The sequence below is a fragment of the Streptomyces sp. ISL-10 genome (genome assembly GCF_018614575.1).
In the GTDB taxonomy this organism is placed as follows: domain Bacteria; phylum Actinomycetota; class Actinomycetes; order Streptomycetales; family Streptomycetaceae; genus Streptomyces.
The window spans coordinates 1-113674 of sequence record NZ_JAGGOJ010000026.1; the positions used below are offsets into that span (position 1 = coordinate 1).

The following is a 113674-nucleotide window of genomic DNA, read 5'->3' on the forward strand; positions in this document are numbered from 1 at the left end:
CGATCATTGAGATTCTCCTTGGGCTGATTGGGAACGTCGGCGCCACCGGTCAGGGCGAAGAACACGTCGTCGAGGTCGGGGGTGTGCACGGTCAGCTCGTCGGCCTCGATGCCGGCGGCGTCCAGCCAGTCGAGGATGGCGCGCAGCTCGCGCTGGCTGCCGCCGCTGGGGATCTGCAGCGCGAAGGACTCATCGTCGCGGGTGGCGTCACGGAGGGCGAAGGCGGCGCTCTGGTACGAGGCCGGGTCGGTGAAGCGGAGCCGGATGTGCCCGCCCGGGATGAGCCGCTTCAGCTCCTCGGCGGTGCCCTCGGCGGCGATCTTCCCGTCGTTGAGCACGGCGATACGGTCGGCGAGCTCGTCGGCCTCCTCCAGGTACTGCGTGGTGAGGAAGACGGTGACACCGTCGGAGACCAGCTCGCGGATGATCTGCCACATGTTGTGGCGGCTGCGGGGGTCGAGGCCGGTGGTCGGTTCGTCGAGGAAGATGATCCGCGGGTTGCCGACCAGGGTCATGGCGAGGTCGAGGCGGCGCTTCATGCCGCCGGAGTAGGTGGAGGCGGGCTTCTTCGCGGCGTCGCTGAGGTCGAAGCGCTCCAGCAGCTCGGCGGCGACACGGCGCCCCTCCCGCTTGGGCAGGTGGTGCAGGTCGCCCATGAGGAGCATGTTCTCCTCGCCGGTGATCAGGCCGTCGACGGCTGAGAACTGGCCGGTGACGCCGATCGCGGCGCGTACCGCCTGGGGGTCGGTGGCGAGATCGTGACCGCCGACCCGGATGCCGCCGGAGGCGGGGTCGGGGGAAATGAGGGTGGAGAGGATCTTTACGGCGGTGGTCTTGCCGGCGCCGTTCGGGCCGAGCAGGGAGAAGATCGCTCCTTCGGGGACGGCCAGGTCGACGCCGTCGAGCACGACCTTGTCGCCGTAGGACTTGCGCAGACCGACGGTGGAGACGGCGGCGGGCGACTGCGGACCGCCACTCCGCCTGGATGTGGGCATGACAGAAGAAGGCATGGAGCCCTCCCTTTCGAAGGCTGAAGAGACTGGGGAAGTGGGCGATTCGCGGGGCCGGTGCTCAGGCCCGGGCGCGGCGCACGTCGATGTTGCCGTAGCGGGTCCGGGCGCGGACCTCGACGGTGTCCTCGGTCTTCTCCGGGGCTTCGGAGGCGGTGAGCGTGTTGCGTACCTGCCCGAAGCCGGAGCTGACGTCGAGCCAGGCGGCGGTGCCCTCGCGGATGCCGACCTCGATGGCGCCGTAGGAGGTCTCCAACTGGACGGCGCCGCGGGCGACCTCGGCGACGCGCAGGGTGCCGTGGGCGGTGGTGGCCGCGACCGAGCCCTCGGCGCGCGCGATGTCGATGTCGCCGTTGGCGCCGCTCACCCGCAGGTCGCCGGTCGCGGCGCCGACGGTCGTGGTGCCGTGCGAGTTCTTCAGGACGGCGGGGCCGTCGACGGTGCCGACCCGCAGGCTGCCGGAGCTGGTGGTGATCTCGGCCATGCCCTCGATCCGGTCGACGGTGATCGAGCCGTGGGAGGCGGTCAGCTGAAGCGGCCCGGTCGCCTCGAGGCGGACGTCACCGGACGAGGTCTTCACGCGGACCTCGCCGAGCCGGCCCTCGCCGAGCACCTGGGCCCAGGCGCCGGTCATGTCGACGCGTGAGCCCGTGGGCAGTTCGACCGTGACGTCGACGGTGCCAGTGCGCCCGACGAGATAGCGCTGCTTGGGCGTCCTGACGGTCAGCACGCCGCTCGCGTACGTGACCTCGGTCTGGTCGGCCGACCGCACGTCCTGGTCCCGCTTCGGGTCGCGGGGTCGCACCTCGACGACCGTGTCGAGGCGGTCGCCCGCGGTGAACTGGATGGAACCGGCTTCCACGTGGGCGGTGGCCGAAATCGGTTCGGGAGTGTCGAAAGAAGGCATGGCTGTACCGTCCTCATGAGTCCTTGGGTCGTCCCCGCTGGTGGGACGTGGTGTGAGTGAAGTGGGGCGGGCGCGGGCGCGGCTAGCGAACCCAGCCCGTGAAGCTCTGTCCGATGGTGCGGGTCTTCTCCGTCGCACGCGGCCGCACGCCGCCCTCGACCGCGGCCGACACGGCCCGCACCAGCCACGCGTTGACCGACAGGCCCTCGCGGCTCGCGGCCTCCTCGGCGCGCGACTTGAGGTGGGCCGGCAGCCGCAGATTGACGCGGGCGGTGCCGCCCTCGTCGCCGTCCGCGAGGGCCGGCGCCTGGAGCGGTTCGACGGGCGCAGCGGCCGCTTCCATGGGGCCGCCGTCGGCGGGCGGCAGCGTCACCACGAAATCGGGGTCGAGCCCGCGCAGCCGTACGTCGACCGAGCCGGGGGCGAGCTCGCGGGTGATCTCGTCCATCGCGGCGGAGAGCACATTGAGCATGGTCAGACGGGTCGCCGACTCCAAAGGAGCGGTGAGCCGCTCGGCCAGCTCGCGGGCATCTTCCCCGCCGGCTTCGGCGGCCACCGCGAGTTCGCGGCGGAGGGTGTCGACATACGGGGTGAGGTCCATGACGTCATCATGGCACCACAGTGGCGTCATGTGCAAGTCCGAGTGGCGCCTCGCGTGGGGTCCGCTTGAGCGTGGCGGCCCTGAGCTGCGGAAACGGGGAAGGGTCGACCTGGGTCATTGTGGTGCCATGCATGGGTCATGTGCTTTTGAAGGCGTGGATTGGTGCCATGTGGCACTGGATGGCGCCAAGCGGTGCCACTCAGTGCCATGTGGTGCCATGTGACGTCGCAAGCGGGTGTGTGAGGTCGTGATCAATCGTGCCGCCCTGGGAACCCGCCGACGCCGCCGCGAGCGCTACGTGTCGACGACAACGTCTGGTACCAGGCGCTGATGGCCAACGCCCGGTCCAACGCCCAGCTCGTCGAGACCGCACGACAGGGCGTCGGCATCCTCGCCCCGACGCCCCGACGCCCCGACGCCCCGACGCCCCGACGCCCCGTTGCCCCGTTGCCCCGTTGCCCCGAGATCATCGCCCGCTTCCTCGATCCGCGCCCGGCTGGTGCGCACCCGGTTCGAACGGTTCGACCGCCTCAAGGACGCCGCCGACCGCCACCGGTGCCTCCTGACGCTGCCGCGCACCCCCACACGACCACCGAGTTGCCGCTGCCCGTACCGGCCGATGTCATGTCCCATGCCCTCCCAACGCAGTTCACCGTGATGTCCGTATCCAGGACCGCACAGGCATCCTTGCGGCCGAAGCAGCGGAACAACCACCGCCGCCTCGGCTTCACATGGACAGAGATCAAGAAGATCGATCGCGTCATCGGCCGCGGGCCGGTCTGCACGCGACGATGCTGCCCGCGGCTGCCGAACGCGGCGCGACGCGGCCGGTGATGGCGATGATCTGTGGGTGGGCCCGGGTCAGCGCATGTGCCGTGCCCTCCGGACGGGCGTTCACATCGCTGACGTTGTGCTGCACGGCCACCAAGTCGTGCGCTACGTCACCGGCCGATGCCATCAGCCGCCCGAAGCGCCCGAGCCATACAGCGCCCGAGCCATACGGCGACGGGCAGCAGCACCACGCCGAGCGCCGTCGCGGGGACGGCGAGACCGAGCCGCGAACAGGAACGTCTCCAGCAGACTGCCCAGCCGCCGACCCGAGTTGGGGACGGCGGAGTGGAATGCGAGCAGGAACGCCACGACTGCGGCGCATGCCGCGATGACGCGGCCGCGCCGCCATCGGAAGCGCACCGCGCGGTCCTCGCGGCAGCCTGCTGCGATTCCGGCTCGGAGACGCGGGAGAAGACCGGTCCCGCGGGCCACGGCGTCCCATGCGCAACACCCTGCGCGGGCGCTGCGCCCGCGGTTCGTCCCGACCGTTCACGCCGCCCGTCGGCGTACCGTTCCCCTCCCGGATACGGCCAGCCCGCTGTGACAGCGGTTCGGCCGGTGAGGGCCGGCGCACGCGCGCACCGTCGACTTGGACATCGGTGAAGCCGGCGGTCCGGCACGGGGGTTGCCGGTATCACTCCCGAACCACCGCTCGGGAGCGGGGAAAGCACGGTTAGGCTGTGGCGCCTATGCTCCGCTTCCACCGCACCGGGCTCCCGCGCGCCGACCGCGCCGCGGCCGTCGCTCTGGCCGCCGTCACGGCCGCGGCGGCGCTGGTGTCCTGCACATCGCACGCGGGAGTGCGGGACGGCGGCCCCGCGCCGACGCTGTCGCCGCCGGTGCGTGCTTCGCCGCTGTGGCCGCAGTACGAGCCGCCCGTGCTGCCGTCGGCGGGTGAGCCCAGTCCCACGTACCGGCAGTACGAGGCAGTGCCCTCGGTCGCCGTGTCCGCGGACAGTCTGCGCGCGGTGTCGGTGCCAGATCTGCTGGACAAGGACCCCAACGTTCCGAAACTGGTCAGGGCCGCGCTGACGGACTGCCCCGGAGCACAGTGCGGGCTGCGCAAGCCGGTGTTCCGCGAGCTGACCGGTGACGGGCAGGAGGAGCTGGTGGTCGCGTTCGACGAACCGAACGCCTCGTTGACACTCGTTCAGGTCTACCGGGCGTCGGGCGGCACGGTGCGCCCGATACTGATCACCTGGGGCCAACTCGGGATCACCGGCGAGACGTTCGGCCACGATCTGGTGATCACCTCCACCGGCCGGGACGGCCGGTTCACCACGCGCTACCGCTGGAACGGCACGGTGATGGCGGCCGTCGCACCGCACGACGATCCGGCCGGTCCCACGGCGGGGCCCGGTGCGGGTTCTGGGCACAGCGCAGCTCCACAGAAGAGGACGCCCCGATGACACACCACCGGCTCTCCGCGCCCGGCGCGCCGGCCGAGGCCCGGCTGCTGCTCGTCGAGGACGACGAGGTGATCCGCAACACCGTCCGCATGCTGCTCGAACGCTACGGATTCACCGTGGCGACCGCGGCCGACGGACTGACCGGGCTGGAGGTCTTCCGCGAGACCGATCCGGATCTGCTGCTCCTCGACGTGATGCTGCCCGATCTGGACGGCATCGGACTGTGCCGCCGCGTCCGGGAGTTCAGCCTCGCCCCGATCCTGATGATGTCCGCGCGCGGCGACACTCTCGACGTGGTGTCCGGCCTCGAGGCGGGCGCCGACGACTACGTGGTCAAACCGTGCGAGAGCGCTGTCCTCGTCGCCCGGATCCGTTCACTGCTGCGTCGTGCCTCCTTCTCCCCGGACACGGTCGCCGGGCGGGACGGCACGGCCGGCGACACCGACGGCACCACGGTGACCTTCGGCGATCTGACGATCGACACCCGGGGCATGGAGGTACGGCGCGACGGGCGGACGCTGGCGCTGACGCCGACCGAGCTGCGGATGCTGCTCGAGTTCGCCGCCAGTCCCGGTGTCGTGCTGGAGCGCCGTACGCTGCTCAGCCGGGTGTGGGACCACGCCTGGCACGGCGACACCCGCGTCGTCGACCTCCATGTGCAGCGGCTGCGGGCCAAGATAGGCGCCGAACGGATCGAGACGGTCCGCGGCTTCGGCTACAAGCTCCGGCGCTGATATGGCTCTGCGCTGGCGGATCGCCGCCCTGGTCGCCGTGGCGATCTGCGCCGTGGCGACCGCCGTCGGTGTGCTGGTGCACCATGCGTCGCGCGACCGGGAGTTGTCGCAGGCGCGGGACGCTGCTCGCACCACGCTCGACCGGGCCGCCGTCATCTACGCCCGCACCGGTTCGGTGCAGGGTTCGGGCGCGGAACTGGACGCGCGAGGGCTGCCCCGCTCCCTGGGCGCGCTGGTCGCACGGGGACACCAGGGCACCGAGTTCACCACGGGCGAGCGCGGCCCGGCGATGTGGGCGGCCCGCCCTGCGGGCGGTCAGGTCCTTTCCGTACGCGTCGACCTGAGCGTGACGATGCGGGATCTCGCCGCGCTGGACACAAACATCGTCGTGGCGGGCGTGCTCACCACCGCGGTCGTTCTGCCGCTGGGCGTGCTCAGCGCGGGGCGGATGAGTCGCCGGCTCCGTACGGCGGCCGGTACGGCGCGCCGCATCGCCGACGGCGACCTCGACGCCAGGATCTCCGCGCCGGCGCGCCCGCAGGACGAGATCGCCGAGATCTCAGCGGCCGTGGACACGATGGCCGCGGCGCTCCAGCAGCGGCTGCGGGGGGAGCAGCGTTTCACCGCCGACGTGGCGCATGAACTGCGCACGCCGCTCATGGGGTTGGTGACCGCGGCCGAGCTGCTGCCCGAAGGGGAGGCTGCCGGGTATGTGCGCGACCGGGTGCGCGTGCTGGGCTCGCTGGTGGAGGACCTGCTGGAGATATCCCGGCTGGACGCGGGCGCCGAGCGGGCGGATCCGTCCCGCTGCCCGGTCGGCCCGGCGGTGGCGCAGGCGGTGGCCCGGACGGGGCTGGCAGCGGCGACGACCGTCGTCGAGGAGGCGGGGTCCGGTGACGGACCGGAGAGCCGTGAGGAGTCCGCGGGCGGGGCGGACGACGACGCTGCTGTCGTGTGGACGGATCCGCGCCGGCTGGAGCGCATCGTCGCCAATCTCGTCGTCAATGCGCACCGCCACGGGCGGGCCCCGGTCACCGTCACCGTGGCACGGCATCCGCGGGACGCCTCGGTGACCGTCTGCGTACGCGACCGGGGCGACGGCTTCCCGCAGTCCCTGCTCACGGACGGCCCGCAGCGGTTCCGGACAGGGGCGCGGGAGCGGGGTACCGGGCACGGCCTCGGTCTCACGATCTCCCAGGGCCAGGCCCAGGTGATCGGCGCCGTACTGTCGTTCGCCAACTGCCCCGGCGGCGGGGCGGTCGCCACACTGCGGCTGCCCGACCGCCCGGCGCCGATACACGACTGATACGGACGGGATGCACGCCCGACGCACAGCCGAGGCCCGACCGATGCAGGCCTTCCGCCCGACGAAGATCTTGGGCACAGAGGATGGCGTCCATGCGTATCAGGCGGAACCCGTGCCGAACCGTGGAGCAGCAATTCGTTGGCCTCGGCAACGACGTCGCGGAGACCGGCGCGCCGCCGGACGGCCCGAGAACGGCTCCGGCGGCCCGGCGGGGCACCTTCCGCCGCGGTACACGCCCCCGGTCGCGGGCGGGGGCGCGTACGGGGATGCGCCGGCTGTTCACCTGGCGACGTCTGCTCGCGGGGGTGGTGACCGTGGGCGCTCTGCTCGTCGGCGGGTTCACGGTGCTGTACATCGCCATCGACATTCCGGGGGCCAATGATCTGGCGAAGGCCCAGAGCAACGTCTATCTCTACAGCGACGGCACACGGCTCACGCGTACCGGCGACATCAACCGTGAGTCCGTGCCGCTCGACCGGGTGCCGAAGGATGTGCAGCGTGCGTTCGTCGCCGCCGAGAACAGGGACTTCTACAGCGACTCCGGCGTCTCGCTCAGCGGCACCGCACGCGGCATCTTCAACACCGTGGCCGGTCGCGGCAAACAGGGCGGTTCGACGATCACCCAGCAGTATGTGAAGAACTACTACCTGAGCCAGGACCAGACCGTCACGCGCAAGGTGAAGGAGCTGGTCATCTCCCTGAAGGTGGACCGGCAGACCTCCAAGGACGACATCCTCGCCGGCTATCTCAACACCAGTTACTACGGGCGGCTGGCGTACGGGGTGCAGGCCGCGTCACGGGCCTACTACGGCAAGGAGGCCGACGACCTCACCGTCGAGCAGGGGGCGTATCTGGCAGCGCTGCTGCAGGCCCCGAGCCAGTACGACTGGGCCGTGGCCACGCCCGGCGGCAGGCGGCTGGCCGTGGAGCGCTGGAACTACGTCCTGGACAACATGGTGGAGGAAGGCTGGCTGGACCCGGCCCGCCGGCAGAGCATGCGCTTTCCCGTGCCCCTGGCCCCGAAGCCGGTACAGGGGCTCGCGGGCCAGAACGGCTATCTGGTCGACGCGGCGCGGCGGGAGCTGATGGCCACGGGCATCAGCGAGCAGGATCTGGCGGGCGGAGGCTGGCGGATCACCCTCAACATCGACCCGACCCGGCAGCGGGCTCTGGAGAACGCCGTCGCCGCCGGGCTGGACGGCGGCCCGGGTGTCGACGGCTCGGCGTCCGGAGCGGCAGACGGCTCGGACCGGCAGGCGGGGGCGGTGTCGGTGGACCCCAGGAGCGGGCGCATCGTGGCCCTCTACGGGGGCAGGGACTATCTGAAGCACTACCTCAACAATTCGCTCCGCTCCGACTACCAGGCCGGACCGACGTTCGCCCCGGTCGCCCTGGCGGCCTCCGCCGAGGCCAAGTGGGAGAACAGGGGTCTCGCGGACCCGGCGCTGATCCGCCGGACCGCGACGGACCTGGGCATGAGTCCGCAGGCGAGCGGTTTCACCGCGCCCGGCGCGACGACACTCGGGCTGATGGGCGTCAGCCCCCTGGAGATGGCGGGTGTCTACGCCACGCTCTCCAACGATGGGAAGAAGGTCACGCCCTCGATCGTGAAAGCGGCGGAGCGGGCGGGTGAAGCGACACAGCTGCCGCCCTCGGTCGGCGGGCAGGTGGTGCGCCCCGAGACCGCGGGCACAGTCACCGCGTCGTACGGAGCGGAGCCGTCGCTCGGCAACGGCCGGTTCTCCGTCGTGAGCCCCGCGCAGAGCGCCCGTCCGGCGCAGACCGTGACCGTCGGCGGTCCGTCGGACGACAGGAAGGCCGACTGGTTCGTGGGCGGCTCCGCCGAACTGGTCACCTCGCTCGCGCTGTTCGGTGAAGACGCGACGTCGCAGAAGCAGGTGACGCTGGACGGCGCCGGTGACGGTGGCGCGGCAAGGATCTGGTCGATGTACACGGCGGGCTCTGCCGACAGCCTGCCCCGTCCCCTGCCGGACACGCTCCCGTAGGGGCTGTCCGGTGACTTACTGATCGTTTCAGCAGGAAGTTTGTCCACAGCTTTCTGCGCGGCCAGCTCGTCGAGCGCCATCCAGGGGATCCCGATGCGTTCGGTCCCCCCGTCTCCCGGATAGCGCGGAGGACGTCCGCCTCACTGCTCGTAAGACCATCCGGCGTACGACGCCGATTTCCACAATGATCACGATGCGTAGGCGCCGCGTCCGGGCATCGGCGCCCACGCCTTGCGCGGGGAGGCCGGGATAGCGCGGGCCACACGCACACCGCCGCCGTCGATGTCGAAGTGTGGGGCAGCGAACCGCCGGGGGCTGTCGGTCAGTGGGAGCCGGCCGGAGCCGGGGAGATCCACTCACCGTCCGGGGTGCTGGACCTGTGGGGCGTTACCGGCGGCCCTGTGGGGGAGCGGATCGTGCTCGGTGCGCCGGGAGTGTGGCGGGCTCGGGTGTGGTGTGCCGGCCGGAGTGAGGTTGCCGAGCAGGCGGAGAACTAGGTTCAACCCGGCGCTCTGTACGGGCGGAACACGCTGTCGGCCGTAGGGGCGTCAGCGCTGCCGGGCGATGGCCTCGAGTTCCCGCTTCAGCCGGGCGATGGCCTCGTCGGTCGTATCGCGCTGGGCCATGGCATCGTGGACGACGGCCTGGATCACGAGGTTCACCTGGTCGTACCGCGGACTCTTGGGCCGCGGCTTCGCCGCCAACACGGCCTCCTGGAGCGTGGGCAGGTAGGGGAACTGCCGCACCAGCGAGGGGTCGTTGTAGAGATCTGCCCGAACTGGTGGCAGGCCGCCGTCGATGAGGACCTGCCGCTGCACCTTCTGGCTGGTCAGGTAGACCAGGAGGTCGGTTGCCGAGTCACGGTGACGGGAGTCCGCGTTGATCGCCAGATTGGAGCCGCCGAGGATGCCCGCTGCATTCCCGCCCAGTCCCGGCAGCGGCGTCACACCGAACTTGCCTGCGACTTCGGAGTCCTTGCCGCTGGCCAGGGCGTGCACGTAGGGCCAGTTGCGCATGAAGAGGAGATGGCCGTCCTGGAAGGCCTTGCGGGACTCCTCCTCCTTGTAGGTGAGCGCCTTCTTGGGGATCCAGCCGTCGCGGACACCCCGGGCGAGGAGTTCCAGGCCCTGGCGGGCGGCGGAAGAGTCGACAGTCACCCGCCTGCCGTCGTCGACGAGGATCGTGCCGCCCGTGGACTGCACGGCCTCCGCGGCGTTCACCGTGAGCCCCTCGTAGGGAAGGAACTGCCCGGCATATCCGTCCAGGCCGTACTTCGGTGCCACCGTCTTGGCCAGTCGCTCAAGCTCGGCCCATGTGCGCGGCGGTTTCTCTCCCTCTTTTTCCAGCACGTCCTTGCGGTAGTAGAGCAGGCCGGCATTGGTGACATAGGGCAGCGCATAGAGGCGGCCGTCGAACGTGGCGGTCTGCACCACGGGCGGGAGGAACTGCTTGATCGGGAAGCGGTCGGCGTTCAGCGGGGAGATCCAGCCGGCCGCGGCGAATTCCGAGGTCCAGGCCACGTCGATGTTGAGCACGTCGTAGCGGGCGCTGCCGGACCGCAGGCTGCTGGCCATCTGGGCCCGGACCTCGTCGGCTGCCTCCGGGAGCTCGACGAGGGTGACCTTCTCACCGGGGTGTGCTCGGTTCCAGTCCTTCAAGACCCCTTCCAGGTATCCGGTGAGGTCTTCACCGGTCACCAGGGTCAAGGGTCCTCTCCTGGCGGCGGACTCGTCGGTCCCACCGCTCCCGGCGGTGGAACCGACGTAGCCGGCGCAGATCAGCGCAGCGACGAGGACTCCCCGGCTGGCGGTTCGTGTCCACCGCATGGCTCCTCCTGGTGCAGCGATGCCAACTCGCCGGGCGCCGTTCCCTGGATGTCCGTTGCCTAGTGGAATGCTGACGGCGTGGCGGCGGGTGCAGCGATACAGCACGTCAGTCAGCCGTACGCTGGATACCCGTTATGTAAGCGGAATGCTCAACGGTGCGGAGCGGTCCGTAGCCTTCAGCCGCACGCCGGGCTGTGGGGCACCCGCGCCAAATCCTACGCCGGGAAGGGAGGCGGGCGAACGTGCGTCTCCACCTCCTGGCACTCCTGGCGAAGGGGCCCGCCCACGGCTACGAGCTCAAGCAGGCGCTGGAGGGCCTGCTGGGCGCCGCGTACCCTCAGCCGAATATCGGGCAGATCTACGTCACCCTCGGCAGACTGGAGAAGTCGGGACTGATCGAGGGCGAGGACGTCACCCAGGAGAACCGCCCGAACAAGCGCATCTACCGGCTGACCCCGGCAGGGCGTAAGGCGGTAGCGGAATGGTTCGAGAAGCCCACCGACGAGCCGCGGGTGCGGGACGAGTTTTTCATGAAGCTCGCCCTGGCGTCGGACTCGGAAGTGGCCGATCAGATCGCGCTGATCAACCAGCAGCGCCGCCACTACCTCAACACCATGCGTGATCTTTCGAAGCTGGCAGCGACCGAGGACCGGGACAACCGGCTCGCGCAGCTGCTCATCGAAGGGGCGATGCTGCACCTGCAGGCGGACCTCGACTGGTTGGAGCGCTGTCAGGAGGAGCTGGAATGAATCGCGAGGCGTCTTCTGGGGGCGGCGCCGACGAGATCGCCTCCCCGACGGACGGGAAGGAATCCACCGAGGCTGAGCCTCTCCTGCGGGCGGAGGGCCTGGTCAAAACGCATCAGGCCGAGGGAGCTGCCGTCAGGGCCGTGCGGCGGGTCGATCTGAGTGTGGGGCGCGGCGAGTTCCTCGCGGTGACCGGCCCCTCCGGAGCGGGCAAGTCCACGCTCCTCCACCTCCTCGGCGGACTCGACCGGCCCGACAGCGGGCGCATCTGGCTCGACGGCCGGCGGGTCGACGGCTACAGCGAGGCCCGCTGGGCCGTGCTGCGTCGACGCAGCATCGGCATCGTCTTCCAGTTCTTCAACCTGGTCTCCCACCTGACGGTGGCGGACAACGTCGATCTGCCCGCGCTGCTGGCCGGCAAGACCGCGCGGCGCGCACGGGAGGATCGCGCCGAGCTTCTCGCCGACCTCGGCCTGGAGGGCAAGGAGAACAGCACGCCCGGCGAGCTCTCCGGCGGTGAGCAGCAGCGCGTCGCTCTTGCCCGCGCCCTGGTCAACCACCCCGCCCTGCTGCTCGCCGACGAGCCTGCCGGCAGTCTGGACAGCAAGGGCACCCGCGAAGTGCTGAGGCTGCTCTCCCGCTTCCACCAACGCGGCCAGACCATCGTGCTCGTCACCCACGACGCCCGGATGGCAAGCGCCGCGGATCGGGTCATCAGCCTCTTCGACGGCCGGATCGTCGACGACGTCGTACTCGGCCGCGAAGGCCCGCGTCGTGGCGGGGTGTCCGGAACGCTGGAACTCGGGGGCTGAACGATGCGTGCCGTGGCGCTGTGGGTACGGGCCGACCTTCGGGTACGCCGCGGCGAGGCGCTGTTCCTGGTCCTGGCGACCGCCGGGATCATCGTCTCCCTGCTGCTCGCCGGGGCGTTCCTCACCTACGCGGCCAACCCGTGGCAGCGCGTGTTCACCCAGTCCTCCGGCGCGCACGTGTGGATCCAGACGAAAGCAGGCCTCGACCCCAAGGAGCTGGCCGGGCTCGAAGGGGTGCGGGCCACGTCGGGGCCGTTCCTCACCGGCCCTGCGACCGCCGACCTCGCCGGGAGCAGAGCGGCGGTGCAGCTGCGCGCCGCCACCTCGACCCCGCCAGAGGTGGCCAGGCCGCTGATCACCTCCGGGCGCTGGTTCGCCTCCGGGGCCGGCGACGAAGTGGTTCTGGAGGGCTCACTGGCCCGCGCCCTGTGGGCCGAGCCCGGCGACCGGCTGCACGTGCGCGGGGAAGGCGCAGCCGCAGGCACCCTGCGCATCATCGGCATCGCCGACACGGCGGAGCCCCCGTACGAGCCGGGAGAAGTCCCCGGCGTGGCATGGGTGCCCACCGCCACGTTCCTGCGGCTCGAACCCGGCGAGCGCCATGAACAGGTCATCGGCCTGCAGCTCGCTGATCCGGAGCACACCGACTTCGCCGTCCAGCGTGCGGTCACCGAACTCGGCGCCGACCAGATCTCCGGGATCTCCACCTGGCAGGAGGCCCGAGCCGCCGCCCAGGGAAGCGACCGCCTGCTCGGACTGCTGCTGGGCGTCTTCGGCCTGGGCGCTCTGCTGGCCGCAGGATTCGCCGTGGCGGGCGCCGTCAGCACCAGAATCCGCAGTTCGCTGCGCGACATCGCCGTCCTGAAAGCCATCGGCTTCACCCCCGCGCAGCTGATCCGAATGTTCCTGGCCGAGTACGTCACCCTCGCGCTGCTGGGCATCGCCGCCGGGACGCTCCTGACCGAGCTGCTCGGCGCCGAGCTGCCCGGCCGGGCCGGCGACGCGGTGCAGCTCTGGCAGGCACTGCCGGGCCACATCTGGGTTCCTGCGGGGATCGCGGTGGGCGCGGTACTCCTGATCACCGCCACGACCAGCTCGGCGGCCTGGCGGGCAGGCCGCGTGTCTCCCGTACCCGTCGCACGGGCCACCGTCCCCGCCACCCGGCGGATGTCCGGCACGACCCGGCGGGCTCTGGGCCTGCGCCTGCCGCCCGCCCTGGTCCTCGGCTGGCGCGGAGCCTTCCAATATCCCCTGCGGGCCTGCGCGGCGATCGCCCGGCTGGCCGTTCCCATCGTCCTGATCACGATCGCCCTGGGCACGTGGACCACCCTCGACCGGTTCGACAGCGACCCGCAGGACGTCGGGATCGTCGCCGCCCTCACCGCCCGCGGCGACGACCTCGACGACACATCCATGCGGAGGTTGGTGACTGCGGACCCCGCCGTCACCGCGGCCTATCCCGGCGCCGACGTCACGGCGCTGGTGCCCGGCCAGACCGGCACGATCACGCTCCGGGGCCTGGGCACCACGGCCCGCCCCTATCCCTTTGCCGTGGCCGAGGGCCGCCCGCCCGACGGCCCCGACGAGGCCGTCGCCGGACAAGGACTGCTGGACCTGCTCGACGTCGAAGTGGGCGACTGGGTCCGCATGACCGTCCGAGGCACTCCGCAGATCCTTCACATCGTCGGCCGCATCATCGAGCCCGAGGACAACGGACGGGTGATTTCCACTTCCCTGGACACTCTGCGCGAGCGCGACCCCGCACTCCGGCCGGACTTCTACTCCCTCGTCCTGAGGCCCGGAGCCGATCCCTCAGAGGTCGGTGAGCGACTCTCGGAACGAGCGTTGGGACGGTTGGACATCCGCGAGAGCGCCAACATCGCCGACGAACTCTCCTCCGTACGCCCGGTGGTTGCCGGACTGATCGGTGTGCTGGCGCTGATCGGCCTGGCGGAGCTGTCCACCACCATCGCCGCCGGCGTACGGGACCGACGGCGTGACCTGCTGGCCCTCAAAGCCATCGGGCTGACACCCCGCCAGATCATCGCGGTGATTGTGGCGGGCACCGGCTTCATCGCCCTGGCGGCCGCCCTCGTCGGTACAGGTCTGGGACTCCTGGCCTCCCAGTGGCTCATCGATGTCCAGGCCGCCTCCAGCGGCATCGGCGCGGGCATCGCCCAGCTCCCGCCACCCGGCGCTCTCATCCTCCTCGGCGTGGCGGCAGTCGCCGGAGCGGTCGCCGTCTCGCTTCTGCCCGCACTGCGGGCCGTCCGGCACCGTCTCGCGGACACCCTCAGCGACACGCTGTAACAGATGGTACGCGCAAGGCGTGACCGCCGGACCGACCCGCCCCGCTCGGATCTACGCGGCCCGCGATGCGTACGGGGCGACGGTCCGGGCGACACGCAGTCCGACGCCGCAGCGCCAGCTGTCGGGGTGAGTACGGATGTCGATCCACTCGGCCAGATACTCGACGATGCCCAGCCCGCGCCCGTGTTCGTCGTCGGCATCGGTTCCGCGGGGGCGGGGCAGGTCGGTGGAGGGCCCGGTGTCGACGACGTCGATGCACAGATCCTGAGCCGACAGGGACACACTCACCGTCATCTCGGAGCCGCCGTGCTGCGCGGCATTGCCGGCCAGTTCACTGACCACCAGGACAGCGCTGTCCCGGTCCGGACCGGTCACGCCCCAGCGGTTCAGGAGGCCGGCGACGAAAGCCCGGACGGTGCCTACCCGGCAGGCCTGCGCGGGGAGGGAGATCATCGCCCGCTGGAACGTGTCCTCGCCCGGCCCGGCCGGAGCGGAAGGCGCCGTGGGCGGGACGACGGGTGCGCGCCCTGGCAGAGGACGGAGCCTGCCTGGTGTGATCGTGGAACTTGCCTGGGTGGGAACCATGACGTGCCTCGCTGACCTCAGCCATCCGGGCGAACATCGGCACGCGTCCCCGCGTGACACGCCGCTCGGCAGTGTCGGGCACGAGCGCCAGGAGAGCTCCCGGCCGGCTGCGATCAGCCGCTCATCTCGTGCGGGTCAAGCTGTTGTACATACATGTTAAGTACGGCGCAGAAGGGAAGTCAACGTATTCCCGAAGAAAACCGCAGGAAACATACCTCCGCCTGGCAGCGGCATCCGTCTACGGACAAACACGGTTAAGTAAACCGATAGGCATCAGGGCCACGCCGGAAATCCTGCCCGTCCGGGCGACTGGGCCAAGACGGCTGAATGTGCGCAAGGCCCGCCAGGCCGACCTGCGGGCGGTCGGGAGGCCAACCGGGGGCTGACCCGCGCGCCAAACCTGGGGGGCATCCGCCCCTGGGGCGTCAGCCCCGCCTTCGAGTCGGCCGTCGTCGTGCCAGGTCGCCTCCGGGGCCGGCAGTCGCCGATCCCACCCGCCCGAACGCGGCGGTCCATTCCAGGCATGAGAGACGTCATGGCCCCCGACCCCACTTGCTGGACGGATCAGCAAGCGCCGGGGGTGAGCTCCTGCAGGACGGCCTGCCTTCGAGCAGCGCGAACGCCTCCCGGTGGCTGGCCAGTGCCTCCTCGTAGCGGCCCATCTGCCGCAGCGCGACGCCCAGGCAGGCACCACGCCTGATTGTTGAGGTGCCCGTCCTCGCGGGCCAGCGCCAGCGCCTGATGCAGGTGCTCCGCTGCCTCGTCGGGTTCCTCGCGGGGCGGAGGCCACGCCGAGCGTGATCCGGGCCGTCAGAGCGGGCGGCCAGGCCAGTAGGCGTAGGGCCGCGGCTCGACGGTCCTCCGCTACAGCATCAGTGTGCCGACGGGCACCCCGGCTGCCAGGAGGGCGGCCGTCCCGTCGCCGGTCGGCATCACGAACACCAAAGCGCCGCAGAGGAGGCCGCCTGCAGCCTTGCGGTCCTTCCCATGACCCGTCATCCCGCCTCCCTTTCAGTCCATACGGCCTTCTCACGCCAGCAGGATGACGGAGCGCCGGTTTCGCACCCGAGGGCGTATCCGAGGACGAGGTTCAGCGAGGTGTGGAATGTGCAGCCGGGGGACCGGGACGGCCGGTCAGGCCTTCTTGATCTCCCAGAAGCGAAAGACGGTCGACGCGTCCAGGGTCCACTCCAGGCCTGTGATGTTGCGGTAGGCCACCGCGTACTGCTTGCCCTGCCAGAGCGGCAGGAGGGGCAGTTCCGCCGCGACCAGGTCCTGGAGTTCCCCGAACTGCTGCTCGGTGGCGGCCCGGTCGGCGACGGCGGCGGTCCGGGGGAGGATCGAGCCGGTGATCCTCTTGTTCTGGTAGTGGTTGCCGAGGACGTTGTCCTGGCCGAAGAAAGGCTGTGTGAAGTTGTCGGGGTCGGGGTAGTCGGGGATCCAGCCCTTCGCGTAGACGCCGTACTTTCCGGCCGCGATGTCCTTCTCGTACTGCTCGAATCCGACCGACTTGACCGTCGCATCGAACAGGCCGCTGTCGTTCAGCTGCTGGGCGATCGCCTTGAACTCCTGGTCGGTGGTGGGGCCGTAGCGGCTCGGCGTGGACCAGAGGGTGAGCTTCACCTTGTCGTTGATGCCGGCGGAGCGCAGTGCCTGCTTCGCCCGCTGCGGCTGCGGCGTGCCGCCGTACAGGTCGAAGTAGGCGGTGTTGTGGCCGGTGATGCCGGCCGGGACGATCGAGTACAGCGGGGTTGCCGTGGACTGGTGGACGTCCCGGACCAGGGCGTCGCGGTCGATGAGATACGCGATGGCCTTGCGTACGCCGAGCTTGCCGACGACCGGGTCGTTGAGGTTGAAGACCAGGTGCTGCACCTCTGCGCTGGTGCCCTCGATGACCTCGATCCCCTGGGCGTCGGCCGACGCCGAGCCCTGGAGCTCGGATATGTCGTCCGCGGGCAGTCCTCGGTAGGCGATGTCGACCCGCCGCTCGCCGAGCGCCGATGCCAGCGCCTTCTGGTCGCTGTGGAAGAGCTTGAGGGTGATGCCCGAGTTCTGCGCCTTGGCGGTGCCCTGGTAGCCGGAGTTGAGCGAGAAGACCGCCTCGTCCTTGCCGTACGAGTCGAGCTTGTACGGCCCCGAGCCGACTGCCTTGCCGTCGGTGCGCAGCGCGTCGGCCTCGTACTCACGGTGGTCGACGATGGAGCCGGCGCCCGAGGCGATCTTGCTCGGGAAGGTGGCGTCGGGGACCTTGAGCTGGAAGACGACCGTCTTCTCGTCCGGCGTCTCGATCTTGTCGATGGTGGAGAGCAGAGGCATGGGTCCCGCGTCGCTGGCGATCTTCCGCACACGCTCGAAGGAGAACTTCACATCCTCCGACGTCAGACTGTTGCCGTTGCTGAATGTCAGACCGTCGCGCAGTGTGCAGCGGTAGACCGTGCTGCCGCCCTCGTCGAAGGCGCAGTGCTCGGCCGCCTCCGGCTGTGGGGTGGAGCTGCCCTTGGGGAAGCTGAGCAGCGACTGGAAGACGTTGTTGAACAACAGCCAGGAACCAGGGTCGTAGCCTGCCGCCGGATCGGTGGCGAGGACCTCGTCCGACATTCCTATGACCAGCGAGTCGCTGCCGTCGTAACCGGCACCGCCCGCCTGGTTGCCGCAGCCGCTCAACAGGCCGGCCGCCAGCCCTGCCGCGAGCGGGATGGTCAGCCACTTGTTACGTGCCTTCACAGAACCGTGCCTCTGATCTCTTGTGTCATTGGGGCGGCAATGCGCCCCGCCGAATGCTACAAGTCAGACGGCTCCCCGGCCCAACTCCCACAGTGGCAGGTCCGAGCTGGAGTTGAGCGCCCACTCGACGCCGGTGACGCCGTCGCGGGCGGCGACGTGCTGCTTGCCCTGGCACAGGGGAGGCACCGGGAGGTCGGTGGCGACGATCTCTCGTATCCGCGAGAAGGCCGCCGCAGTGTGGTCCGCCTCGCGCCGGGACAAGCGGGGCCACTCCGCTACCGCGCGGGTGATGCACCGGGTTGCCTCCTTGTCGGTCAGGCCGGTGAAGGTGAAGCGGGTCTCGGACAGGTGCGCGCGTAAGGCACCGGCGAGGATCTCGGACTCGCCGGCCGCCGTCGGTTCGGGGGCCATCGCCGATTCTCCGCCCGCGCAGTGACAACGGCCGGGCATAGCCGCCGAACAGCGGGAACGCGAACGGACGTTATCACTGCCGGAAGGGGTTTATCCGGCTTCGTCCGCTTCCAGCGGTATGTAGGTGATCAATGATGTGTGAAGTGGCGTTGGGTGATAGGAGGGTCACCCGGCCAACTTCTTTGTGTCATCTGCCAGTACGGCGGCCAGACAGGGCGGAGGAGACTTTCTGCCACGACCGCGACCCGGCCGCCCTCTGAATCCGGAGGGCCCGGCGTGGGCAGGTACAGGACGAATCACCGAGGGGGCAGCACGTGAGCGTGCAGCAGTACGACGAGATCGGCGAGGCATTCGAGGGGTTCAAGTCCCTGCCGCTGACGCGTTACGGGGAGGTGCCGAGTTTCCTGGGCATGGTCGGGGACGTGAGCGGCAAGTCGGTTCTCGACCTGGCGTGCGGCACCGGTTTCTACAGCAGGGAGTTCAAGCGGCGCGGCGCCACGGATGTCCTCGGTGTCGACATCTCCGTCGAGATGATCGCCGCCGCGCGGACGATCGAGCAGCGTGACCCGCTGGGTGTGCGCTACGAGGTCGGTGACGTGGCCGAGCTGCGGCCGCTCGACCGGCGCTTCGGCATCGCGGTGGGAGTGCAGTGCCTCAACTACGCCGAGGACGTCGCGGCGATGGAGCGGATGTGCCGCAACATCCACAGGAGCCTCGTGCCGGGTGGAGAGTTCTTCGTACTCGCCCAGAAGCCCGACTACCGGTTCGACTGTCCGTCCCTGGACAAATACGGGTTCCGCTGCGAGCCGACCGGCGAGGAAAACGAGACGGGTCCGCGGGCGCGGGTCACGGCGCTCCTTGACCCGCAGCCCATCAGCATCGTCACCGCGGCCCCGCGCCGCGAGGTCTACGAGGAGTGTCTGCGGGCGACCGGGTTCAGTGAGGTGGAGTGGGTTCCGCTGCAGGTGTCCGAAGCCGGCATCCGTGAGTTCGGCGGGGCCTTCTGGGCGGACCTCCTCGCGAACCCACCGCTGGAGATGCTGCGCTGTCGTGCCTGACCGGCCGACGGTCGTGCCGGCTTCGACCTACTGCGAAAAGGAGTCCTGCTCGCCTGATGACGAGCGTCCTGCTCCGGTCCGAGCCACCGAACGCTTGACCATGACACACGCCCGGACGCTTGAATGACCACGTGATCGATTGGGCGCGGGTGCTCGACCCCCGCGGGACCGCCGGGCGGGTGCCCGCGCTCCTGGAACAAGTGGAGCGAGATGGAGGCGCCGAGGCGTGGGAGGAGCTGTGGTACGAGCTCTGTCTTGAAGGTGAGACCGTGGTTCCGGCGAGCTTCGCCGCGCTTCCCCGCCTGGTGGCGCTGGCTCCGGACAATCCTGAGGCACTGAACCTAGCCGGATCGATCATGCGCGGGGCCATCCAGCACCACGGCGCCGACGACCTGCTGCTGAAATGCGCCGACGTGGTGGCCCAACTCCGGAAGCTTCTGGACCAACGTCTGAAGTCGCGGCCGGCCGGCTACCTGAATGCCTTTCGTCACCTGCTGGCAGCCGACGGGCAGTACCACTGGAGTGCCGTCCTGGGAGACTTCACGGACGACTTCTACCACCTGTGCTGCCCCCACTGCGAGGTGGAGGTGACCGTCGCCATCGGCGACTACGGGCGCTACTCGGCGATCCGGGACTGGAATGCCGGAGATATGGAAAGACGCGATCTGAAGCCCGCGTCGCCTGAAGACCTCGCTGGCACCGGACGGTGGATGCATGACACGGCCGTCCGTGACGGCCAGGACTGGCTCGTCAACGGTCTCACCTACCTTTTCGGACGAGCCGAGTGCCCTCGATGTGCCAGCACATTCGTCATCGCGGCGGAGTACGCAGCCGCTAACCTCCCGCCTCTCTGTTCGCGGGCCGCGATGGGGTAGGGGTCGAGACCGGCTTCCGCGTCGGCGTCGATGCGGGCGGCGAGCACACTGGATGGCAGCGGGAGTGGTCAAGGGGGAGCGCCCGGTGCTACGCGCGCGGCCGTGCTGCGGGCCGCACAAGGTCGCAGGTCAGGAAGGACGGGAGTCTTCGCAGACCGCCAGGAACAGCTGGAGCAAAGCCGCCCTACTGCCGCCTCGACGAGACCGCCCTCTACCCGCGCGTGCTGTCCCCCGCACAGGTGACACAGCACCATCGCATCGGCCGTCAGCCAAGAGGCGGAGTTGTGTCGGTCGAGCCCACTGCGGACGTACGCCTGGCGATCTCGTAGATCGCTCGGTTGATCACTCCCGTCTCGATCCGGACCACGACGGAACCTGCCGTCCCTCGGTTGTGTTCGCCGTGTGCCGTGTGCCGTGTGCCGTGTGCCGTGTGCCGTGTGCCGTGTGCCGTGTCGGCCGGGATGCCGGGATGCCGGGAGCCGGGTCCCGGTGCTTGATGTCTCCCGTTGCGTTCGCGTAGGCGTAGGTCACCACTCGTCGACGCCGCGCAATCCTCGTCGAGCGGCGCTCCGAGGGCGGTGCCGTCCACGAGCCGGAACCGAAACCAGTCGTACAGGCATACGACTCTTCGTGGGATCCACTGATCACCGGTCCCGAGCGGGGATGGTTGATCACCGTCAGTTGCGCCTGCTCTGCACGACCGCGACCGACCGAGGCCGAGACATGACTGGCACCCAACTGCAGGCCGTCCACCAGCCGAGACGTGACCTGCGACCCCTGGGCGCCTCATCCAGATCCCCTGCACCGAACGCAACGGCACGGCTTCCGTCGAAGCCGTCACAACGGCGCGGATGGCGCTGCGCGGCGACGGTCACCACCACGTCTCACTCGACCGGGCCGCCAAGACCATGAAGCAGACCGGCGACGACATGAAGGTCAAGTGCAAGGAGGCCTCGCGCGGAGGCATCGCAGTCAACGGTGTCGAATGCCGAAGATTGCGCTGACCACCGCCTGGCAACCGGCGGCGAGGCGGGATCCGGCGCATGCCCGCCCAGGCCTGTGCACACCTGGGACCAGCTCCACTGCTCGACTTCGCGAGCCAGTCTTTAGACCTGTCGGCCGACCGAAGAGGTCAGGTGTGCACCTCATTTGTAGCGTCGATTGCGCGGGTGCCGAACGGTGCCGCATCGGTGCCTGCACAAGTCGGTGAGGCGGGCGGACAGACGAAGGGCAACGAGCTGATGCTCAGTGAGACGACGTCTAAAGTGACCTGGGGAACGATTTCCGTCGCGGTCTCCTTTGCCTTTGCCGTGTCCGTCTCGGCGCCCTCTCGAGCCCCCTCCTCGAAGTCTGATTCGCATGCAGCTTCGGCTGCCCCTGCCGTTTCGGCCTCGGCCCCCGCCCACGCTCCCTCGACTTCCCGTTGGACCGGGAAATCGGAAAACGCTGTGCGGCGGCTCATGGGCGGGGTCATCGAATGCGCCTCCAAGAAACCTCGGCTCGCCCACGCCCTGGCCCGGGACATGGCCCGGGCCCTGGCCGGTCGGTCCAGCCGGGCGTCCATCGCGCTGTACGACCGGACCACGCGTACTTCCTGCGCGTACCGTGCCGACAAGCACTACGACTCGGCAAGCATCGTCAAGCCGATCGTCCTGGGCGCTCTGCTTCATGCCAGAGGCGGAGACTTGTCCGAAGAGGAGCAGGATCTCGCGAGGAAAATGATCGTGAACTCGGACAATGAATCGACGTACGTGTTGTGGGACATGGTCGGCCCCGACAGTATCCAGGATTTCCTGGACGAGGCCGGAATGACGGATACGACCATCGACGAAGCGGGCTTCATGGGTCTGACGCAGGTCACCGCGAGGGACCAGGCCACCCTGCTCGAACTGCTCACCGGCGAGGACGATGCGGTCCTGGACGAGGAAGAGCGCGCCTACATTCTCGAACTCATGCGGGATGTGCAGGAGGATCAGCGTTGGGGAGCGCCCGCCGGAGCTCCGTCGGATGCCGACGTCCAGGTGAAGAACGGGTGGCTTCAGCGCTCCGAAGAGAACCTCAGGAACCCCTGGGATCGCGGTGATTGGAAGGTCCACAGCATGAGCGCGATCACCGGCCGCGCGCATGACTACGGCCTCGTGGTCCTGACCGAGAACAACCGGGTCCCCGAGGACGAGCATCCGGAAGCGGGATGGGACTACGGCATGGACACGATTGAAAGCGTGGCGCAGGCCGTCCACCGGAACCTGTACCCAGGCCGGTGACGCGTGGACGAGCACCACGACTACCTGGTTCGGGAACTGTTCGACGTCGGTGTCCCGTGAGCGCGAAGTTCGAAGAAGTTAGGCGTTCCACCACTGGTCGGTGCCGCAACCGACCTCGAAGTGCCACCAGCCTTCCTCTTGCCCTTGAGTCAGCAGTGCCTTGATGCCGGCGAAGTCCGCGCCTGCCGGGGCGGTGAAGGCCACCATGGGGAAGTCCTCACTGAAGACCTCGCCTGCGAGACCGAATACTGAAAGGCGCTGGTGCACTGCCTGGGGGCTGCGTCCCAGGGGGCCGGTGGGGACGGGCACAACGCGAATCGTGCAGTTGCCGGAGGAACTGACTCGCCCGAGAGCCCAGTGGAGCCCGTCGGAGTCGGTCTGGTAGCGAACTACGTCGCCCTCGGCCACCCCATCCTGCAGGAAGGCGGCGTTCCGCACACGGGCCGTGTCAGCATCGAGCTTCGTCGCCCACAGGCCCTCGGTGTCTTGCGGCAACCATCCCTCGCGAGGAACGAACCGGAACCAGACCTTGATCGTCTCGACTGTGCTCTCCATGACGGTCATCATGCGCCGACAATCAACAGCACCTCACATCGGGTCTGAACTGAGCGACCATCATCATCCGCCGCCGCCACCGGACAGCCGGAGGTCTGCCCGCGTAGGCGAAAAGCGAGAGCAGATGTCCGTGGGTTTCGGCGTCACTCGACGTTGGGCCAGCTCTGCAATGTTGCTGAATCCTAGGAACACTCACTGGCCGGTGCCGCCTTCTTCGGTTCGGGAGGGGGCGACACCAGAACTCGCCGAGATGGGCGACCCCGACCGCCCGGCCGGGGGCGCCGCGCGGATCCGCCCGGGCGGCCCGAGGAGATCGTGCGGTTGGTGGCCTGGCTGCTGTCCCCGGGGCCTCGTACACCACCGGGGCGGTTCTCAGGGGTCGGTGGCGGCCGCTGAACCCGGCCTGAATAGGGTCACCGTTCGTGACGAAGATCAATCTCGCCCGGACGGCGACCACGACAGCAGCCGCCCTCGTCCTCCTCGGCGCCACTGCCCCGGTGCCCGCGCTCGCGGACGGCGGCACGTCCGCTCCGGCGGTGACGACCGGTGCCCTGTTCAACGACCCCACCAGCCCCGACCCCGCACGGAGGGACGCAATACCCAACCACCTCGCCCGGCTCATCGACGGCGCGGTGCCAGGGTCCGACATCAAGATCTCCACGTACGTATTCGGCTCCAGATGGGTGGTGGAGCGGCTCAACGCGGCGCACCTGCGCGGGGTGAACGTCCAAGTGATCCTGGACAGTGCGACCCGCCGGCACTGGGAGGGTGGACCGGTGTACGACCTGCTCGCCGCCGGGCTCGCGAACAAGCCGGCCGGCTCGGGAGACTCCTGGGTGAGGCTGTGCGCCGACAAGCAGGCGTGCCTGGCGAAGACCCGAACCCGGCGGACGGCTGGCCCAGCGTCAACCACAACAAGTTCTACCTGTTCTCCCGGACCACGGGCAGCGCCACCGCCACCGTGCCGGTGGACAACGTGGTCGTGCAGTCCTCCGCGAACATGACCAGCTGGGACCGGCTGAGGTCCTGGAACGACGCCTTGACGGTGGCCGACAACCCGGCCCTGTACGGTGCCTACGCCGCCTACTTCGCGCGTCAGGTCGAGGCGCAGGCGGACCCGTCCAAGCAGGTCTCCGACGTTCTGATGGACACCCAGGCAGGCCGGGCCAAGGCCTATTTCTTCCCCCGGGCGACCACGGACGTCATCGTCAATATCCTCAGCACGGTGGACAACCCGGTTGACGGGAAGCCGGCCTGCCACGGCAACGACCCCGGCTACGGCACCACCGACGGGCGCACGGTGATCCGCGTCGCGATGCACGGCATCACCCGTCCGGAGGTCGCGCAGAAGCTGTGGGAGCTGGACGACGCGGGCTGCTACGTGGACATCGTGTACCGCGACCTCGACGCGTCGGGGACTACGGTCGAGCAGATACTCAACACGCCAACCCGGTACGGCGGCGTCGCCCTGCACAAGCTGGACGACGCGGCGGGCGGCACGCACACCGCCACCCACACCAAGTACCTGCTCGTCGAGGGCACCTACAAGGGCTTGAAGAACCAGAAGATCGTGTTCACCGGCAGCCACCCCTACACCAAGTCGGCCCTGATCGGTAACGACGAGGCGCTCTTGAAGTGGGACGACTCCACGGACCTTGGACACCCCACCGCCTCGGTGTACGACGCCTACCGGGAGAACTTCCGCACCCAGCGCGCGGTCTCCGACGCGCAGAACACGCAGCCTCAGCCGTAGCCGAGACGGCGGGCGCACGAATTCATGGAAGGTGGTGGTCAAGCGAAGGCACGGGGACTCGGGGGATCCATCTCCTCCGGGTCTCGTGCTTCCGGGGGCCTGACCTCCCGCACTTCCGGCGGCGACTCGTGTGCTTCCGCCGGGCTTCTTGCGCCGGCACCCGGGCGGTCCCGAAGGGTGGAAGAGGATGCTGTCAGCGCTGAGCGACGGGTGCTCTCATCACAAACAAGGCCAGGGGCTTAGAGAACAAACCAAGTGCTCACCGCAGCCAGTGTGCTCGATCGGAAGCGGAGGCGGGACGCCAGCGCCCGGCCGCGTCAGGGCGCGTCGCGCCGGAGCGGCCTCAGCGCTTCCGTAGCCTGGCAACGGCCTCTCTGATCGCGGGCAGGCGCTCGTACAGCACCTCGCCGGGGCAGTCCGTGCGGAAGCTGTCGCGGTGTCCCGAGATGACGTGGAGTTCGGCTGCCTCGCCCTTCTTGTACTTGCTCTCGTCGTTCGTCGAGATGAGACGAACCGTGCCATGGGGGTCGGCCTCCACCCGGAGCTTCCAGGCGGCGACCTTCACGATCCCCGACTCGAGCGCCGGCGGGACCGTCGTGCCGGGTCCGAAGGTGCCGAGCGCCGCGATGCCGATGCTGTCGGCGTTGAAGCCCTTGGTGTGCGCCCCGAGCACGGGCCGTCCGGTGCCGCCGGCCCGGCCTTCGTAGATGGTGCCGCAGCGGTCCACCACGAAGTTGTAGCCGATGTCGTCCCAGCCTTCGCTCTCGATGTGGTCCTCCTGCATCGCCCGCAGCATGCGTGGGACGTCGGCGCAGTCGTAACCGTTCAGGTGACCGGTGTGGTGGACGAAGACCGCGCTCACCGCACCCGTGTAGGTCGCTCGCTCCCTGACCATGCCCTCGTTCGCCCGCCACGCCTTCCGGCTGACGATTGGGGGCCGCGGAGCCACGGGGCCGACGGCGATGCGCTCGGGCCGGGCGGGCCGTGGCGGGGCGTCCCGCATCACCAGCAGAGCCAGCACCACGAGGCCGGCACTCAGGACGATCCGACGGGACCACATGGGACCACCCTGCGACCTGGCCACACAGCTATCGCGGGTGGGTAAGCCATTCGGGTGAAGCGGGCGCGACGTGACCGGCCGTCGGCGATGCGCGGGCTCAGGGGGCTGGCACCGGGGCGCTTCCGCGCCAGAACGCGCCCGTATCAACGTCTTCTCACTCTTTGCATGGTCTGGTCTCCGCCGATCAGGTGCCGGTCGTCGATCTTCTCGGCGCAGTCAATTCCCGGCACCTCGTCGTACGGGCGACGGCATCCCTTGCAGGTTGGAGACACCGGATCGCACCGGATCGCGCGGCGGGCACCGCGGCGAGTGCGAGGGCCAGGCGGTCCGCCGGCTTGGTGACTGCCGCGACCGAGTTTTCGACGTACTCGGGCTCCAGGGGTTGGAGGATGCCGTATTTGTGCTGGCCGACGCCGGTTGCGGCTGGTTGGATTCTTGAAGATGGTGCCGCTCTTCTTCACCCGGCCGAACAGCGACCGCAGCACGATGCGCGTGTGCCGTCGCCGTCCGCGTGCCCTCTTGCCGTGGCGGACGTGGAGTTTGCCGAAGCGGCCCAGGTCCCACTTGATGTCGGCATGGTCGAGCTTGCATGCCTCGCTCACCGTAGTACGACCTGGGGCATCAGCTTCGAGGCGGTGTAGTTCCTGGCGGTAGGGGCGAACTTGCGGCAGGTTGCCAGTTGCTGCCCCAGCCGGTGAACAGTGCCCCGACGTCCGGCTCGCTCGGCGGGATCCGCAGCTGGGCGTCCTTGAACCCGCGCGGACGGTTCACCTCGTCGATCGGGCACCGGCGGCCCGGCCGGTCATTCGGTGGAGCTCGACCTTGTGCCGCAGCTCCAGGAACATGAAGTACGTCGTCAGCGCCTGCGACCGGGCCAGCCGGGTGCCGCTGGGCGAGTTCCGCAGAACCTTCCAGAAGTACGCGTCAGCGTCAGCGGCTCCATGTCCCACAGGGGTCGACCGAACCAGGACCTGATCTGGTCAAGGTGCCTGACGTACACGGATCGTGCCGTCCGCCAGGCCCGCCGAGGCCCGCGCGAGGACGAACCCGGACAGCACGTCGGTCTCGAACCGCTCCAGCTCCTCTGGCGACGCGGGTGCCCAGTGCTCACGCAGGTCCCGTACGACTGCCGGCGCCGCCAACCCGGGACTCCTCACCTTCGGCCCGACTGCGGATCAGTCGGACGAGGTGAGAACGCTTCAAGAATCCCGAAGTCACGTCACAGAGCCACGGAGCAACCGAAGGCGGAAGAATCCACTGGCCAGAGGTGGGGACTCAGCGGTGATCAGGAGAACTCGCAGGATGTCGCATATTAGGCTCTTGGGCCCCAACCAAAAACGGGACCCAGGAGGTTCGTTGTCCTCTGCGTCACCATCCCCCGACAACAACACGCCTACGCCACAACCATCAGGTGACACCGAACCGCTGCGGCCGACCCCGCCCCCTCCCTCGGCTCCACGCCGGGCGTGGAGCCGGTTCAGAGCGTTGAGTGAGGGAAGACAGATCGCGATCTTGACTGTGGTCGGGGGAAGCTTGCTGACTGGCATGTTCACCCTGGCTGCGGCATTCGTGCCAGTGATCTGGGGGGACGACAAGGATGGCGGAGACGACAGCGCCAAACCGTCCGCGCACGCATCTCCGTCTCCGTCGTCCAGCAGTACACCCTCAGTGGTGATGAAGAGGTTCCAGAACTACGGCTCTTCCTGGTGTCTGGGCTACAACGCAACCGACGGCGTGTACGTGACCGGCTGCAATACCAGCCCGAACCAGAAGTGGATCTGGAACAACGGCGCTGGGATCCCCACCCCCATGCGGCAGGTCGCGACCATGAAATGCCTGACGTCAGGACAAGGCAAGCTGACTCTCCAGCCGTGCGACGAGGACAACTTGGAGCAGCGGTGGTACGTGACGTTCCCTGCCGGTGGTGGCACCCCGCTCCTCAAGAGTGCCTACAACGATAGGTGCATCACGCAAGATGGCCGCTCGGTGGTCATGAGCGTGTGCGCCTTCGATAACGAAGCGCAGACATGGCACATCATCGAGCCTCGTTAGGCGTCTAGCCATGGCCATGTCATCCGCGCGCATCATCCTTGTGCGCGACAGCCTCCGAGCCCGCTACCGCGACCTCGGCCACGACGTCACCCTGCCCCCGGCAGGCGCCTGACACGCCACCGCCAGCAGCACGACCGGCAGCCCCGAAACCACCCAGCCCAGGGGCTACCTCCCCGAACCCCTCACCTTCACCCTGACCGTCGACCTGTCAGACACAGTGAGAACGCTTCAGAAATCCTGAAGTCATGTCAGACCGCGAAGAGGCACCCGGAGAGAGGAAGGATCCACTGGCCACAGGGTTGGGGACTCAGCTGGGCTCAGAAGAACTCGCGGGATGTCGCACCGTACTTCCAGCCCCTCTCCGCGACAAGATCAAGGACGACTGCCAGGCCTCCACCGAGGCACCAGGGACACGCTCGTCCGGCAGCGACCTCATCAGGTCCGTCGGCGTAGGGCCACCTCAGTCACGACAGATGGCCTCCGCACTGGGGTGCTTGACCCGCCAGCGGGACAGCGTCTTCGCCTCCCGGCCCGGCGGCCGGCCGGAGAGGCTGGGGGGCGGGCTCGGTGGCCGCGTCCCGCTGATGCGGAATGGTGATCGAGCCCTGTTGGAGCGCGACCGTCCGCGCGGGCGCCGGAATGCGGATGCCCTCCGCCAGGTACCGCTTGTGCAGACGCTTGATGAACTCGTGCTTGATCCGGTACTGGTCGCTGAACTCGCCGACCCCCAGGATGACGGTCATGCTGATGCGGGAGTCGCCGAAGGTGTGGAAGCGCACGGCGGGCTCGTGGTCGGGGACGGCACCGCTGATCTCGCTCATCACCTCGGCGACGACCTCGTTGGTCACCTGCTCGACGTGGTCCAGGTCGCTGTCGTAGCCGACGCCCACCTGGACGAGCAAAGTCATCTGCTGCTCGGGGCGGTTGTAGTTGGTCATGTTCGAGCCGGCGAGCCGGCCGTTGGGGATGATGACCAGGTTGTTGGAGAGCTCACGGATCGTCGTCTGGCGCCAGTTGATGTCGACGACGTATCCCTCCTCGCCGCTGCTCAGCTTGATGTAGTCGCCGGGCTGGACCGTCTTCGAGGCGAGGATGTGGATGCCCGCGAAGAGGTTGGCGAGAGTGTCCTGGAGGGCCAAGGCGACCGCGAGCCCGCCCACGCCCAGGGCGGTGAGGAGCGGGGCTATTGAGATGCCGAGGGTCTGCAGCACCACCAGGCAGCCGATCGCGACGATGACGACGCGCGTGATGTTGACGAAGATGGTGGCCGATCCGGCGACCCCAGGGCGGGACTGCGTGACCGTACGCAACAAGCCGGTGATCACCCGGGCCGCCGTGATCGTCGTGACGAGGATGAGCAGCACGGTCAGGGACTGGTTGACGTGCCGCTGGACCGTCCTGGTCAGCGGCAGCACCGCAGCCGCAGCCGCCGCGCCACCAGCGATCGCCGCCCAGGGCACAAGAGCGCGCATCGCGTGGACGATGACGTCGTCCCCGCTCCAGCGCGTCCTCGTCGCGTGCTTGCCCAACCACAGCAGCAGCATGCGGAGAAGGAGCGCAACCAACAGGCCTGCGGCCAAGGCGACCCCGGCCACGATGACGTCGCCGAGGGTGAGGTCCCGGTTCATCGGTCGCCTCCCGAAGGACGCGGGAATCGGCCCCCCGGCCAGATTTGATTGTGCGTCACTTATACCTGCTCGAATCCAGGATGCATTGATCGCGCCCGGACGTGCGTACGGGTGCGACCGCTCATCCTGCCGCATACGCCCGGCCGCTCGTCACCGGGTCGGGGCAGACCGTCTCCACCAGGGTCCGTCCTCAGAGATCACCGGATGGTGGATCATGGAACTGGCGCGGACTCAGCCCGATGAACGGGGCTGTCCAGGACGGCTCCGAGGCCGTGATCACAGCCACCACACTGGGATCAACACATCAGAGCGGCCCAACACCGGGACGATCGTTGCAGCTACGCTTCCACAGCGCAGTCGATACAGAGCGAGACCGGGGGAGATCGTGAGCCGACCACTGCTTTTCCTGGACGTGGACGGGCCCCTCAACCCCTATGCGGCCAAGCCGGAAAGGCGCCCCGTCGGCTACACGACACTCAGAGTGCCGCAAGCCGGCGGAACCGCAGAGGAACATGGAGGGCTGTCGCGCCGTCGGCGACCCCTGCGGGTCTGGGTCAACCCGGAGCACGGGCAAGTCCTGCTCCGGCTCGGCTACGAGCTTTGCTGGGCCACTACATGGATGGACGACGCCAACCGGTGGATCGCCCCAGTGCTCGGCCTTCCCGAACTCCCGTTCGTCGACTTCGGCGACGCCTTGTTCCGAGACCGCCCCGACGGGGTCCACTGGAAGACTCGTCCCCTGGTGGACTATGCCAACGACCGTCCCTTCGCCTGGGTGGACGATGAACAGAGCGATCTGGACCAGGCGTACGTGACCGCTCACCACCGCGCGCGTGCGCTTCTGCACCACGTCAACCCACGAATCGGTCTCCGCGAGGACGACTTCCGGACTCTCACCGACTTCGCCCGGTCCTTGGACACTTCACAAGCCACCAGCTGAGCTGGTCTCCAGCCCATCAGGTAGCTCCGTCCCAGTTGGTCGTTGCGGGACATCTCTTGAGCGCCCGGACGACGCGCTAGGCGCGGGGCTGCGCGGTCAGTCGTGCGGTGGTTTCCACCAGTGAGACGGTGAACGGGTGCTGTGGGGAGGCGAGGATCTGTCGCGCGGGGCCTTCCTCGACGAGGTCGCCGCCGTCGAGGACGGCGATGCGGTTGGCCAGGGCGGCGGTGTCCAGATCGTGTGTGATCAGGATCAGGGACAGGTCGCGTCGGTCGCGCAGGAGGCCGGCGAGTGTGTCGAGGATGCCGCGCCGGGTGACCGTGTCGAGGCCGGAGGTGATCTCGTCGCAGATGAGCACCCGGGGGCGGGCCAGCAGGGCGCGGGCGAGGGCGGCACGCTGGAGCTCGCCCCCGGACAGCTGTGGTGGCCGGCGGCGTACCAGCGCTTCGGTCAGGCCGAGACCGGCCAATGTGGTGAGCGCTTCGGACAGCGCCTCCCGCTCGGGCGCCCCGCGGAGCCGGACCGCTGTGCGGGCCACCTGGTTCAGGATGGGGCGGTGTTCGTCGAAGGCGGCCCTGGCGTCCTGGAAGATGTACTGGACGGCGGCCAGTTGCTGACGCGTACGGTCACGCAGACTGCGCGGAAGTGGGGTTCCGTCGAGGATGGTGTCGCCGTCGTGGTTGCGATGGAGGCCGACCAGGCAGCGCGCCAGGGTGGTCTTGCCGCTGCCTGATCGACCGACGACGGCCAGGCATTCGCCGGTGCGGAGGGTGAGTCCGGGGGTGCGGAGGACCGTCGTCCTGCCGTGCCGGGCGGTGAGGGGCAGGGTCCGCAGGACTGCTGCGCCGTCAGCGGGTGGCTCGACTGGGGCGATGGTGCTCCCCGCTGCGAGGAGTTCGGCCGTCCAGGGGTGCCGCGGCGCTGTCCACAGCCGGTCGGCCGGCCCCGACTCCACTACGTGTCCGTCGCGCATGACGAGCACCTCGTCAGCGAGAACGCGTACGACCTCCAGGTCGTGGCTGAGCAGCACGATGGCGATGCCCTCCCGGGACACGGCCGCGAGCTGCTCGACGATGCGTCGCTTCGTCAGGGCGTCCTGGCCGGTGGTCGGCTCGTCGGCGACCACCACCTTGGCGCCCAGCAGCAGCGTCTGCGCCAGGACGACGCGCTGCTGCTGGCCGCCCGACAGCTGATGCGGGTAGCGGCGCAGCATCGCCTCGGCGTCAAGGAGCTCGGCGTGCGACAGGGCCCGCAGGATGCGCTCGCGGGCCGCGGCGCGGCGCTCGGCCGGCGGCAGGTGCCGTACCTGCGTACGGGCGATGTCCCGCAGCAGCGCTCCGATCCGGCGGGCGGGGTTGAGCACGGCTCCCGGGTGCTGGGGGATGTAGCCCACCGGGCCGTCCGGTACGCGTACGTCACCGGTCACGCGGGCGTCCTCCGGGTACTCGCCGAGCAGCGCGAGACCCGTCGTCGTCTTGCCGCTACCGGACGCACCCACGAGGGCAGTGATCCTGCCAGGGAGGACTCGGAGGTTCACTCCGTCGACGATCGCCCGGCCGCCGACCTCCACGCGCAGGCCCCTGATTTCGGCGACCGAGTTCACGTGTGCTTCCTCTTCTCCAGTAGGGCGTCGACGAGCAGGTTGCCGCCCATGGTGAGGGCGACGATGAGCAGAGCGGGCACGACCACGGCCCAGGGCTGGACGAACAGCCCGGTGCGGTTGCGGTCCACCATCACCGCCCAGTCGGCGGCGTCCGGTTCGACGCCGACGCCGAGGAACGCGGCGGTGGCCACCAGGTAGAGCACCCCGGTGAGCCGTACGCCCGCGTCGGCGGCGAGCGTGCGCGTGACCGACCTGCCGACGTAGCCGACGGCCGTGCGCCACCAGGTCTCGCCCTGCATGCGCAGCGCTTCGACCGCAGGGCGCGAGGCAGCCTCCGCGGCGGCGGCGCGCACGATACGGGCGGCATCCGGGATGTTGACGAGCGCCACCAGCAGTGCGAGACCGACCGCCCCCGGCGAGAAGACCGAGGCGACGAGCAGGATCATCAGCAGCGACGGCACGGCGAGCAGCACATCAAGGGGCCGCATCAGCAGCTCTTCGAGCCAGGTGCGGTGGGTGAGCGCGCTGATGAGTCCCAGCGGCAGCGCCACCAGGTAGGCGAGAGTTGTCGCGGCGAGGGCGACGAGGACCACCGACCGACCGCCGAGCAGCACCTGCCGCCACACGTCCCGGCCGACGAAGTCGGTGCCGAGCCAGTGACCGCCGCCGCGGGTGAAGGACGCGGCGCGCGGCCCGGGTTCGCCCGCGAACAGCGGTCCGAGCAGGGCCAGGGCGAGTGGTACGCCCACGATGACCGCGCCGAGTGCGAAGCGGGGCTTCATGCCGCCACCTCCGCGCGGGGCGCGAAGTGGCGTGCGACCAGGTCGGCGCCGAGGTTGAGGACGACGGTCACGACACCGAAGGCGACGGCGAGGCCCTGCACGACGGGGACGTCGCGCTCGGCGACGGCGTTCATCAGGACGGTTCCGAGGCCGGGGATCACGTACAGCGCCTCCACGACGATGACGCCGCACAGCAACCAGTCGATGGTGCGGGCGAGTTGCTGGGCGGCGGGCGCGATGGCGTTGGGGAGGGCGTGTCCGTACCGGACACGGGCCGCCGGGATGCCGTAGCGGCGGGCCTGGGCGGCGTAGGGCGAGGCGAGCGCGTCGATCATGCCGGCGCGTACGAGACGGGTCAGGGAGCACACCGGGCGGGACAGCAGGATCAGGACGGGGAGCACCAGGGCCGCCGGATGGGCGAGCAGGTCGGTGCCGTATCCGACGGCGGTCGGCGGCAGCCAGCCCAGGCGTAGGGCGAAGACCGTGATCAGCAGTACTCCGAAGGCGAACTCGGGCACGGCGTAGACGCCCAGTGTCACGGAGCTGACGAGCCGGTCCACGGCCTTCCCTTCGTGGCGGGCGGCGAGCACGCCGAGACCGACCCCGGCCGGGACGAGCAGTGCCACGGTCAGGGTGGCGAGCAGCAGCGTCGGGCCGAAGCCGTCCGTGATGTACGTGCTGACGGGCCGTCCCGAGGCCAGCGACGTGCCGAAGTCGCCGTGCAGCAGACCGGCCGCCCAGTCCGCCAGGCGTTCGTGCGCGGGCCGGTCCAGCTGCATCGCCTCGCGGATGGCGGCGATGCGCTCCGGGTCGGGCTGATCCCCGGCGAGCGCGACGGCGGCGTCGCCCGGCAGCGCCTCGGTGAGGGCGAAGACGAGCAGCACGACGGCCGCCGTCTGCGCCATGCCGAGCAGCAGCCGCCGGGCGATCCAGGAGCGCAGTCCGCTCACGCGAGCCAGACCTTGTCGAAGCGGGCCCAGTCGAGGGAGTTGGCGGGAGCCTTGGGCTCGACGCCCCGGACGCCCAGGGCAGTGCCGAGGATCCAGTCGGCGAAGCCCCAGACCAGGAATCCGCCCTCCGCGTGCAGGCGGCGCTGCATGCGCTCGTAGACAGCGGCACGCTGCTGCTTGTCCCTGGTGGACTGCGCCTGCTGGTAGAGGGCGTCGAAGTCCTTGTGCTGCCACTTGGTGGCATTGGTGGTCGAACCGGTGAGCAGGCGCTGGGAGATGTGGGCCTCAATGGGCATGGCGCCTGAGCGGTAGGAGCAGAGGGTGCCGGAGTCGAGAATGTCCTTCCAGTAGCTGTCCTTGCTGCCGGTCCTTCTGGAGGGTGACGCCGGCCTTGGCGGCCTGGTCGCGGAAGATCGCGGCGGCCTCGGTGAATCCGGCCGCCACCGGTGAGGTGTCGAGGGTGACCTTGAGACCCTCGGCCCCGGCCTGCTTGAGCAGCGCCTTGGCCCGGTCGAGGTCCTGTTCGCGCTGGGGCAGGCCGGCGGCGTAGTACTCGTAGCCCTTGCCGAAGAGGTCGTTGCCTATCTCGCCGGCGCCGGACAGGGCGCCGTCGACCAGTTCCTTGCGGTCGGCGATCAGGAAGAACGCCTCGCGCACGCGCTTGTCGTCGAAGGGCTTGCGGTCGGTCTTCATCGCGAAGGACTGCATGGCGCTGCCCCGCAGGCGGACGATCGCGATCTGGCCCTTGCCCTCGTGTGCGCGGGCAGTGGTGGGGTTGAGCTCGTGGGCGTACTCGACCTGGCCACCGAGGAGAGCGTTGATCCGCGCTGACTCCTCGTTGGCGACGACGAACTCCAGCTCGTCGAGGTACGGGGCGCCGTCCCAGTAGTCCTCGTTGCGCTTGAAGACGGCGGACTTGCCGGGGGAGAAGGAGACGAAGCGGAACGGGCCGCTGCCGACCGGCTTCGTGTCGAAGTCGTCCTCGCCCTCGGGGACGATGTACGCGCCGAACGCTGCCAGCAGGTTGGGGAATTCGGCGGTCGGACGCTTCAGGATGAACTCGATCGTGCGCGCGTCCAGGGCGCGGCTCGCCTTGAGGTCGATGGGCTCCAGGGACGCCTTGGCGCGGAAGGCCTTCCTGGGGTCGGTGATGCGGCGGTAGCTGTACAGGATGTCGGCGGCGGTGACCGGCTTGCCGTTGTGGAAGGCGGCCTCGCGCAGGGTGATCGTCCAGCGGTCCAGGCCGGCGTTCGGCTCCCACTTCTCGGCGAGGCGCGGCCGGGCGGAGAGGTCGGGGCCGTAGTCGGCGAGTTTGTCGAAGAGGGCCTTGGCGCGGGCGACGTCGGCGAAGAGGTTGGCCAGGTGCGGGTCGAGGGTCTCGCTCGCGCCACCGCCGGCGAAGGCGGCACGCAGGCGTCCGCCGCGCTTGGGCTTGCCGTCGCCCTTGGCCGCGGTGCCGGAGGTGCCGGAGCCGGCGCAGCCGGTGAGGGCGAGGGCTCCGAGTCCGGCCGCGCCTCCGGCGACGGTGAGGAAGCCGCGGCGGCGCAGACCGGGGAGCTGGGGGTCGTTCATGGGAACGTCGTTCATGGCGGTGTCCTTGCTGTGATGCGAGCGGGTGAAGGCGCGGGGCGGGTCAGAAGGGGCAGGTCAGAAGGGGCAGGTCAGGCGGGGCAGGTCAGGCGGGCGACGAGGTGGAGGCGGTCGGCTTCGGCGGTCTCGCCCGGCGGGTCGCCCTCGCGCCACGGCGGCTCGGTGCGCGGACCCGGCCCGTCGTGCAGGGCGAGCACCTCGAAGGCGTGGGCGGTCACGACGTGGCGCAGCTCCTGCGGGAAGAGCAGGCGCCACGCGGAGCTCTGCTCGACCGGTGCGGAACCGTCGTCGGCGGTCCACGTCCGCGTGCGGCGCAGGAGTTGCGCGGTCCTGTCGACGTACAGGGTGGTGGTGGATCGGTAGGCGGTGCCCTGCCAGGTGAAGCCGTTGACGGTCGGGGTGTCGAGCAGTTCTGTACGGCCCACGAAGAAGGCGCCGTTGCGCATTTCCGCGATGAGCAGGCCGCCGGGAGCAAGGGAGCGGCGGCAGGAGGTCAGGAAGCCGTCGAGGTCCTCGTTGGTGTGGCAGTACAGCAGGGCGCTGTCCAGGCACACGACCGCGTCGAAGGACCGCTCACCGAGATCGAAGGCGCGCAGGTCGGCCCGTACGTAGGTGGGTCCGGGGTGCTGGACGCGGGCGTACGCCAGCATCGCCTCGGACAGGTCGGCGCCGGTCACCGCACGGCCGGCGCGGTGCAGATACGCGGCGTCACGGCCGGCGCCGCAGCCGATGTCCAGGACGCGCTCGCCGGCCCCGTACCGCCGTAGGCAGTCCTCGGCCCAGCGACCGGCGATCCGGTCGGTGTCGGGGAAACGGGCCTCGTAGAGCGCGGGGTTGTCGGTGAGCAGGTTGTCGGTCGTCATAGGTGTCTCCTCACGCCGTCGATGTCGCCGGTACGGCCCCGGTGCTCCCGGGAAGGGCCCGGCGGCGGTGCAGCCAGGCGACTCCCATGGCGGAGGTGAGCCCGAACAGCAGGCAGCACATCCAGGGCAGCCAGGGCGCGTCCGTGTGTTCACCGGCGTCCATGGCCCAGCCGACGACTGTGTTGCCCACTGCGGCGGCGATGCCCGAGACCACGTAGAACAGGCCGAAGTACGTGCCGGTGAGTTCGGGTCGGCCGAAGCCTGGGATCAGTTCCATCACGAACGGCTGGGCGATCATCACGCCCAGGTAGAGCAGCAGGGCGCCTGCCAGGACGGGCAGGGCGCGCAGCGCCGCGTCCGCGAGGCCGTCGGGAGCCGTCCCTGACCCCGACACGGCCATCGGCGGTAGGAAGGACAGGCCCATCAGTGCGAGTCCGGCGCCGATCCAGCGCGCCCTGCTGCCCCGCTCCTTCAGCGCCCGGGTGATGCGCAGCTGAAGCCAGAGGTTGGTGAGGGTGCCGACGAGGAAGACGAGGCCGGCAGCGCCGTCCCAGCCGGTGGCGCGGCGCGCGCCGTCGGGCACCAGCAGGTACAGCTGGTTCTCCATGGTGAACATCCCGACCATGGCCAGGGCGAACGCCAGGAAGCCGCGGTTGCCGATCACCTCGCGCCAGTCGGCGACAAGGCTGTTCCCGCTCGGCACGGCCTTGCGCGCGGGGAGCACCACGGCCTGGGCGACAGTGAGCACCGCGAAGATTGCGGCCGCGGTGAGCGCGGAGGCACGGAAGTCGACGAGGAGCAGGGCGCTGCCGAGCAGTGGCCCGATCAGGGCCCCGGTCGTGGCGAAGACGTTGAACAGGGCGAACGCCTCCGCCTTGCGCTCACCCGCCTCCAGGGCGAGATACGCCCGCACAGCCGGGTTGAAGAGCGCCCCGGCCAACCCGCTGAGCACGGACGCGGCGAGGAGTACGGGGAGTCCGTCGCCGAGCGCGAAGAGCCCGAAGCCGACGGTGCGCAGAGCACATCCGGCGATGATGACGCCGCGCGCTCCCAGCCGGTCGGACGCCGATCCGCCGATGAGGAAAAGCCCTTGCTGGCTGAGGTTCCGAACACCCAGGACGATGCCGACGACGGCCGCCGACATCCCCAGGTCCTCACCCAGGTGCAGGGCGAGGTAGGGCACGAGCAGATAGAAGCCGGTGTTGACGCCCAGCTGGTTGACCAGGAGGAGCCGGATGGCGAGCGGGAAGCCCCGTATCTCGTGCCACGTCGTCACGCCCGCGCCTCCTCGGCGTCCTGCGCAAGCACGCCGTTCGGACGCACCCCGAGGCCGGGGTTGCGGCCGGCCCGTACCGTGCCGTCGGCACCGCCGATGCCGGTCCACGGATCGTTGGCGAGCAGCAGATGTCCGTCGAGGTCGACCCAGCGGGCGCGGTCGGCGAGGTGGACGGCGGGGGCGATGCCGAGCGTGCTCGCGGTCAGGCAGCCGAGCATCAGCTCGGTGCCCGTGCCCGCGATGATTTCGGCGATCCGGAGTGCGGCGCTCACTCCGCCGCACTTGGCGAGCTTGACGTTGATGCCCTGGACGCGCCCGGCGAGACGGCGGGCGTCCTCGTGGTCGATCGCGTCCTCGTCGGCGATGAGCGGGAGCGGTGAGCGCTCCGCGAGCTTCGCCAGCGCTTCCGGGTCGCCGGGCGTCAAAGGCTGCTCGACGGCTTCGACGCCGAGCTCCGCGAACAGGGGCAGCAGCCGCTCGGCCGTGTCGGCGTTCCATGCTCCGTTGGGATCCAGCAGCAGCCGTGCGTGCGGAGCGACGGCTCGTACGGCCCGTACGCGGTCCAGGTCTTCGGCCGGATCAGGGGCGCCGGCCTTGATCTTGAGGACCGAGAATCCGTCGCGTACCAGACGGGTGGCCCGCGCTTCGGCTCGCCTGGGTGTCGTGATGCCGATGGTGCGGGCGGTCGGGACGCAGGGTGGGGCACCGCGTCCGCCGAGGAGCTGGTGGACCGGGACGCCTGCGCGCTTGCCCACGAGGTCCAGCAGCGCGGACTCCAGGGCGCTGGTCACAGCCGGCAAAGCCGTCTTGTCCCGGTCGCCGGCTGAGAAGGCCTCCAGCGCGGTCTCGGGATCGGTGAAGCGGGCCAGCCACTGGGATTCCGCATGCAGCAGCCGTCCCAACGTGTCCGCGTCGAGGCCGTAGTACACGCTGGTGACGGCTTCTCCGTGGCCGCGCTGCCCCTCGTGCTCCAGGGACAGCCACACGGCCTGACGGGCAGTCATCGTCGCACGGGATATGCGCAGCGGCTCGGTGAGTTGGAGGCGTACGGTGCGCTGGCCGGCCTTCACGGGTTCTCTTTCTGGGCGTTGTCGAGTGGATCGGTGACGGTGCGGCACCGGGCCCATCCGGTGGCCTCCACGGCTCGCGGGTGCGGGATTTCGACGGGGCGGGTGGCGGCGGTGTCCGGGTCGATGCCGTGGGCGGCGGCGAAGTCGTCGTCGTACACACTGCCGAGATAGCGGTGCGGCCCGTCGGGGAAGACGGTGGCGACGACGGCCCCTGGATGGACGCGGGCGGCCCAGGCCGCGACGAGCGCCGCGGCTCCGGTGCTCCAGCCCCCGCTGACGAAGTTGCCGACGGCCAGCCGACGGCAGGCGTCGGCGGCTTCGGCGGGACCCACCCAGTGGACCTCGTCGAAGGCCTCGTAGGCGACGTTGCGCGGATGGATGCTGCTGCCCAGGCCGCGCATCAGCCGGGGCCTCGCGGGCTGGCCGAAGATGGTCGAGCCGGTGGCGTCCACACCGATGAGCCGCAGTCCCGGCCAGTGGCGGCGCAGCGGGCCGATGATGCCCGCGCTGTGGCCACCGGTTCCGACGCTGCACACGAGCACGTCGAGGTGGTCGAGCCCGGTGGCCAGTTCGGCTGCCAGGGAAGCGTAACCGGCCGTGTTGTCGGGGTTGTTGTACTGGTCGGGCCAGTACGCGTCCGGGAGCCGCGCCACCAGTTCGCGCAGCTTGGCGAGCCGCGCGGCCTGCCAGCCGCCCTCGGCGGCCGGGCGGTCGACCAGCTCCAATCGGACGCCGTGGGCGCGTAGCAGCTGCCGCATCGAGGGTTCCAGCTCGATGTCGCCGACCAGCACGATCGGATGGCCGAGTGCCTGTCCGGCGAAGGCCAGTCCGATGCCGAGCGTTCCGGAGGTGGATTCCACCACCGGTGCGCCGGGGCGCAGTTCACCGCGTTCCTTGGCTCCGAGCAGCATGGAGACGGCGGCCCTGGCCTTCATGCCGCCGACGCCTTGTCCTTCGAGCTTGGCCCAGAACCCGGGCTGCGGGCACGGCAGGTCGGCGGTGACGCGCGCGAGGGGCGTCCGGCCGAGCAGGCCGAGCAGTTCGCGGTTGCCCGCGGTGCTTTCGGAGCTGAGGACGGCCGTGGTCACAGGGCGGCTCCGTAGCGGTGGACGGTCCCCGGACCGCCGTCCAGCCAGAAGAAGGGGTACGGCTCCGCGCACACCGCGCTCACCCCGGCACCGATCAGACGCGGCAGCACCGCGCTGCCGGTCTGCGCGAACATCACCAGCGGCTTTGCGTGGCGCTGTGCGTACTGCCGCAGAGGCTCGAAGCTGCCGTTGCCCAGGGTCATTCCGGAGGCGAGGACCGCGTCGCAGCGCTCCAGCTCCGCCAGGGCGTCGGTGCGTACCGGCTCGCCCCACTCGGTCGTGCCGCCCTTGAGGTCACAGGGGATGTACGCCAGGCCGCGCGCCCGCAGCGCCTCCAGCAGCGAGTTGACGACGCCCACCACGAGCACGCTCGCTCCGGGGGCGGCGTCGATCAGCTCCACGACGGCCCTGGCCCTGGCGCGGGACTTCTCCAGCGACGTGCCGGCGGTGAGCGGGAGGGGCCGCGCGCCGTTGGTGGGACCGTGCGGCAGGGCATGCATCAGGTACGCGTCGAGGGCTGCGACCCGCACCGGCAGCAGTTCGTGTTCCAGCAGGCGGGCGATGTCCGCGCCGACACAGTCCTCGACGGCGTCGTCGGGCAGTCGGCCCGGCTCGACCGCGCAGGAGCCCACGGCTTCGGCGAGGCGCAGGCTCAGCACCTCGTTGCGGTAACCGCGGCTGCGCCCGTCGTGCCGTGCCGCCTGGCGGGTGGTGAATGCCACGGCGATGCGCACGCTGCGCGGGTCGGGGCCCATGCGCCCGCATTGGACGCGCTCGACGAGGTCGTCGTACGAGGAGGCCGTTACGCGTGTGTCGTTGAGGGCGGTCATCGGGTCACCACCTGGGGACAGAGCTCGGCAAGCAGGGCTTCGACCCGGTCGCGGGCGCCCAGGCCGCCGGCGTCTGCGGCCATGACATGGCCGAGGTACTCGTTGTTGCTGCCCGCGGCCTTGACGGCCGTGCCGGGCTCGGCGAGCTGGAGTTCCAGCAGGCCGTCGGCCGCGCGCACCGTTTCGGCGCCTGCGACGGCTTCCAGCGCCCCCTCCTTGTCCGGCACCAGGAAGCCGATGGCGGCGCTGCTCAGTCCGGTGCCCCGGCGGCGCAGGTCCGGTTCCCGGCCGAGGGCGACATCGACGCAGGCGGCCGCGAGGTCGATGCCGGTCACATGGCGTATGAGCTCGGTGATGCGGTTGCCGGCGGGGCGCGGGTTGACCTCGACCACGCACGGCCCGTCGGCCGTCAGCTTGATCTCGGTGTGGGCCACGACCCCGTCGAGACCGAGGGCCGTGAGGGCCTGGCGCGCGGTCTCCACGGCGGCCTCGGTGTCCGCCGGCGTGAGCGCGGCGGGGAACATGTGACCGGTCTCGATGAAGGCGGGTGCCCCGCCGACGCTCTTGTCGGTGACGCCCACGACGTGCGACGTCCCGCCGTACGACACGGTCTCGACGCTGACCTCCGGCCCTTCGAGGAGTTCCTCGAGCAGCACGACCGGGTCGCGGCGCTGGCCGCGGGCGTTGACGGGGAAGTCGGCGAGTGCCCGGTAGGCGTGCGCAAGGGCGGGCTCGTCGTCGACGCGGCGTACGAACATTCCTGCGCACAGGTCCACGGGCTTGAGCACCAGCGGGTACCCGATTGCGCGGGCCGCGTCGGCGGCCTCGGCCCAGTCCGCGCAGACCGCGAAGCGTGGTCCTCGAAGTCCGGCCTCGGCCAGGGCCCGGCGGGTCGCGTCCTTGCGGCACGCGTTGTCCACGGCCTCGGGTGCGGGGCCGGGGAGCCCCAGACGACCGGCGATCCGGGCGGTCGTCCGCAGGTAGTAGTCGCAGGAGGTGATCACTCCGTCGAAGCGCAGCACCTCATGGGCCCGCTCGACGAAGGAGAGCAGCGCGTCGGTGTCGTTGGTCTCGGCGGTGAGCACATGCCGGGCGGCGAGCAGCGGATGCGCGGTGCCCTCGGGCGCGGAGCGCAGATAGTGGTGCAGGTCACGGGTCAGGAACGTGAACTCGTGACCTGCCTCGCGGACAGCTCGTGGCAGCAGTCTGCTCATTGATCCGACCCAGCTCTCGACCATCAGCAGATGAGCCACGACTTCCCCTTCTCACAGTGCGGTTGCGGGTTCTTGGCATGCGGCGGCTCCGGCGAGAGGAACCGCCCGCTTGACCGACGGCGACCTTATCGATAATCGTTTTCATTGTCACCTGATGCAACGTCGCTTCCCTGAATGTGAGACTCGTGCCTCCCTCCGTACGCCCCCGAAGTGCTCTGTGCGCCCTCGTCGCCGCGGTCGCCATCGCCGCCCCGCCGGCCTCGGCAGCGCCTGCTCAACCCGGCGACACCACCTCACTGCTTTTCGGCGCCTGCCCGGAATCCGTGCCCGCCCCGCGCGCCCCCGATCGCGTCGAATGCGGATCGCTCGACGTTCCGCTGGACTGGGCAGACCCGGACGGCAAGCGGATACGCATCGCCGTCTCGCGGGTCCCCGCCTCCGGCACACCGCAGCAGCGGCGCGGCGTGCTGCTGGTGAACCCGGGCGGCCCCGGCGGATCCGGACTGTCGTACGCCGTCACGAAGCGGGCGAAGCTCCCCGAGAGCGTGCGCCGCGCATACGACGTCATCGGCTTCGACCCGCGCGGCACCGGCCAGAGCGCCCCCGCCGCGCCTGATGGACAGCGGCGGCGACTACATGGGCTGGCAGGCGTTCATCGCCTGGTCGACGGAACGCATCCCCGAAGGGGAATGGTCCATGCACCTGGCTGACCGGCACGGCGAGACGTCCGACATCATCGCCATGTGGCCGAGCAGCGCGACACCGCCGACGCTGCTCGCCTGCTACGACGCTCTGGCATCCCTCGGGTTCGCCGTCGTCGACGGCGGGCAGTGGCGCGAGCACTCCACACCCGACGGTGAACCGCTCTGGGTCGGACACACCCCGATCAGGCCGCTACGTGCCGACGAGCTGCCGTCGAGCAAGCCTGTCGACGTCGCGCTGTAGGCCGGCGGAGAGATCGAACGCCCTGGCGAGCGATGGCGCCGGGGGCGTTCCTCACTAGGATGCGCTCACGTCGGTTGGGGGAGGGCACGATGTGGGCGCTCAGCTGTCCGCCAGGCTTCTCGTACTTGCCCTCGTCGCGATCGTTATCGTCCATTGGGTTGACGGCTGCTCACGGTCGTCAGCGCCCGAGCGGCACGGCAAGGACAGTCCACAGCGCTCTCATCAAATGCCCCCAGCGTTCAGAAATAAGGGCATCGAGGTAGCGGCTGGCACCCTGTTGCGTCTGCCGCTCGTACGGTTACGGTGCGCGCCACATCCACCGACCCGAAGGGGGACCACATGGCTCGGCGGTTGAGCAATGTCGGCACTAACAGCGGCAACAACGGCTGCCCACCCTGTACGAGACCGAGGGCGGCGCCTACGTCGTCCAGGGCGACCGCGTCACCGACCCGGCCGAGCTCGCCCAGCTCGACAACCTCACTGCCGATGAGGGTGCCGTCGCGTTGCCGCGCGAACTGCTCGCCAACTTCGGCCCGAAGGAGCCTGTACGCGTGCTGCAGTTCATCAGCTTCACCGAGTTCGACGGCATGTTCACCACGCTTAAGCACTCGGCGTGGAGGCTGGAAACCCGGCGGCGATACGCCTTCGACGAGGCGACCGACACCTACGCCCAGTTCCTCGCCGAGGGCCGCGTCGACTGGGACCTCGCCGACCCGTGGTGCGTCGAGCGGCGCGAGCAGGCCGCGCTCGGGAAGCGGTTCGAGCGGGTGCGCATCCTCGATGGGCCGGCCACCCCGGGGCAGCGGTACCTGCTCGACAACGCGCGCCGCAACGAGGCCGCGGGCGAGACGATCCGCGTACTGTCCCGCGCGCAGGCGGACGAACTGCGCCTGCCGCAAGAAGACTTCTGGATCTTCGACGCGCGTGTCGTCGCGCTGCTCCACTTCGATCAGGACGACGCGATGACCGGCGTCGAGCTCATCACGAACCCTGTGGACGTCCTGTGCTATCTCCAGGCCCGCGAGGCAGCTTGGCACCACGCACGGCCGTACCAGCAGGCCTAGCGGCTACCGTGCCCATGTGAGCACGGACTTTCAGCAAGCCCGGATGGCGCTCGGCGCACGGCTCCGCGAGCTGCGCGTCGGGCGTACCAGCCGCGGTCTCGCCGCCGTGCTGGGCTGGCCACAGTCCAAGGTGTCGAAGCTGGAGACCGGTCGGCAGACCGCTACCGCAGACGACCTGCGCGCCTGGGCCGTAGCGACCGGGCACCCCGAGGCCGCCGACGAGCTGGTCGCCCGCCTCGACGGTCTGGAGTCGCACGTACGGTCGTGGCGCCGGCAGCTCGCCGCCGGGCACCGCCCGGTGCAGGACGCCCTCACCGTCGAGTACGAGCGATCCGCCGTGTTGCGCGCCTGGGAGGACGCAATGGTCGTCGGCATGCTCCAGACCGCGGACTACGCCCGCCACGTGTTCCAGGCGTACGCCGACCTGCACCAGTCGGTACGCGACATCGACGACGCCGTGCGCGCCCGCCTGCGCCGCCAAGAGCTCATGTACCAGCCGGGCCGGATGTTCCACATTGTCATGTGGGAAGCGGTCCTGCACACCCGGATCTGCCCGCCGTCCGTCCTGGGGGCCCAGCTTGATCGGCTCGCCGGCGTGATCGGCCTAGACACGGTACGCCTCGGCATCGTGCCGTTCGGTGCCCGGCATACCGCCCGCCAACGGGTTCTGGCTGTACGATGAGCGGTTGGCGATCGTCGAGGACTGGCACGCCGAGCTCTGGCTTGACGACGCCGACAGCGTCGCCGTCTACCTGCGGGTGTGGGATCTGATGCACCAGGCCGCCGTCTACGGCCCCGCCGCGCACCGGCTGATCGCCCGCGCACGGGCTCAACTCGACCTCGTCTGAGCATCCACGCGAATCCTCCGAACCGCGCGGAGAATCATCGAGAATCACGCCGGGCCGTGATTCTCGCCCGTCCCTACGGTGCGGGGCATGGACTCGGACACCCGCCCCTCGGGGGCTGCCGAAGCGGGACAGTTCTGCCACTGGCACGGAGGCCCGTCTGAAACCGCCGTCGCGGTGAAGGTCGTCAAGCGCAACAGCGGCCCGCCCGCCCTCCTGTACGCCTGCGCCCCCTGTCGCGAGCAGCGACACCTCGCCCCGCTGGAGGGAGCATGATCTGCACGGCTGCCCACGTGATGCGCCCGGCCGGACTCAACCTCTGCTGGGACCGGAAGCCCGACGCCCCCAACAGATGTTGCACCCTCGCCCCGGGCCACGACGGCGACCACTTCCACGAGTACACCGGCGTTACGTGGAGGCAGCTACCGCCTGTGCCCCCGCGGCCGGTACGACGGCGGCTGCCGCTGTGACCGCGCCTGCCGAAGCCCAGTCGGGTAAGGCCGCGGTCCCGTGCCGCGCCTTCCCGATCCCGCCCGCGTCCGCGCTGTCCTACGAGGCATACGCCGGCTGCGCCTGCTACGCCTGTGCGAAGCCGCTCACGACCGGCGCCGTCCTCGTCGGCCGCGCCCACGGCATGCAAGGCGCGCACGACCTGGGCACGGACGTCTACGCCTGCCTCTGAAACCCCGCCAGGGTGGTACTCCTTGGGCGGCGCGGCGGCCGACGGCGAGCAGTACAGGCCGCCGCACGGCCCTGGCCCGGCGCACAGACCCCGTCGCGCTTGAGGGTGTTGCGGAGATGCCGGTGCGGGCGGCGAGGGCGGCGTATGTCAGCCCGGCCGCGGTGCGCACCGCGTTGAGCACGTCGGCGAGTTCGGCACGGCGGGCGTGCGGGGTGCGGGACACCGGTGCGCCCTCTACCGTCCGTCTGCGCCTTCGGCCCGTTATGTCCTCCGCGGTCCACTGGTGTTCCACCCGATCGCCGCTACGCCGCGTTGCCCGCGTACGACGCTTCGCGCTGCTGCCCGCGGCGGCCGGGCGCCGCCGCGGCACCCGGCCGCATCCCACGGTCCGCTGGTCTTCCAACCGGCCTTGCCCGCTCGGCGGCGGACCGGAAGCGACCCGGTAACCCTCGGCTCCCGGGTCGAGCACCGGCGGTTCTGCCGGGCCGAGGGCAGGGAGATCCCCTACGAGGAAGTGGGGCCTGCCGCTCCCGACGAAGCGCACCATCGAGCGACCGCCGGGTGTTCGCCGGCGCTCGCGCCGTGATGGGTCCCAGTCTGGGAACGCGGCACCTGCCGCCCGTGCGGGTGACGAGACCGTTCCTCCGGATAGCCGAAGGCCTGGAGCACGCTGTGTTGCCCCTCAGGGAGCTGTGGGGTGCCAGTCTGCTGGGAGGGTGAGCCCGGTGGGCAGAGGCGATCGGCTTTGCGGAACGAGGCCAGAGGGTGCGCGACCGGTGACTCCGCTGAAGTCGACCGCGCCTCCGGAGAACGTTGCCGCGCGGAAGTCGAACCTGGTTCCGGAGAATGTGGCACCGCGGAAGCTGATCCTGTCTCCGGAGAACGTCGCCCAGTCGAAGTCGACCCTGGCTTCGGAGAACGTCGCCCGGTGGAAGTCGACTCTGGCTCCGGAGAACGTCGCCCCTGCGAAGCTGATCCTGGTTCCGGAGAACGTCGCCCCGACGAAGTCGACTCCGCCTCCGGAGAACGTCGCCTCGCTGAAGTCGACCCCGTCTCCGGAGAACGTCGCCCCGACGAAGTCGACCAAGCCTCCGGAGAACGTCGCCCCGCGGAAGCTGACCAAGCCTTTGGAGAACGTCGCCTGGCCGAAGCCGACCGCGCCTCCGGAGAACGTCGCCATGCGGAAGCTGACCACGTCTGCGGAGAACGTCGCCTCGCTGAAGTCGACCTTGGCTCCGGAGAACGTCGCCTCGCTGAAGTCGACCTTGGCTCCGGAGAACGTCGCCTCGCTGAAGTCGACCTTGGCTCCGGAGAACGTCGCCTGGCCGAAGCTGACCACGTCTGCGGAGAATGTCGCCCCGTGGAAGTCGACCCTGGCTTCGGAGAACGTCGCCCCGCTGAAGCTGACCAGGCCTCCCGCGAACGTCGCCCTTGAGAAGTCTCCGCCGTCGAAGGTGACTCCTGTGAAGTCGAAGTCGTGGCCTTGCCACGAGTGCTGATGCTTGAGGGGCAGGCGGAGGTGGTCGCGGATGAGCCTGATGACGGTGTGCCGGACTTCCCGGAGGGCCAGGTAGCTGTGGCGGGCCTCCGCGTCATCCGCCGGGAGTTCGGCCTCGGCGGTGTAGGGCAGTCGGAGGTAGGCGCACAGGACGTCTATGCAGGTCTGGCGCAGTTCGCGGGTGGGGGCGTCGTCGGCGAGACCGGCCAGGGCGTGGACGCCACCGAGGCGGACGGCGGCGGATTCGTCGCCGAGCTGGGAGACGGCGGTGGTGAAGCGTTCGGTGTGCAGGCGGGTGGCGTCGCGCAGGGCGCCGTCCTCGTCGACGCGCTGGCGGCGGTAGGCAACGACCAGGGCGACCAGGGCGCCGGCTCCGGCGACTACGCCGAAGGAGAGTTTGACCAGATCGAACAGTGTCTTGGAGTCGATGAGGCGTTCAGGCTTCAGTTCTCGGGCACTGAGCAGGTCCCATCCGGTGTAGAACACCGCGGCGGCGACCACAATCGCGGCGGTGAAGGCCAGGAGCAGGACGAGACCGACCGGCCAGAGACGCAGGCCGCGCCGTTCAGCCTGGCGCCGGGACAGAGGAGGGCTCATGACCGTCAGGACTGACGAGGCGTACGGCTGGTTGCATAGTTGCAGGCCTACTCGTCCGTTGACCGTTGGTCTCACTCCGGACGTTCCCCCCTAAGACCGTGTCCTATGTGGTGAGGCGGTCTTTGGGGTTGTCATGGGGCGGGGCACGTGGAGTTGGATTGTTCCGGACGGGTTGGGAGATCGCGAAGCCGCTGATCCCGCCGTCGAAGGTGCGGCCACAGGCGGCGGCACGCAGGACACACGCCTGATGAGACGCTGTTCGCGGCGTTCATCTATGTGTTGGTCAGCGGCTGACCCACATCCCGGCGTGCACTTCGGCGACGTCGTCTTCACCGGCCCCGGACCCCAGGACCGACATCGTCCACGGGCTCACCGAGGTCCAGGCCCTGACTCTGGTTGACCTCTACCTGCTGCGCATCGATGCCCGCGTACCGGGCGCGCGGCTCGGCTGACGCCAGGTCACCCCCGGCCACGGACACGAATTCCGGGGCCCGGCAGCAGACCTGCACGCGAGTCACAGACGAACATCAACTTCTATGACCATGTGAGCACGGTGCATGAACTTGCCGAGCTCCTGCAGTCTGGCTACTCCAGCGCACTGGGCGCTTCAGGGAACTGCAGGAGGAATGCCTGCAGGAGATGAGGTACCTGTCGGACTATTAGGCCCGACTAGAGACTCACTCAGGTGGTTGCTCTGTGAGTGGGCCGACTCGGCCTGTCGCTGCGCACCGGCGGTTCCCTTCCCCCGGGCGCGCCTGGCGGAACGTTTGGGCAGCGCTCTCTGCACATTCGCCCTCAAAACTCCACCGAGTACGGTAAGTCACGCTCGAATTGCATTGAGTGCCGATGGGGTGGTTGTGGCTGCTGCTGCCTGCCGTGCAGCGACGCAAGCCACAGCAACGGCACGCCGCTCAGTACTGAGGTCTGGTCGCAGTACCTGACGAACGGTTACGCGCTCCGGTGGCTCCCGGTGGCCGACGGCCACACCTCTCTGTCCCCACGCCAGCACCTGCTGCATCCGCATCCTTGAAGGGATCCATTCATGGCTGCCAAGAAGAAGTCCGCTGCATCCAAGGCCCGCAGCCTCCGAGCAGGACAAACGTGTCGCCTCACTGAGGCAGTTCATCCGGACAAAGGGTCCGAGCTACCTCACTGATCCGAACGTCACCTCCATCGGTATCGGCTACCGCCAAAGGACGATGAGACGATCAGTGAGCTCACGCTGCAGTTCACGGTGGACGTGAAGACCTCCGAGCCCGAAGTTCTGGAGGCGCTGGGAACCACCGAGCTCCCGGAGACGATCGAGGTGGACGGCGTCGAAGTCCCCACCGACGTCATCCAGCGCAGCTACACGACGCAGTTTCGTGTCGTCGCCGAGGCGGAGAGCCCGATCCGCAAACGACGCCTCGACCCGATCCTGCTGTTGCGGGTCATGACGTTGTTGAAGGTGGGTTTGGGGCGGTCGGCGGGGCGGGATCGGTTGTGGACGGTCTGGCGCGGACGATGGCTTGGTCTCCTCGTGGACCGAACAGGTGCAGGATCTCCACGGCGCTCGTGTCCGCGGGGCCGAACCAGTGGGGCTCGGTGGTGTCGAACTCGGCCACTTCGCCGGGCCGCAGCGTGAAGTCCTGCGCCCCGAGGATGAGGCGCAGCCGACCGGCGAGGACGTAGAGCCATTCGTAGCCCTCGTGGGTGACCAGTTCCGGCTGGCGGGGTGCCAGCACCTGCTTGAAGACCTGCACTCGGCCCGGGTACTGCGTCAGGGGTACGAGGACGCTGCCGCGCCCCTTGTGCAGGGGCCGGAGGTGTATCCGAGGGTCACCGCTGGCCGGCGCCGCCACCAGTTGGTCGAGTGCGACGTGGTGCGCCCGTGCCAGCGGGATGAGCAGGTCCAGAGTCGGGCGCCGCCTGCCCGATTCCACCCGGGACAGTGTGCTGACCGATATCCCGGTCGTGGCCGCGAGTGCCTCGAGCGTGAGTCCCCGTTCCCGGCGCAGCCTGCGCAGCCGGGGCCCGATGCCATCGAGAATCTGCTCCAACTCCGCGTCCCCGGATTCTGTGTTCATGGACCCAGTTTTGCAGTGTTCGCAAAATTGATGGGCTGCGGCCGTCGCCCGGGCCGAGCCTTGCCGGGCATTGTTCCCGGACATCAGAGGTAGACCGTGACCGCGACGACACACCCTGTTCAACCCATGCTGAGTGCGCGCAGACGCTGGACGGTACTGGGCGTCTGCTGCCTGAGCATGTTCCTGGTGGGCCTGGACACCACCATCGTCAATGTGGGTCTGCCGGCCATCGGGCGCGGCCTGGGTGTCGACACGCGCGGTCTCGAATGGATCGTGGACGCCTACACCCTCGTCCTGGCCAGTCTCCTGATCTCCTCCGGCGCACTGGCGGATCGCTTCGGACGCCGTCGGGTGTTCCAGTGCGGGCTGGCCGTGTTCGGCGCGGCCTCACTGGTCTGCGCGCTCGCCCCGTCGGCCGACGTACTCATCGCGGCCCGCGCCCTGCAGGGCATCGGCGCCTCGATGCTCAGCCCCGTGGCGCTCGCGATCGTGGTGAACGCGATGCCTGACCCGAAGGAACGGGCGCAGGCGATCGGCATCTGGGCGTCAGTGTTCGGATTGAGCATGGCCGCCGGACCCGTCACGGGCGGCGCGCTGCTCGCCGGGCTCGACTGGCGGGCGCTGTTCTGGATCAACGCCCCCGTCATCGCGGCCGCTCTGCTGCTCAGTGCGGTGTTCGTGCCGGAGTCCCGGGCACCGCGGGCCCGGCGGCTCGACCTGCCCGGCCAGGTCCTGCTGACCATGGTCCTCGCCGTCGTGGTCGGCGTCCTGATCGAAGGGCCGCGCATCGGCTGGACGTCGCCTGCGGCGCTGGCGGGATACGCATGGGCTGCCGTGGCGACAGTCGGATTCGTGTGGGTCGAGTCCCGCCGACGTGAGCCGCTCATGGATCTGCGGCTCTTCGGGCGCCCGGCCTTCAGCGGTGCCGTCGTGGGCGCGGTGGCGGTCTTCGTCGCCCTGAACATGACGCTGCTGCTGAACACCCTCTACCTGCAGCACACCCGGGAATGGACGCCGCTGGCCGCCGGCATGGCGACCTTGCCCCTGGCCGTCGGAGCGACCGTCTGCGCCCCCTGGTCCGGCCGCATGGTCGGCCGCACGGGACCGCGGCTGCCGCTGCTCCTTGCCGGCGGTTTCATCACGGTCGGCGGGCTCTGCCTGGTCCGGCTCACCCCGCACACGAGCGTGCTCCTGCTTCTGGCCGCGTACTCGCTCATTGGCATCGGGTTTGGCTTCGCCAACGCCCCGATCACCAACACCGCGGTCAATGGACTGCCATCCGCCCGTGCTGGCGTGGCCGGGGCGATCACCTCCACCGCACGGCAACTCGGCTCCGCCCTCGGCATCGCTCTCGCCGGCGGCCTGGTCACGGCCACCAGCCCGACGGGGCTCGCACATGCGTCCCGCCCGGGCTGGATCGTGGTCGCCACCTGTGGCGTACTGCTCTGCCTCGTCGCCCAGGTATCACGGCCGAAGGGGGCCACCACGAGCCCCGCCGCCCCACAAGCGCGGTGAGCCGCGTGACTCACCGCAACGCACCGTTGTCAGTTGAAGGGCGTCGCCGCCTCGTCGAGCGCTGCCGAACTCGCCCCATTGCTCACGTCGCCGCTGAGATGGGAATCTCACGGGCCTGTGCCTCAAAGTGGGTGAACCGCTACCGCAGATTCGGCGAGATCGGGCTCTTGGACCGCTCCTCGGCGCCACGACACCAGCCGACGGTCACCCCAGACGAAGTAGTAGCCCAGGTCGATGTCCTCCGACGTGCCCACAAGTGGTCGGCAGCCCGCATCTCATTCGAGCTCACACAGGCCGGGACACCCATCAGCCGACGGACGGTGAGCCGACATCTGGCTCAGATGGGGCTGAACCGGCGCCGGTTCATCGACCCAAACGGGGCGTCGAACAGGGAACCCCAAAAGATCATTGCTCGTCGACCAGGTCACATGGTCCACGTCGATGTCAAGAAGGTCGGTCGCATCCCCGACGGTGGCGGATGGCGCGTTCACGGCCGCGGGAGCGAACAAGCCAAGTCCGTCAACAGACGCAAGAAGAAGACCGAACGCGGCGGCTACGTGTACCTGCACTCAGCCATCGACGGATTCAGCCGACTTGCCTACACCGAAGCCCTGCCGGACGAGAAGGCAGCGACAGCGGTGGCGTTCCTGCACCGGGCACGAGCGTGGTTCGCCACTCACGGGATCACCCGAATCGAACGGATAGTGACGGACAACGGCTCCTGTTACCACGCTGATGCCTTCGCCAGAGCCCTACTCGAGGCCCGGCACCAGCGGATCACTCCGTACACCCCATGGCACAACGGCAAGGTCGAGCGCTACAACCGGATCCTGGCCGAAGAATTTCTGTATGCCCGGCCATGGACCTCAGAACAGCAGCGCACAGAGGCCCTTGAAGTCTGGAACGTCCACTACAACTACCACCGAAACCCCATACGGCCGTTGAGAACAGGCCCCCGGCAGCTCAACTACGTCGGGGCGTCACCAACGTCATGGCCTCGTACATCAAGTTCGTCAAAGACCCACGCCTCGCGGACGACGTCCAGATCGGCAACGAGTTGTATGAGGCCAACCGGCTCGACCGCGGACACATCGCCCGCCGCGCCGACCTGCTCTGGGGCTCTCCCGTCGAGGCCAAGAAGGCCAACCTGGACTCGTTCTTCTACACCAACATCACTCCGCAGATGGACGACTTCAACCAGAGCAGCAAGGACGGACCGTGGGGTCAGCTCGAGGACCCCGTATTCGCCGACGTCGAAGTCGACGACAAGAGGACGACCGCTTCTTCCGCGACGTCCAGATTCCCCGCGAGTACTGGAAAGTCATCGCATTCTCCGAGAACGGTGAACTCAAGGCCAAAGCCTTCCTGCTCACGCAGAACCTCAACCAGCTCGAAGCCCTCGAACTCGACGAGTTCCGCGTCTTCCAGGTCAACCTGAGCGGGATCTAGGAACGCGGCCGCCTCCGCTTCCCCGCCGCCCTGCGCAAGGCAGACACCCTGGTCGTGCCCGAAGCACTGGAAGGGTCCTCCAGTACGTGGCGACCAGCAGGACCCGGTCCTCCAGCGGCAGGCTCCACGGCCGGCCCTTGCGCACCGGGTCCGCGCCCTCCCGGCGCAATGCCGTGATCAGCTTGCCGAACTGACGCGGGCTCAACCCGGTGAACGGGGCTGTCCAGGACGACTCTGACGCCGTGATCACACCGCCACGGCAAGATCATCTCACCTCTGACCAGCAGTTACGGGACAACCCTTAGCCACGGACCATCTGGTACGAGATCTCGTCCGCACCGTGCTCGTCGAGAAGCCGCTCGAAGATCCGCTTCACCGTGTGCCGCTGCTTGCGCGGCGCATCCAGGTCGGCCCGCAGCATCTCGTCGATCAACGGCTTGTACGGATCCAGCCGCGTCGGCCGCGGCGGAAGCTTCTTCCGCGGCTCCGGCCAGGCCGACGTCAAAGCCTTCTGCACGGTCAGGAACCCGACACCGTACTTCCGCTGAAGAGCACGGCTCGACAGGCCAGCCTTCGCATTACGGCGGATCGCCGCGTACAGATCGACCTTGGACTTCGGCGCACCCCGGCCCCCTCGCCGTGCAGAGCACAACCATGGTCCCGAAGCAAGCACCCAGGCTCTCTCAAAACTCGACGACATCACTCTCCCGTGGAATAGGGCGCTCTCAACGCTGAGCTACAGCCGCTCTCGTGACTCGCCAACAAGGCCATTGATCCGTGCGCCGGCCGCCCGCATACGGAGCGGGCGGGCGTATAGGTAACCGGGCGCAATCCGCCGCAGCCGCTCCGGGCGCGAGAGGTCCTGAGCGCGCGGCTGCCCGGGCCGGGGAGTTCCCGGCGCGGGCGCCCCGCTGCCCCCTTGATGGAGGGCTGTATTACCCGGCCGAAGGCCAGGAACTGGTGTGCGACACAGCCGAGTTGCGTAGGGTGTGTGGTCGTGACGTCGTATGAGCGCTGGTCCCTGGTCGCCTCGTTCGGTGCCCTCCTGGTCAGTGTCGTCGCCTTCGGCGCGGTGTTGTGGCAGCTCGTGATGCTGTCGCGCGCCACGACACTGGACCATGACCGACGGCGTAAGCAGGCCACGGTGGAATACCTCGCCGCCACCATGGACAGGCGCAAGGAACTGCGAGACGAGGGCATCCCCGACGAGCGGGATGCCGCGGCCGTCTCCGCGTTGATCGGCCGAATGGACGCGGGTGACCGGACGGCGACACGGCTCGTCTACGCCTACCTGACGATCTACAACCATCTCGGCGTGGGCGCGCGGTCGGACGCGTTCGACCTGCGAGTCATCGACCAGGCATGGGGCGGCTCGGTCATCGCCATCTGGGAGGGCTACCGACCGTGGATCGAGCGCCAGAGGCTCGCCCGCGGTGAGCCGCGGCTCTACGAGGACCTCGAGCATCTGGCCGCCCTGATGACTCCGCGGCGCGTCACGGCTCCGCCCGAGGGCAGGAGCGTCCCCCTGCAGAGGTGATCTTCAGGGCCCCTGGTGCCTCCCGAGCTCGAGGCCGGCGGCGTCCGGTCCGCGAAACCATGCTCCGCCGGGCGGGCCGCGCGCTGGGCGAGCCAGCCGGACACCCGCGGACCGCCGCTGACCGCGCTGCCTTCAAGGACCGTGCGGACGTGTTCGAAGCCCTGGCGGAGGTAATAGCGGTGCAGGGCCCGGTTCGTCGTCCAGGCGTCCAGCCTGACCCAGGCCGCCCGAGACCGGTACGCCCTGTGCCCGCCCCAGTTGAGCAGCCGCCCGCCGAGGTTCTGCCCGGCGTGTGTGCGGGCCACGGTGAGCTTGCTGATGTACAGCGCGGGGTCGGCCTCCTCCTCGGAGGTCCACAGCCCTTCCGGGGGGACCGTGGCCAAGGTGACGGTGGCGGCGGTCACCCCACCGTCGCGAACCACGAACGTCTGCCCCGCTTCGACGGCTGCCCGCAGACGGTCTGCCGGGTACGGGCGGCGCCACTGGTCGGTACCGAGCTCACCGAGCCATGCTGCCGCCTCGTCGCGGAAGGACAGCAGCATGGGCAGATCGTCCAGTTGCGCGCATGTGATAATCATGAAACCTCCCCAGGATTCCACGGGCGGCCGACGCCGCTCCCTTGCGCGGCCCCAGCATGTCACGGCGCTGTCGCTCGCCGCCCGGATTACCACCGACCTGCTGCGGCGCCCCGTAGTTGCCTCCCAGGTCAGCGCCGAGGACCGGGTCCGCGTCGTCCAGGAGTTCACGCGGACGAGGACGTCGCGACGAAGATCACTACGGATCTGCTGCGCCGGCCGGCGGTCGCGAAGCAAGCGATGCGGGACGACACTGCCCGCTTCCTGGTCAACCGGGCACAGGTTGATAACTCCGAGCAGGTCAGGGAGACAATCCGCGAACGCACGCCAGCCGTCCGCAAGATCGAGCGCACGATGGAGTACCTCGACATGGTCGGCTCCTGCCATCAACTCGTCGCCTCGCTTGGCCGGCTCGTTCCCCGTCTGCGTGGCCAGGAGTTCACTGAGGACGAGCGGGAGACCGTCCGCCGCGGCATTGCCAGGGTCCGCACCTCGGCCGACTGGCTTGAGGCGGCCATCGACACTGGCGAGTTCACCCTGGACGAGCAGCTCGCGCACCTGCTCAAAGGCGAATAGCCATGGGCCGCGGGGCTCGCCCGCCGGCGGAGCACTACGGCGACCTGGTCCGCGTCGCACTCATGGAAGCCGCCTCGGCCGGTCTGCACACCAAGCAGCTGGTCGCCGCGACGAGACTCACGACCTCGCAGGTCGCGCGGGGTGTCAGGCATCTGCGGCACGTCTCCGCCGCCGAACACCTCACCCCGATCGTCTGGACTCGCAGGGATGGCTACATGTTCTCCGACGACCCCGCGGACTGGATCGAGTATGAGAAGAGGCAGTTCCGGCAGATCCTCGGCCGCCTCACTCAGGTCATCACGGGCACCCTCGACCCGCACCTGGCCCGCTACCCGCACGACGACTGGGCCCAGCTGGCCGCTGCCCAACTCACCGGCGTCCGCGCCACCCTTTCCCAGCTCGCCAAATAGCCCAGTCCGACCTGCGAGAGACCGAGACCATGAGTCGCCGCCGATATCCCTCCGACACCACCGTCGCCGAGTGGGCTCTGCTCGAAGCTGCTGCCCGTCCCGGCCTCCCAGACCAAGACGGGCGGGCACCCCGAGAAGTGGCCGAGGCGTGAGATCGTCGATGCGATCCGCTACATCGTCGACAACGGCGCCAAATGGAGGGCCCTGCCTGCCGATTTCCCACCATGGGAGATGGTTTATGGGTTCTTCGCCAGATGGAACCGGGTGGGGGTTGTGGCCTGGATCCGCGACCAGTTACGGCGACGGATCCGTACGAACCTCGGCCGCTGCCCCTACCCCGTGACCCTGATCGTCGACTCGCAGTCGGTGAAAGCCGCCGAGACGGTGGGGAAGGCGACCCGCGGCTACGACGCCGGGAAGAAGATCAACGGCCGTAAGAGACACATTGCGGTCGATACCAAGGGCCTGCCCGTGATGGTCATGGTGACCCGCGCCGACATGACCGATCGCGACGCCGCCCGCGAGATGCTCATCCGCCTGCGACTTACCCATCCCCAGATCACCCAGGTCTGGGCGGACTCCGCTTACCCGGGCAGCTCGTCGACTGGGCCGAACACCGCCTTCACCTGACGCTGAGGACCGTCACCAGACCCAAGGAGGCCAAAGGGTTCGTGGTGCTTCCCCGCCGTTGGAAAGTGGAACGGACGTTGGGATGGATCATGCATGCCCGTCGCAACGTGAGGGACTACGAACGTCTCCCGCAACACTCCGAGGCCCACCTGACCTGGTCACTCATCACTCTGATGACCCGGCGCCTGACCCGCACCCCGGCAGCCCAGAGGGCTGCCGGGGTGCGGTGACCGGACGCAAAGCGTGTCAACTACTTGACACAGTCCAAACCCTTGGTAATTGTGTCAGATAGTTAATACACCTTGTGGGAGGGGAAGGGAATCGGCATGCCTGCTGCTGCAAGAACGGAAGGCACCTGGCGGGCGGGGCTGGACACCCCTGTGCGATGGGCCGGTGCGGCGATCGGTCTGGCTGTCAACGCGCTGGTCACCTTCAATCCTGAGCCTGATGTGGACCTGCTCTACGGATTTCACGTGTTCGGTCTGTGTGTCATGGCCGGCGTGTTTGCAGCAGACGTCATCGCACGACCGAGTCCTGGCTGGCTACGAGCAGCCGAAGTGACGCCACGCCTGATCCGGGACTACGTGCCCCGATCCCTGACCGCTGCATTGGCTGCTCAGGCCATCGCCTTGCTGGTCCTCCTGATCGTCGCCGCCATGACGGCCTCGGCGGACACCGACGGTCGTCCAGGGCGTGCTTTGTCCGTCACATGCCCGGCGGGAACCCACCTGTTCTCACCCTGGCCCGGCCCCTACTACGCCTGGCCGACCCTCGGCGGTCTCGCCCTCGGCACCGTCGCCTGCGCACTGCTCCTGCGCCGTGTCACGGCACGCTCCGGGGACGACGATCAACGCCGCATCAACGCCTGGGCGGCCGTCGGTGCATGGGGAGTGCTGGTGAGCGCCCCTCTCTTCGCCGTCTCCTTGACGATGGGCCTCGTGGTGCTGAGCGTGCCCTGCGGAGGTGCGATGACGGACGTGGCCCTCTCGGGGCTAGTCGTCGCGGCCGTCACCTCTGCATTGACCGCGGGTCACTGTCTGGGCGTCCTGTTGCTGCCGCAGGCCTACGTCAAGGCTCGGCCATGACGAACAACGGCATCAGTATCAGCGTCAACCATGCGTCTCCTGTCCCTCCGTATGAGCAACTCCGCGCACAGCTGGCTGATCTGATCTCGGTCGGTCGGCTCGGTCAGGGGACCAGACTGCCATCCGTGCGCCAGCTGGCCTCCGATCTCGGGCTGGCGAACAACACCGTGGTTCGGGCCTACCGCGAACTGGAGGCTGCGGGCCTTGTCAGGAGCCGCCGAGGCTCTGGTACTCAGGTCATTGCCCCATCGGCCACCACCGACATCAAGGCGAAGCTCGCGGAGCATGCAAGCAGCTACGCGGCTGCCGCCAGGCAGCTCAATGCCACCAACGAGGAAGCCCTCGCCGCAATCCGGCATGCTCTCGCAAGTCTCGACAAGCCGTGACTCAGAGAGACCGCCAGTCCGCGCCTCTGTTTGAGAAACAGGCACCACTGATCTTTTCGTAAGTTCAGTGGGTTTGGTGGGTAGATGGTCAGGCCGGTGTGGGCGAGGAAGGACCATGGCAGTTGGGGGGTTGTTGTTGATGCGGTGGATGCCTTGTTCGGTGGCATCGGCGACATCGGCGAGGTGGTCGCCGGCGAGGTTGGCGAGTTCACGCTTCTTGAGCGAGGACCACAGCAGTTCCACCGGGTTGAGCTCGGGTGCGTAGGCGGGTAATCGCTCCAGGGTGAGCCAGTCCTGTTCGGCGACCCAGGCACGCATCGCCCGGCTCCAGTGGGCAGACAGGCCGTCCCACACGAGGACCACTCGCTCGCCGCGGTAGAAGACCTTGATCTGTTCCAGGGCCTCGATGAGCCCGACGGTGTCGTAGCTGCCGGGTTTGAGGTGGAAACAGAGACGGGGACCTCGATCGGGGTCGGTGGAGTGGTAGCCCAGTGCCGCCGCCATCGAGGCGCGCTTCCAGTTCAACCGGTGCCGCAGGAGAGGTGTGCGGCCCCGGGGTGAGTAGGTGCGGCGGACCTGCGGAAGCAAGGAGACGCCTGATTCGTCGAGGAACACGATCCAGGCACGTGTGTTCACCGCCCCTTTTTGACGCGCGGCCACTCGTGGGTGATCCAGCGGGCGATCTCGGACTCCTTCCGCTCGACCGCTCGTCGTTCGGGCCGCTGCAGGCTCCATCCGAGTCGGCCGGTCAACAGTCGCCAAACCGAGGCCCTCGACAGCGACACGCCCTTGACGTGTTCGACGACCAAGCCGACTCGTTCCAGGGTCCACAGGTCGGCCTCGAACCCATGCGCTTGGGCGCCTCGCTCCAACTCGGCCCTCACCCTTTCGACCTGGGCATCGTCCAGCTTGGGCGGGCGACCGGTGGCCGTGCGTCGGCGCAACGCCTGGGCGCCGCCCTCCTCCCACACCCGTCTCCACCGCCGCACGCTCTCCGAGCACACCCCCACCGCCCGCGCGATCTCCGCGTTCGCGCGACCCTCCTCGAACAACTCGACCGCCCGCACCCGACGCGCCTCCGCCAACTGCGGCCGCGTCAAAGGGGGAACAGAAGAACCAGCCACAGAGGACGAAGGTCGATATGCCACCCCGACAGCGTCCCGCCTGCGAGACCACCACACCCACCGAACTAACGAAAGGATCAGTAAGCGGCTGGCGGCCGTTGAGGGCGGTTCGGGTGAGGTGGAGTGCCCGGAGTGCGGGGCTCGGTGGGTGGCCGGCGTCGACCGCCGCTCGGATGCGGTGCTCTGCTCGCCGCGATGCAAGGTGAGGGCGGGGTGGCGCGGGACGATACCGTTCGACGAGCGGTCCGCCAGAGGGCAAGGCCCGTTGGAGCACGGACGACGCGAGTCGGCGGGTGGGACAGCGGGTCGAGACGCTGATCACGCCGCAGGAGGAGGTCACCGCGATCCGTTCGCTGCCCGGGACGAGGAGGTCGCGGCGGAGGTCACCACCGATTTCCTGAAGCGTTCGCAGGTCGCGGCCAAAGTGTCGCCCGACGACAAGGTCCGGGTGGTGGAGGAGTTCAGGCGGGACGAGTCGGTCGCGGCGACCGCCGCGACCAGCCTGCTGTGCAGGCCGGACGGCGCGTTCAGGGCGATGAGCGACGACACTGCCCGGTTCCAGGTCAACCATGCCCACAACGAACGCCACTGGCAAGTCTGCGAGGACTTCGACCGCACCAGTTCCGTCGCCCGGCCGTGAGGGACATCGAGCGGGGCATGGAGTTCCTGGACCTGGTCACCGCCTTCCACTCCTTCGTCGCGGCGGTCGGCCGGATCGTTCCCTCCCTGCGCAACCACACCTTCAGCGACGGCGAACGCACGATCGTGGGGGGTGACCGTGCGGCGGGGGAGATGGGCGGTGTCCTGAGGCCGGAGTGAAGACCGAGGAGGTCGTGGTCGGTGGGATCGCACAGTCCGGGTGCGTATCGAGGGGGAGGGGGTGGCGGTCGGTCAGAAGGATGCCCCTGGGCTCGGTGGATACGGTCGGCGTCCCCATCGTGTGGAGAGTGATGCCGGGTTCGGGGGCCTCACCCGGCCCACGTGCGCGATCTGGGATCCGCAGCTGGACGAGGCGGTCTGGATGGTGCTCGCGGTGCCGGCCGGGAATCCGGCGAAGACGCCGCCGGGGGTTTACGAGTTGGGGTGATGGTGGCCGGTGTGCGGTGGATCGGCGCTGGGGTGATCCACCGCACACTGCCCTGCCTGGACTCCCATTGGGGTCCCGAGTAGACATGGATCATGCCGGAAGAGCCGCCAGCCCAGGAACCCCCGCTGATACAGAGCCTGCGCACGGCCGTCGCCGCGGCGCCCGAAGACGTTCCTCTGCGGCTGCACCTCGCCGAGTTGCTGCTTGCTGCGGGCCTGCACGACGCCGCCGTGACGGAGGCCGCGGCGGCGTTGCAGCATGCGCCAGGGGACGGGGCGGCGCGGAAGTTGATGATGCGGGCGATGGAGAATCCGGCGGCTCCCGCGCCGTCGGCGTCTCCGGCCCGGGATGCGGGTCCGTTTACGTCCACCGAGTCGGCCGCGCCTGTGGAATCGGCGGGCGCTGTCGAGCCGGACGTGCCTGCGGAATCGGCCACCTCCGACGAACCGGCCCGCCGTGTCGGTGGATTCGACTGGCGGGCGGCCGAGCAGGAGGTCGGCGGCATCGTCGAACCCCGCTTCGTCGAGCCCCCGTTCGCCGCCGACGGCAGCGGCGACCCCGGGGACGCCGATGCCTGGGACGTGACCGGTCCCGGCACCGTACGGCTCGCGGACGTCGGCGGCATGCAGGAGGTCAAGGACCGTCTCGAAGCGGCGTTCCTCGCGCCGATGCGCAACCCCGAACTGCGCAAGCTGTACGGCAAGAGCCTGCGCGGCGGTCTCCTCCTCTACGGACCGCCGGGCTGCGGCAAGACCTTCATCGCGCGCGCCGTCGCCGGTGAACTCGGCGCGAGCTTCCTGTCCGTGTCCGTCAACGACGTCCTCGACATGTGGACGGGCAACTCCGAACGCAACATGCACGAGGTCTTCCAGACCGCCCGCCGCCAGGCGCCCTGTGTCGTCTTCCTCGACGAGCTCGACGCGCTCGGCGCCAAGCGCAGCCGGACGCACCACAGCGGTATGCGCAACACCGTCAATCAGCTCCTCACCGAGCTCGACGGCATCGACTCCGCGGCCAACGAAGGCGTGTTCGTCCTCGCCGCGACCAATGTCCCCTGGGACGTGGACATCGCGCTTCGGCGTCCGGGACGGCTCGACCGTACGCTGCTCGTCCTGCCGCCCGATGCCTCCGCCCGTGACGCGATCCTCCGCTACCACTTGCGCGAACGGCCCGTCGAGGCAGTCGACCTGGGGCGTCTCGTCAGGGCGACGGACGGCCTTTCGGGCGCGGACCTGGCCCATGTGTGCACCTCGGCGGCCGAGAGCGCGCTGCTCGACTCGGCCCGCACCGGCCGGATCCGCATGATCGGCACGAAGGACCTGCTCGACGCGGCGAAGGCCGTGGTCCCGTCGACCGAACCGTGGTTCGCGGCGGCGCGGAACGTGGCGATGTTCGCGAACGAGGGCGGGATGTACGACGACCTGGTGACGTACCTGAAAAAGAGGCGGAAGCTGTGAGCGTGGCTCCGGTACTGGCGCGCGCCGGTGCGCTGCAGGCGGCAGAGCGGTTCGAGGAGTCCAAGCCCTTGCTGGCCGGCCACCTCGCCGAGGCTCCGGACGACGAATGGGCCTGGCAGCTGCTCGCCGTCGCCCATGAGAAGCTCGGCGAGTACGAGCCGGCGGAGCGGGCCGCCACCGAGATGCTGCGGATATCGCCGGGGCACGTCGGCGCGCTCATTCTGCTGTCCCGGGTGCTGCTCCGCCTGGGCAGGCAGTCCGAGGCGCGGGCGGCGGCCGAGGACGCCGTCCGCAGGGCGCCCGACAAGTGGTCCTCGCATTTCGCGCTGTCCGGCGTACTCGTGGCCCATCCGTCAGCCCCGCCCGCCGATCACGAGCGGGCGTACGAGGCGGCCCGCGAGGCCGTGCGCCTCGCCCCGCAGGAGCCGGACACCCACCAGGCCCTGTGTTTCGCGGCCGTACGCACGCAGCGTCAGGACGTCGCGAAGCGGGCCCTGGTCGAATGGCTGCGCCTCGACCCCTCCAATACGACGGCACAGGCCATGTACACCGATGCGACGGCCAACGCCCCGGACGTCACCGCTGCCCGGGCCGCGGAGGTGTACTCCGCGGGGCTGGCGGGCGCTCCCCATTCCTCGATGCTGCGCAGCGGCCTCGATCACGCCACGTACCGCCTGCTGCGGGGTACCCGCTGGCTCGCGCTCGTCTGTCTGGTCGCTGCGGGAGCGATGATCGACCTCTTCGCCACGGCCAAGGACCCGACCCTGCGGGAGCTGCCCGTACCGCTCGGCAACCGTCTCTGGGTGCTGACGGTCATGGTTGCGATCTGGGGCTTCGGAGCGCTGTTCCGCTACTACCGGATGCGTACCGGGGTACAGCTCAACATCCGTTCCCTCGTACGCCGGGGCCGCTGGGCCCGGATCGTGCTGGGACAGGCGGCGTGGACCACGCTCTGCGCACTGCTGATCTCCCAGATCCCGTGGACCGGTCGCAGTGTGCCCGAGTTCCTCTTCTGGGCCGGCCTGGTGGTGCCGCTGTCGACCATGGCGTACGACCGCAGGAAGGCCCGGTGACCGGTGCTCGCGTGAAAAGGTGTCACCGCCCGCGGGCAGTCCTGGTCGCCCGCCCGTGGTCACCGCCTGTCGGAGGTGCTCCTACGGTGGAGGGATGAGCAGCGACTCGGGGCGCCCCGAGACCCTTCCGTACCTGGTGCAGGCCACCGTCCGGATTTTCGGCGCCACCTGCCTGAAATGCGGTGTCACCCGCCCTCTCGAGGTCGCGCACATCCGTAACTGGCCCGCCTGCCCCCGCTCTTCAGGCGGCCGAGGTCGCGGGGCTGGTGCTGTCGGCGGTTCTGGTCGGAGACCGTCGACGAGATGCGCCGGCGCGTCGCCTACGGCTGCTTCCACGAACTCGGCAACGTCCTGCCCCCGTGCGGGAACTGCCACACCCTCTTCGATGGCGAGCAGCACCCCGGACGTGACGCAGGGGGAGGTCCTGCTGCGGGCCGTCGACTTCATCGGCGCAGCTCTCCGGCACCAGCATGGCCACGGGCTTCGTCAGCGGCACCGCCGCCGCATGCCTGGCCTCCCCGTGCCGAAGAGGAACGTACGGGCCCAGCTCGAAGGCGACGTTCGACCGCATTGCCGGCACCGGCACCTTCTTCCGACATGGGCGGATCAACGCCAGCCGCTACTGGCAGGCCGATTCCGACTGCAAGTGCCAAAGGACCCGCGGGCTCGGGAGAGCGGTCTTCAAGAACCCTGAGGGTGCGCAAGCAACCGGTCACCCGCTCCGCCGTGGTCGGCAGCCTCCGCCCCAAGCAGACCATCACGATCGACTGCGAGCCAAAGGACAGAGCGTCAAGGGCAACAACGTTTGGTACAAAAGCCGGCCAGAACCCACGAGGCTGGATCGCAGCACGCTACGTGAAGAACCCCAACGTCATCCCGTACCGCTCCGCCACATGACCCTCAGACTTCGATGGTGATCTTTCAGGACTGAACACAGGCACTCAGGGTCTTCGACTCGTGTGCGACCTGGATTGCCTGTCTGCACGATCGGTCGATCAGAAGGTCGGTACCGGGCCCTCCGGGAGGGGCGCCGTGGGTTACGCAGGCTCCTCCGCCCGTACGTACGCGCCTGCGCGTGCCGCGGTCGCGGCGGCGTCGGCGTTCCGGCCGCGCACGGCGCTGCGGGAGCGGGTCGCTGCCGCTCGCGCGGACGGCTCGGCGGCGGTACTGACGCAGGTGCTGCCCGGCGGCGGCGGGTGGGCAAGTTTCAACTCGCGGCCTCATACGCCGATGCCGCTGTGCGGGACGGTGCGGATCTGGTGCTGTGGCCGGCGGCGGGTGAGATGCAGCAGGTCGTCACCCTCTACGCCCGGGCCGCGAGGCTGGTCTCGGCGCCCGGGGCGAGCGGCGACAGTCCCGAGGAGGATGCGCGGGGCGTTCGCGGCCCGCTTGACCGGCGGCGGCCGCCGCCGCATCAGTGTCGACGTCTACCACCCCGCCGAAGCCGCCGCCTGTCTCCGCTCCCGGCTGGCCGGCGCTGGCGCCGACCATTTCCTCGATGCTGCCGAAGGTGACCTGGCTGCCGCGTTCGGACATCTCCCGCTCGCCCTCTCGCACGCCGTCGCCTGGGCGGACCGCGTGACCTACCCGGGCCGGCCCGCCGTTGCAGGCCGGATCACTCCCCACACTTGGCCATCGGCTTTGCGGCCGCCACCGCTTCTGCGAGACGGATGCTGAAATCGTTGCCGTTGGAGTTGTTTCCGCTGAATTCGGGAAGGTCCTGAGGGCCTGCCGAGGGGGTGAGAGGTGCGTCGCTTGGGCGCCGCCATTTCAGGCTCTGCGCATCACGGAACCAGATCGTCTCCACCCGGATCCGGGCATCCGCCGCGAACTCGTCCGCCTTGCGTCCCACGACGTTCGCCGGGAGGGAGATCATCGAGCACGGTGGAAGCGTTTCGATCAGGACGATGAAGCTCTGGCCGTCCGTCTCTCCGGGCGACGTGGCGGTGCCCTTGACGTAGACGGCAGTCACCGGATCGAGAGATCGGTTCGCCAGCACGCCGCTGATTCCGCCGTTCGTCTGCCGCTCCGACCATGCGGACACCATCGACGCCTGCCGCCGCTCCTTGACCCCTGCGTCCTCTCGGGACTGGGCCAGCTGGTCGATGGCGACCTGGGTGGCGTAGTAGGTGCTCACACCGGTGAAGGCCAGGCCGCCGGCCGCCACAAGCACCGACAGGACGGTCGCGTACAGGGCCCAGTCGAACCGCTGCCGCCACGGCCGGACCGTCTCCGGCCCTGCCACCTGTGTCTGCTCCGCCCCGGCCTCCGGGAGCCTTCCCACCCGTACTCGAACCGGCCGGGGACGACGGCGCACCCTCACCGAGCCTGCCGATCCCCGCTGCGCGCCATCCGGCTTCCCCCGCGCTCGATTCGTGGTCCTGCCTCTCACCGCGGTCGCCTTGCACAGGACGGCCGCGGTGAGAGCTGCTCAGTTCGCGTCTGCTGCGCGGTGTGCCGGAAGGGAGGGTCCAGCTCCGTCCTCTCGCGAGGCCGCACGGAGTAGCTGGCCAGACCATCACTCGACTCGTCGAAGATTGTCTTGAGGCAGTGCAGATGGGACCGGAAATCGATCGACTCACACGGCAGTTGATCCGGTGTCTGCACGAGGAAGCAGGGGGAATGGTGTCCGAGCGCGTCAGGCTCGCGGCTTCGTGCGTCGGGGTCGGTCACGACGACGAACACCTCCCCGAACTTCCGGCGCTCGAGCTGCGAGGAGAAGTGCTCGCCAAGCTCGCTCAGAAGAACGCCGAGCTCCTTGTCTCCCAGATCGGCACACACCACAGGGGCTGCCCACGACCTGCCGAAATGGCTGCTGCGAGCGAGGAAGGAAGCCTCCGGCCCGGGCCAGCCTTCCCTGTCGCTGATCTTCCATCCCGCGAGAGAGAGCGCCCGCTTTGCCTCAAGTGTCAAGTATTTGTCCATCAAAGCGCCACGCTAGCGCAGGAGTTGGCCCCGGGTGCGGGTTTGAGCTCAGCTGTCAAACGGCATGTGCGAAGCGGTCCTCAGCCAGGCCGCGGCCGCCCCGATGGGCCAGCCCTGAAAGGCCGGGTGCCGTGAATTGGCCGGGAGGCCAGGGAGAAGCGGTAGCCCTTGTCGGCGTGCAGTTTCGCTGGCCGTCGGCGCCGGGGCTCGCTGCGTGAGCGGATGGGCGGGATACCGCGCATGAGCGGCTCCAGAGCCTTACTGTCGTGCAGTTTGGCGCCCGAGATTCCCAGGGACAGCGGTAATCCGTTCCGATCCGTGACGAGGTGGATCTTCGATTCCAGCTTGCGCGGTCGGTCGGATTCGGTCCCGTCAGTGGCCTCCTTTTGCGGCCTGGAGGCTGACGGAGTCAATCGCGCACCGTGACCAGTCGAGCTCGCCTCGCCCTCCGAGCTCGTCCCAGGAGCACGGTGCAGCGTTGCCCAGCCCCGAGCCCGGCTCCACTGGGCGAACCTCCGGTAGACCGTCTGCCATCGGACCGCAGCCCAGCGGCAGCTGCCGCCATGTGCAGCCCGAGGCGGCTACGAAGATGATCGCGGCCAGGGCCTCGCGGTCATCTCCCGACGCCGGCCTCCACCCTGCGGACGTATCACCTCCGTCGCCGGCACTACTCGCCGGAATAACACCCACAACTCGTCCCGTACCCAGCCGCTCAACGAGATCCGTCATGCACGGTTCAACGAACGATCACGCCAAATGAGGGGTCTGTCAAACGAGCGGTGTAACTGGGGCGGTTGATGGTTACTGACGGGCCGCTGAGAGCCGGCCGTCGAAGGTGATGTCGAAGGCGTTCAACGCGGTCTTCCAGCGCATGGTCCAGCGGGCCTGGCCCTTGCCGGTGGGATCGAGCGACATGATGGCCATGTAGACACACTTCAGGGCGGCCTGCTCGTTCGGGAAGTGGCCGCGGGCCTTGACCGCCCGCCGGATGCGCGCGTTGACCGACTCGATCGCGTTGGTGGTGCAGACGATCCGGCGGATCTCGGTGTCGAACCTCAGGAACGGAGTGAACTCCTCCGACGCGTTCTCCCACAGTTTCACGATCGCCGGATACTTCCTGCCCCAGGCGTCGGCGAACTCGGCGAACCGTTCGAGGGCGGCCTCCTCGGTCGGGGCCGTATGGACGGGCTTGAGGAGTTTGGCGATCTTGTCCCAGTCCTGGCGGGCGGCATAGCGGAAGGAGTTTCTCAGCAGGTGCACCACGCAGGTCTGCACGATCGTCTTCGGCCAGACCGTCTCCACTGCCTCGGGCAGGCCCTTGAGCCCGTCGCAGACCAGCATCAGCACGTCTTGGACGCCGCGGTTCTTGATTTCGGTGAGGATGTGCAGCCAGTGCTTGGCACCTTCGCCGCCGTCGCCCGCCCACAGCCCAAGAATCTCTCGCCGGCCTTCGACCGTGACGGCCAGCGCCACGTAGATGGGCCGGTTGGCGACCGCGCCGTCGCGGATCTTGGTTCTGTCGACGATCTTGTGATGCGGACGGTCGAGCGGGTCGTGTCGACTGTTCGCGATCATGCATCGCGTGCTCTTGTGATGTGCTTTTGGAGCTGTTTCCGCACCTGTCCGCGTTGCTGATCGAGGAGGTCGAGCGGCGGCCGGACAAGGTGGTTCTGAGGACGCGGGCGCGAGCGACGACCGTGGCCTGCCGGTGCGGCAAAGGCTCGGCACGGGTGCACGGCCGGTATGTACGCCGGCTGCGTGATGTCGCCGTGGGCGGGCTCGGAGTCGTGATCGAGTTATGCATTCGCCGCTTCCGCTGTGAGAATCCCGCCTGCTCGGCGGTGACGTTCGCCGAGCAGATCGAGGGACTGACCACCCCGCACAGCCGCCATACCCCGCTGCTGCGTGGGGTGTTGACGCAGATCGGCCTGGCCCTGGCCGGCCGGGCAGGAGCCCGCCTGGCGGCAGCGGTCGGCATCTGCGTGGGCAGGGACATGCTGCTGCGGCTGGTCAGGGCCTTGCCCGAGCCCGATGTCGGCCACGTGGAAGTGCTGGGCGTGGACGACTTCGCCTTCCGCAAGGGACGCCATTACGGCACGGTCCTGATCGACATGGCCACCCACCGTCCGCTTCATCTCTTCGACGGCCGCGAGGGCGAGGACCTGGCCGCCTGGCTGCGCGACCACCCTGAGGTGAAGGTCATCTGCCGGGACCGCTCGAGTGGTTACGGCGAGGGTGCACGGATCGGGGCGCCCCAGGCCGAGCAGGTCGCCGACCGCTATCACCTGTGGGCCAACCTCGGCCAGGCCGTCGAGAAGGCAGTCAACGCCCATCGCTCCCGCCTGACCGAGCCGCCTCCCGGCGACGCCGGCACCCTCGGAGCACCGGAGGCGGAGCCAGAGGTGGTCCAGCCACCGCGGGAGCCAAAGATCGTGACCCGGCTGCGTGAGCAGCATGCCGTCGCCCATGAGCTGTGGGCGCAAGGGATGTCGAAGGCGGCGATCGGCCGGAAACTCGGGCTGCACCAGGCCACCGTCCGCAAGCTGGTCGACGCCCGTTCCGCCGACGATGTCGTCGCCAAGAGCCTCCAGCGAGCGCACATCGTCGACCCGTACATCGGCTACCTGCACCGACGCTGGAACGAAGGTGCCAGAAACGCCGCACAGCTCCACCGCGAGATCCAGGAACTCGGCTATCCCGGAGGAGAGTTGGCCGTCCAACGTCACCTGCGGCGCTACCGAACCGGGCGCGGACACGCACCCGTCCCGGGGCCCAAGCCTCCCTCGGTCCGCGAGGTCACCTCGTGGATCATGACCCACCCCGAACACCTCAGCGACGAGAACGCCGACAAGCTGCACCGCCTACGCGAACGCGATACGGACCTGGACCGGCTCACCCTGCACGTCAGGAGGTTCGCCGCCATGATGACCGGACGCCACGGCGACCGCCTCGAGGACTGGATCACAGGAGCCGAACAGGACACTCTGGCCCCGCTGGCGTCCTTCGCCCGCAACCTCCGCCGTGATCTCGACGCCGTCCGCAACGGCCTGTCCCTGCCCTACAGTTCTGGCGCCGTCGAGGGCAACATCAACCGGCTGAAGATGCTCAAACGCCAGATGTTCGGCCGGGCGGGCCTCGATCTCCTTCGCAAACGCGTCCTGCTCGCACGATGAGCCGGACCCTCCAGATCACAAGATCGTCGACAGAACCCGGATCTTCACGTGAATGGCGTCGATGAAGACCACGGGATATACGACGTCGAGAGGCCGGTTCTGCCATTCGGCCATGCCCTCGAGGACTGTGTCGGTAATCGTGGAGATGGTCTGCCGGGACACCTCGGCGCCATAGACCTCCGCGAGATGGGCCTGGACCTCACCGGTGGTCAGGCCCTTCGCGGCAAGCGAGATGACCATCTCGTCGACACCGGTCAGGCGCTTCTGCCGCTTCTTGACGATCTTCGGTTCGAAGGAGCCGTCCCGGTCGCGGGGCACGGCTGTCTCCACCGGCCCGACCTCGGTCAGGACCGTCTTGGAGCGTTTGCCGTTGCGGGAGTTGCCGCCGTCCTTCCCCGCGGGATCGTGCTTGTCATAGCCGAGATGGTCGGCGATCTCGCCCTCCAGGGCGGACTCCAGCAGCCGCTTGGTCAGCTGCCAACGGGCCGCGCTACCGCGAACTGCGCGAGTGGGGCCTCCAGACCCGGCCCGCCTCGACCGCGATGAGGTCAACCGGGTCTCGCCGATCCCGCGTCCATCGGCAACCCGAATCCGCCCCCTGGCAGCGCCCCGAGCCGCGCCAGTCGGGGCTGGCCGCCGGGCAGACGCGGATGCCCCGGGCGGCGATCTCGCCTGCGACGTCGTCGACGAGCCGGAACCCGTCCCGGTCGATCCAGGTGCAGTGTTCGATCGTGCTCACCCCGGCCGCCACTGCCGCGATGATGCCTTCGGTGCCGTGCGCGTGCGCTGCCACCGGCAGTCCGGCCGCGGGCCGCCTCCTCCACGACGACCCGCAGCTCCGCGCCGTGAACTGGGGTGCCCAGATCGGCGGGCCTGCCTTGGTGATCCCGCCGCCGGTGGCCATCACCTTGACGAGGTCGACGCCCCGCTCCACGTTGCGGCGGACCAGCTCCCGGATGGCGTCCTCGCCGGAGACCTCCCCGCCCAGGAACCAGAAGTGTCCGCCCGGTCCCGTCAGCGGGGTGCCGGCCGCCAGGACGCGGGGACCGCGCAGCCGGCCGGCCGCGACGGCGTCGCGGAACGCGGTCACCAGTCCGTTCCGGTCGCCCAGGTCCCGCACGGTGGTGACGCCCGCGTCCAGCAGGCCGAGCGCCCGTTCCGCGATGCCTTTGGCCACGGACGCGTCGTCCGCCTCGCACAGCGCGGTGACCGGGTCGGGTCCCGCGTCCAGGGCGAGGTGGACGTGCGCGTCGACGAGCCCCGGCAGCAGCGTGCCGTCCGGGTGGTCGTGGCGGGCGGCGCCCGCGGGGGCGCGGGACTCCACCTCGCGGCGCGGCCCGGCGTCCGTGATGACGCCGCCGCGGACCAGTACCGCGCCGTCCGCCAGCAGGCGGCCGTGCGGCCCGGTCACCACGCGCCCGGCCGTGATCAGGGTGTCCATCGGTACTCCTCGTTCAGGAATGCGCGGCCAGGACTTCGGAGAGCCGGGTCAACTGGCGTACGTCGTCTTCCAGTCCGCCGATGCCCCCTTCGGGCAGGGCGACCGGGACCGCCTGCGACGGCGTGTCTTTGCCTGAGGCGTACGCCCGCCGCCCGGTCCGCAGATGGCGCGCCGACCCTGTGGGTGGGCGCGGCGCTCCAGGCCGGGGGGCGCTGCGGTGCCGCGACGCGTGAGGCTCATCGGGCGCCGTCAGGCGACGAGCGTCGTGCGATCGGTCGTCAGGGCCGTTGCCCGGCCGGGTCCGTCTCCCGGCGGAAGGGGAGGTCGGCCGGGGGCGGTCCGAGGGTGGTGGTGCCCGGTGCCGCGCGACGGGCGAGGCCGGTGCGGTAGACGGCGAGCGCCTCCTCGGTGCGGCCTGTCCGGTGCAGCAGATCACCCAGCAGACGGCTGACGTCCGCGAGGTCCCCTGCCGCGCCGGAGCGTTCCAGCAGGGACAGCGCCGTGCGGTAGTGGCTCTCGGCCCGGGCGACTGCCGCGGTGTCCCGCGCCTGAGTGGACTCCCCGTCCCCGGTGGCCGCTTTGGCCGCCTCGTGCGTCGCCGTTTGGCGGTCCCGCGCGGACCCCGTGCCGGCCTTGCGTGCCGACTCCTCCGCGATCCGGCCGAGAAGGCGGTGGGCGGCGGCGGAGTGCACGGTCCCGCGTTCCGGGGTGAGCTGGTCGAGAAGGCTCAGCAGCAGGGCGGCGGCCTCGTCGCCCTTGCCGATCCGGTGCAGCACGTCGGCGAGTTCCACCTCGACCTGAGCGGTGTAGAGCGTCGCCCGGCGTTGGACGAGGATGCCACGGGCTGTGCGCAATTCGCGTTCGGCTGCGTCCAGTTGGCCGTTCTGGGCATGGAGGTAGCCGCGCATCCAGTGGCAGTGCGCCAGTTCCGTGCGTGTCTGCAGCTGCTGGTAGAGCTGGGCGGCCTTGGCCAGGGAGGAGTCCGCCTCGGCGATACGGCCCTCGGACAGCAGGGTGCGCGCGACCGAGCGGTGCATCCGGGCCAGCAGGCCCGCGTCCTGCACCTGCGGGGCCAGGGCCAGGGCGAGTTCGGCGGCGTGGGCGGCGCGGGAGTGGGCGCCCATGTCCAGGTACGGCGCCGTGACCGCGGCGTAGAGGAGCATCAGGGCGTCCGGGTCGTGCAGCCCGGCCGCATTGAGCTCGTCGATCGCCGATTCCAGCAGGTAGCAGGCGTACCGGATCTCGCCCGAGAGGAGGTGCGCCACGGCCCGGCCCCGGACGACCGGGGCGCGCCGGGGCAAGGGCGCCCCGCTTGCGAGGAGCAGGGCGTCGGCCGCGTCGTAGTGCGCCAGAGCCTCGTCGAGGGCCCCGGTGTCGAGCGCGCACTGGCCGAGGCCCAGCAGGGCGGATACGCGTTCGTCCACGAGATCGTTCCGCTCGGCCTCCACGAGCACGTCGCGGAAGACGCAGGCGGCTTCCTCGGCCGTGCGGGTGGCGAGCGTGTGGGCGGCCTCGGTCAGTTGGAGGCGCATAGCCGTGGAGAGGTGGGCGGGACGCCCGGTGAGCAGTTCGTCGGTGGTGACGCCGAGGCGCTCGGCGAGGTGGCGCAGCGCCGCCTCGGAGGGGTGGGCGCGGCCGGCCTCCAGGGTCGAGACGTATGCGGCGGTGTAGGCGGGTTCCGCGAGCCTGCGCTGGGTGAGGCCGCGCTCGGCGCGCAGCCGTTGGATGCGCTCGCCGATCGCACGGGCCTGGGGGGTAGGGGCGGACGTCTCCCGCGCGGGGCCGCTCTTGTCCTTCGCCACTGTGGCTGCCTTCCGGTCGCCGCGTCCTCGGCGGTGAGGTCCCGTCCGCCTGGGATGTCCGTTCCTGAGCCGCAAGTCTGCCCGCCCGTGGGCCTCTTGTGGAGACCAGCCGGAAGACCCTATGTTGTGCCGCAAGTTAAGCATATTTACATCCCTGTTTAACTCCTGCTCGTCACGTACCTGCCCGCCGCCGTATCCCCTCCCCGTTCGGAGAACGACACATGCGCATGTCCGCTCGAGCCGGCAAGGTCATCGTCGCCGGCGCCCTCGTCACCGCGGCTGCCGTCTCCCCGGCCGCGGCCGGCACGGAGTCGGCAGCCGGCGTCGCGGCCCCCGCCCCGTCCGGTGCTCCGTCCGTGCGGTCGAGTACTTCCCGGAGTCGGGAGCCGAGGGCGCGTACACGCAGGTGTCCCCCAACGCCCCTCAGCGCATAGCCAAGGCCCGGCGCGGCCTGACGGCCGCGGAGACCACCGCGGACGGCACGGTCCGCGCACTGGCCCGGACCGGCCACGTGGACGACCGCCTCGACGTGGTGATCGTCGGCGACGGCTACACCGCGGACCGGCAGGGCGACTTCCGAGAGGACGCGGCGGCACGGTGGGCGGACGTCATGGCCATCGAGCCGTACAGGAGCTACCAGGGCCTGTTCAACGTGTGGACCGTCGACGCGGTCTCCAACGAGTCCGGGATCTCCGGCGAGAACGGACCCTCCGACGTGCGGGACACCGCGTTGGCGTCCTACTTCTGGTGCGCCTCCACCGAGCGCCTGATCTGCACCGACCTCGACAAGGCCGAGAGCTACGCGGCCAAGGCGCCCGACGCCGACCTTGTGATCGTCGTCGCCAACTCCGCCAAGTACGGCGGCGCCGGCTACTTCGACCTCTCCAACTCCCTCGGCTACACGGGCCTTTCCACCCTCTCCTCCGACAACGCCCAGTCGAGCCTCATCGCGGCACACGAGATCGCGCACTCGGTCGGCCTGCTGGCTGACGAGTACACGTATCCCGGATACGCCAGCTGGCCGGACGCCGAACCCGCGGAGGCCAACGCCACCGTCCACGACGAGACGCAGCTGCGCGAGAAGCGGGCCAAGTGGTACCGGTGGCTGGGCGAGGCCGACCCGTCGGGCGGCACGGTCGGGACGTACGAGGGCTCCTACTACCACCCGCTCGGGATCTACCGCCCCACCGAGAACTCGATCATGCGCGCGCTGAACACGAGCCACTTCAACCTTCCGGGACGCGAAGCCATGATCGCCGGCTTCTACCGCGAGGCGAACCTGCTGACCGAGCTGACGCCGACCGCCGAGCCGGTGCGCCGCGGCACTGCACTGCGGGTGTCGCTCGCCGCTCTGACCGGGGACGGCCTGTCAGCGGTACGGCTACGGTGGTACGTGGACGGCGTGGAGGTCCGCAAGGCCGCCGGCAGGACCCACGTCGTGGCGGCCCAGCTCGGCGTCCGCCCCGACGGCCGGGCCCACACCGTGACGGCGAAGGCCACCGACGCCACGGCGGCCGTCCGCGACCCGCGGACGGCCGAGGCGACGTCCACGAGCGTCAGCTGGACCGTCCGCGGGTGAGGCGCCTCACCGCGACGCGAGCCGCCGCCGGCATGCCCATGGGCCGCACCGGCGGCGGCGCGGTGCATCACCCACCCGTCCTGGGTGCCTGCCGTGCTGAGCGCGCCGCGTTTGACGCTTTCAGTGACCGGAGTGTGAGCGACCACCCGCGCGTAGAACTTGTCCACTGCGTCGTCGATGCTGCGGATGAAACCTGACTCGGCGCTGCCGCGTGTCACGCCCATGCGGCGTTCGTGCCGGCCGCTTCCTGCTGACGTTTGTGACTTCGAGCGATGGGTGGCCAGGGGCGTTCGGATCCGCCCTTGTCAGCCCTCCGTGACGATTCACAGCTGGCCATTGTGTCGACCGATAGTTGGTCATCGGGGATCTGAACTGCATGACCGAGTCTGATTCGGGAGACCGCGCTGCTGTGCGGCGCGGGGGCGAAGGGATGCCGTCCTCGCTCCGGCTCAGGTCACTGGATTCCGGTGGCTCTGATCACCATGCGCTGATGACCGGCGCGTCGGGCTCGTGCTGCCGCCAGGCCGCGTTGAGGCGCGCGAGCCGGTCCGCGGCGGCGATGCCGCGCAGGGACGCCACCTTGCCGTCGCATATTTCGAACGCCACGGCGCCCACGATCCGGTCCTTGATCACGGCGAGGACGGCCGGGGAGCCGTTGACCAGCGCGATATGGATCGCGGGGGAGCCGCCGGCCAGCCGCCGCTTCGCCGGCGTGGGCTTGAAGCCGGCCCGTACGTAGGAGGCGACGCGCTCGCGCGTGTTGTACCGCAGCAGCCGCCTGGCCAGTCCGGCGCCGTCCGAGACCGCGGTCGCGTCGGCGGTGAGCAGCGCCACCAGCCGTTCGGTGCGTCCCGACGTGGCGGCGGCGAGGAACTCCTCTACGATCCGGCGCGCGGACGCGGGGTCCACCTCGTCGCCGCCGCGGCGCTTGGCGGCGACCCGGCGTCGGGCCCGGTGGACATGCTGCTGGCTCGCGGACTCGGTGATGTCGAGGATCCCGGCGATCTCGGTGTGAGGGTACGAGAAGGCCTCGCGCAGGACGTAAGCGGCCCGCTCGACCGGCGAGAGGCGCTCCATGAGGGTCAGTACAGCCAAGGACACCGATTCGCGCTGCTCGAAGGTATCGGCAGGGCCGAGCATCGGGTCGCCCTCGAGGAGTGGCTCGGGCAGCCAGTCTCCGACAGCGCGCTCATGGCGCGCCTGCGCCGAGCGGAGCCGGTCGAGGCAGAGATTGGTGACGACCTTGGTCAGCCACGCCTCCGGCACCTCGATACGTTCCCGGTCCGCGGCCTGCCAGCGCAGGAACGCGTCCTGCACGGCGTCCTCGGCGTCGGCCGCCGAGCCGAGCAGCCGGTACGCGAGCGAGGCCAGCCGGCCACGGCTGGCCTCGAATCGATCGATGGAGACGCTGTCCATGCGGAACAGGCTATGCGGCGACCCGTACACCTGACCGGTCCGGTGCGGTGGCGAGGCGGCGCTTGCGCTTCGGCATGCCGAAGGTCGGGTGGGCGATGCCCCACCCGGCCCCCTTGAGCACGCCCGACTTGAGCCGCGCGGCGGCCTTGCCGCCCAGGTACCAGGACTTCGAACGGGCGTCCCCGTCCACCATCTGGAAGATCGCGTCCCGCCGCCCGAGGCTGATGTGGTTGCCGTGGTACTTCAGCCCGGTGGTCGGGACCTCGCTGCCCGTCAGGCGCGCGATGATCGCGGCGGTCGCCTGCATGGTGGTGAAGCCGGCCGAGGCGCAGGACATCGGCAGCGGCCGGCCGTTCTCGCCGATCGCGTAGCCGCAGTCACCGGCGGCGTAGACGTCCGGGTGCGAGACCGAGCGCATGGTGCGGTCGACGACGATCTGGCCGGTCCCGGCGACCTCCAGGCCGCCGGCGGCCGCGATGGGGTGCACGGCGAACCCGGCCGACCACACGGTCACGTCGGCCGGGATGGACCTACCGTCGGCGGCGATCGCCCGTGTCGGCTCGACGGCTTCGATGTCGGTGTGCTCGTGGACGGTGATGCCGAGCCGGTCGAAGGCCTGGCGCAGGTGGCGGCGGGCCTTCGGGGAGAGCCAGGCGCCCGGCTCGCCGCGGGCGGCGAGCGCGACCGAGAGGTCGGGCCGGGATTCGGCGAACTCGGTGGCGGTCTCGATGCCGGTCAGCCCCTCACCGACGACCAGCACGGTGCCGCCCCCGCCCAGGCCGGCCAGGCGCTCGCGCAGACGCAGCGCCGAGGACCGGCCGGTCACATCGAAGGCGAACTCGGCCACGCCGGGGACGCCATGGTGGGCGACGGAGCTGCCGAGCGCGTAGAGAAGCGTGTCGTACGCGAGCTCGCCGTCGCCGTCCTCGCCGGTCACAGCGACGGTCCTGCGCTCGGGGTCGACGCCGGTGACGCGCGCCAGGCGCAGCCGCACCCCGGTACCGGCGAACACGTCGGCGAGCTTGCGGACCGCGAGGTCCTGGCCGATCGCGAGCTGGTGGAGCCGCATCCGCTCGACGAAGTCGGGCACGGCGTTGACGACGGTGATCTCGATGTCGGCGGGGGAGAGCCGGCGGGCCAGGTTTCCGGCGGCGAAGGCCCCGGCGTATCCGGCGCCGAGTACGACGATGCGGTGCTTCATGGCGTTGCTCCTGTCTCGTTCGCGTGCCCCTTGAACGAGACGGCGCCCCGATTGCTGACAGAAGCCTGGTGTGAGGCAGGTCACCGAACCGAGACGGGCGGCTGAGCCTCCGACAGGCGCTTGGGCCCGCCTTGGGCAGTCGAAACGGGGCGCTGGCCAACCATGGATCGAGACGGCCGACCATCGATCGGCAGCACCATTCCAGGTGTGAGGAAATGAGCCGCCGCAATTGAGGTTGAATCCAGGGCACGCTCGCGCCATAGCCGCATCGCGGTGCCGATCGTGCCGCGCTCGTCCTCGCGGAAGTCGGTTCGGCAAATAGCCGCTCACTCATCGTCGACCCCCAGGCGCCGTGACATCGGCTGATGTGGAGTTGGGAGGACTGAGGTGAGAGGCGGCCCGAGGAGGCCGCCGGGACAAGGAGCCATGAGATGACGCAGTGTCTGATCTCGTTCAGTCGCGGGGTGATCGGGGACGGTGGCGCGCTTTACTCTGGCTCCGCCTGGTCCATGTCGGATCGGGCCAGCCCGGTGACGAGGTGCTCGAGCGCGAGGGTGGCGGTGGTGCCGGTGGCGGCGACTTCGGGCACGATGTCGCAGGCGGAGCGGCGCAGTTCGAGCCATCCAAGGAAAGCAGCGTACGCGGCGACTGCCTGACGCCGGGCCGCGGCGGTGTCCAGGCCCAGTTCGGTGTAGAGATCGGTGAGGTAGGCGATCCGCCGCTCGGTGACCCGGCGCAGGACCGGGGCGACGGCGGGGTGATCGGCGTGGGCGACGATCGCGGGCTCCAGGTCCTTGATGTCTTCCTGCCCCAGCGCGATGGTGAACAGGGCCGTCAGCCGCTGCCGGGGATCGGTGATATCGCCCAACTCTGCGATCAGCGCTGTGGTGTCGTCCCGCTCCCACACCTCCAGCGCGGCCGTCAGCAGCGCATCGCGATCCTTGAAGTGCCAGTAAAAGCTGCCCCGTGTTGCCTCCAGTTCGCCCGCGAGTGCGTTGACCGACACTGCGGCGACTCCGCCGCGTGCCATCGCGCGCAGCGCCGCGGTCGACCAGTCCTGGGGGGTGAGGTGCCTTCTAGCCATGTCCGTACAATACTGTATGGTCACGCCATACAGGGGTGTACGGAAATAGCTGGGGGAGCAGCATGACACTGACGAAACTCGCTGGTGGGACGGCCGCATTCGGCCTCGGCGCGGTCGGGGCACTGCACGGGATCTGGACCTTCTCTCCCTGGCCACTGGCCAACCGTGCCGAGTTCGCCCGTACGGTCGTTGGGGTCGCTGAAGCCGACCTGCCCACACCGGAGTTGACGGCGGCAGTCGCGGCGGCGCTCGGGGCGGCGTCCTATGTGGTCGCGGCGCGGGCGGACTTGGTCGCGCAGGTGGGGCCACGTCGTGTGGTGCGCCAGGGCGTATGGGGCGTCGCAGGCGTGCTGCTTCTGCGAGGGGCGGTTGGTCTGGTTTCCTCCGCTCTGACCGGCCGGCCGACCGATTTCACCCGCTGGGACCTGGCGCTGTACTCCCCGCTGTGTCTGGCGCTTGGGGGGCTGACGGCATGCGTCGCTGCCGCCACTCGTGTCCCTCGCTGCCCAGATCGGCGCCATGTCATCAAAAGACTCAAGGACCCGACGAATCGAGGAAGCTGACGATGACCCGGTTGATTCCCTGACTGGTGATCGGACTGACCGCAGTGCACTTCGTGGTCGCGCTGATCGCCTCCAGCGCCTTCGGTGACGTGGCCCGCGACGGATTCTGGAACAATGCAGGCCGCCGCGACGGCGGCCTGCACCCGTGAAACCGGCAGACTCCCGGCACAGCTGGGCTGGTATCTGCTCGCCATCGGCGTGCCGTTGCAGATTCTCTATCCCGTCTCCGGCGCACCCGGACTGATTGTGCTCGGGTTGCTGGCCCTGATCGCGGCCCGGCGGGACAGTGCGAGGAAGAGCCGGTGCTCGTGATCACCTGGAATTGCTCATGGAATCGAGGCCCGTTCTGCTGCCTGTCGGGCGTTTCCGGTTCTTTTTCAGACCAGACGGACTTCAGGCGCCGCGCTGCACTCCCTGGCCCGCACGCTCGTGGCCGGGGAGGACCCGTGGTTCGTCGCGCGGCGGCTGGTGGTGCACGCCGGTGAGGACGTCGTGCTGGCCGACTCCACAGCGCTGCAGGCCGCCGTCGCGGCGGCGCAGACGGTCCAGCTGATCGGAATGCCCGGGGCCCGCCTCGCCCAGGCGCAGGCCACCGTGCATCTGGCCATGGTGCCGAAGTCGAACACGGTGATCGTCGGGAGCGACGAGGCCATGGCCGACGTCCGAGCGGGCGCCGTCGGTGAGATTCCCGCTCACCTGCGGTATGGCCGCTACACAGGCGCCAGAGAGCTGGGCAACGCGATCGGCTGCCGGAGCACGCCACGCACGCGCAAGTCCTGGCCCCGCAGGGGCTGCGTACCTCCCTGCACAACCGCGCCGCCACGATCGCCACCCGCTATGGAGCGTCATCCTGAGAGGCTGCGGTGATACCCAGATCAGCAGCCGCCGCCGCATTCGTGTGCTGGCCACCTGCGGCGCGATGGAGAGCGACGGTATCCTTCCTGAACTCTTGCGGATACGGAGACTTGCGTCCTACCTGGACATCCCTCCCTGGACCATCAAGATCCATTGTCAGGGTGTCCACTCCAAAGGGTCAGCCTCACGCCGGCACCTGGTCCCACATCGTCCGCAGCGCGCGACAGCCTCCGAGGAGTGATGGCTTGATCAACAGCACCGGTCCTGTCCTGCCTTGCCAAGGTACGCGGCCAGTCTGTAGGGATGACAGGAGCCCGCCCGCCGCCACGGTGAGCGGTCTCCGCCCGACACGCTGAGGACCAAGGTCCCCGGACGCCGTTGGAAGGCTCAGGACACCATGACCGTTTCCGCACCTGCCTATCGACGCTGCCCGAGAAGGGGTTCGAACGGGGAGAACATGCCGTACGGGCAAGCCGCATTACACAAACGCTGTGAAGCGATTCTCAGTCATCTGGAGTTGTCGAATCCCTTCTCCCTCGACGATCTGTGCACCCGCATAGCCGAGCGGCGCGGCCGCGCCGTGCAGCTGCATCCACTGCCCGAGGAGGCCGCGCAGTCCGGCGTCTGCGGACTGTGGGTGGGCACGGACAGCGTCGACTACGTCTTCTACGAGGCCCGGACGTCGCGGCTGCACCAGGAGCACATCGTCCTGCACGAGCTCGGGCACATCCTGTTCGGCCACAACTTCCTCGAGGGCGAGGAGAGCGGCGACGGGATTCCGGTGGTCCGCGGGCGCACCGACTACACCACGCGCGAGGAGCAGGAGGCCGAGATGCTGGCCAGCCTGATCCGTACGAAGGCAGGCGAGATGCCTGGCAGGGAGCCTCACGGAACGCTGGAGAAGCTCGGTTCCGCCCTGGGGGTGAGGTCGTCCGATGCAGGCTGACATAGCGGAGTTCGGCGACTGGCTCGCCGTCCCCAGTGTGCTCCTTCTTTGGTTCGCGGTGCTGGTGCGTTCCCGTTCCGCTCTGAACTCCCCGCGGCAGCGCGGCCTGTGGCTGGCCGTGGCCACGGCGGCTGCCGCTATGACGCTCAACCTGCCGTCGGTCATCGCCTTCGCCGAGCGCGACGCCGACCTGGTCCATGCCGTCGGCCTCGTACGGAATCTGATCGGGGTGCTCTCGGCAGGTGCGGTGCTGTACTTCGTCTGCGGCACCACGACCGGCCGGAAGTGGCAGTTGGCCTCAAGCGGCGCGACGGTCGTGCTCCTGGGCTCCATGCTTGTGCTCGATGTGGTCGCACCTCCGCACGGGCGGCACGGCATTCCTCCCGTCGGCGACCCGGTGCCGCCTCTCTCCTACTGGCTCACCCTGATGTTCGCCCACCTGGTCGCGAACACCGTCTGCGTCTTCGTCTGCTGGCGCTACAGCCGACGGGCGGAGAATCCCGGACTGGCCGCCGGTCTGCGGCTGTTCGGTCTCGGCACCGCACTGGCCGGTCTCGTCTGGGTCGGCTACCTCCTGAAGGCGCTGCTCGGGACGGTCTGGCAGCTGCCGTACCTGCCACTGATGATGAACATGCACGGTGTGCTGCGCGCGGCGGCCGTCCTGCTCCCGACGCTCTACCTGCTGCGCCGGACCGTTGCCGACATGTCGGCCGCCTGGCAGTTGTGGCCGCTGTGGCGGGACCTGGTGCAGTCCGTGCCGCAGGTCGCCCTGCACCGGCCGCGTGCCACACGGTGGGTGGAACTGCTGTGGCCGCCGCTGCCCCGTGATCTCCTCGTGTACCGCAAGGTCATCGAAACGCGCGACGCGATCCTGATGCTGGGCGAATACATGGCACCGGACACGCACGACCTGGCACGAAGTCATCTCAGGAGTATCGGCCGGGCCACCACGGAGGCGTCCGCCGGGCCGCCGTCGCAGGCCGCGGTGCTGGCATGCGTCATCAGGGAGGCACGGCGTGCAGCAGCGGCGGGACTGCCCCGGCAGTCCCCTTCGTTCAGCGCACCGGTGATGGGCGGCAGCGACCTCGACGACGAGCGAAGATTTTTGCTCGACGTGGCCCATGCGTACCAGTCGCCTGTCACCGCCGGCTTCCGGCCGTCGCTCTGACGGGGACGACGCGCTCACCCGTTCTCCCGTTCCTTCCACCGAAAGCGATCATGTTGTGACTACCGTTCTGATCACTGGTGCCAGCGCCGGCCTGGGCGCCGCGTTCGCCCGCGGCTTCGCTGCCAAGGGCTGCGATCTCGTCCTGGTCGCCCGCGACAAGGAGCGATTGGAGGCAACCGCGGAGCACGTACGCACGGTCTACGCCGTCGCTGCGGACAGCCTCCCGGCGGACCTGCTCGAACCGGCAGGGCTCCGGACGGTCGCCGACCGGCTTGCCGATGCGGGCCGGCCCGTGGACATGCTCGTCAACAACGCGGGCTTCGGGCTGGCGGCACCCTTCCCGCACAGCACCATCGAGGACGAGGAACGGATGCTCGACCTGCTGGTGCGAGTGCCGTTGCGGCTCACGCACGCGGCGGTTCCGGGCATGCGTGAGCGGCGCCGGGGGGCGATCCTCAACGTCTCCTCAGTGGCCGGGCTACTGCCCGCCGGCACCTACGGAGCCGCCAAGTCGTGGGTGACATCGTTCAGCGAGTCGCTGCGGGTCGATCTCGCCCCGTACGGGGTCCGCGTGCTGGCCGTGGTGCCCGGGTTCACCCGTACCGAATTCCAGGAACGAGCCGGAATGGACGTGAGCGCGCTACGCGACGCAGTGTGGCTCAACCCCGACGACGTGGTCGCCCAAGCGCTCAAGGACCTGGCCCGGCGGCGGCCGGTGAGCATCACCGGCTGGCGGTACAAGGCGTACGCGCAGGCCGTACGACACCTGCCGCGCCATCTGGTCGCCACCCGGCTGGCCCGGGCCCGACGAGCCCCTGCGGACGTCTGAGACGGGCCCGGGACACCCTTCGGTGACCTCGCCGCGGCTGGTCTGCTTGCGGGTGTCGGTGCCGCTGCGGCATCCCCTGCTCACAGCGCCACTCGGCCCGCACGGTGGCAGCCCGGGCCACCACCGCCTTCACCAACGGCAGCTTCGAAACCCCCCATCGCCCCGCCGAACGGCTTTACGTCCTACACCGCAGGTCAGACGATGGGTCTGTGGCAGGTCGAGAGGGGAAATCTCGACCTGGTCGGCGCCGGCTTCTGGCAGCACGCAGTGGGGCTGCCGCTGCCTCGCACGAGGCGACCTCGGCCCCGGAACCTCTCGAAGTCCCGTTCCGCGTACACCTCGTGGACTCCCTCGATGCCCTCATCGCCGTCTCCCGGGTCAGTGAAGACATTCCCGATACCCTCACCCGCGAAGCGCCGCCGGAACCACGACCGCTCTACCTCCGCCATGTGACGGACCAGTCCCAGCAAGGTGAGGTTCGACGGTTCCACGGTGGTCCGCGCCAGTTGGGCTGGCTCCAGCCCCGCGCACTTGGCCAGCAAGGTCTCGCGATGCCAATTCAGCCAGCCTTCCAGCACCTGACGCTCAGGTACGGTGGCCAGATCACCGATCCGCGTAATGCGCCAGTCGCATGCGCTGGTACTCGGTGACGAGCCTGCCTCCACTGCCTTTCTCCCAGATCTCCTTGCGTTCGTGCGCTGGAGTGCGGCGCCGATTCGGAGCAGGAACTGCTGGGCAGCATCGATGCCGCCCTCAGCGATGCGGTGCGGAAGGAATCGCACGTCTGGGACGTGCCAGGCCCCTGGTGTGCTCTTCGATTCGGCCTGGCCAGGTGCTGAGTTGGAGCCGCACAACCATGTGCGAGTGGACATCCCGCCTGGACCGTACTTGGTGCGGGCCGCGCAGGTGACACCAACCCCCAGGACTTCCTTCTCCTTGGTCCAGCTGGCTCCGTTGACGTAGCACCTGCTTCAGTCACGCTCCGCGCCAGTTCGGGGTTGGGTCACGGGTGAGCCTGCGGCTTATCAGGTCGACCATCGCCATCTTGATCACGGCTTCTGATCGGTGGGGGTGGGTTTCGTAGTCGCGGGCGAGGCGTCGGTGGTGCATGAGCCAGCCGAAGGGCCCGGAGAAGCTGTGGCACCTGAGCGCGAAGGACGTCCTGCGCCGCTGGGCACAGACCCACCCGAGCCTGCGGGACTGGACTCTGCACATCGATGACACCCCCATCACCATGCCGGACGGCTGGCGGCGCCCCGATGTGCTGGCCGTCGCCCCCAATGGCAGGACCAAGGTGGCCTTCGAGGTCCAGTACTCCCCGCTCACCGCAACCGTCTGGAAGGCCCGCCCACCACGGCCCCCAGTGGAGGCCCGCCACCGCCGGGCAGCGCCGCCGCAAGGACCTCGCCTGGAGCGATTCTGGCTGGGTGGCAGCGGTCCAGCTGGGCGGGCTGCACCAAAACATGCTGAAGGACGGCGTGATCCCGCTGTGGTTCGATCCGACAGCGCAGATGGTCGGGACCGCGACGGCCCGCTTCTACCCCACACCCGCCCTGCCGGGCGAGCGACTCTGGGAGGTCACCGCCTACAACCTTCCGCCGCACAAGAACTTCCCCGCCTGCTACGTCGCGGCCGGCGCACTGGAGCACTGCGATGTAGACCTCCCCTCCGGGGAGCTGCTCACCCCGGCCCGGCGCGTACACCGCGAGGAACACGAGCGTTTCCTCGCCTACGAGCAGGCCGCGCAGGAGCGGGCGGCCCGGCTCCAGGCCCGGCTTCAGGCCGAGCGGGTAGAGGCGACCCGGTCCCGCCGAGAGGCCGAGCAGGAGAAGCGCCGTGCGATCGCAGCGCAGGTCGCAGCCGATCAGGCAGAGCGGGACAGGCGCGCGCAGGAGGACCAGCGGCGCAAGGAGGAGGAACGCGCCGCCGCCGAGGCCCTGCAGAGGATGCCGCTGTGCGAGCAGTTCCCGCCGTTGTTCGAGCCCGATCCGCCGCCGCCCGCGAAGGCGCCGTGGTGGCAGCCCTGGCGGCGCAGAAGATGACCACGCCACGGAACGAGCGGCCGCCAGTATCCGGGGCGCCGCCCGGCCACCATGAGCCGCACCGCAGCGGTCGTGACCTGCGAAACAGGCTCAGAGTTGTCGCCGAGCAGCGACGGGGGAGGGAAGACATGACGAGTTCGAGGGCCCACTGGAGCGATGGACGCGGCCTGCCACGGCGCCGACCCGGACGAGCTGTTCGCGGACAGCACCGGGCAGAACCGGGCCAAGGCGGTCTGCACGGGTTGCCCGGTGCGCACCGAGTGCCTGGCCGACGCCCTCGACAACCGCGTTGAGTGGGGCGTGTGGGGCGGCATGACCGAGCGCGAGCGCTGGACCCTGCTACGCCGCAAACCCCATGTCGGGCCCTCAGCGGATGGGGTGGCGCTGGACGAGGCCCAGGACGAACGAGGAGGTGCACGGCCACGGCACAGGTAGTGATTCGGGCCACTGGCCGCCCCGGGCGAGGACGCGAGGCTGCTTCCAGCGGCACCGAGCACACACCGCTACAACCTGGCCGTAGATCGTGGAGGGGACCGGCTCGTGTCCGAAGGTCTCGCTACCGGTCATCGGCGTCCTTCCTGGGCCGTGGTGTGTCCGTGGGATCAACGATTCCACGCGCCGACCGACACCCGCCTGCGCACTGCCTGTTGCTCCGCAGCTCGGGCTGAATCCCGGTCACGGGCCCGCTGCGGCTCCGGATGCTTGACGGAGTCAGGGGAGCGAGCGTTTACTCACGGCTCTTGGCGATCTTTCTCTGAGGGGTGGGACTGTGGGGTCGAGGCGAAGACGTCCAGCACCAGGGCGTGGACGGCAGGCGCTGACAGCGGTGGCGTGCGTGGCGGCAGCACTGTTCGTGACGGGCTGCGGGGGCGATGGGCGCACGTCCGGGGCGGCTGCGGACGGCAAGGTGCTGGGCCAACAGGACCTGGAGCGAGCCGTCGTCACGGAGAAGGATCTTCCCGGACGGACTTTCGATGCGCTGCCCGGCCCCGTCTCGGCTGACATCACGCTCGTAGATCCCTCTTCGTGTCAGGCAGTTGCGGACGCAGTCGGCATGTCAAGCCCGTTTCCGCCAAAGGCCCGCGTCAAGCAGGTGATCAGCTCCGCCGAGGGGGACCATGGCGGTTCCATGATGTTGGCCTCGTACCCGCCCGACCAGGCCGCCGCAATCATCCCCGCGCTGCACACAGCGCTGGACTCCTGTAGAGCGTTCACCCCGGCGTACGGCTTCGCCTACGAGGATGTCACGCAGATGCAGGATCCCGGCCTCGGGAACGGGTCCGCTGCCTTCCACCTGCTCCAGGTGCTCTCGTCAAAGGGGAAGAAACCGTTGAAGGTGCCGGTGACGGTGACCGTGGTGAGGGCGGGCGCAACACTCCTCACGTTCCAGTCGACGAACACCAAGGACAGCGATCCTGCCGTGTTCCCACAGGATGCGGTGGACACGCAGCTGGCCAAGCTCGCTGACGCCACCAGGTAGCCTCTGCCCGTCGTCGTGCGCCGGAACAGGAGCTGTGACGGCCCACGGAAGAGCAGCGACGAACGTGGCGTCTTCGCCCAGCGGGCGGCGGCGGGACAGGCTCGACGCCTTCATCGACGCAGTGAGGAGCACATAGCCGCAGCCCAGAACCCAGCAGCGAGCAAGAGGTGTCCACGCCAGGCGGCGCCCCCGGTCCGGTCCCGGCCCTACACCAGCAACCACCGGCGCACCGCCGCACTGGATATCTTCCTGCACAGCTACAACCATCACCGGTGCCACACCGCACTCGGAGGCCAACCACCGATCAGGCGCGTGAACAACGCTTCAAGTCAATACAACTAGCGGCCGTCACGCGGCGGAGCGGGTGCATAGATGGCCGGTGGGGCAGGCCTCGCAGCCCTTCGCGTCGACGTACCCGGACGCCAGCGCGGCGGGGAAGAGTTCCTTGGCGTGTTCGGATGCCGTTCACGCCCTCGTGCCGGCCGTACGCCTCGGCGTCGGGCTCCTCCAGCCGGGAGCGGCAGGTCCGCATGAAGGCGACGGTCGCGGCGACCTCCAGGGGCAACTCTTCCCACATGTGGGTCGGAATGCAGGTCGTGGCTGCCACCACGTCGGGGTCGCCGACGAACTCCCATGGCTGGCCGGGGCTGTCCGGCCGCTTGGCGACCATGCGGACGAAGAACGGTGGCCGCAGCCATCTCCGCACCAGCTCTGACCAGCAAGATCACGATCTACGGCTGGAGTATTAGGCTGCCCATTGGCGTCGGACGCGGATGAGGGCCCCAGAACATCGAGGAGGCGGCGAGCGAGGGCCAGGATTATGTTTCCGGCCCCCTCCACCTCACGCCCGTTCCACCGCAGGCGGTCACGAATCGCCTTCTCGGACGAACGCGGGGGCAACTACACTCGTGGAGCATGACTTACGGGGGGCAGGGGCCCAGCGAGTGGGAAATCGAGCGGGCCTACCGGAGGGCGCAGGGCGAGTTCATTCCCGATCCGGAGAATGGCTGCTTCAACATCACGTGCTGCTGCTTAGTACCAGCTATCATCTTCGCCATCTTCATGACGATTGCTACGGTCTCGGCCGTCGTTAAGTTCCTAGCACACACCTGACCAAGCCATCTTCCGGGCCACGTGCCAGGATTTCTGCAAACGCCTTCACTAGACAGTCAAGGCCGGGCATCATGCCTGCATGGCGACCTTCAACCAGCAAGGCCAGCATGTCAGCGGACCTCAGCACAACGCCGACACGATCAACATCAACCAGGTCGACCAGCAAGCCGTGGTCCGGGAGCTAGGCGTTGCGCTGAGCAGGGTCCAGGAGATCGAACTGGACGAGCCTACGCGGCAGCAGGTGATAGGAGAGCTGGAAGCGGCAGGCGCAGACATCCAGGCCGGCGACACCGGCATGGCGCAAGAGCGGCTGGCACGAGTGCGTGCCATGGGCGGCGCCCTGGCCGAAGTGGCCGGAGCCTTCCTCCGCGGCACGGGCGTCCTGGGTGTCTGACGGCCAGTACAACCCTGGGCCCCACTTCGACCAGCACGGTCAGCATGTGTACGGGCCGCAGTACAACGCCGACGGAATCCACTTCAACCACACAGATCCGCAATCGATATCGCTCGGAATCGCCTGGCAGCAGCAGAGATACCGAGCCGAACAAGAAGAACTCAGATGGCGGCACTATGCGGCCAAACGAGAGGAGGATCGCAGGATCCTCAAAGCGGCTGTGATAATAGTCGCTGCGTCTCTCCTCCTCTATTTTTCGGTCACATTGGTGCTCGCGATGTTGGGGGAGCCGCTATTTGACAAATAGCACCCGCGCAGCCCACTCCCGGTCGGTGGCCGCGTCGCTCGCGGCCCGCCGACCGGCCTGCGAGGCCAACGCTGGGTGGTGGGAGCGCAGTCGACCTCGTGACCCGTACCCCCATTGTCGGTGGCGCGGCCATCGCCGACCTGAACTGGTGGGCGGTCGTGCGTTCAAGAAGCGTGTGCAGTTCGGCTTCGTCTCACGGGTACGGATCACGGCCCTGGAAGCGAACCACTACACCAGGGTGGCGGCCAGGTGCACGCCGGCCCGCGCCGCCCCGAGGGTCTGGAGCTGCAGGACGCCGTTCGCTTCGGCCGGTGAGCAGTTCGGTCAACGGAGGCATGAGCAGGGCCCACACCGAGAGGGTGCGGGCCCACGTGCGTTCCATTCCTGAACTCACCTGTTGCGCACAAAGCTCAGTACGGCGGCCACCGCCCCAGCGGCTCCCACGACCGCCGCGAGCGCGCCCATAATGGTGAGTGCCGTCATGAGCGGGCCACTTGCCCCCCAGGTGCTGCCAGACGACGTAGGCTCCCACAGCGCACAGGACCAGCATCATCACGAGAAGCCGGCGGAACTGGAGGTGGAGGGGTCCCGTGGCATCCCATGGGCGACCACGGACAACGGAGAATGCCTCTACTGGCTTGTTCGGCCAGGCCTTGAGCCGGACCAATGGACCGTCATGGTGAACGAGGCGCGCGGCGACCGATGGGAGCATTTCTACGTGTCCTGCACGCGCTTCCTCGCATCTTCCCTTGATGGAGAGCTGCAGTCGAACATCCTCTCGTCCTTGTTCCCCCGCGCCACACATGAATTTCGCCAGCTTGGTGCGGTATGACGATGCTGCGCTGTGTGGGTGCCAAGTAAGTGGAGGCGGCAGGTGGGAAGGGCGATGAGGCATTCGGATGCCCGGGTTTTGGTAGGCACCGTGAGCCCGCCCCCCTGGTGCGCGCGGTGGTGAGGAGCTGGTGGGCTCCGTCGGCGGTGAGGGGTTCGAAGCGGCACCCGCTCCCATGGTCAGTCGTCATCCGCACGAGGGTCGGTCCGGGTGTCGGCGTACGCGCGCACCCGGACGCCTGGCTCGCCCGGCACGCGCCAGGGGGTCGACGGGCCGGAGGTGCGCCCTGGTGCCGATCTCCTCGATCGCGGCGAGCGCCGTGGGTTCGTCGGCGGCTGCTACCTCGATGACGATGAGTCCGGGTTCGCTGATGTGCAGGTCCTCGAAGGGTTTCATGCTGTGACCGAGGTCAGCGCTCCGGCCGTGGTTCCGGCCGGAGCCGTCCCCCACCCGAACGGGGCGAGGCGAATGCTCCAGGCGACGGCGACGGCATGTCGTGGACGATGGTCTCCTCGCACGATCCGTCGGCGAAGACCTCCAGCGCTTCGAGCCCGGTGGCGTTCACCGCGCCCTTCACCGGCCCGTCGTCGGAGGCCTGCCCTGTTGGCCGGCCAGCCGCCTTGTTCCTCCCAGGCCACGCGGTCCGGAACACGCAGCAGTGGCACCGCGTCGATGGTGAGCAGGGGCGCCGCCCGCCCGCGCCTTGGAGTCAGGAAGTGGGGACGTAGCAGGTGTAGGCGCCCGTCACGGTCGTGTCCGTCCGGCCGCCGCCGGTTGAGGATCGCTCGTCGGATCTGCCGGTGACGGCCCACTCGACCCCGCGACGGCTGTCGGCGAGCCACTCCTTGGGAGCAGCCGCAGCCTCGCGCTCGCACTCCTCACGGGCATAGTCGAGGCCACTTTTGACCGCTGTCTTCCCCGGCACGGTCCGGTCCACGGCGACCTGGGCGAACACCCTCATGTCGTGCGCCTTCGCGCAGTCGACGGGACGCACGACGGCCCGGGTGCCGAGGGCTGCTTCCATGGCGGCACACTGCCCGCCCTTCAGCGTGCCCGTGAGCGCGAGCACCTTCCTGGCGTCCTCGACCCGCACGCCGTCCTCGCCCGGCATGGGGTGCGCATACGGTTCGCCGAACGCCGAGAGCTGGTACGACGCCTGCAGACCGGTGACACCGATCAGGTCCATGTGCGACAAAAGCGGGTCGAGATCGGCGTCGGCCCGGGCCAGGCGTCCTTCGGCATCCAGCGTGACCGTCATATCGACAGGCTCCGTTCCCATGCCGGCCTTCCCAGTCGCCCGGGCCCTCCACGGCAGCAGCTCGGCCGCGAACTCGGGGAGCACGGTGACCCGGTAGACGTGATTGCCGTCCGCGTCGCGCTTCGGCTTCTCGCGGGGGACCGCGCGCGTGACGAGGTCGGCGAGCGTGCCGCTGTAGGGCGCCGCGTCCCCGGCCGCGTGCACGGACAATGCGCTCGTCGCGTCACCGAACTCGTTGACCGCCTCGGGAGTGAAACGCAGCCACTCGGCGGCGTCCTCCTTGACGTACACATCGCCGCCGACGGTTGCCAGAGTCTGCCGGGCTGTCGTGCCCGGCTCCGCGAGGAACTCGGCGGCAGGCTCCGGGAAGTCCGCGGGGACCCGGAGGGTGGACGACACCCGGGCGGATCCTGCGGCGTAGTCCTGGCTGCCAATGGTCGTGTGCACCGCGTCGCCGGCGGCGCTCCTGTACGTCAGCGTCGCGACGAACCCGGCGGTGCCCGCCTCGCGTGTGGCCTGCTGGGCCGCGTGGAACTGCTGGGCCAGCGGCCGGCCGTAGACCGCCTCCCCCGACGCCCGCTCCTTGTCTCCTGCCTGGCATGCGCCCGCGCCGACGAGTGTCGGGAGCAGTGCGAGCACGACTCTCCAGCGTCCGACGGTCTTCAAATTCCCACCCCTTGTGCATGTTTGCGACTACGCATGCTCCTAGGCCCAAGTCGACGGCACAAGCACGAAGTGATCACGAAAACCGCAGGTCAGAACATGCGACGGGCTCTGTGGAGACTCAGCTGAGACCCAGACATCTAGACCGCGCGATCAGCGCGGAGCAGCCACGGGGGCGGAACCGGGCACACCGGCTCTCAGGCACGGCTCAGACGGACCGCCCCGAGCACTGCGCCCCTTCCGCGTGGAGTGCGGCGGAATGGGTGCCAGGGTCCGACGGATAGCTGAACGCCTTCGGCATTACCTTCGATGGCTGCCTCTCAGCTGCCTGCCAGTAACCAAACCACCCTGGTCACACCGTTCGTTCGGTGTAACTCCCGATCAGACCTGCTGCGCGGTTGGAGCTGGGGCATCCAGCTGCGGAGTACGGTCAGCAGATGTCCGGGATATGTGTTTGAAACGGTAACCGGCGGCTCGTCGTGTCTGTAGGCTTCTGCCGCTCATCAGTACTATGAACATGCGCACGCTCTGGCCCCATCCCCCGCCGGGTAATGGGGCCAGAGCGGTCTAGAACAGGTGCCCATACGCCGTCACGGCGCCCGCAGTGGTGGTGTAAGTGATGGGGACATGACCCGCAGCTGCATGACGTGTCCGCGGTCCTTCCGCGGACGGTCGCGGCGTGGCTGGAGCAGATCCGGACCGGCCGTGGACTCTCCGGGATCGGCGTCCCGGTCGTGGACAAGGCGTCGACGGGCGACGACCGCGCCTCCGTCATCCTCATGACGGAGGCCCCGCGCATCGGCACGAAGGTCCTGGCCGTCGTGTGGCGCCTTGTCGGCGGGGGCTGCCTCCGGGCGGGGTCCGGTCGGCCGAGCGCACTGCGCGAGGCCTGGATACTTGACAGCACCTTCAGGCTCGTCCCGCACCTTCACGCGGCGATCAACCAGGGCATCCCGCAGACGGCTTCCTCGGCATCTGCCGCACCGCCGGACGCGAACAGGAAGCCGACGACGGAGCCGCCCTCCGCGACCGCGGACCACTACCGCGGCCCCGGCCCCGCACCGGGGCCGCCCCATGACCCACGCCGACGAACCGGCGCTGTCACCCGTCACGCTGCCTACCGGCCCCACTACCGCGACAAAGGACAGCTAGCGAACATCGAGACGCTGCCCCTGGAGGATGTGAGCGAGCGTAAGGCAGGGAAGGCTTGGTCAGAGGACGGAGTTGTAGATGCTCCAGCCGCTGCCGATCTTGGTGCGGGTGGTGAAGGGGGCGGTGGTGCTGCCGGTGCCTTTGTACAGCCACAGGACACCTGAGGTGTCGCGGGCGATGGCGTCGGCCTTGCCGTCGTCGGTCAGGTCACCGGTGAGGGACAGCTGGTTGTAGATCTGCCAGCCCGCGCCGACCTTGACCCGGGTTGCGTACGGGGCGGTGGCGCTGCCGGTGCCCTTGTACAGCCAGAGCACTCCGGAGGTGTCGCGGGCGAGGAGGTCGGGCCTGCCGTCCCCGTTGAGGTCGGCGCCCGCGGTGAGCTGGTTGTAGATCTGCCAGCCTCCTCCGACCTTCGCGCGTGTTGCGTACGGCTTGCCGTATGCGAACTGCCGGTCGTAGTACCAGAGGTTGCCGACGCTGTCCCGGGCGACGAGGCCCTCGGCCAGGTCACCGCCCGAGGGAACGTACGCGTATCCGCGGTACGCAGTGGTCATGTCGGCTGCGTCCGTCGATACGACGAACTCCGGAGCGCGCTGATACTCAATGCCCGTCTTGCATGTGAACACTGCCTTGTAGCCGGAGATCTCCTGTGGCTGGACGACGAAGGGCTCTACAACCACCCGGTCAACAAGGTGGCAACGCTGCTGGCGGTCCGCTTCGGCTTCACCTTCCAGGACTACCACGGCCCCGTACTGGTGACCGGCGGCGCGGACGCCGAGGGCGAGACGCTGGCGCTCAGCAAGGACAAGATCCTGGCGCTGCTGACCAGCCTCGAAGAGCTCTGACAGCTCCGGCCCCCGGCGGCTGGGGGAGTGGCGCCCACGCCGCGGCCGAGAACACCCACCCCTTGCGAGAAGGAGCTCAGCATGTCGGTCACCTCCACCGCCGAACTCGCCGGCGAGCCGGTGAACATGGCGACCCAACACTGCCCGCGTGCTGGACACCCTCGGATACGCCGAGCCGTACGGCGACGACGACGCCCGGCTCTTCCTCGGCCGCGTGCTGCTCACGCCCGCCCTCGACCCCGACGACGCGGGCTGCAGGCCAGGCGAGCACGGGCACTGACGCCCGACGTTGTAGAGCGTCAGGCGCTGGACGGGGAGCACGATCAGATAAAGGACGCGTACGGCCGCTACTTGCCCTTGTGTGCGGCGCACTCACCCAGTGTCCGCTGTCGTGACAGCATGCATGTGCAGTCGGCCGTGGAATCGATCGGATCCCCGCAGAGCGGGTGTGCCTTCCGGGAGCCGAACGGTCAGGGTCAGATCCGGTAACGCGTTCAGGGGCGTGAGGTTCACGGTGTCTGGGGCCGTTGCGTCCACGTGCAGGGTGAGCCGTTTCAGACCCGGGAAGCAGAGGGGCAGTGCAGCCAGCTCCGAGCCGTCCTGGAGGCGGGGGATCGTCAGCGCCTCGATACTGGGTACGGGGGCGGTGCCCACGAGGTCGATGGCGGGGCGTGGAAGCGGCAGCTGCACGGTGCGAAGGCGAGGCAGTGCGCGCAACTGGTGCAGCAGTTCGGGCATGGAGATCGGTGCGACGATCGTGAGCGCTCGTAGACCGGTCCACCTGTGAAGTGTGTCCACCTGAAGGTCTGGACTGTCGACGAGAAGGCGGGCAACCGCCGGATGCCGGGGCGGCAGGTCGGCGCGCAGTCCGGGCGGGAGGCCGCGCAGGCGGAGCTCACGCAGGTCCGGAATCAGGGGTACGACCTCAAGATCTTCGGCCAGGAGGAGCGAGGCGTCCGCATCAAGGGTCCTGAGCGCGCTGCCTGCCAGCGCGGAGATGTCCGCCACGCGAGCGCTCGGTTCCAGAACGAGATGGCGAGTGGCTGGCAGTTGCCGGACCCACGAGAGATCGCCGAGCACAGGGTTGTCCCGGACACGGAGGCGGTCCACGTGGCAGTCCGCCTCGCCGAAGTCCAGCTGAGCAGAAGGAAAGGCTCCGCTGAGGACCACTTCGGCCAGTTTCCCGAGCCGGTGGAGGTGCCTGAGCAGATGTGCCCGGTTCACGGGAATCCGTAGGTCGTCGTGACGAATCCGCGACAGCACGTCGCGGGCGTACGCCTCCACAGGGAAATCCCCCCAGGTCGAGGCGGCGAACTGGCGGATACGGGGATCGGGCTGCTGCGCGTACTCCAGCATGAGCGGCAGGCAGTCCAAAGTGCCGATCTTGCTGAGCGTCGTCATGACCAGTAGCTGTTCGTCCGTGCCCAGACCGCTGGGGCCGGGGAGCATCGGCAGAGCGTAGGGGCCGAGGCGGGCGGTCTCGGCCGCCTGCAGCGCGGTGCGGGGAGGCATCAAGGCACCGACGCGGTCGGCGACCGCCCGACGGGTGACCTCGTCGAGGTAGACCGCGCCAGCGGCACAGTGCGCGGCCAGCAGGTGCAGGTGCCAACGTTCCGGGCTTTCGGCTGCGTCGCCCTGGGTGAGCAGCCCGTCGACCAGAGTTTTCGCCTCAGCTGCCTTGCAGTGCCCGATCGCCATGACGACGACGTCTTCCCACTCCTCCTGACTGGCGTGACGCAACAGTTCCGGCAGATGGTCGCTTTGTTGGAGCTCCTTCGCGGCGAGATAGTCGTGAAAGGTGCGGTGGATGAACTGGATGCTGCCTTCGGTGCGTTCCTCAAGCACGCCACTGCGATTGAGCAGGTGCCGCAGGATCACCTCGGGTCCACCCTGCTCGCCTACTCGCGGCATGCCCGGCAGTACCTGCTCCAGTCGGCTCTCCGCCTGCCGGTACGACAACTGGGCCTGACCGTTGCGCACCAGCCACACCGCGATGCGTTGGAGAAGCACCTGCTGCTCCTCGCCGGTGATTTCGACGCCCTCAGGAGATTTGATCTTCCGCTGGCTGTCGCGGCCTCCCAGCAGCATTTCCAAGGCTGCCTTGTATAGCGCTGTTCGGCTGGTGGGCAGAAGTCCGCCGCGTCGCCGGTGCAGGGCGCAGATGACGGCACACAGAAGAGGCGTCCGGGCCAGGTTCCGTAGGGTAGGAACACTGGCGAACCGCTCCTGGAGTTCCCGCTCTAGGTCGAAGAGACGGTCCCGGTCGTCGGCTGAGACCGAACGTTCCAGCCGCGCAGTGTTGTGCCACGCCTTGACGAACGCCTGGATGTCGCTGTCCCGCATGGGCAGCAGGCGGAGTTCACCGAAGTCCACGAAGTCTAGCCAGCCCTCCTCCACCGCCAGGGGCCGCACAGTGACCAGGCAGCGCAGGTCCTTGAACGCGGACAGCAGGTCGCCGAGCCACTGCCGCGCGTCGGACCGGTCCTCTTGTGGCACCTCGTCCAGTCCGTCGACCAGGAGCAGGCCGCGACCGGCATCCAGCACTCGCCTGGCCCATCCTTCTGGAGCCTCGTCGGCCACGAGCCGGGCGGCGTCCGCGAGGCGGCGCGGGGTTGGAAAGCCAACTCCCTGTGCGCGCAGGCTCCGCAACGGGACGACGAACGGCACGAGCTCGTTGAGGTCGGCGAGCTCGGGCCCCAGAGTGCCGGATGCGGTATGGGCGGCCAGCCACCACATCAGAGTCGTCTTCCCCGCGCCCGCCTCTCCGCGCAGCAGGACCCGCCTTCCGCTGGAGGCGAGGAGACTGTCGATACGACGCGACCCTCCCCGTTCTGAGCTGCGCCGGTCACGTTCCCGTTCTGCTTCCAGGTGGAGGTAAGCGGTGTCGAGCTCCCAGCGTGCCTCATGGGTGCCCAGTTCATCGATCCCGATGATCTCGATCTTGCGGTAGCGAGTGGCAACGGCACGTCGGTACTGTTCTTCGAAGAGCTCGTCGCGAGGGTGAAGGTCGGTCACCTTCTCGAGTCCTAGCGGTGCCTCGGCCTGGGGCATGTAAGCATCGTCCAGGGGTATGCCGCGCACGGGCTCGGCCTCTATGCGGCTGTGAGCTCGCCCCTGCGGCACGGTGGTGACGATGCCGATAAGCACCCCGCCCGCGAACACGGGAGCTCCGGATAGGCCGGCGAGTGGGGAGCTGGCGTCGTCGTGTTCGGCGAGCGTGCCCCCGGCGAGCTGAAGAACCACCTTGTCCCGGAGCAGCCCCGCCATCGGGAGCACGCTCGCGACGTACTGGTCGCATTCGATGGCGCTGGTCACCGCGTCGCGCTGGACGTCAGGGAATCCGATGACCTGGCACCCGGGCAGCGGCCGTTGAGTGGCGACCGTGCCCCACCGTAGCCGACCGAGCCGCTGCATCGGCCGGGCGGCCAGCAGCGGTGCTTCCGTTCTGAGCAGCGCGAGATCGCGCTCCGCGTCGATCCAGCGCGCCTCACAGTGAGTCCACTGCGAGGCGGTGGGATGAATAGCCGTCACTAAGCGGGGCTCCTCCCGCCCCGTCTGCTCTGTACGGGGCCCGTAGGGGACGGTTCCCGCCTCCCGCTCGTCGTCCGGGAAACCTAACACCACATGGGCAGCGGTCAAGACGAGGCGGGACCCGACGATGACGCCCGTCCCTTGGGCGGCCCCCTTCACCAAAACGACACGGTCGGCGGGCGACATCAGTTCGAACGTCGTGATTCGCTGCCGCGGCCGAAGTGGGCCGTGCTCCCCTCCGTGGCGTTACCCACCTTCCATGCAGCACCCGTGGCAGCGTCCTTAGGCACGAGGGTGAAAGAGATTCGGTGGGTGTGCGCGCTGGTGCGGCTGGCATCGGCACCGGCATCGACGACCCAAGCCCGTACCTTGGCGCTCGCCTTTTGCTCAACTCGGAGTTCGACGGCGAACTCCATGTGGATCTCTCCGACATCGAACGCCACGCCTCGCGGATCGCGCGCCGAAGCCGCCAGAAGCTGGTCGCGAACTGCCTGCACGGCGTCCGCGAGTTCGATGCCGTCGGGTGCACCGTTGTCGTTCATGATCCCCCAGTTCTTCGTTCCTGCCCCGCCGCGAATCTACCTGCGACAGAGAGGCCGGACTCCGAAAACGGAGAAGAGACGACCTCGCAGCCTCTTCACGTCCCCGGCAACGCACGGCTGCTGTTCGTTGAGCAGTCCAGCGTGCAGCCGGTCGGTGCTGGGCCCGATTGCGGCCTTCTCGCCTGTTCGGCGGGCCATGAGCAGGTCGGCCAACCGGAGTGCGGCGGCGTCGGCCGACGGCCGCCCGGGGATGGCTCCCGTCCCGCGTCTTGGCGTCCTGGGTGTAAGGGCCCGGTCCTCCGCCCTTGCAGTCATCGAAGGCCTGGACCTGGACGAGTTGAGCTGGAGATGTCACGTCCAGAGCCTTTGGAGGCACTACTTGGTGTATCGGGTGCTGCGCACCGTTGATCGGCTGGACGGATGGAGACCTGGCCACCATGGACCCTTATTTGAGCGGTGTGTTCGCTGTGCTGGCTGGTGCGGTAGTGCGTCTGCTGTACCAATGGATCACATGCCGCACTGTTGTCCGGCTGGCCCAGCTTTATCAGCAGGGCGCCACCGAGCGCGCTCGGTGACTGCCGGCCGGAAGCCGGATGACAGAGCGCCTGGCAGGGCAGGAGACCACCATCGAGATCAACGCACCTTGGGCGGGCGGCAGTCGTGGATGAATCCAAAACCACGGAACGTGTGGGGGCCAAGCGGGTCAAGAAGGTCGCCCCACGGCGGCCCACTGAGGGAGCACAGCTCCTGGGACAGCGCGCAGAGTTCGCGCTGTTCTATTACCGTCATGCGGCTGGCCTGATTCGGTTCGTGATGCGACTCGGCGCCACCCCGCATGAGGCAGCCGACGCCGTCCATACCGCCTTTACAGAGGTCTTCCCACGCTGGCCGCAGATCGCCGCGCCGCATGCCTGGTTGCGCACTGTCTCGACCCGTAGCTACCTGCGCCAGATGGCGGGGCGGGAGCATCCTTCGGTGTTGATACCGGATCTGCCCGGCGACGCCTCGCCGGTCGAGACTCTCACCCTCAAAGAGGAAGAACAGCGCGTCTACACCGCTCTGGCCACACTGCCGCCGCGGCAACGACACGTCATGGCCTGGCACCTCGACGGCTTCACTCACGCAGAAATCGCCAGGACACTTGGCATCACTCCTGAAGCAGTCCGCCAAAATTACGCCCGCGCCCGAGCAGCCCTGAAGCGCTTCCTCGGCCTGACTTCCAAGGAGGGGCGATGACCGACCACACCGCCGAAACCGAGCACACCAGCGACGATGTACTCCTTGACGACCTTCTCGAACGCGCCGATGTAGGGGTACTGGAGACGTTGTCGTCCAGCGTGCATCTGGACGCGGGACCCGCCGACATTTTCTTCCAGCACCCGCTGCGGCGCCCCGCGCGGCGCGTGCGGCGCCGTACCTCGCAGGAACCTTGGGAAAGGTCCCAAGCAACACGGCGTCCCTAAACCACAGCTCCCGTGCGCCTGCGGGTCCGGTCAGCAGCCGCTCCCGTCAGCTGCCACGCGCCGGCCCGCAACGCGGGCCGCTCAGGGGACTTCCGTGCGCCACCTCGCTGCCCCGAGGGACGGCCATTGCCGGCCCGGCGGGTTCCGTGTCGTGTGTGATTCGCGGGCGGATGGGTCCGCTGCCCCGGCAGAATTCCGAGGGGTGGGTGCGGGCAGAGTTGAGTGTGGGGGGAGGGGTGTTGGCACTGTTCAGGCGTCGTAGCGGGGCTGCGGCCTCGCGGTTGAGCACGGGGTTGCCCGGCGCGAGCGGAGAGACCCGGCGCTTCTTCCGGAAGCTGGTGGAGCACCACCAGGACTCGGTCGGTCTGCTGGCAGCCCAGGGCGCGGTCCCGGCGGCTACGTGGGACCGGGTGGAGAGGACCGCTGCTCTGCACGACGGTGCCGTCCGGCGGACGCTGCGGGATCTGGGTCCCCGCGCCGACGTGCTTCGTCCGGAGATGCAGGGTGGGATCACCGTCGCCCTGGACCAGTTCGCCGCAGCCCTGGGAGTGCGCGGCACTGTGGTCCAGGCGTGGGGAACGGCTATCGCCATGAACAAGGAGACTCAAGCCGGTAGCCCGGCTGACCGGCGCGTCTTCTGGTGGAAGGACAGGCCCATCGCTTTCGCCTGCATCCTCCACCCGGCGGCGGATGGACAGCCGCTGGTCGACGGTCTGCTGCTGTATGGCGGTGGGCAGTACCGATTCACGCCCGCTCTGGAGACCCAGGAGCAGACGAGCTGGGACAAGTCCAAGGTGCGCGCCGAGGACCGGGATCCCATGACGGCGGTCCTGCACCTCGATCCCTCAACCGGGTGGCGACGCGCTGACATCGCCTGCCGCACCGTCGTGATCGATGGATTCTTTACCCGGTAGCAGTTGCTCACTGGCTGCCCGCAGCCACGAGGATGTTCACCGTCATCGGCCTGATTCTGGACGTCGACTTCACCGTGCTGCTCATTGCCGCCGTCGTCGCCGACCAGATCGAACTGCTCTCCACCAGCGAAGGCGACTTCACCCGCTGTGCCGGTGAGGCCATCGCTTCACGGGGTCGGCTTCTGGCGCCGTGCGAGGAGGCTGGTGAAGAAATCCTCCAGGAGCTGCCTGCCGCCCGGTTCGCTCAGTTCCCAGCCGCCGAAGCGGTAGATTTTGTATCCGGCGAGCCTGAGTCGGCGGTCCTCGGCGACCATCTCCGCGTACAGCCGCGGCACCGCGGTATGCGTGACCCGTCCCTTCTCGTCGGGCGGGTTGGGCCGGCCGTAGTGCTGCACTCCGTCGACCTCGATGACGATGCGGGAGCGGTCTGGGGCCAAGAGCAGGAAGTCCATCCGCTGCCGGTGCAGCGCGCCGGACTGCTTGCCGCTCTTGCGTGTGTAGGGGTCGTAGTGGAGGTAGACCTGCGGGATCAGCGCGGGCAGGTCGAAGCCGCCGTCCCCGGCGTAGCGGGCACAGTAGGTGATCACGAGGAGTTGCTCGGGCACTGAGTCCAGCGACCGGTACAGACGCCGGTACAGGGCGTCGGCGGCGGTCTTTTCGTCGGCGCCTGGCTGGTGGTTCTTCGTCCACCAGGCGACCATCTGCCGCCAGGTGAGCCCGTGCGGGGGCAGCGGGTCAGTGAACACCAGGCAGGCATCGGCGTGACGGACGATCTCGACCTCGTTGTTCACCGCGTCGCGCAGCACAATCTGGGGCTGACGGGGAGACATTCACGGTCAGCCTCAGGGGACTTTCACGATCCGTTCGTTGCCGGCAGGTGTGTGGGAGCTCACCAACGACAAGGACGAGGGCGGCATGAAGGGTGCCGCGTCGGCCGGTGTCTCGTAACTCCAGCCCACAGCCGATCACGGCACGTCGAACGGCCCCTCGTCAGGAGCTTTGCGCCCACACGAACACCGAGGGCTGGTCTGGGGTGAGCACTCAGGGTTAGTCGGTGTCCGTTGCTGCCAGCACGGCTATCCGGCGCTGGTCGGGGGAGAGGGCCGCTACGCCGTAGTCGTAGCCCATGTCGTTGTGGAACCAGTCCGCGTCCGCCTCGAAGTGGAACCATGTGCTCTGCCGGGCATGGCGCTCCACCGTCCCGGCGCTCGCGCCGTCCGGAGCGCCGCTGAGCCCCGCGAGCGAACGCCATGCCCACAGCCGTCCGTAGGCGCCCTGCACACCCGAGTTGTGCATGCCGCCCATCGACGCGGTGGCGAAGAGCAGGCACCAGATCTTGTCCGCCGGACGGACCGCGATCTCGAAGCGGTCTGTGGGGCCGAGCCCGTCGACGCAGTCCATGGGCAGGGTCGGCAGCAAGGCGGGCACCTCGGCAGGTGCGATGACCTTGTTCAGCCTGAAGACCCACGCTCCACCTCCCCACTCGCCTGCCTGCACGGCGCTCACGATGCTCTCGCGCTCGCCAGCGGTGGCGACGTCCCGCAGGGCGGACCTCTGGGTGGCACGCGGCGTGCGCGGGTCCACCCGGCCCTCGGTCGGCAGCCCGCCCGGCACCGACGAGGCGGTGCCGCGTATCGAACGACTGGGGAAGTCGGCCTCCGCCTCAAGGCCACGCCGGTGCGAGAGAAGCCAGCTCAGAGCATGCCAGCCGGGCCGGCCGTGGGGCCAGGAGCGCAGCGGTGGGAAGTCGTTCGCATTCACGCCGCGGAGCACCAACTCGTGGAAGAGACAGGCGCGCAGCTCGTCCAGCCGGTCCCGTTCGCCGCGGTCGAAGACGACGGCCGCCAGGTCGGCGACGCGGTGATGCTCCGCGAGGAGCGAGGCGACGAAGCGCTGCCCGAGGCCGGACGTGCCGGGCATGCCCCGCGCGTCGAGAATCCGGAGCAGTTGTGCCAGGCTGTCACGGCCGGGCGTGAGCGCGAGCACGCGCACGACATGGGCCAGCTGCCGCTCGTAATCGCGCACCCGCTCGGCAGCGGCCGCGCGCCGGCCGGCCAGCTCCGCGCCCAGATCGCGTACATACGCGATGTCGCCTTGTGCGGCGCGCTGTTCGGCCTCGTCCCATACGAGACGCCCGAGATCGTCGTCGGTGTGATCCACGGTCATCGACCCTATGGCCCTGCGCGATTCGGCGGCCGGACGGGGCCGAACTCGTCCAGGGGCGCGTGCCCTGGAGCGGATGACCTGCGGGACCGTCACACCGGCCGATCCCGCCCCGGGTCCTGCGCCGCACGGAACGGTATCGCACCGACGACGCACACCATCTCGATGCCGCTGGCGACGGTGTCGACACCGCCCCCTTTTTCGGGCCGGCTGCGGGGGTACAGTCCGGCCATGGGCCCGAGGAGTGCCGATCGTCCGCAACGGCCGCGCACGTTCACCAGCGTTCTGCGCCATGTCGCGCGACGCCCCTTGCTGATCGCCTGGCTTCTCGTTCTTGCCGTTCTCGCCGGCGTTGTCCAGTCCAGGATCCCGCGGCCGTGGTCGGGTCTGGTCTACGTCGTGATCACGCCCGCAGCAGCGATCTCCATCACGCGCAGCCTCGATAGAGCAGACAAAACCCAGGACCCCACGGAAAGCTAGTCACGTCCCCGTGCATGTCCGGTCAGCCGGTGCGCGAACAAGGGCGAGGTGAGCCCTGTACCTCAGGCCAATGACCCTGCAGCTCAGCGGACAGGGTCCACGGTCTGCCCGAGTCGCGGGAAGCTTACGGGCCCCGATCTCTTGCTCCGTGGCAGCTCCTCCCCAAGGCCGCTGCGCCGACCTCGCTGTACGGTGCGGCCATGCCTCAGCCCACGTGTGGATCAGACGCCCCGGTCACCTCCCGAGAAGCTCTGATCCACCACATCCACCAGCTGCGCGAGGAGCCGCTCGCCAACGGCGACGGCTGGAAGAACCCGACCCGGGAGCGCTACCTCGAGTCCATGGCCGCATGGATCAACGATTCAGCGGGCTACCACCGCTCTCGTGGCGAGGAGCCGCCCGGACCGGACTGGGAGTTCATCGGCAACGCTCTGCGGGCCGCCGCGCCGGTACGACATCCACCACCGACGAATCACGGCCCGGGACTACCGCCAGGCCGTGCCCGTCGTCGTAAACCTGGAGCAGCTTCGGGAGGAGGGCGCGGGCGCGGCGGTGCAGCGCCGCCTGGGATGTGACGGCGAGCAGGCGCCGACCTCCGCGCTGGTGTCCGGGCAGGGCAGGCGGAGATCAGCGCCTTGACCGTCTGGCGTTCACCCTCTGGGCAGGGCGGCTGCAGCATCGCAGCGGCGGTGCCGCCTCACTGGGGCGGGGGCCGGTCCACCGTGCTCTCCGCGAAGCGCCGTCCGTGGAGTGTCTGCCGTCACTGAGTCACGACCTGCCGCGAGCTCCGGTACGTGCTGGTAGATGGCCGTTCGGGACACTCCGAGCAGGCGCGCGATCGACGTGACCGTGTTGTCCGGGTCCGTGAGTAGAGCGCGAGGTCGGATTTGCTCCTCCGTCATCGCCGGCGGACGCCCGATCTGCTCACCTCGGGCGCGCGCCGCCGCGAGACCCTCGTGTTCGCCCCTGCATGATGAGTTCGCGGATGAACTCCGCCAGCGCGGCGAACATCTCTGCGAGCGCGGCTGGACAACTGCGCAGCGGGCCACCGGCGATCGACGGACCGATGTCGGCCAGGACGTCGAGCAGGAGCTCGGCTACGGGCGGACTATCCATACGCCTTGGTCTGCTCATCAGCCATAAAGCGGGTCTATGACCGGTTGATGACGGATAAGCAGGGCGAGGTCGGCTGACGGATGGCTGCGGCCCCAGGTTCCGGTTGGCCGGGAACGTGGGGCCGCGGCGCATCCCCCAGGGTTTGGGGGACTGCCGGGAATCAGACTCGCTGGTAGCGGAGCGACGTGCGGCCGGAGCCGTCCGAGAAGATGTCGGCCCGGATCGTTTCGCCGATGCTGTTGACCCGCCTTACCTGTAGTCGGATCACGGTCGGCTCGGTCACCGTGATGCGCTCACTGATCGGTGCCGTCGACTGCTTGGCGACGACGCCGCTCAGAGGGGGGATGTTCATGTGGGTGACCAGGCGCTCGCTTCGCGGCACCACCGCGCCGTCGGTGGCATCCCAGAGCCGGGCCTGGATCGAGGCGAGGAGACGGTCCTGCCCGTCGCCCGCAAGGCGCCCGCGGACGTCCGCGTCCAAGATGTATGTGCCCGGTCGAGGCAGAAAGACTCGCAGGGGTGTGTTGACCCAGGATCCCGACCCGGTCGGCTGCAGGTTCACACGGCCCGGAAACATATGAGCGATGCCCCCGGAGGGATTTTGGGCCGAGGCTGTGGTGGTCTCGCTCTGCACGGCGAGCACGACACCGGTCAAGCAGAGAAGGACGGCCGCGACGACGGCGGCGAAGCGAGTGCGGACGGATTGCATGCTTCCTCCTGGACTCAGGCCCGATTGGGCACATCGCCAAGGTACGGAGCGGTACATGAGAGGCATAGTCCGCCGAATGGGTGAAGGAGGAGCTCATCAGACAATATGTTGCAATCGGGCGCACTACTGTCGCGCTGCCTCGCATCCGCACGCGCTGAACACACCCCAGTGCGCCCAGCAGGCATGGCGCGAAGGCGGCGCTGGCGCCTTCCGCACCTGGGTATGTGGGGAACCGACGAAACGCGGCTCGCAAAGTGACGAATCTCGCGGGTCTAATTCTCGGGCAGTGGAGGCGAGAACCATGCCCTCGCCCAGGCCGTCGGGGGACCCTCAGTGGATCAGTACGGTGATCCTCGACAAGCGGACGGTGTCACGCCGCCGTACCCGCTGACAGCACGTTACGATCAGCAGCGCAAGTATGGTGCCTCGCGGCATGGCGGCGGGGCCTGTCCTGTCGTGGGAACGAGGTGTCGTCGTGGCCGTTCGGGACAAGCCCGCAACCATTGGCAGCAACCGCTTGGAGCAGCTGCACCTGGCGGTGGCGAAGCAGGCCACCGTCGAGATCGTCGAACCTCGCGACACCCTCACGCTCAGCCGACGCCTGAACGGCATCAATTTCGACCTCGTCACCGAGGACCGCAATTTCACCGCCCTCAAGACCGGTCAGACGATCCCGTGGGGAACCATTCGTGCCTCGGGACCTTCAGGCACGCGGATCCGCTACCGCGTGCGCACGGGAGACGACGTCACCGGGCCTCTCGAGTTCCCATTTTAGGGACAGCTGCGCTCCGTCTGTCGGACATGATCTCCAGCGGGCCGCATTCGGCGAGTCGATGACGACTTCAGTGTCGTGCTCGGCAACTTCCCCCACGACGCCAGCTCCGGCGTCCTGGTCGGCTTCTTCGAAGGCGCGCCGTCGTCCATGTCTTCACCCGGTCCCAGGCCGCCCAGGCGCTCGCCCTGGAACTCGGCGCTGCCTCGGCCGGGGGACGCCCACGCCCGGCCGCCGGAGCCGCTCGACTCGGCGATCCTCTTGGCCCTGGCGGGCGACCTCGTCCCCGTAGCCCTGGAGGCACTCGACAGCGGCGGGACACTGAGCATCGCGGGCATCTACCTCACCGGTATCCCGCCGTTGGACCACGAACGGCATCTCTTCCGCGAACGCAGCGTGCGCAGCGTCACCGCCACACCCGCCAGGACGGACGGGACCTCTTCGCCGCGGCGGCCGGCCACCGGCTCCGGGCCACGGTGACCCCGTACGACTTCCAGGACGCCGACACCTCCCTGGATGACCTGTCGGCGGACCGGATCACCGGGGTGGGGGTGCTGCGCATGCCCGCCTGACTGCCGGCCACATACCCTCGCAGGCCGAACGGGCGTAGGGGGCGCGGGTCTTGCCCGCACCACCTGCGCCCGTCATGGGCCCGGCCCGACCAGTCCCGCTTGCCGTCCTCAGCCGTCTTCCGGCATGGGGGCGGGCTGGGCCTCCTTCGTCCGTTCCGGCGTCCAGTAGTCCCGTACCTCATCCGGGCTCTGTCGCACATCGCTGCTGGTGGTCCCGGAGTCCGGCTGCGGCTCGGGGGGCGGCGCGGCCGTGGCGGTACGCCATGCGGCCAGCGCCGCAACTCCGGTGAGCAGGGCGGCAGTGCCGCATCGGCTCAAGCTACTGCGCCGCATTGGACTGCTCCTCGCCAGGATGCCGGTTGCCGGGGTGTCAGGTGACGCTGCCCTGGGCGTCGAACATCGCCTTGACGGCGTCGTCGAAGTACGAGCTGCGGTTCCAGCCGCCCGTGGCGAGGGTGCTCATCGCTCCGTTGACGTACCCCAGGCCGTTGGCGTCGTTGAACTCACGCAGCCACGGCCCGCCACTCGATCCGCTGCCGAAGTCACACTGGAGTTCAATACGGCCGTCGCCCACTGCTCGCGTGGTGCCCTGGCATGCCCACTGGATCTGGCCGCCGTCGCGGTTGCTCGGGTAGCCCATGACGGTCATGGCCTGGGTGCGCGAGTAGTTCCAGCTCAGTCCGTGACCGCCGGTGACATTGACGACCTTGTTGCCGTTGAGCGGCCAGGTGGTCACCATCGCCACGTCCCGGCCGAGGTCACTGCTGCTGATCCAGCTGTTGAAGGTGCGGAACTGCTTGGCGGCGTAGGTGCCGAAGGGACGGGCACCGGACCGGTAGCGCGGCACATAGGTCCAGTTCGTCATCCAGGTGCCGCCGCTGCCTCCGTGCACACAGTGCCCGGCGGTGATCAGCATCTGTTTGGAGGGACTGTTGAGGGAACCGGCCGAACAGGTGTAGTTGAGGCCGTTGCTGGGGTTGGTGAAGAACACCTTGCCCACCGCGGCGGATTCGGTGACCAGCGGCCGGACTGTGTCCGACCGTCCCTCGGCGGGCGGTGTCGATCCCGGCTTCCCGGTGGGGCCGGCCTTGCTCTGGGCGGCGCGCAGCGACCCGGCTGTCCGGTCGAGGGAGATGGCTTTACTCATCCGCTCCGGCGTCCAGTAGCGGGCCAGCGCGGCGGCGGTGGCGGCCGAGTCGACCGGCGCACCGCCGGCGAGCCGCGGAGTGGCGGCGGTGGTTGCGTTGCCGGCCGGGACGGCGGCGGATTCGGGCTCGGCAGCGGCGGGGCCCGCCCCGACCAATGCCAGCATGACGGCAGTGGCCAGCGGCAGAAGTGCCTGTCTGAGACTGCGCACGAGTGGTACCCCCCAATGGTCGATGCGGACGCACATTGCTGCAGTTCTCCAGTCAATGTGCGGAGTCGTAGCGACCGTAGGTCTGGCAAGTGCCCGCGCGATAGTACGAAATGAGTCCCTCCGCTATTCACTTACCGTGCCGCGTATTCAGGTCAGTCCGGGTGCACCGCGTGCTTGCCGAATGCTTGTGTGCTGGGAGCTGACGGTGGCGCCTTGTGGCATCCAGCTGACCTGCGGGGATGTGAGTGATGTGGCTCCAGGGGCTGGATGTGTTTTTCTCTCCGAGAAAAACGACCACGTCAGCTGTCATCAACCCGCAGGCCATATCCCCGACGCTTGAGGATTTCTGGGTTACGTTGACGTATAAACCTGAATGCCGCCTCTTCCGGAAAAGACCGACCGAACGAATCTCCTTCATCGGCCCCTGGATATCGGACGGTTCAGCCGTCCCACCTGGTCGGCGGCTCGTGGGGCTTCTTCAGGGCGTACAGCGCATCGATGTCTGCCGCGTACGCCCCGTGATCACCCGCCGCTTCAGCTTCAGTGTCGGCGTCATCAGGCCGTCGTCGACGCTGAACTCGTTCGGCAGGGTGCGGAACGCGCGGATCGATTCGGCCCTGGAGACCTGGGTGTTGGCCCGCGAGACCGCTCATTTACCGCGACAGCGGTCGTGGCGACCTGCGGGAACGCAGCTCCCAGGCAAGATCAGGCGCCCGCATTTACTGCGGTTGCGCGCACAGGTGGCCGTGCTCGGCGGCGTAGGCACGGGCATGGCGCAGCCCACGTGCGACCCCCCGGGCCGCGTCTTCGGCGCTGTCTGGGAGCGACGCAGGCTCGGGCTGTGCGGGTGTCTCGCCCCGGTCACTGCTTTCGGCCAGGAGCTGGGAAACCAGGGTGGGCCGGTGGGGTGGGCAGATGCGCCACATGCTCCGCGTCTTCGGTTTGTGCCCGGCCTGTCTGCGTACGCTGCACGTACCCAGGCGTTCAGCGGCCCTGTCGTGACCGCAGCGAGGCGGCCGGCGATCCAAGGCCGCTCAAGACGCCGGGCCAGTTCGTCGACGAGGCGGGGGACATCGGCGAGCGAGTGCGGTTGATGCCGGCGGCCCCGCCCGGCTGACCGGTTCGCCGGCCGCTGGAGAAGCATCCGCACGAGGGAGCCGGGGCACCGGCTCGCCCGGTGCTGGTCGCGCGGACCGAAAATTTGGGCCCCCTGCTGCGTGTAAGGGCTGAGGGCCTTGCGCCTTCAGCAACGAGTTCGTCACTGCTGGGAGGCCTGGTCGATGACTTGGTCGTACTGGGTGGGAGCGGGCGGAGCACTTCCCGTCCTGAGCTTGTTCCGCTTTGACGGACACCATCAGTGTGGTGGTCAGGCTGCGAGTGCGGTCTCGTATTCGGCGGGACTGCGGTAGCCGAGGCTGCTGTGCAGTCGGTGCAAGTTGTACCAGCCCTCGATGAAGTCGAAGATCGCGGTGCGGGCGGCGGCCCGGCTGGGCCAGGAGCAGAAGTCCCGGACGACGAGGTCGGGCCGGGCGGCGGCCCGCGGGTCGGGGATCGTCGTCAGCTGCCGTCGCCTGCGGTGCCGGCCCTGAAGTCCTGCGTTGCGCATCAGTCTGGCGATGCGGCGCCGTCCGCAGTCCTCCCCCTGCCGCTGCAGGACGGCGTGGACTCGCGGGACCCCGTAGGTTCCGCGGGAGTTCTCGTGGACTTCGGCGATCTTCTCGGTCAACTCGGCATCGCGGACCGCCCGCGGACCGGGCCTGCCACTGCGGCGGGCAAAGAAGGCGGCTCGGGAGACCTGCAGCAGTTCACACGCGCGTTTGACGTTGTGACCGTCTCGCTTCTCCACCTCGATGAACGGATGCACCGTCACCGGGTCTCCTTCGCGAAGAAAGCCGTGGCCCGCTTGAGGATCTCCACGTCCTCCCGCAGCCGGCGGTTCTCCCTCCGCAGCGCGGCCAACTCCTCGCGTTCGCTGCTGGTCAGGCCGTCGCGCTCGCCCGCGTCGACCTCGGCGTGGCTGACCCACAGCCGCACCGCCGTCTCGGTCAGGTCGAAGTCCTTGGCGACCTGACCGACCGAGCGGTCACCGCGCCGGCACAGCTCGACGATCTCGGACTTGAACTCCGGCGTGAACGAACGGCGAGGCCGAGGCTTCTTCTTTTTCCCATGCTCTCCATGATGGACATCCTTCCGGGGCAGAACCCCTGATCTCAGATGTCCGTCAAAGCGGATCAAGCCCAGGTGTCAGTTGTTGGCGTCGGCGGCGGCTTGGACGAACGCGCGCAAACGTGTGCTGGTGTTGCTCTCCAGCCAGACCGGGCCCCACTGGACGGGTGCGGCGTCGTTGAAGGCCACGTAGGCGATGTCGGAGCGCGGGTAGAACTGCCGGGCGTGCTCGCCGACCGGGAAGACGCCCTTGCCTGCGGCGACCAGGGCCAAGACCTCGGGGAAGGTGGCGGCTGTGGGGCCGTGTGGCACGGGCCTGCCCGCGGGGGTATGGGTGGGCGTGCGGTCGTGGCGCAGCTCTTGGGGCATGTCGTGCGGCAATTGGATCACGGGCTGCTCGGCGAGGACTTCGATCGATACCGACGCATGCGCTGCCCACGACGATCCGGCCGGCACGGCTAGGACTCGGGCCTCCGACAGCAGGACCGGTCCGGCAATCACCTGGGAGACGGGGAAGGCCGTGATGAGGACGTCCAGCTCACCACCGTGCAACCGCGCCATGGCGTCATGGATCTGGCTCTCATGGATGGTCACCTTGCAGTCGGGGTGGCGTTCGGTGAACAGGCCGAGGGTCTTGAGGAGGAGCTGCCCGGCCGCTGCCCCCAGGAATCCGGCCCGCAGCAGGCCGGTGGTCCCGCGCGCGCGGTCAACCGCCCGGCGGACCGCCTCGTCCATGTCGTACACCAGTGGAGCCAGATCCGTGGCCAGGTCGCGGCCGAGTGGGGTCAAGCTGACCTGGCGGCTGGTGCGCTCGAACAGCGGCGCGCCGATCCGCCGTTCCAGCTTCTTGATGGTCTGGCTGATCCGGCCGGTTGTCAGGCCGAGCTGCTCGGCGACCCGGCCAAAGTGCAGCTCCTCGGCCAGAGCCAGGAAGGTCTGCACCTCGGTGCGTTCCAACAGCACTGCCACTCCCTGCGTCCTTGAGTTTGGCTAAACAGCCCTGTTCCGATCGTGCCTTGATGGCCTGCGGAGCGGGGCGGTTGAGTGGTTGACGTTATCCCGACCAGCTGAAACAGGGGAACCATGATGATGCGGGCGATCGGCCAAGACGTTTTCGGTGGTCCCGAAGTGTTGAAGATCGTGGAGGTGGTGCGGCCTGAGGCGGGGCCCGCCGAGGTGCTCGTGCGGGTGGTGGCGGCAGGGGTCAACCCGACCGACTCCTGGCACCGTTCCAGCGGTGGACTGGCAGGTGGTGACGCCCCCATCAGGCTGGGCTGGGACGTGTCGGGCGTGGTAGAGGCCATCGGAGTGGGTGTAACCACCCTTGCGCCCGGAGATGAGGTGTTCGGGATGCCACGCCATCCGCGGCCCGCGGGTGGCTATGCCCAGTATGTCACCTCCCCGGCTCGGCATCTGGTCCGCAAGCCGTCCGAGATCTCCCATACCCAGGCCGCCGCCTTGCCCCTGGCCGGTCTCACCGCGTGGCAGGCGCTGGTCGACACCGCCGATGTGCGCCCCGGACAGCGGGTGCTGATCCACGCCGCGGCGGGCGGAGTGGGGCATCTGGCCGTCCAGATCGCCAAGGCACGCGGTGCCTACGTCATCGGCACCGCCCGATCGGCCAACCACGCGTTCGTACGCGGCCTGGGTGCCGAAGAGGTCATCGACTACACACAGACCGACTTCACCTCCGCAGTTCACGATGTCGACGTCGTCATCGACACGATCGGAGGCGAGTACGGGCCGCGCTCACTGAAGACCTTGCGCCCGGGCGGTATCGTCGTCTCGCTCGCATCTCCGGCCGAAGCGGCACTCGCCCAAGTGGCGCGGCCACTCGGGCTGCGCACCCAATTCATGATCGTCGAAGCCGACCAGGAAGGACTGCGGCAGCTCGACTCGCTCGTCAAGGCGGGCCAACTGCGCCCCGAGATCGCCACCTGCCTGCCCTTGGAGCGAGCAGCCCGGGCGCACGAGCTGAGCCAGAGCGGCCGTATCTGCGGAAAGATCGTCCTGGCCGTGGGGCGGGCCTGATGGCGACCTTCGTCCTGGTCCCTGGCGCCTGGCACGGCGCCTGGACCTTCCAGCCGCTGGCCCGACGACTGCGCGCGCACGGCCACGAGGCCCACGCTCTCACCCTGACCGGCCTCGGCGAGCGCAAGCACCTGCTTACCGGCACCGTCAACCTCAACACTCACCTGCACGACGTGCTGAACCTGCTGGAAGACGAGCAGATCACCGACGCCGTCCTGGTCGGCCACAGCTACGGCGGCATGGTCATCACCGGAGTCGCCGACCGGGTCCCCGACCGGGTGAGCGGTCTGGTCTACATCGACGCCATGGTGCCCCAAGACGGCGACTCGTGCTGGTCCCTGGTCACTGAGCAGGAACGAGCCTGGTACCTCAACGGCGTCGACCAAACCGGCTACTCCAGCTCCCCCCTGCCCTTCTTCGACCCGCGCGCCACCTCCCATCCCCTGGCCTCCCTCCTCCAGGCCATCCGCCTGCGCCACGATCTGTCGGCGTTCGCCCGTAAGGACTACATCTACGCCACCGGCTGGGACACGCCCTCCCCGTTCGAGTCCCTCTACCGGCGACTGCTGACCGATTCCTCCTGGCGGGTCCACGCCGTCCGCTCTGGCCACAACGTCATGAGTGACGCCCCCGAAGAGCTCCTCAAAATCCTCATCCAAACCGCACGTTGACTTAGGTGCGTATAGCACTGAAGGAGACTGAGATGAACGCACGCATAGAGTTGGACACCCTCGCGAAGGACGCCTACCGGGGGATCGGCGCGTTGGACCGCCACGTCGCCCAAAGTACGTTGCCCCCGGCTCTGGTGGAGCTGGTACGCCTGCGAGCCAGCCAGATCAACGGGTGCGTCTACTGCGTCGACATGCACAGCGCCGACGCGACGAAAGCGGGCGAGACCACCACGCGGCTGCACGCGGTGGCGGTCTGGCAGGAGGCGCCCTTGTTCACCGAACAGGAGCGGGCCGCGCTGGCGCTGACGGAGGCGGGGACGCGCCTGAGCGAGGGCGGCGACCGTGTGCCCGAGGAGGTGTGGGGGCAGGCTGCCCAGCACTTCACCCAGGAGGAACTGGCCGCTCTCGTCGTGGCGATTACTGCCGTCAACGCCTGGAACCGGATCGGTGTGATCACCCGCATGGTCCCCGCGTCCTACGAGAACGTATGAAGCCTCCGCGCGTGCTGGCACTGGCCCAGCTGATGAACTCGATCGGGGACGGCGCCTACTACGTCACCTCCGCTCTCTACTTCGCCAGGACCGTGGGCCTGACCCCGGCCCAGATCGGCTTCGGCCTGACCCTGGGCTGGGTGGTCGGTTCGGTGGTTGGGGTCCCCTTGGGAAACCTGGCCGACCGGCGCGGCGCGCGCGGCACCGCCGTCCTGCTGGCGCTGGCCACCGCGATTGCGGTGGCGTCGTTCCTGTTCGTGCGCTCCTTCCCGCTTTTCGCGGTGGCCGCCGTGCTCTACGCGAGCTGCCAGTGCGGGCTCCTCGCGGCCCGGCAGGCACTGCTGGCCGGGCTGGTGGAACAGGTCAGGCGCACCGAGGTGCGCGCCTTCCTGCAGTCGACGACGAACGCCGGGTTGGCCGTCGGCGCCGCACTCGGCGGGCTCGCCCTGCAGTCCGACACTCGCGAGGCCTACCTGGCCATCTTCGTGATGGACGCCGTGAGCTTCCTGACCGCGGCGCTCGTCTTGAGCCGTCTGCCCGTGGTCGCCCCTGCGAAGGCGAAGCCGGGGGAGCCCCGGCTCGCGGTCCTGCATGACCGCCCGTACGCGGTCGTCACAATGATCAATGCGGTCATGCTGTTCTACATGCCACTGATCAGCCTGGTGATCCCGCTGTGGATCGTGCAGCAGACCCAAGCGCCGACGTGGACGGTCTCCGCGCTGCTGGTGCTCAACACCCTCAGTGTGGTTGCCTTCCAGGTCCGGGTCGCGCGGCGGGTGAGAGGTCTCAGGAGCGCCTCACGGGTCGTGCGGCACGCGGGCCTGGTCATGTTCTCCGCGTGTGCCGTCTTCGCCCTCTCCGCGATCGGGTCCTCCGCCTGGACCGCCGGGCTGATTCTCCTGGCAGCGGCGGGTCTGCAAGTCCTCGGCGAGATGATGCTCGCCTCGGGCGCCTGGGAGATCAGCTTCGAGCTGGCTCCCGCCGACAAGCAGGGTCAGTACCAGGGCTTCTTCGGCACCGGGCAGGCCATCGCCAGAATGCTCGGCCCTCTGGTCCTGACTACCTTGCTCCTTGGCTGGGGTGCTCCCGGCTGGCTCCTGCTCGGTGTCCTCTTTGCCGCGGCGGGGATCGCCATGGGTCCGGCCGTCCGCTGGGCCGAGCGCACCAGGGCCCAATCCGATCGCCCCGCAGCTGTGTCGCCTCAATGAAAGTGCATGTCGGGTGGGTCAGTAGAAGCGTCTGACCTGCAGGGATGCCGAGCTCGAGAAACGGAAACACCAATACATAACGCGCGAGCGTCTCTCACTGCGATGTGCCGGGTTGGTGTCGGTGGGTTGGTGTCAGTGACGGCATGTCAGGCCGGGGTGTTTCCGCTGGTCGGGTGCTGAGGACGCGCGGGGTCACTGCAGTGGGGCGGTGCATGTGAGGGGCATGGCTGTCATGCGGCGGTACACCCCACCCCGCTCCACTGTCTTGGGTACGGCACTTCTGAGAGGGCGTTAAGTCCCGTTCTTGATGATGTGGTGTCGCCCGTTCGTGGGTGATGGGACGGTTCCGTCCTCGCGTCATGTCGTGTGCATGATGGGGTCGCGGGCATGGAACGGATGCCGTACGCAACCGACTTGTCCGACGGGCAGTGGGCGTTGATCGAGCCGCTGGTCACCGCGTGGAAGCAGGAGCGGGTGGCGCGGTCGGCGACCGGGGACCCGGGCTCCTGCGACCTGCGCGAGGTCGTGAACGCGCTGCTCTACCAGAACCGGGCGGGCTGTCAGTGGCGGCTCCTGCCGCACGACCTCCCGGCCTGGTCGGCGGTGTTCTACTACTTCACCCTTTGGCGCCAGGACGGCCTTGACCAGCGGATCCAGGAGATCCTGCGCTGCCAGGTGCGGGAGCGGGCCAGACGATTAGAGGACCCGTCCCTGGTGATCATCGACACCCAGTCCGTCCGCGTGGCGGCCGGGGTGCCGAAGGAGACGACGGGACTGGACGCGAACAAGAAGACGCCCGGCAGGAAGCGGGGAGTCGCCGTCGACGTGCTGGGCCTGATCATCGGTGTGGTGATCCTCGCTGCGAGCGCGCACGACAACGAGGCCGGCATCGCCCTGCTGGACCAGGCGGCCGAACGATGTGGGATGCGCCTGGAGAAGGTCCTGGTCGACCAGGGCTTCAAAGACGCCGTGGTCATCCACGGGGCGGTGAAGGACATCACCGTCGAGGTGGTCCGCCGCAACCCCGACGACCATGGCAAGGGCTTCGTCCCGCAACCGAAGCGGTGGGTGGTCGAGCAGGTCAACGGCACCCTCATGCTGCACCGGCGCCTCGCCCGCGACTACGACCACCGGCCCGACAACGCGGCCTCCCGCGTCTACTGGGCCTCCACCGCCGGCATGCTCCGCCGCCTCACCACCCCTGCCCTCACCTGGCGGGACGACGTGGAGCTGGCCGCGTGAACGTCCACGAACTCCTGCGGCTGCTGCAGACCGAACACGATGAGACCGCCGCACGAGCCGACAGCCTGCGTGAGCAGATCGAGCGGCTCACCACCGCCCTCGCCGAGACCGAAGCCCGCCTGGCCGAGCTCGCCGCCACCCGCAAGGTCATCGACGGCCTCACCCCTCCCGACCACGCAACGGCCCCGCGGAGACCACCACCGCCACCGTCTGCCAGCGCATCGTGACCACGTTCAACGAGCACCCCGGGAAGGTGTTCCGCGTCCGCGATCTGCACGAGCACCTCGGCCTGCCCACCGACGAGCCCTCGATCAACGTCACCCGCTCCCGCCTGGGACGACTCGCCCGCCAGGGACTCCTCGAACAACCCGGACGCGGCCGCTACCAGAAACGGACTTAACGCCCTCTTAGAACGTGGCTGTGACGTGTCGTCACCGTAGCGCAGGGGCGGCACGTCTTTCACCGGTTCGTTCTCTGTCTTTAAAACGAGTGGCCGGACGTGTGGAGTCGATGCAGCGGGATCATGCTGCCTGACTCGCGATAAGCCCACTTCTCACCGTGCGCGCTTGAGGACGGTCATTAGGAGACGAGGCAGGCCATGTGCGCAACGTAGAGTCAAGCCATGAGCGTTGACGTCACTTTGCTGCCCGCGACCATCCCGCCCCGCCTCGCCGAGGAAGACATCGACCGGATCAGGCGATTCGAAGACCGGACGGCTGGCGAACAGCTTCGGTTCGAGTACTCCGTCCCGCCCAGTGGCGCCCTGGTGGTCTGGCGTCTGTCCGATCCCAATCTCACCCCCGAGGTGGAGGCCGTGTTCGGCCCGGCGGCTTGGGAGGAGGTGCAGGGAGACTTGCATCGTCCCCTGTAACCCTCAAGTCGCCCGTCTTGGGCGCACGCTGAGCCGA

103 protein-coding genes and 21 pseudogenes are annotated in these 113674 nt (G+C 69.0%); 64 read left to right on the forward strand and 60 right to left on the reverse strand.

Translation table 11 applies throughout. The features are described from left to right. The 3 genes from J7E88_RS26620 to J7E88_RS26630 all read right to left on the reverse strand — a co-directional run. The coding region (locus J7E88_RS26620) for an ATP-binding cassette domain-containing protein (protein WP_251023257.1) at positions 1–1010 on the reverse strand (1010 nt) is incomplete at its 3' end. A gap of 61 nt (positions 1011–1071) precedes the next feature. Beyond that, complete coding sequence (locus tag J7E88_RS26625; RefSeq protein ID WP_215185460.1) at positions 1072–1917, reverse strand: DUF4097 family beta strand repeat-containing protein; 846 nt, start codon at positions 1915–1917, stop codon at positions 1072–1074. An 82-nt stretch (positions 1918–1999) separates the two neighbouring features. After that, the gene (locus tag J7E88_RS26630; protein ID WP_215185463.1) at positions 2000–2518 is read right to left on the reverse strand and encodes a hypothetical protein; all 519 of its coding nucleotides are present in this window, start codon (positions 2516–2518) and stop codon (positions 2000–2002) included. 1520 nt (positions 2519–4038) lie between these two features. On the opposite strand from J7E88_RS26630, the gene J7E88_RS26635 reads away from it, so the two are divergent. The 4 genes from J7E88_RS26635 (at position 4039) to J7E88_RS26650 (ending at position 8804) form a co-directional block, all read left to right on the forward strand. Then, positions 4039–4758: a hypothetical protein gene (locus tag J7E88_RS26635; RefSeq protein ID WP_374196324.1), complete on the forward strand. Its 720-nt coding sequence runs from the start codon at positions 4039–4041 to the stop codon at positions 4756–4758. Next, complete coding sequence (gene cseB, locus J7E88_RS26640) at positions 4755–5492, forward strand: two-component system response regulator CseB (protein ID WP_215185466.1); 738 nt, start codon at positions 4755–4757, stop codon at positions 5490–5492. Before J7E88_RS26635 ends, cseB begins: the two co-directional genes overlap by 4 nt. Position 5493: 1 nt before the next feature. Further along, positions 5494–6798, forward strand: coding sequence for a HAMP domain-containing sensor histidine kinase (locus J7E88_RS26645; protein ID WP_215185471.1), 1305 nt, complete (start codon positions 5494–5496; stop codon positions 6796–6798). A 92-nt stretch (positions 6799–6890) separates the two neighbouring features. After that, complete coding sequence (locus J7E88_RS26650; protein WP_215185473.1) at positions 6891–8804, forward strand: transglycosylase domain-containing protein; 1914 nt, start codon at positions 6891–6893, stop codon at positions 8802–8804. A 548-nt stretch (positions 8805–9352) separates the two neighbouring features. Here the strand turns inward: J7E88_RS26650 and J7E88_RS26655 are convergent. Beyond that, on the reverse strand, positions 9353–10630 hold the full coding sequence (locus tag J7E88_RS26655; protein ID WP_215185475.1) for an ABC transporter substrate-binding protein: 1278 nt from the start codon (positions 10628–10630) through the stop codon (positions 9353–9355). A gap of 242 nt (positions 10631–10872) precedes the next feature. Between J7E88_RS26655 and J7E88_RS26660 the strand changes: the two genes are divergently transcribed. Genes J7E88_RS26660 through J7E88_RS26670 form a run of 3 tightly spaced genes read left to right on the forward strand, consistent with a single transcriptional unit; the run spans position 10873 to position 14498 of the window. Beyond that, positions 10873–11379: a PadR family transcriptional regulator gene (locus J7E88_RS26660; protein ID WP_215185477.1), complete on the forward strand. Its 507-nt coding sequence runs from the start codon at positions 10873–10875 to the stop codon at positions 11377–11379. Further along, entirely contained in the window at positions 11376–12188 is an 813-nt protein-coding gene (locus J7E88_RS26665) for an ABC transporter ATP-binding protein (RefSeq protein WP_215185478.1), read from the forward strand. Before J7E88_RS26660 ends, J7E88_RS26665 begins: the two co-directional genes overlap by 4 nt. A 3-nt stretch (positions 12189–12191) precedes the next feature. Beyond that, a complete protein-coding gene (locus J7E88_RS26670) occupies positions 12192–14498 on the forward strand; it encodes an ABC transporter permease (RefSeq protein WP_215185480.1) in 2307 nt (768 codons plus the stop codon). A 51-nt stretch (positions 14499–14549) separates the two neighbouring features. Here the strand turns inward: J7E88_RS26670 and J7E88_RS26675 are convergent, their stop codons facing one another. From J7E88_RS26675 to J7E88_RS26685, 4 genes and pseudogenes are all read right to left on the reverse strand, one after another. Then, positions 14550–14951 carry an ATP-binding protein gene (locus J7E88_RS26675; protein WP_215185482.1) on the reverse strand — a complete coding sequence of 134 codons (402 nt, stop codon included), beginning with the start codon at positions 14949–14951 and terminating at the stop codon, positions 14550–14552. Between the two features lie 996 nt (positions 14952–15947). Further along, entirely contained in the window at positions 15948–16082 is a 135-nt protein-coding gene (locus J7E88_RS36830; RefSeq protein WP_285427599.1) for a hypothetical protein, read from the reverse strand. Between the two features lie 135 nt (positions 16083–16217). Next, complete coding sequence (locus J7E88_RS26680) at positions 16218–17807, reverse strand: ABC transporter substrate-binding protein (protein ID WP_215185484.1); 1590 nt, start codon at positions 17805–17807, stop codon at positions 16218–16220. Between the two features lie 63 nt (positions 17808–17870). After that, a pseudogene (locus tag J7E88_RS26685) lies at positions 17871–18065 on the reverse strand (peptide-binding protein); the annotation flags it as partial. Positions 18066–18532: 467 nt separating this feature from the next. Between J7E88_RS26685 and J7E88_RS26690 the strand changes: the two are divergent. Continuing rightward, positions 18533–19276: a class I SAM-dependent methyltransferase gene (locus tag J7E88_RS26690; protein WP_215185487.1), complete on the forward strand. Its 744-nt coding sequence runs from the start codon at positions 18533–18535 to the stop codon at positions 19274–19276. 119 nt (positions 19277–19395) lie between these two features. Further along, complete coding sequence (locus J7E88_RS26695; protein ID WP_215185489.1) at positions 19396–20151, forward strand: hypothetical protein; 756 nt, start codon at positions 19396–19398, stop codon at positions 20149–20151. 342 nt (positions 20152–20493) lie between these two features. Here J7E88_RS26695 and J7E88_RS37490 read toward each other — a convergent pair whose 3' ends face one another. Beyond that, positions 20494–20904, reverse strand: a complete 411-nt coding sequence (locus J7E88_RS37490; protein ID WP_374196323.1) for a DUF6351 family protein — start codon at positions 20902–20904, stop codon at positions 20494–20496. Positions 20905–20914: 10 nt separating this feature from the next. Here J7E88_RS37490 and J7E88_RS26700 point away from each other — a divergent pair. Beyond that, a pseudogene (locus J7E88_RS26700) lies at positions 20915–21155 on the forward strand (L-serine ammonia-lyase, iron-sulfur-dependent, subunit alpha); the annotation flags it as partial. Between the two features lie 39 nt (positions 21156–21194). After that, positions 21195–22415, forward strand: a complete 1221-nt coding sequence (locus J7E88_RS26705) for a serine hydrolase (RefSeq protein ID WP_251023258.1) — start codon at positions 21195–21197, stop codon at positions 22413–22415. A gap of 78 nt (positions 22416–22493) precedes the next feature. Here J7E88_RS26705 and J7E88_RS26710 read toward each other — a convergent pair whose 3' ends face one another. Beyond that, positions 22494–22982 carry a DUF4265 domain-containing protein gene (locus J7E88_RS26710; protein WP_215185491.1) on the reverse strand — a complete coding sequence of 163 codons (489 nt, stop codon included), beginning with the start codon at positions 22980–22982 and terminating at the stop codon, positions 22494–22496. An 850-nt stretch (positions 22983–23832) separates the two neighbouring features. Here J7E88_RS26710 and J7E88_RS26715 point away from each other — a divergent pair. Then, positions 23833–24723 (forward strand): phospholipase D-like domain-containing protein, encoded by an 891-nt coding sequence (locus J7E88_RS26715; protein ID WP_251023259.1) that lies wholly within the window; start codon positions 23833–23835, stop codon positions 24721–24723. A gap of 343 nt (positions 24724–25066) precedes the next feature. Here the strand turns inward: J7E88_RS26715 and J7E88_RS26720 are convergent, their stop codons facing one another. From J7E88_RS26720 to J7E88_RS36210, 3 genes are all read right to left on the reverse strand, one after another. Continuing rightward, positions 25067–25783: a peptidoglycan recognition protein gene (locus J7E88_RS26720; RefSeq protein WP_215185493.1), complete on the reverse strand. Its 717-nt coding sequence runs from the start codon at positions 25781–25783 to the stop codon at positions 25067–25069. A gap of 767 nt (positions 25784–26550) precedes the next feature. Further along, positions 26551–26733, reverse strand: a complete 183-nt coding sequence (locus tag J7E88_RS36205) for a hypothetical protein (protein ID WP_251023260.1) — start codon at positions 26731–26733, stop codon at positions 26551–26553. 30 nt (positions 26734–26763) lie between these two features. Continuing rightward, entirely contained in the window at positions 26764–26925 is a 162-nt protein-coding gene (locus J7E88_RS36210) for a hypothetical protein (RefSeq protein WP_251023261.1), read from the reverse strand. Between the two features lie 403 nt (positions 26926–27328). On the opposite strand from J7E88_RS36210, the gene J7E88_RS26730 reads away from it, so the two are divergent. Further along, on the forward strand, positions 27329–27835 hold the full coding sequence (locus J7E88_RS26730; protein ID WP_215185494.1) for a ricin-type beta-trefoil lectin domain protein: 507 nt from the start codon (positions 27329–27331) through the stop codon (positions 27833–27835). A 464-nt stretch (positions 27836–28299) separates the two neighbouring features. On the opposite strand, the gene J7E88_RS26735 is transcribed toward J7E88_RS26730, so the two are convergent. Beyond that, a complete protein-coding gene (locus J7E88_RS26735; protein ID WP_215185496.1) occupies positions 28300–29463 on the reverse strand; it encodes a mechanosensitive ion channel family protein in 1164 nt (387 codons plus the stop codon). Positions 29464–29848: 385 nt separating this feature from the next. Between J7E88_RS26735 and J7E88_RS26740 the strand changes: the two genes are divergently transcribed. Further along, entirely contained in the window at positions 29849–30403 is a 555-nt protein-coding gene (locus J7E88_RS26740; protein WP_215185498.1) for a hypothetical protein, read from the forward strand. 76 nt (positions 30404–30479) lie between these two features. Here the strand turns inward: J7E88_RS26740 and J7E88_RS26745 are convergent, their stop codons facing one another. From J7E88_RS26745 to J7E88_RS26785, 10 genes and pseudogenes are all read right to left on the reverse strand, one after another. Then, positions 30480–32006 (reverse strand): ATP-binding cassette domain-containing protein, encoded by a 1527-nt coding sequence (locus J7E88_RS26745; protein ID WP_308307617.1) that lies wholly within the window; start codon positions 32004–32006, stop codon positions 30480–30482. Continuing rightward, entirely contained in the window at positions 32003–32788 is a 786-nt protein-coding gene (locus J7E88_RS36215) for an ABC transporter permease (protein ID WP_251023262.1), read from the reverse strand. The genes J7E88_RS26745 and J7E88_RS36215 overlap by 4 nt, the downstream gene beginning before the upstream one ends. Next, positions 32785–33738, reverse strand: a complete 954-nt coding sequence (locus J7E88_RS26750) for an ABC transporter permease (protein ID WP_215185500.1) — start codon at positions 33736–33738, stop codon at positions 32785–32787. Before J7E88_RS26750 ends, J7E88_RS36215 begins: the two co-directional genes overlap by 4 nt. After that, positions 33735–35310 (reverse strand): annotated as a pseudogene (locus J7E88_RS26755) (ABC transporter substrate-binding protein). The gene J7E88_RS26750 and the pseudogene J7E88_RS26755 overlap by 4 nt, the downstream one beginning before the upstream one ends. 89 nt (positions 35311–35399) lie before the next feature. Then, positions 35400–36191: a bifunctional 2-polyprenyl-6-hydroxyphenol methylase/3-demethylubiquinol 3-O-methyltransferase UbiG gene (locus J7E88_RS26760; RefSeq protein ID WP_215185502.1), complete on the reverse strand. Its 792-nt coding sequence runs from the start codon at positions 36189–36191 to the stop codon at positions 35400–35402. Between the two features lie 10 nt (positions 36192–36201). Beyond that, positions 36202–37467 (reverse strand): MFS transporter, encoded by a 1266-nt coding sequence (locus J7E88_RS26765; RefSeq protein WP_215185504.1) that lies wholly within the window; start codon positions 37465–37467, stop codon positions 36202–36204. Then, on the reverse strand, positions 37464–38537 hold the full coding sequence (locus tag J7E88_RS26770; RefSeq protein ID WP_215185506.1) for a mandelate racemase/muconate lactonizing enzyme family protein: 1074 nt from the start codon (positions 38535–38537) through the stop codon (positions 37464–37466). Before J7E88_RS26770 ends, J7E88_RS26765 begins: the two co-directional genes overlap by 4 nt. Beyond that, positions 38534–39625, reverse strand: a complete 1092-nt coding sequence (locus J7E88_RS26775) for a PLP-dependent cysteine synthase family protein (protein ID WP_215185508.1) — start codon at positions 39623–39625, stop codon at positions 38534–38536. The genes J7E88_RS26770 and J7E88_RS26775 overlap by 4 nt, the downstream gene beginning before the upstream one ends. Continuing rightward, entirely contained in the window at positions 39622–40455 is an 834-nt protein-coding gene (locus J7E88_RS26780; protein ID WP_215185510.1) for a Rossmann-like domain-containing protein, read from the reverse strand. The genes J7E88_RS26775 and J7E88_RS26780 overlap by 4 nt, the downstream gene beginning before the upstream one ends. After that, on the reverse strand, positions 40452–41708 hold the full coding sequence (locus J7E88_RS26785) for an ATP-grasp domain-containing protein (RefSeq protein ID WP_215185512.1): 1257 nt from the start codon (positions 41706–41708) through the stop codon (positions 40452–40454). Before J7E88_RS26785 ends, J7E88_RS26780 begins: the two co-directional genes overlap by 4 nt. Positions 41709–41854: 146 nt before the next feature. Here J7E88_RS26785 and J7E88_RS26790 point away from each other — a divergent pair, with 146 nt between their 5' ends. From J7E88_RS26790 to J7E88_RS26815, 6 genes and pseudogenes are all read left to right on the forward strand, one after another. After that, positions 41855–42379 carry an alpha/beta fold hydrolase gene (locus J7E88_RS26790; protein WP_308307618.1) on the forward strand — a complete coding sequence of 175 codons (525 nt, stop codon included), beginning with the start codon at positions 41855–41857 and terminating at the stop codon, positions 42377–42379. Continuing rightward, the gene (locus tag J7E88_RS26795; RefSeq protein ID WP_215185514.1) at positions 42366–42614 is read left to right on the forward strand and encodes a hypothetical protein; all 249 of its coding nucleotides are present in this window, start codon (positions 42366–42368) and stop codon (positions 42612–42614) included. The genes J7E88_RS26790 and J7E88_RS26795 overlap by 14 nt, the downstream gene beginning before the upstream one ends. A 503-nt stretch (positions 42615–43117) precedes the next feature. Continuing rightward, a complete protein-coding gene (locus tag J7E88_RS26800) occupies positions 43118–43678 on the forward strand; it encodes a DUF6879 family protein (protein ID WP_308307619.1) in 561 nt (186 codons plus the stop codon). 16 nt (positions 43679–43694) lie between these two features. Next, a pseudogene (locus tag J7E88_RS26805) lies at positions 43695–44526 on the forward strand (helix-turn-helix domain-containing protein). 87 nt (positions 44527–44613) lie between these two features. Further along, the gene (locus J7E88_RS26810; protein WP_215185516.1) at positions 44614–44799 is read left to right on the forward strand and encodes a hypothetical protein; all 186 of its coding nucleotides are present in this window, start codon (positions 44614–44616) and stop codon (positions 44797–44799) included. Between the two features lie 136 nt (positions 44800–44935). Next, the gene (locus J7E88_RS26815) at positions 44936–45205 is read left to right on the forward strand and encodes a hypothetical protein (RefSeq protein ID WP_215185646.1); all 270 of its coding nucleotides are present in this window, start codon (positions 44936–44938) and stop codon (positions 45203–45205) included. A 682-nt stretch (positions 45206–45887) separates the two neighbouring features. On the opposite strand, the gene J7E88_RS26820 is transcribed toward J7E88_RS26815, so the two are convergent. After that, positions 45888–47300, reverse strand: a complete 1413-nt coding sequence (locus J7E88_RS26820) for a pentapeptide repeat-containing protein (protein ID WP_215185518.1) — start codon at positions 47298–47300, stop codon at positions 45888–45890. A gap of 133 nt (positions 47301–47433) precedes the next feature. Here J7E88_RS26820 and J7E88_RS26825 point away from each other — a divergent pair. Further along, positions 47434–47591 (forward strand): annotated as a pseudogene (locus tag J7E88_RS26825) (IS5/IS1182 family transposase); the annotation flags it as partial. A 1139-nt stretch (positions 47592–48730) separates the two neighbouring features. Here the strand turns inward: J7E88_RS26825 and J7E88_RS26830 are convergent. After that, positions 48731–49366, reverse strand: a complete 636-nt coding sequence (locus J7E88_RS26830; RefSeq protein WP_215185519.1) for a helix-turn-helix domain-containing protein — start codon at positions 49364–49366, stop codon at positions 48731–48733. 126 nt (positions 49367–49492) lie between these two features. Here J7E88_RS26830 and J7E88_RS26835 point away from each other — a divergent pair, with 126 nt between their 5' ends. The 4 genes and pseudogenes from J7E88_RS26835 (at position 49493) to J7E88_RS26845 (ending at position 52330) form a co-directional block, all read left to right on the forward strand. After that, complete coding sequence (locus J7E88_RS26835; RefSeq protein ID WP_215185521.1) at positions 49493–50881, forward strand: MFS transporter; 1389 nt, start codon at positions 49493–49495, stop codon at positions 50879–50881. A 5-nt stretch (positions 50882–50886) separates the two neighbouring features. Continuing rightward, positions 50887–51884: pseudogene (locus tag J7E88_RS26840) on the forward strand (IS481 family transposase); the annotation flags it as partial. Continuing rightward, a pseudogene (locus J7E88_RS36220) lies at positions 51873–52079 on the forward strand (DNA/RNA non-specific endonuclease); the annotation flags it as partial. The pseudogenes J7E88_RS26840 and J7E88_RS36220, both read left to right, overlap by 12 nt. A 20-nt stretch (positions 52080–52099) precedes the next feature. Next, complete coding sequence (locus J7E88_RS26845; RefSeq protein WP_215185648.1) at positions 52100–52330, forward strand: DNA/RNA non-specific endonuclease; 231 nt, start codon at positions 52100–52102, stop codon at positions 52328–52330. A gap of 58 nt (positions 52331–52388) precedes the next feature. On the opposite strand, the pseudogene J7E88_RS26850 reads toward J7E88_RS26845, so the two are convergent. Further along, positions 52389–52580: pseudogene (locus J7E88_RS26850) on the reverse strand (IS5/IS1182 family transposase); the annotation flags it as partial. Positions 52581–52631: 51 nt separating this feature from the next. After that, complete coding sequence (locus tag J7E88_RS36225; RefSeq protein WP_251023294.1) at positions 52632–52847, reverse strand: hypothetical protein; 216 nt, start codon at positions 52845–52847, stop codon at positions 52632–52634. Between the two features lie 480 nt (positions 52848–53327). Here J7E88_RS36225 and J7E88_RS26860 point away from each other — a divergent pair, with 480 nt between their 5' ends. Beyond that, positions 53328–53867: a DUF4760 domain-containing protein gene (locus tag J7E88_RS26860; RefSeq protein ID WP_215185523.1), complete on the forward strand. Its 540-nt coding sequence runs from the start codon at positions 53328–53330 to the stop codon at positions 53865–53867. Here the strand turns inward: J7E88_RS26860 and J7E88_RS26865 are convergent. Continuing rightward, the gene (locus tag J7E88_RS26865; RefSeq protein ID WP_308307620.1) at positions 53777–54445 is read right to left on the reverse strand and encodes a GNAT family N-acetyltransferase; all 669 of its coding nucleotides are present in this window, start codon (positions 54443–54445) and stop codon (positions 53777–53779) included. The genes J7E88_RS26860 and J7E88_RS26865 overlap by 91 nt on opposite strands. Between J7E88_RS26865 and J7E88_RS36230 the strand changes: the two are divergent. From J7E88_RS36230 to J7E88_RS26890, 5 genes and pseudogenes are all read left to right on the forward strand, one after another. Further along, positions 54444–55018 (forward strand): annotated as a pseudogene (locus tag J7E88_RS36230) (DUF6192 family protein). The gene J7E88_RS26865 and the pseudogene J7E88_RS36230 overlap by 2 nt on opposite strands. Before the next feature lie 2 nt (positions 55019–55020). Next, the gene (locus tag J7E88_RS36235; protein WP_251023263.1) at positions 55021–55428 is read left to right on the forward strand and encodes a hypothetical protein; all 408 of its coding nucleotides are present in this window, start codon (positions 55021–55023) and stop codon (positions 55426–55428) included. Positions 55429–55457: 29 nt separating this feature from the next. Next, positions 55458–56288, forward strand: a pseudogene (locus J7E88_RS26880) (IS5 family transposase). A 327-nt stretch (positions 56289–56615) separates the two neighbouring features. Continuing rightward, a complete protein-coding gene (locus J7E88_RS26885; protein ID WP_251023264.1) occupies positions 56616–57143 on the forward strand; it encodes a hypothetical protein in 528 nt (175 codons plus the stop codon). Beyond that, the gene (locus J7E88_RS26890) at positions 57140–57529 is read left to right on the forward strand and encodes a GntR family transcriptional regulator (protein ID WP_215185527.1); all 390 of its coding nucleotides are present in this window, start codon (positions 57140–57142) and stop codon (positions 57527–57529) included. The genes J7E88_RS26885 and J7E88_RS26890 overlap by 4 nt, the downstream gene beginning before the upstream one ends. A gap of 264 nt (positions 57530–57793) precedes the next feature. Here the strand turns inward: J7E88_RS26890 and J7E88_RS36240 are convergent. Next, positions 57794–58264: pseudogene (locus tag J7E88_RS36240) on the reverse strand (transposase); the annotation flags it as partial. After that, the gene (locus J7E88_RS26900) at positions 58162–58614 is read right to left on the reverse strand and encodes a winged helix-turn-helix domain-containing protein (protein ID WP_215185529.1); all 453 of its coding nucleotides are present in this window, start codon (positions 58612–58614) and stop codon (positions 58162–58164) included. The pseudogene J7E88_RS36240 and the gene J7E88_RS26900, both read right to left, overlap by 103 nt. 320 nt (positions 58615–58934) lie before the next feature. On the opposite strand from J7E88_RS26900, the pseudogene J7E88_RS26905 reads away from it, so the two are divergent. The 3 genes and pseudogenes from J7E88_RS26905 to J7E88_RS26915 form a co-directional block, all read left to right on the forward strand. Further along, a pseudogene (locus J7E88_RS26905) lies at positions 58935–59472 on the forward strand (DUF6192 family protein); the annotation flags it as partial. Positions 59473–59832: 360 nt separating this feature from the next. Further along, positions 59833–61197 carry a 26S protease regulatory subunit gene (locus J7E88_RS26910; RefSeq protein WP_215185531.1) on the forward strand — a complete coding sequence of 455 codons (1365 nt, stop codon included), beginning with the start codon at positions 59833–59835 and terminating at the stop codon, positions 61195–61197. A gap of 2 nt (positions 61198–61199) precedes the next feature. Next, on the forward strand, positions 61200–62270 hold the full coding sequence (locus J7E88_RS26915; protein WP_308307621.1) for a tetratricopeptide repeat protein: 1071 nt from the start codon (positions 61200–61202) through the stop codon (positions 62268–62270). A gap of 1615 nt (positions 62271–63885) precedes the next feature. Here J7E88_RS26915 and J7E88_RS26920 read toward each other — a convergent pair. From J7E88_RS26920 to J7E88_RS26935, 4 genes and pseudogenes are all read right to left on the reverse strand, one after another. Continuing rightward, positions 63886–64515 carry a hypothetical protein gene (locus tag J7E88_RS26920; protein WP_215185535.1) on the reverse strand — a complete coding sequence of 210 codons (630 nt, stop codon included), beginning with the start codon at positions 64513–64515 and terminating at the stop codon, positions 63886–63888. A gap of 143 nt (positions 64516–64658) precedes the next feature. Beyond that, positions 64659–65198 carry a hypothetical protein gene (locus J7E88_RS26925; RefSeq protein ID WP_215185537.1) on the reverse strand — a complete coding sequence of 180 codons (540 nt, stop codon included), beginning with the start codon at positions 65196–65198 and terminating at the stop codon, positions 64659–64661. A gap of 131 nt (positions 65199–65329) precedes the next feature. Continuing rightward, positions 65330–65917 (reverse strand): annotated as a pseudogene (locus J7E88_RS36245) (IS5 family transposase); the annotation flags it as partial. A gap of 79 nt (positions 65918–65996) precedes the next feature. Then, a pseudogene (locus J7E88_RS26935) lies at positions 65997–66746 on the reverse strand (IS256 family transposase); the annotation flags it as partial. A 50-nt stretch (positions 66747–66796) separates the two neighbouring features. Between J7E88_RS26935 and J7E88_RS26940 the strand changes: the two are divergent. Next, positions 66797–68368 carry an ISL3 family transposase gene (locus tag J7E88_RS26940; RefSeq protein WP_215185539.1) on the forward strand — a complete coding sequence of 524 codons (1572 nt, stop codon included), beginning with the start codon at positions 66797–66799 and terminating at the stop codon, positions 68366–68368. A 36-nt stretch (positions 68369–68404) separates the two neighbouring features. Here J7E88_RS26940 and J7E88_RS26945 read toward each other — a convergent pair. The 3 genes and pseudogenes from J7E88_RS26945 to J7E88_RS26955 all read right to left on the reverse strand — a co-directional run. Further along, positions 68405–68959, reverse strand: a pseudogene (locus tag J7E88_RS26945) (transposase); the annotation flags it as partial. Continuing rightward, positions 68859–69809, reverse strand: a complete 951-nt coding sequence (locus tag J7E88_RS26950; protein WP_215185541.1) for an amidohydrolase family protein — start codon at positions 69807–69809, stop codon at positions 68859–68861. The gene J7E88_RS26950 and the pseudogene J7E88_RS26945, both read right to left, overlap by 101 nt. Positions 69810–70087: 278 nt before the next feature. Then, a complete protein-coding gene (locus tag J7E88_RS26955; protein WP_308307629.1) occupies positions 70088–71548 on the reverse strand; it encodes a helix-turn-helix transcriptional regulator in 1461 nt (486 codons plus the stop codon). A 469-nt stretch (positions 71549–72017) separates the two neighbouring features. Between J7E88_RS26955 and J7E88_RS26960 the strand changes: the two genes are divergently transcribed. Continuing rightward, positions 72018–73190: a M64 family metallopeptidase gene (locus tag J7E88_RS26960; protein ID WP_308307622.1), complete on the forward strand. Its 1173-nt coding sequence runs from the start codon at positions 72018–72020 to the stop codon at positions 73188–73190. A gap of 477 nt (positions 73191–73667) precedes the next feature. Here the strand turns inward: J7E88_RS26960 and J7E88_RS26965 are convergent, their stop codons facing one another. The 3 genes from J7E88_RS26965 to J7E88_RS26975 form a co-directional block, all read right to left on the reverse strand. Further along, complete coding sequence (locus J7E88_RS26965) at positions 73668–74606, reverse strand: sigma-70 family RNA polymerase sigma factor (protein ID WP_215185547.1); 939 nt, start codon at positions 74604–74606, stop codon at positions 73668–73670. 10 nt (positions 74607–74616) lie between these two features. After that, on the reverse strand, positions 74617–75807 hold the full coding sequence (locus tag J7E88_RS26970; protein ID WP_215185549.1) for an NAD(P)/FAD-dependent oxidoreductase: 1191 nt from the start codon (positions 75805–75807) through the stop codon (positions 74617–74619). Between the two features lie 487 nt (positions 75808–76294). Continuing rightward, entirely contained in the window at positions 76295–76891 is a 597-nt protein-coding gene (locus tag J7E88_RS26975) for a TetR/AcrR family transcriptional regulator (protein ID WP_215185551.1), read from the reverse strand. Between the two features lie 62 nt (positions 76892–76953). On the opposite strand from J7E88_RS26975, the gene J7E88_RS26980 reads away from it, so the two are divergent. The 7 genes from J7E88_RS26980 (at position 76954) to J7E88_RS27005 (ending at position 81252) form a co-directional block, all read left to right on the forward strand. Continuing rightward, positions 76954–77454, forward strand: a complete 501-nt coding sequence (locus J7E88_RS26980; RefSeq protein WP_215185553.1) for a DUF3995 domain-containing protein — start codon at positions 76954–76956, stop codon at positions 77452–77454. A 26-nt stretch (positions 77455–77480) separates the two neighbouring features. After that, positions 77481–77603, forward strand: a complete 123-nt coding sequence (locus J7E88_RS36835; protein ID WP_285427600.1) for a hypothetical protein — start codon at positions 77481–77483, stop codon at positions 77601–77603. Next, a complete protein-coding gene (locus J7E88_RS26985) occupies positions 77569–77766 on the forward strand; it encodes a DUF6463 family protein (protein ID WP_215185555.1) in 198 nt (65 codons plus the stop codon). The genes J7E88_RS36835 and J7E88_RS26985 overlap by 35 nt, the downstream gene beginning before the upstream one ends. Positions 77767–77883: 117 nt before the next feature. Then, a complete protein-coding gene (locus J7E88_RS26990; protein ID WP_308307623.1) occupies positions 77884–78321 on the forward strand; it encodes a hypothetical protein in 438 nt (145 codons plus the stop codon). A gap of 505 nt (positions 78322–78826) precedes the next feature. Then, complete coding sequence (locus J7E88_RS26995; protein ID WP_251023265.1) at positions 78827–79255, forward strand: hypothetical protein; 429 nt, start codon at positions 78827–78829, stop codon at positions 79253–79255. Beyond that, positions 79245–80423, forward strand: coding sequence for an MAB_1171c family putative transporter (locus tag J7E88_RS27000; RefSeq protein ID WP_215185557.1), 1179 nt, complete (start codon positions 79245–79247; stop codon positions 80421–80423). The genes J7E88_RS26995 and J7E88_RS27000 overlap by 11 nt, the downstream gene beginning before the upstream one ends. Before the next feature lie 55 nt (positions 80424–80478). Further along, positions 80479–81252: an SDR family oxidoreductase gene (locus J7E88_RS27005; protein ID WP_215185559.1), complete on the forward strand. Its 774-nt coding sequence runs from the start codon at positions 80479–80481 to the stop codon at positions 81250–81252. 397 nt (positions 81253–81649) lie between these two features. Here J7E88_RS27005 and J7E88_RS36250 read toward each other — a convergent pair. Beyond that, positions 81650–81830, reverse strand: a pseudogene (locus J7E88_RS36250) (DUF664 domain-containing protein); the annotation flags it as partial. Positions 81831–81870: 40 nt separating this feature from the next. Here J7E88_RS36250 and J7E88_RS37495 point away from each other — a divergent pair. Continuing rightward, positions 81871–82215 (forward strand): Imm21 family immunity protein, encoded by a 345-nt coding sequence (locus J7E88_RS37495; protein WP_374196325.1) that lies wholly within the window; start codon positions 81871–81873, stop codon positions 82213–82215. A gap of 12 nt (positions 82216–82227) precedes the next feature. Here the strand turns inward: J7E88_RS37495 and J7E88_RS36255 are convergent. Beyond that, positions 82228–82374, reverse strand: a pseudogene (locus J7E88_RS36255) (IS5/IS1182 family transposase); the annotation flags it as partial. Between the two features lie 305 nt (positions 82375–82679). Between J7E88_RS36255 and J7E88_RS27020 the strand changes: the two are divergent. From J7E88_RS27020 to J7E88_RS27035, 5 genes and pseudogenes are all read left to right on the forward strand, one after another. Next, positions 82680–83294, forward strand: coding sequence for a hypothetical protein (locus J7E88_RS27020; RefSeq protein ID WP_215185563.1), 615 nt, complete (start codon positions 82680–82682; stop codon positions 83292–83294). A gap of 156 nt (positions 83295–83450) precedes the next feature. Then, positions 83451–83654: pseudogene (locus J7E88_RS27025) on the forward strand (WhiB family transcriptional regulator); the annotation flags it as partial. A gap of 475 nt (positions 83655–84129) precedes the next feature. After that, on the forward strand, positions 84130–84774 hold the full coding sequence (locus J7E88_RS27030; RefSeq protein WP_215185567.1) for a hypothetical protein: 645 nt from the start codon (positions 84130–84132) through the stop codon (positions 84772–84774). 201 nt (positions 84775–84975) lie between these two features. Beyond that, positions 84976–85116, forward strand: a pseudogene (locus J7E88_RS37500) (IS481 family transposase); the annotation flags it as partial. An 850-nt stretch (positions 85117–85966) separates the two neighbouring features. After that, positions 85967–86281 (forward strand): hypothetical protein, encoded by a 315-nt coding sequence (locus tag J7E88_RS27035; RefSeq protein WP_215185569.1) that lies wholly within the window; start codon positions 85967–85969, stop codon positions 86279–86281. 1318 nt (positions 86282–87599) lie between these two features. Here the strand turns inward: J7E88_RS27035 and J7E88_RS37505 are convergent. From J7E88_RS37505 to J7E88_RS27050, 4 genes and pseudogenes are all read right to left on the reverse strand, one after another. Further along, positions 87600–87674, reverse strand: coding sequence for a hypothetical protein (locus J7E88_RS37505; RefSeq protein ID WP_374196326.1), 75 nt, complete (start codon positions 87672–87674; stop codon positions 87600–87602). Between the two features lie 19 nt (positions 87675–87693). Continuing rightward, positions 87694–87816: pseudogene (locus tag J7E88_RS37510) on the reverse strand (DUF6207 family protein); the annotation flags it as partial. 313 nt (positions 87817–88129) lie between these two features. Further along, entirely contained in the window at positions 88130–89317 is a 1188-nt protein-coding gene (locus J7E88_RS27045; RefSeq protein WP_308307624.1) for a hypothetical protein, read from the reverse strand. Positions 89318–90552: 1235 nt separating this feature from the next. Further along, complete coding sequence (locus J7E88_RS27050) at positions 90553–91047, reverse strand: VCBS repeat-containing protein (RefSeq protein ID WP_215185573.1); 495 nt, start codon at positions 91045–91047, stop codon at positions 90553–90555. Positions 91048–91146: 99 nt separating this feature from the next. On the opposite strand from J7E88_RS27050, the gene J7E88_RS27055 reads away from it, so the two are divergent. Both J7E88_RS27055 and J7E88_RS36840 read left to right on the forward strand, forming a co-directional pair. After that, entirely contained in the window at positions 91147–91338 is a 192-nt protein-coding gene (locus J7E88_RS27055) for a DUF3846 domain-containing protein (protein WP_285427604.1), read from the forward strand. A gap of 148 nt (positions 91339–91486) precedes the next feature. Continuing rightward, complete coding sequence (locus tag J7E88_RS36840) at positions 91487–91618, forward strand: hypothetical protein (RefSeq protein ID WP_285427601.1); 132 nt, start codon at positions 91487–91489, stop codon at positions 91616–91618. Between the two features lie 92 nt (positions 91619–91710). Here J7E88_RS36840 and J7E88_RS27060 read toward each other — a convergent pair whose 3' ends face one another. Together J7E88_RS27060 and J7E88_RS27065 are read right to left on the reverse strand one after the other, a co-directional pair. Continuing rightward, complete coding sequence (locus J7E88_RS27060; RefSeq protein ID WP_215185577.1) at positions 91711–95055, reverse strand: serine protease; 3345 nt, start codon at positions 95053–95055, stop codon at positions 91711–91713. Further along, entirely contained in the window at positions 95055–95411 is a 357-nt protein-coding gene (locus tag J7E88_RS27065) for a trypco2 family protein (RefSeq protein WP_215185578.1), read from the reverse strand. Before J7E88_RS27065 ends, J7E88_RS27060 begins: the two co-directional genes overlap by 1 nt. A gap of 660 nt (positions 95412–96071) precedes the next feature. Here J7E88_RS27065 and J7E88_RS27070 point away from each other — a divergent pair. From J7E88_RS27070 to J7E88_RS27080, 3 genes are all read left to right on the forward strand, one after another. After that, positions 96072–96647 (forward strand): sigma-70 family RNA polymerase sigma factor, encoded by a 576-nt coding sequence (locus J7E88_RS27070; RefSeq protein ID WP_308307625.1) that lies wholly within the window; start codon positions 96072–96074, stop codon positions 96645–96647. After that, entirely contained in the window at positions 96644–96874 is a 231-nt protein-coding gene (locus tag J7E88_RS27075; protein WP_215185580.1) for a hypothetical protein, read from the forward strand. The genes J7E88_RS27070 and J7E88_RS27075 overlap by 4 nt, the downstream gene beginning before the upstream one ends. A 281-nt stretch (positions 96875–97155) precedes the next feature. Beyond that, positions 97156–97788, forward strand: a complete 633-nt coding sequence (locus tag J7E88_RS27080; protein WP_215185582.1) for a hypothetical protein — start codon at positions 97156–97158, stop codon at positions 97786–97788. Between the two features lie 7 nt (positions 97789–97795). On the opposite strand, the gene J7E88_RS27085 is transcribed toward J7E88_RS27080, so the two are convergent. The 5 genes from J7E88_RS27085 to J7E88_RS27105 form a co-directional block, all read right to left on the reverse strand. Then, positions 97796–97951: a hypothetical protein gene (locus J7E88_RS27085; RefSeq protein WP_215185584.1), complete on the reverse strand. Its 156-nt coding sequence runs from the start codon at positions 97949–97951 to the stop codon at positions 97796–97798. A 4-nt stretch (positions 97952–97955) separates the two neighbouring features. Further along, a complete protein-coding gene (locus tag J7E88_RS27090; protein ID WP_251023267.1) occupies positions 97956–98618 on the reverse strand; it encodes an endonuclease domain-containing protein in 663 nt (220 codons plus the stop codon). 217 nt (positions 98619–98835) lie between these two features. Next, complete coding sequence (locus J7E88_RS27095) at positions 98836–99948, reverse strand: DUF6183 family protein (protein ID WP_215185586.1); 1113 nt, start codon at positions 99946–99948, stop codon at positions 98836–98838. Between the two features lie 1407 nt (positions 99949–101355). Next, positions 101356–101547: a hypothetical protein gene (locus J7E88_RS27100; protein ID WP_215185588.1), complete on the reverse strand. Its 192-nt coding sequence runs from the start codon at positions 101545–101547 to the stop codon at positions 101356–101358. Positions 101548–101707: 160 nt separating this feature from the next. After that, the gene (locus tag J7E88_RS27105) at positions 101708–102256 is read right to left on the reverse strand and encodes a hypothetical protein (protein ID WP_215185590.1); all 549 of its coding nucleotides are present in this window, start codon (positions 102254–102256) and stop codon (positions 101708–101710) included. A 475-nt stretch (positions 102257–102731) separates the two neighbouring features. Here J7E88_RS27105 and J7E88_RS27110 point away from each other — a divergent pair, with 475 nt between their 5' ends. Further along, positions 102732–103031 (forward strand): hypothetical protein, encoded by a 300-nt coding sequence (locus J7E88_RS27110; protein ID WP_215185592.1) that lies wholly within the window; start codon positions 102732–102734, stop codon positions 103029–103031. 75 nt (positions 103032–103106) lie between these two features. Next, positions 103107–103508, forward strand: a complete 402-nt coding sequence (locus J7E88_RS27115; RefSeq protein WP_215185594.1) for a hypothetical protein — start codon at positions 103107–103109, stop codon at positions 103506–103508. 200 nt (positions 103509–103708) lie between these two features. Here J7E88_RS27115 and J7E88_RS27120 read toward each other — a convergent pair whose 3' ends face one another. From J7E88_RS27120 to J7E88_RS27140, 6 genes and pseudogenes are all read right to left on the reverse strand, one after another. Then, complete coding sequence (locus J7E88_RS27120) at positions 103709–103933, reverse strand: hypothetical protein (RefSeq protein WP_215185596.1); 225 nt, start codon at positions 103931–103933, stop codon at positions 103709–103711. 37 nt (positions 103934–103970) lie between these two features. After that, complete coding sequence (locus tag J7E88_RS36845; protein ID WP_215185598.1) at positions 103971–104957, reverse strand: serine protease; 987 nt, start codon at positions 104955–104957, stop codon at positions 103971–103973. Positions 104958–105397: 440 nt separating this feature from the next. Further along, a pseudogene (locus tag J7E88_RS37515) lies at positions 105398–105606 on the reverse strand (long-chain fatty acid--CoA ligase); the annotation flags it as partial. Between the two features lie 717 nt (positions 105607–106323). After that, on the reverse strand, positions 106324–106827 hold the full coding sequence (locus tag J7E88_RS27130; protein ID WP_215185600.1) for an IS3 family transposase: 504 nt from the start codon (positions 106825–106827) through the stop codon (positions 106324–106326). After that, positions 106824–107192 (reverse strand): transposase, encoded by a 369-nt coding sequence (locus tag J7E88_RS27135; protein ID WP_215185602.1) that lies wholly within the window; start codon positions 107190–107192, stop codon positions 106824–106826. The genes J7E88_RS27130 and J7E88_RS27135 overlap by 4 nt, the downstream gene beginning before the upstream one ends. Positions 107193–107201: 9 nt before the next feature. Continuing rightward, complete coding sequence (locus J7E88_RS27140) at positions 107202–108092, reverse strand: LysR family transcriptional regulator (protein WP_308307626.1); 891 nt, start codon at positions 108090–108092, stop codon at positions 107202–107204. 120 nt (positions 108093–108212) lie between these two features. Here J7E88_RS27140 and J7E88_RS27145 point away from each other — a divergent pair, with 120 nt between their 5' ends. The 8 genes from J7E88_RS27145 to J7E88_RS27175 all read left to right on the forward strand — a co-directional run bounded on the left by J7E88_RS27145 (position 108213) and on the right by J7E88_RS27175 (position 113637). Beyond that, positions 108213–109154: an NADP-dependent oxidoreductase gene (locus J7E88_RS27145; protein WP_215185640.1), complete on the forward strand. Its 942-nt coding sequence runs from the start codon at positions 108213–108215 to the stop codon at positions 109152–109154. Beyond that, a complete protein-coding gene (locus J7E88_RS27150; protein WP_215185604.1) occupies positions 109154–109825 on the forward strand; it encodes an alpha/beta fold hydrolase in 672 nt (223 codons plus the stop codon). Before J7E88_RS27145 ends, J7E88_RS27150 begins: the two co-directional genes overlap by 1 nt. Positions 109826–109857: 32 nt before the next feature. Then, the gene (locus J7E88_RS27155; RefSeq protein WP_215185606.1) at positions 109858–110316 is read left to right on the forward strand and encodes a carboxymuconolactone decarboxylase family protein; all 459 of its coding nucleotides are present in this window, start codon (positions 109858–109860) and stop codon (positions 110314–110316) included. Then, positions 110313–111524, forward strand: a complete 1212-nt coding sequence (locus tag J7E88_RS27160) for an MFS transporter (RefSeq protein ID WP_215185608.1) — start codon at positions 110313–110315, stop codon at positions 111522–111524. The genes J7E88_RS27155 and J7E88_RS27160 overlap by 4 nt, the downstream gene beginning before the upstream one ends. A 387-nt stretch (positions 111525–111911) precedes the next feature. Beyond that, complete coding sequence (locus J7E88_RS27165) at positions 111912–112766, forward strand: IS5 family transposase (RefSeq protein ID WP_215185610.1); 855 nt, start codon at positions 111912–111914, stop codon at positions 112764–112766. Continuing rightward, positions 112763–112993, forward strand: a complete 231-nt coding sequence (locus tag J7E88_RS36275; protein ID WP_251023270.1) for a hypothetical protein — start codon at positions 112763–112765, stop codon at positions 112991–112993. The genes J7E88_RS27165 and J7E88_RS36275 overlap by 4 nt, the downstream gene beginning before the upstream one ends. Continuing rightward, the gene (locus tag J7E88_RS36280; RefSeq protein ID WP_308307627.1) at positions 112990–113166 is read left to right on the forward strand and encodes a type IV toxin-antitoxin system AbiEi family antitoxin domain-containing protein; all 177 of its coding nucleotides are present in this window, start codon (positions 112990–112992) and stop codon (positions 113164–113166) included. The genes J7E88_RS36275 and J7E88_RS36280 overlap by 4 nt, the downstream gene beginning before the upstream one ends. Before the next feature lie 222 nt (positions 113167–113388). Continuing rightward, positions 113389–113637, forward strand: a complete 249-nt coding sequence (locus J7E88_RS27175; RefSeq protein WP_215185612.1) for a hypothetical protein — start codon at positions 113389–113391, stop codon at positions 113635–113637. The last annotated feature ends 37 nt before the right edge of the window (positions 113638–113674 follow it).

What these genes read in the sequence shown, in the direction of transcription:
- J7E88_RS27000 (WP_215185557.1), top strand. Translation starts at nt 79,245, where the DNA reads ATGCAGGCTGACATAGCGGAGTTCGGCGACTGGCTCGCCGTCCCCAGT.
- J7E88_RS26675 (WP_215185482.1), bottom strand. Translation starts at nt 14,951, where the DNA reads ATGATCTCCCTCCCCGCGCAGGCCTGCCGGGTAGGCACCGTCCGGGCT.
- J7E88_RS27165 (WP_215185610.1), top strand. Translation starts at nt 111,912, where the DNA reads ATGGAACGGATGCCGTACGCAACCGACTTGTCCGACGGGCAGTGGGCG.
- J7E88_RS26645 (WP_215185471.1), top strand. Translation starts at nt 5,494, where the DNA reads ATGGCTCTGCGCTGGCGGATCGCCGCCCTGGTCGCCGTGGCGATCTGC.
- J7E88_RS27145 (WP_215185640.1), top strand. Translation starts at nt 108,213, where the DNA reads ATGCGGGCGATCGGCCAAGACGTTTTCGGTGGTCCCGAAGTGTTGAAG.
- J7E88_RS27120 (WP_215185596.1), bottom strand. Translation starts at nt 103,933, where the DNA reads ATGCGGCGCAGTAGCTTGAGCCGATGCGGCACTGCCGCCCTGCTCACC.
- J7E88_RS27065 (WP_215185578.1), bottom strand. Translation starts at nt 95,411, where the DNA reads ATGAACGACAACGGTGCACCCGACGGCATCGAACTCGCGGACGCCGTG.
- J7E88_RS26890 (WP_215185527.1), top strand. Translation starts at nt 57,140, where the DNA reads ATGACGAACAACGGCATCAGTATCAGCGTCAACCATGCGTCTCCTGTC.
- J7E88_RS26795 (WP_215185514.1), top strand. Translation starts at nt 42,366, where the DNA reads ATGCACCTGGCTGACCGGCACGGCGAGACGTCCGACATCATCGCCATG.
- J7E88_RS27100 (WP_215185588.1), bottom strand. Translation starts at nt 101,547, where the DNA reads ATGGATAGTCCGCCCGTAGCCGAGCTCCTGCTCGACGTCCTGGCCGAC.
- J7E88_RS27075 (WP_215185580.1), top strand. Translation starts at nt 96,644, where the DNA reads ATGACCGACCACACCGCCGAAACCGAGCACACCAGCGACGATGTACTC.
- J7E88_RS26670 (WP_215185480.1), top strand. Translation starts at nt 12,192, where the DNA reads ATGCGTGCCGTGGCGCTGTGGGTACGGGCCGACCTTCGGGTACGCCGC.
- J7E88_RS27035 (WP_215185569.1), top strand. Translation starts at nt 85,967, where the DNA reads ATGGCGACCTTCAACCAGCAAGGCCAGCATGTCAGCGGACCTCAGCAC.
- J7E88_RS27160 (WP_215185608.1), top strand. Translation starts at nt 110,313, where the DNA reads ATGAAGCCTCCGCGCGTGCTGGCACTGGCCCAGCTGATGAACTCGATC.
- J7E88_RS26810 (WP_215185516.1), top strand. Translation starts at nt 44,614, where the DNA reads ATGGACTCGGACACCCGCCCCTCGGGGGCTGCCGAAGCGGGACAGTTC.
- J7E88_RS27090 (WP_251023267.1), bottom strand. Translation starts at nt 98,618, where the DNA reads ATGTCTCCCCGTCAGCCCCAGATTGTGCTGCGCGACGCGGTGAACAAC.
- cseB (WP_215185466.1), top strand. Translation starts at nt 4,755, where the DNA reads ATGACACACCACCGGCTCTCCGCGCCCGGCGCGCCGGCCGAGGCCCGG.
- J7E88_RS37495 (WP_374196325.1), top strand. Translation starts at nt 81,871, where the DNA reads ATGCGCCAGTCGCATGCGCTGGTACTCGGTGACGAGCCTGCCTCCACT.
- J7E88_RS26835 (WP_215185521.1), top strand. Translation starts at nt 49,493, where the DNA reads ATGCTGAGTGCGCGCAGACGCTGGACGGTACTGGGCGTCTGCTGCCTG.
- J7E88_RS26710 (WP_215185491.1), bottom strand. Translation starts at nt 22,982, where the DNA reads ATGATGACCGTCATGGAGAGCACAGTCGAGACGATCAAGGTCTGGTTC.
- J7E88_RS26630 (WP_215185463.1), bottom strand. Translation starts at nt 2,518, where the DNA reads ATGGACCTCACCCCGTATGTCGACACCCTCCGCCGCGAACTCGCGGTG.
- J7E88_RS36235 (WP_251023263.1), top strand. Translation starts at nt 55,021, where the DNA reads ATGGGCCGCGGGGCTCGCCCGCCGGCGGAGCACTACGGCGACCTGGTC.
- J7E88_RS26665 (WP_215185478.1), top strand. Translation starts at nt 11,376, where the DNA reads ATGAATCGCGAGGCGTCTTCTGGGGGCGGCGCCGACGAGATCGCCTCC.
- J7E88_RS36830 (WP_285427599.1), bottom strand. Translation starts at nt 16,082, where the DNA reads ATGACGGGTCATGGGAAGGACCGCAAGGCTGCAGGCGGCCTCCTCTGC.
- J7E88_RS26705 (WP_251023258.1), top strand. Translation starts at nt 21,195, where the DNA reads ATGCCCGCCCAGGCCTGTGCACACCTGGGACCAGCTCCACTGCTCGAC.
- J7E88_RS27150 (WP_215185604.1), top strand. Translation starts at nt 109,154, where the DNA reads ATGGCGACCTTCGTCCTGGTCCCTGGCGCCTGGCACGGCGCCTGGACC.
- J7E88_RS26650 (WP_215185473.1), top strand. Translation starts at nt 6,891, where the DNA reads ATGCGTATCAGGCGGAACCCGTGCCGAACCGTGGAGCAGCAATTCGTT.
- J7E88_RS27155 (WP_215185606.1), top strand. Translation starts at nt 109,858, where the DNA reads ATGAACGCACGCATAGAGTTGGACACCCTCGCGAAGGACGCCTACCGG.
- J7E88_RS26910 (WP_215185531.1), top strand. Translation starts at nt 59,833, where the DNA reads ATGCCGGAAGAGCCGCCAGCCCAGGAACCCCCGCTGATACAGAGCCTG.
- J7E88_RS26820 (WP_215185518.1), bottom strand. Translation starts at nt 47,300, where the DNA reads ATGAGCCCTCCTCTGTCCCGGCGCCAGGCTGAACGGCGCGGCCTGCGT.
- J7E88_RS26625 (WP_215185460.1), bottom strand. Translation starts at nt 1,917, where the DNA reads ATGCCTTCTTTCGACACTCCCGAACCGATTTCGGCCACCGCCCACGTG.
- J7E88_RS26865 (WP_308307620.1), bottom strand. Translation starts at nt 54,445, where the DNA reads ATGATTATCACATGCGCGCAACTGGACGATCTGCCCATGCTGCTGTCC.
- J7E88_RS26635 (WP_374196324.1), top strand. Translation starts at nt 4,039, where the DNA reads ATGCTCCGCTTCCACCGCACCGGGCTCCCGCGCGCCGACCGCGCCGCG.
- J7E88_RS27085 (WP_215185584.1), bottom strand. Translation starts at nt 97,951, where the DNA reads ATGGCCTCACCGGCACAGCGGGTGAAGTCGCCTTCGCTGGTGGAGAGC.
- J7E88_RS26830 (WP_215185519.1), bottom strand. Translation starts at nt 49,366, where the DNA reads ATGAACACAGAATCCGGGGACGCGGAGTTGGAGCAGATTCTCGATGGC.
- J7E88_RS27175 (WP_215185612.1), top strand. Translation starts at nt 113,389, where the DNA reads ATGAGCGTTGACGTCACTTTGCTGCCCGCGACCATCCCGCCCCGCCTC.
- J7E88_RS26975 (WP_215185551.1), bottom strand. Translation starts at nt 76,891, where the DNA reads ATGGCTAGAAGGCACCTCACCCCCCAGGACTGGTCGACCGCGGCGCTG.
- J7E88_RS26980 (WP_215185553.1), top strand. Translation starts at nt 76,954, where the DNA reads ATGACACTGACGAAACTCGCTGGTGGGACGGCCGCATTCGGCCTCGGC.
- J7E88_RS26985 (WP_215185555.1), top strand. Translation starts at nt 77,569, where the DNA reads ATGCAGGCCGCCGCGACGGCGGCCTGCACCCGTGAAACCGGCAGACTC.
- J7E88_RS26655 (WP_215185475.1), bottom strand. Translation starts at nt 10,630, where the DNA reads ATGCGGTGGACACGAACCGCCAGCCGGGGAGTCCTCGTCGCTGCGCTG.
- J7E88_RS26970 (WP_215185549.1), bottom strand. Translation starts at nt 75,807, where the DNA reads ATGAAGCACCGCATCGTCGTACTCGGCGCCGGATACGCCGGGGCCTTC.
- J7E88_RS26780 (WP_215185510.1), bottom strand. Translation starts at nt 40,455, where the DNA reads ATGACCGCCCTCAACGACACACGCGTAACGGCCTCCTCGTACGACGAC.
- J7E88_RS36215 (WP_251023262.1), bottom strand. Translation starts at nt 32,788, where the DNA reads ATGAAGCCCCGCTTCGCACTCGGCGCGGTCATCGTGGGCGTACCACTC.
- J7E88_RS26720 (WP_215185493.1), bottom strand. Translation starts at nt 25,783, where the DNA reads ATGTGGTCCCGTCGGATCGTCCTGAGTGCCGGCCTCGTGGTGCTGGCT.
- J7E88_RS26950 (WP_215185541.1), bottom strand. Translation starts at nt 69,809, where the DNA reads ATGGACACCCTGATCACGGCCGGGCGCGTGGTGACCGGGCCGCACGGC.
- J7E88_RS26735 (WP_215185496.1), bottom strand. Translation starts at nt 29,463, where the DNA reads ATGAACCGGGACCTCACCCTCGGCGACGTCATCGTGGCCGGGGTCGCC.
- J7E88_RS26965 (WP_215185547.1), bottom strand. Translation starts at nt 74,606, where the DNA reads ATGGACAGCGTCTCCATCGATCGATTCGAGGCCAGCCGTGGCCGGCTG.
- J7E88_RS27060 (WP_215185577.1), bottom strand. Translation starts at nt 95,055, where the DNA reads ATGTCGCCCGCCGACCGTGTCGTTTTGGTGAAGGGGGCCGCCCAAGGG.
- J7E88_RS26730 (WP_215185494.1), top strand. Translation starts at nt 27,329, where the DNA reads ATGTTCACCCTGGCTGCGGCATTCGTGCCAGTGATCTGGGGGGACGAC.
- J7E88_RS27105 (WP_215185590.1), bottom strand. Translation starts at nt 102,256, where the DNA reads ATGCAATCCGTCCGCACTCGCTTCGCCGCCGTCGTCGCGGCCGTCCTT.
- J7E88_RS26760 (WP_215185502.1), bottom strand. Translation starts at nt 36,191, where the DNA reads ATGACGACCGACAACCTGCTCACCGACAACCCCGCGCTCTACGAGGCC.
- J7E88_RS27050 (WP_215185573.1), bottom strand. Translation starts at nt 91,047, where the DNA reads ATGACCACTGCGTACCGCGGATACGCGTACGTTCCCTCGGGCGGTGAC.